Source organism: Camelimonas abortus (assembly GCF_042432745.1).
Taxonomy (GTDB): domain Bacteria; phylum Pseudomonadota; class Alphaproteobacteria; order Rhizobiales; family Beijerinckiaceae; genus Camelimonas; species Camelimonas abortus.
This window is the reverse complement of record NZ_JBHLWR010000006.1, coordinates 2,621,792-2,734,357: the sequence shown is the minus strand read 5'-3', so window position 1 is coordinate 2,734,357 and position 112,566 is coordinate 2,621,792. Positions and strand designations below refer to the sequence as shown.

Here is a 112,566-nt window from a genome sequence, read left to right as displayed (position 1 = left end):
CGTCAGGGCGTGGCAACGGGCGCGGGCGCCTTGCGCCATGCGCCGCGCGCCGCCCCGCCATGCGGACGCAAAAAGGCCGGGAGCGCTGGGCGCTCCCGGCCGTGACTCTCCGCCCTGCGGCGACCGTTACGCGGGATCGGGCAGCTTCTTCCAGATCCGCTTCTTGGTGAACCAGGTCAGGGCCGCGAGCACGATCAGGAAAATCACCGACTTGAAGCCGAGAGCCTTGCGGGCCTCCATCTTCGGCTCCGCCGTCCACATCAGGAAGGCGGTGACGTCGCGGGCGTACTGCTCGACGGTCTCGGGCGCCTGCGGCTTGCCGTCAGGCCCCTTGTAGTCCACCTGGCCGTCGCTCATCGGCTTGGGCATGGCGATGACGTGGCCCGGGAAGTACTTGTTGTAGTGGCCGCCTTCCGGAACCTGGAAGCCCTTCGGCGCGTCCTCGTAGCCGGTCAGCAGGGCGTAGATGTAGTCCGGCCCCTGCTCGGCGTACTGGGTGAAGATGTCGATGATGAACTGGGGGAAGCCGCGCTCGTAGGTGCGGGCCTTGGCCATCAGCGACAGGTCCGGCGGCGCCTTGCCGCCGTTGGCGGCGGCGGCGGCGTTGTCGTTCGGGAACGGGCTCGGCCAGTAGTCGGCCGGGCGGCCGGGCCGCTCGAACATCTCGCCGGCGTCGTTGGGGCCGTCCTGGATCTTGTACTCGGCGGCCAGCGCCTTGACCTGGCCCTCCGTGAACATCGGACCCGACGGGTCGGCGAGGTTGCGGAACGCCACGTACTTCAGCGAGTGACAGGCGGCGCAGACCTCGCGGAACACCTTGAAGCCGCGCTGCAGCTGCTGCGGGTCATACTTGCCGAACGGACCCGAGAAGGACCAGCGCTGCTCCGGCGGCTTCGGCGCGTCCTCGGCGGCGAAGGCGGGAGCGGACATGGCGCCCATGACCACCGCGAACATGCCGGCGGTCAGGAGTTTCGTGAACTTCATGTGACGGTTCCCCTTCACGTCTCAGGCCTTCGCGGCGTTCTTCGCCTTGCGGGCGAGCACGTCCTCGGCGATCGAGCCGGGCAGCTGGCGCGGCGTCTCAAACAGCCCGAGCAGCGGCAGGATGATGAGGAAGTAGGCGAAGTAGAACACCGTCAGGATGCGCGCGGCGATGGTGTAGACGCCTTCCGCCGGCTTGGCGCCCAGCCAGCCCAGGCCGACGGCGGTGGCGACGAACAGCCAGAAGAAGATGCGGAACACCGGACGGTAACGGCCCGAACGCACCTTCGAGGTGTCCAGCCACGGCAGGGCGGCCAGGATCAGCACCGCGGCGAACATGCACAGCACGCCGCCGAGCTTGGACGGAATGGCGCGCAGGATGGCGTAGAAGGGCAGGAAGTACCACTCCGGCACGATGTGGGCCGGCGTCACCGACGCGTTGGCCTCGACATAGTTGTCGGCGTGACCGAGGTAGTTCGGGATGTAGAACAGGAACCAGGCGAAGAAGATCATGAAGAACACCACGCCCACGGCGTCCTTGACGGTCGCGTAGGGGGTGAACGGAACGGTGTCCTTGCGGATGTTCTTCACGTCCACGCCGGCCGGGTTGTTCTGGCCCACGTGATGCAGCGCCCAGATGTGCAGGCCGACGACGCCGGCGAGCATGAAGGGCAGCAGGTAGTGCAGGGCGAAGAAGCGGTTCAGCGTGGGGTTGTCGACGGAGTAGCCGCCCCAGAGCAGGGTGACGATCCAGGTGCCGACGCCCGGGATGATGTCGTCGAAGGCCGAGAACAGGTTGGTGATGACGGTGGCGCCCCAGAACGACATCTGGCCCCACGGCAGCACGTAACCCATGAAGGCGGTGGCCATCATCAGCAGGAAGATGATGACGCCGAGGATCCACAGCACCTCGCGCGGCGCCTTGTAGGAGCCGTAGTACATGCCGCGGAAGATGTGGATGTACACCGCGATGAAGAACATCGAGGCGCCGTTGGCGTGCATGTAGCGCAGCAGCCAGCCGAAGTTGACGTCGCGCATGATCGCCTCGACCGAGGCGAAGGCGAGCTTGGCGTTGGCGGTGTAGTGCATCGCCAGCACGACGCCGGTGAGGATCTGCGCCACCAGCATCATCGTGAGGATGGCGCCGAACGTCCAGAAATAGTTCAGGTTGCGCGGAACCGGGTAGGCGACCGCCGAAGAGTGAGCAAGGCTAACGATCGGCAGCCTCGCTTCGAGCCACTTCATGAAGCCGCTCTTAGGGACGTAAACAGAATGGCCTTCCATGATGGTCGCCTGTCTCCAAGAAATGCTCGCTGCGTCTTAGCCGATCGTGATCTTCGATTCGGAGACGAAGGTGTAGGGCGGAATGGGCAGGTTGGTCGGGGCAGGCCCCTGGCGGATGCGGCCCGAGGTGTCGAACACCGAACCATGGCACGGGCAGAACCAGCCCTCATACTGACCCTGATGGCCAAGCGGCACGCAGCCCAGGTGGGTGCAGTTGCCGTAGACGACCAGCCACTGGGCGTGGCCTTCCTTGACGCGCGCGGAGTCGGGCTGCGGATCCTTCAGCTCCGACAGGTTGACGTTGTTGGCCGCCTCGATCTCCGCCCTGGTGCGGTGGCGGACGAAGATCAGCTTGCCGCGCCAGAACAGCTTCACGATCTGCCCTTCGGCGATCGGGGTCAGATCCACCTCCACAGGGGCGCCGGCGGCGACGGTCGCCGCGTCAGGCTGCATCTGCGTGATGAACGGCCACGCTACGGCAGCGGCGCCGACAGCTCCGACTGCCCCGGTAGCGATGAGGAGAAAGTCGCGCCGGGTCGGCTCGGCGGAATTAACTGTCTCAGCCACAATCGGCTCCTACATAAATGGACGGCGCCTGCGACATCGCCTGCCCCTGCTTCTCCACGCCTTCGCCCTGGATCGGGCGGGAGCGGACCGACGGGCTGACGCCGCTCGAAACATCCATGCCAGGCCACGCAGACGACGGAAGTCGCCTTTGCGAGGCTGTTTGGCATGCTTCAAAAGTGGTGTCCATACCAGCGCTGCCCGCGCGCAGGCGTCCGCCGCCGGCGCCGCGTCCCGCTGTCTGGCCAACCGTTCAGTCCCTGCTGACGGCAAACGGAGCGCCCGCAAGGACTTCCTGGATCACGCCCTGTTTCCGCCACAGTTGGCGTCGCAGTCAACATGATTCCGCCTGCGGCATTCCGCGCCACCCCCCTTGCCGGCGCGGTCTCCGCAGCCGCCGGGGGCGGCGCGGCGCCCTGCGGCCGCGCCACTGGGGAAAAATGACGCGGGCGTGACGGATGTACGTTCCTTGGGCGCATGGCTAAAGATTCCGTCATGCGCCTGGCACTCTTCCAGCCGGACATCCCCCAGAACACCGGCGCCATCCTGCGCCTCGGGGCCTGCCTCGGCGTCGCTTGCGACATCATCGAGCCGGCCGGTTTCCCGGTCACGGACCGGCATTTCAGGCGCTCCGGCATGGATTATCTCGATCACGTCGAGATCACCCGCCATCCCTCATGGCGCGCCTTCATGGAGGCGCACGCCGCGCGCGGCGGCCGCCTCGTGCTGGCCACCACCCGGGGCGCCACGCCGCTTCCCGAGTTCACCTTCCAGGCTGGCGACACCATCCTGCTCGGCCGCGAAAGCGCCGGCGCGCCCGGTTACGTGCACGCCGCGGCCGACGCCAGGGTATATGCGCCGCTGGCGCCGGGCATGCGCTCGCTTAACGTGGCGATGACGGCGGCGATCTTCGTCGCCGAAGCCCTGCGCCAGACCAACGCCTGGCCGCGCCCCGCTCCGGGGCCGCAAGCCTTGCCCGGCGCGCCCTCCGGCGCGCATCAGATGGAGTAACGACGGTGACCCATCCAGCCAGCACCACCACTCCCGCAAACCGGCAGGCCGGCGCGGCGACCGTTCCGCCGCCCGACGTTCTGGAGCAGCACAAGGCCGTCGCGTCAGCGTGGTTCGCAAAGCTGCAGAAGATGATTTTCGCGGCGCTGGAAGCCATCGAAGACGAGGCTGGGGGTCCGTTCGCGCCGGACATGCCCGCCGCGACGCGCGAGAAGCCCGGGCGCTTCGAAGCCACCCCATGGGAGCGCGTCGACCACACCGGCGCGCCTGGCGGCGGCGGAGTCATGGGCCTGCTGCGCGGGCGCGTGTTCGAGAAGGCCGGCGTGCATTTTTCCACCGTATACGGCGAGTTCGCGCCGGAGTTCCGCGGCCAGATCCCCGGCGCCGAGGAGAACCCCGGCTTCTGGGCCTCGGGCCTGTCGCTGATCGTGCACCCCTGGCATCCGCAGGTTCCGACGGTGCACATGAACACCCGTTTCGTGTGCACCGCGGGCAAGGTGTGGTTCGGCGGCGGCGCCGACCTCACGCCGATGCTGGCGGCGCGCCGCACCCAGGAAGATCCCGATTCGGTGGCCTTCCACGCCGCCATGAAAGCCGCCTGCGCCGGCCACCCCCATGCGGACTACCAGCGGTTCAGGGCGTGGTGCGACGAGTATTTCTACCTCGCCCACCGCAGGGAGCCGCGCGGAATTGGCGGCATCTTCTACGACTATCTCTGGAACGATGACTTCGAGGCCGACATGGCGTTCACCCGCAGCGTCGGCGAAACCTTCATCGACATCTATCCGCAGATCGTGCGGGCCAATCTCGGCAGGCCGTGGAGCGACGAAGAGCGCGTGGCGCAGCAGATCCAGCGCGGCCGCTACGTCGAGTTCAACCTGCTCTACGACCGCGGCACGGTGTTCGGCCTCAGGACCGGCGGCAACGTCGCCTCGATCCTCTCCTCCATGCCGCCCACGGTGCGCTGGCCGTAACCGGCGCGCCGGCCGCGCAGGGCGGGGCCCGCGGACGCGGGCCCTTTTCGCATCCGGGGTCCCGGCCCGGCGTCGCGCGGCGGACGGAGCGGACGCCGTTCTCCGGAAACGGGCCGCCGCAAGGCCGCGCCCCTCCGTCCCGCTCGCAGTCGTCGCGCCCGCCTTCAGCCGCAGACCGTCTCCCACGGGCCGAGGCGCTCCAGCCCCTCCAGCGACAGCCGCGCCAGGGCGGCGCGGGCGGGCAGCAGCACGCGCACGGCCCCCTCCCCCACCTCCACCGGCAGCTCCGGCGCCAGCTCGCACAGGGGCGCCAGGGCGAAGGCGCGCTCGCCGAGGCGCGGATGCGGCAGCGTCAGCCGCTCCGTCGCCAGCTGGCCGCCGCCATGGTCCAGCAGGTCGATGTCGATGGGACGCGGCCCCCAGCGGCGGACGCCGGGGGCGTTGCGGTCGCGGCCGAGCCGGCGCTCGACGGCGAGACAAAGCTCCAGCAGCTGCGGGGCGGCGAGCGTCGTCTCCACGGCGAGGCAGGCGTTGAGGAAAGGCGGCTGGTCCGGATCCCCCCAGGGCGGGGTGCGCCACAGGGACGAGCGGGCGGTCACGGCGACGCCGGGAGCGGCGTCGAGCAGCGCCGCCGCTCCGGCGAAGCGCCGCGCCACGTCGCCGACATTGCCGCCAAGGCCTAAAAAGGCCCGCGCCGGACGGCCGGCGCCCGCCGCCCCGGCGCTCAAGCGCCGCCTCCGGCTGTCGCCGCCTGGCGGGCCTCGGCCTCGGCCAGGGCGGTCTCGGGGTCCATCACCGCCCGCACCATGCGCATGGCGTCGAGATGGGCGGCCACGTCATGGACGCGGATGATGTCGGCGCCGCAGGCCAGGGCCAGCACATGACCGGCGATGGTGCCGGCGAGCCGGTCCTGCACGTCGCGGCCGGTGATGAGGCCGATGGTGGACTTGCGCGACACGCCCACCAGCACCGGCAGCCCGTAGCATGCCTTCAGCTCCGGCAGGCGGCGGATGGCCTCCAGGTGCTGGGCCCGGGTGGCGCCGAAGCCGAAGCCGATGTCCAGCACGATCTTGCCCTCGGGAACGCCGGCGGCCATGGCGATCTTCAGCGAGGCGTCGAAGAAGCGCTGGAGCAGCTCGATGACGTCGGCCTCCGGCTCCAGCTTCTCGGCGTTGTGCATGATGATCACCGGCGCGCCGTGCTCGGCGGCGACGCGGGCGATGTCGGGCTCGCGCTGCAGGCCCCAGATGTCGTTGACGATGTCCGCCCCCGCCTCCAGCGCCGCGGCGGCGACGCGCGCCTTCCAGGTGTCGATGGAGATGGCCGGGTTGTAGCCGCGCGCCGCCAGGGCCGCGCGCGCGGCGCGGATGGCGGGCGCGACGCGGGCGATCTCCTCCTGCGCCGGCGTGGGCGTGTGGCCGGGACGGGTCGATTCGCCGCCGACGTCGATGATGTGCGCCCCCTCGGCGACGATGGCGCAGGCCCGGGCGGCGGCCGCTTCCGGCGTGGCGTACAGGCCGCCGTCGGAGAAGGAATCGGGCGTGACGTTGAGCACGCCCATGAGCAGCGGTCCCGGCGGCAGGCCGGCGACGGGACATGGACGCAGGGTCTGGCCGGGTTCGCGGACGCCCCGGCCCGGCGTGGGCGTTCTGGTGCTCATGGCGGGGGGATGCTCCCAAACGCCTGGCTTGTCCAGCGGCTTTTGCGACGCCGGCGCCGCCCTCGCCGGCCGGCGCGCGTCTCAGGCGGACAGGCGCGCCGGCTCCCGTCCGGCCGGCCGCGCCGCCGCCGCCCTGCGGGGGGCGACGTCGCCCAGCGGCAGGTCGCGGGCGCGCGGCGCCAGCACCACCTCCACCGGGCCGGCGACGCCCTTCACCTGGAATGCCTGCCGGCGCAGCGCCGCGCAGGAAGGCGCGAGCCCGGCGCTTTCCGCCGCGGCGAGGGAGAAGGCCAGCTGCACGTCCTCCTGCTTGGCGATGCTCTCGATGCGGCTGGCGACATTGACCGTGGGGCCGATGACGGTGATGGCGGCGCTGCCGCCCCAGCCGATGCGCCCCACCACCAGCGGCCCCACATGCAGGGCGAGGGCGACGCGCACGGGCTCGTCCAGCTCGCCGGCGAGATCCTGGTTGAGCTGGTCGAGGGCGAGATCGATCTCGCGCGCCGCCAGCAGGGCGTCGCGGGCGCCGTCCGGCCCGTCGAACAGGGCCAGCAGGCCGTCGCCGATATATTTCTCGATGCGGCCGCCCGCCTGTTCGATCGCCGCCCCCAGCACCGCGAACACCCGGTTCAGCACGAACACCGTGTCATAGGGCAGCCGCGCCTCGCTCATGCGGGTGAAGCCGCGGATGTCGGCGAACAGCACGGCGAACTCCCGCTCCACGCCCGCGGCGTCGTGCTGGCCGGCGAACGGCTGTTTCACGCCGCGCTGCGGCGCCAGCAGGCGCATCACCGTGACCGGGCCCATGATCCGCGCCTGGCAGGCGAGACGCACGTCGGCGCCGGCGCCGATGGCGCGCAGCGTCGCCATTTCAGTCTCGTCCGGCGGCGACAGCGACTGCATGCCGTGGATGACCCGCACCCGGCATGTGGAGCAGCGGGCGCGCCCGCCGCAGGCCGAATGGTGCGGCACGCCGTGGGCGCGGCTGGTCTCGAGGATGGTGTCGCCGCGCCGGGCCTGCACCGCCGGGCCGCCGGCGTAGTCGACGACGCAGACCCCGGAGCTGAGGCGCGCCGCCAGCAGGCGCCCGGCGGCGACGGCGGCCGCGACCGCCGCCAGGGCGTAAAAGCCGCGCCACGAAAGCTCGCGCCAGACGTCGAGCCGCGCCTCGGCCGCGGCGTCGGGCCAGTTGCTGGCGCGGCGCAGGGCCTCGCGCGCGCCGGGGGCGGCGAGCGCCTCCGCCATCTCCCGCCCCTGCACGGCGAAACCGGCCAGCGCCAGGGCCGGAACCAGCACCGCCAGCGACAGCAGCGCCGGCGCCCAGCGCAGGTAGCGCGGCTCCTGGCGCAGCCACATGTGCAGGCCGAGACAGGCGTGCGCCCACACCAGCAGCAGCAGCGCCGACTGGTAGCCGGCCGAGCCAGGCCACATCCGGGCCAGCTCATAGGCGTAGGTGTCGTTGACCCCGAAGAACGTCGACGCCGCCCGCGTGTTGACGATGTGCGGGAACAGCAGGAACGGAATGGCGAAACCCGAGAGCAGCTGCGCCCACTCCCATGGCCGCAGCCGCAACGACCGCCGCCCGGCGACGCGCGCCAGCGCCAGCGCCACGTGCGCCGCCAGGGCGAGGCCCAGGATGACGCCGCCGGGCGCCGAGCGGGTGACCTGGGTGCGCCACAGGCGGAAGGTCTCCATCGCCTCCAGGCTGACAAGGCCGAGCGCGGCGTTGATAAAATGGGCTGCGGCGAAGGCGAACAGCGCCAGCCCCGAAACCAGCCGCAGTTTCTGCGCCGGCGCTCCCAGCAACAGGTTGCGCATGCGTCGCCTCCGGGCTTCCGGTCACGCCCCCGCGCGGCCGCGTGGAGGCGCGCGCCCGCGCCGCCGGTCCCCGCGCGCCGACGCGCCGCCCATTAACGCCGCGCGGCGAAGGCGCGTCAACGCCCCGTGAGCCACCGCCGCAGGCCGCCGGCGGGGCCGGCCGGAACCGGGAAGCGCGCCGCCGCCCAGGCCGGGCCCGGCGCGTCGGGATCGCTGAAATGCAGCTGGCCGCCCAGCACGCGGGCGATGCGGCCGGCGACGCTTGCGGTGATGGAGCGGTGCGCCTCCACGCTCCATGACGGGGGCGCCGGACGGCGCCAGCGCACCGACAGCGTGACCTCGCCGGCGGCGACGTCCAGGGCCACCTCGAGCGGCTGGCCGCCCGGGGGATGCTCGCGCAGCGCCAGGAACAGCAGGTCCGCCATGATCAGGCAGACGCGCAGGAAGTCCGCCACCTCCAGCGCCATCGGCGCCACGGTGATGGAGCCGGCCAGATCCGCCCGGTTTTCGGCGCGCGCAAGCTCCTGGCAGATGCCGGTCATCACCGCGCTGAGATCGGCGCCGGGGCTGGCGATGCTGCTGTTCAGCAGCTCCTCCACCCGCGCCGCCATGGCCAGACGCTCGCGCGCCACGCGGGCGACGCGCTCCGCGTCGTGCTCCGCCGCCGGGCTGGCGAGGGCGGCGATGGCGCGGGCGTTGCGGGCGAGCCAGCGGCTGAGCGGCCCCGACAGCAGCAGGGCCGGCGTGGTCCCGCCCCCGCCGGCGCGGCGCCAGCCGCAGGCGATCAGGTAAACGACCAGCCCGGAGAGGGCGAAGCCGCCCAGAAAGATGTAGCCGTTCAGGGACTGGCCGAGGGTGAAGTCGAGCGGCGGCTCGCTGGTCAGCGCCACGGCGGCGGCGATGGCCGCCGCCAGCACCGCCGCCCCGGCGGCGCGCCCGGCGAGGGCGGTGGCCACGGCGATGGCCGGGAAATAGGCCACCAGCGGCAGGCCGACGATGGCGAACCGCAGGGGAATGACGAACAGCAGCGGTCCGCAGGCGCAGGCCAGCCCCAGCAACGCCCTCCACCGCGGATCACCCGGCGCGCCTCGTGTTTCCGTCATGTGCCGAACCTGTGCTGGGGCAGTCCGCCGTCACCTGTCGCGCCCGTCCGTGTCGCCGCCCCCGTCGGGGAGCGTGCGAAACGGCGCGGCGCCGTCGCCGACACGGGCCAGGATGCGGCGGGCCAGATCGCGGGCCGCCTCATGGCCGATGGCCACGTAAACGGGCTCGCAGCTGGCGTAACTGGGATCAAGGCGCAGATGCAGGCCCCGCGCGTCGTCGCCGCAGATTTCGCCCTGCGCGATGTCCAGCTCCACGCGAAAGGCCGGCGCGGCCGCCGGCGGCGCGGGCGCCCGCAGCCGGCCGGTCACGGCCTGCATCAGCGCGTCACGGTCGAATTCGGGCGGCGGCCGGCGCGCCCTGGCGCTGTCCGCCGGCGGCAGGGTGGCGCAGAACGGGCCGCAGTCGTCGCCGGAAGCCGCGCCGGCCGGCGCGGCGAGCCATGCCCGCAGGTCGGGGGTGAGATCGGGAATGGCGTCAGCGTCCTGCGGGGCAAGGAATGCGGAAACCAGCGACCCCGAGGCGCCGTCGCGCCCGGATGGGGCGGCCGGGGCGGCGAATGCAGCCGCGTCGTCGCATTCGCCCCTGGCCGGGAGATGACGCCCGCCGCCGCCAAAGGCGCGCGCTACGCGGGACAGGTTGACGCGCATCAACAGCTCCATGCCGCGCCCGGGGGGAGGAAGTCGCGCGGCCCCTACCCCTTACGGCAAATCGTGCCCCGCGTCGCGTGCAAAATCGGCGGTTTTCCGCCCGGCTCCCATGCATTTGAAGCATTGGCCGGCAACCTGGATGCGGTCAGGCTGCAACCTGGAGCAGTCACTGGTCGTCGTTCCCGGGCCAGGTGGCGCCGCGGACGATGTCGAAGGTCAGCAGCGGCCCGCTGTGCACGGCGGCGGCGAGCTTGCAGCCGGTTTCGCGCACCATGTTGGGGATGTCGATGGCGGACATGGGATCGGTGCACAGCACGCGCAGGGACGCGCCGGGCTGCAGCGCGGCCAGCGCCCTGCGGGCGTGCAACGCCGGCAGCGGGCACTTCAGCCCGCGCAGATCCAGCTCCTGCACCGTCGATGCGTTCATCCCCGCCTCCATCGGTCACGACGGACGCGACGCGCCCGCCGCACGGGCGGCGGCGGACGGAGCCGGCCGGACGGCGAAAGGCCGGCGAATCCACGCGTCTGTCCGGTGCTGTCAATATGCGCACGCGCGGGGCCTCGTCAAAGCGTCGCCGGCCGGTCATAACCCCGGACGCCGCCGGCGGCGGGAGCGGGCGGCCGGCGCCGGAGCCTCCTGCGCCGGCGAATTTTTGCTATGGAGAAACCGTGCCCGGTCCGCGGCGCGGCCGCGCCGGCGCAGCAGCGCAGGGAAACGCAATCAGGGAAGGTTTTCATGACACAGCCGATCAGCCCGGAAGCCGCCGGACGCCTCGCCGCCCTGCGCGCCGAGATCGACCGCATCGACGCCGCCATGCACGCCCTGCTGATCGAGCGCAGCGAGATCATCGACGAGCTGATCGCGGTGAAGCGCACGGGCGAATCCGGCTCGGCGTTCCGGCCCGGCCGCGAGGCGGCGATGATGCGCGCCATCGCCAGCCGCCACCGGGGCTCGCTGCCGCTGGACACCGCCGAGGGGATCTGGCGCGTCATCATCGCCACCTTCACCTGGCTGCAGGCGCCGTTCAGCGTGCATGCGGACATCAGCTCGGGCGACGGCCCCATGCGGGACAGCGCCCGTTTCCATTTCGGCTTCACGGTTCCCTACGTGCCGCACGGCAGCGCCGCCGACGTGATCGCGGCCGTGGGCCGTTCGGCCGGCGACCTCGGCATTTTCCGCGCCGACAGCGGCCGCGCCTCAATTCCGTGGTGGGAGGCGCTCACCGCGGCGGACGCGCCCAAGATCATCGCCCGCCTGCCGTTCATCGAGCGTCATGACCATCCGGCCAGCACGCCGGTGTTCGTGGTGTCGCGGCCGCTGGCGGACGCCGCCGTGCGCGAAACCGTGCTCTATGCGGCGCGGGTGGAGCGATGGCGCGACGACACGGCCGCGGCCATCGCCGCGGCCGGGGCGGAGCTGGTGGCCAGCGCGGCCACCTCCCGCGGCCTTTCGGCGCTGGTCGCCGCGCCGGGCGAACTGGCGGCGCAGCAGCTGCGCGAGGCGCTGCCGCCGCTCTCCGGCGCGGACGGCCTGGTCGAGGTGGGCAGCCACGCCAACCGCTTCCGCATCGGCCCGGCGCAGGGCTGACGGCCGGCGCTGAGCGCAGCGGCAATAATTGCAGGTTTCCTCGCCGCAAAACTGGCGTAGAGCAGACGCGGCGCGCGGCGCCCGGTCCGCGACCGCGGACCACGCCGCGAAGGGCCCCCGACCTTCGGCCAGCGCGAGGCTTTCGCAACGGCGCGCGCCACATTATGGGGGACCGGCGACGCAATAGAGGATAAAAGCGACCGGCCAGGCAGCCGCGCGCGGCGGCTCCCGCGCGCGTCACATGGAGTTCAGACCAATGGCCAATGCACAGGCCCGCCCCACCCCGCGCCCCGGCGTGCTCGCCATCGCCCCGTATGTTCCGGGACGCAGCGAAGCCCCCGGCGCCGCGAAGGTTTACAAGCTCTCGTCCAATGAGACGCCGCTGGGCCCGAGCCCCAGGGCCGTGGAAGCCTTTCGCGACGCCGCCGCGCATCTGGAGGCCTATCCCGACGGCGCCGCCGCCAGGCTGCGCGAGGCCATCGGCGCCCGCTATGGTCTGGACCCGGCGCGCATCGTCTGCGGCGCCGGCTCCGACGAGCTGCTCAACCTGATCGCCCACGCCTATATCGGCCCTGGCGACGAGGGCCTGTTCTGCGAGCACGGCTTCCTCGTCTACAGGATCGCCATCACCGCCGCCGGCGGCACGCCCGTGGTCGCGCCGGAGAAGAACTTCACCACAGACGTGGACGCGCTGCTCGCCGCCGTCACCGACCGCACGCGGGTGGTGTTCGTCGCCAACCCCAACAACCCCACCGGCACCTACATCTCCCACGCCGAGATGGCGCGGCTGCGCGCCGGCCTGCCGCCGCACGTGCTGCTGGTGATCGACGCCGCCTACAGCGAGTACGTGCGTGCCAACGACTACACCTCGGGCCTGGAGCTGGCCGCGACGGCGCCCAATGTGGTGATGACCCGCACGTTCTCCAAGATTCACGGTCTGGCGGCGCTGCGCATCGGCTGGGCCTTCGGCCCGGCGGAGGTGATCGACGCGCTCAACCGCGTGCGCGGCCCGTTCAATGTCAGCGCGCCGGCCATCGCCGCCGGCGTCGCCGCCATGCAGGATCCGGCCCATGAGCAGAAGGCGGCGGAGCACAACCAGAGGTGGCTGGCGTGGGTGACGGAGAACATCCGCGCCCTTGGCCTTGAGGTGACGCCGAGCGTCGGCAATTTCGTGCTGATCCATTTCCCGGACGAGGACGGGCGGCGGGCGCCGGACGCCGACGCCTTCCTGCTCAGCCGCGGGCTGGTGCTGCGGGCGGTGGCGTCCTACGGCCTGCCCAACGCGCTGCGCATGACCATCGGCACGGAAGAAGCCAACCGCCTCGTGGTGGAGGCCCTGCGGGAATTTCTGGGCAAGGCATGAGCGACAGCAACGCAGCGCGGGCGACGCCCGCTTCCGGCCCGGTGGTGGACCGTCTCGCCATCATCGGCGTCGGCCTCATCGGCTCGTCGGTCGCGCGGGCGGCGCGCCAGTGGGGACTCGCCCGCTCCATCGCCATCGCCGACGCCAGCGCGGAGGCGCTGGCCGCGGCGGAGCGCCTTGGCCTAGGCGATTTTTACGCCAGCGACCCGGCGGAGGCGGCGAAGGGCGCCGATCTGGTCATCCTGTGCGTGCCGGTGGGGGCCATGGCCGCCGCCGGGGCGGCCGTGGCGCCGGCGCTGAAGCCGGGAGCCATCCTCTCCGACGTGGGCTCGGTGAAGGGCAGCGTGGCGGCGCAGCTGGCGCCGGTGACGCCGCCGGGCGTGCATCTGGTCCCCGCCCATCCGGTGGCCGGCACGGAAAATTCCGGCCCTGAGGCCGGCTTCGCCACGCTGTTCCGCAACCGCTGGTGCATCGTCACGCCGCCGGAGGGCGCCGATCCCGCGGCGGTGGAGACGGTGTCGCGCTTCTGGTCCGGCATGGGCGCCAATGTGGAGACCATGAGCCCGGAGCGCCATGACCTGGTGCTGGCCGTCACCAGCCACCTGCCGCACCTCATCGCCTACAACATCGTCGGCACCGCCGCCGACCTGGAGCAGGTGACCCGGTCGGAGGTGATCAAGTTCTCGGCCGGCGGCTTCCGCGACTTCACCCGCATCGCCGCCTCCGACCCGACGATGTGGCGCGACATCTTCCTGCACAACCGCGACGCGGTGCTGGAGATGATCGGCCGCTTCAACGAGGACCTGGCGGCCCTGGCCCGCGCCATCCGCTGGGGCGACGGCGACACGCTGTTCGACCTGTTCACCCGCACCCGGGCCATCCGCCGCGGCATCATCGACAGCGGCCAGGAAACGTCCGAGCCGGACTTCGGCCGCCGCCACGACGTCAGCGGCGCCGGCTGACCCGCGGCCACGGCCGAGACGACGCGGCAGGGCGCGCCTTTTGCTGGCCGCCCCTGACGCCGGAGGCTGGCCCCCGGCGCCCGCGCAGCCGCCCGCGCGGCCTCAGTTGAGCGGCGGCAGCCGCATGAGCGCGAACGGGCCGATCATCAGGCGGCCGTCGGCGAGCGTCACCGGCGGCAGGGGCGTCAGCCGCGGCTGCTGCGGCTCCCCGGCTGCTGCGCCGGCGGGCGCCTTGCCGGCGCGCGGCGCCAGGCCGCCGGCCAGCGCCCCGCCGAGGCCAGCGGCCAGCCCGCCGCCGGCGCCTGCGAGCACGCGCTGCAGCAGCGGCCCCACGCCGGCCGCCTGCACGGTGAGCCGGCCGGCGGGGCGACGCTCGCCGTCCAGTCCCAGCTGGCCGCGCGCCTCCACCACCTGGTCGCCGCGGGCCAGTTTCAGCAGCTTCACGCCGATCGCGCCGCCAGCGTCGCGCCAGCGGTCAAGCGCCTGCGGACCGAGGCCGCTGCGGAGCAGCCGCGCATGGCTGACCGTGCCCTGGAACTCCACCGTCAACGGCCGGCTGTCGCCGAAAAAACCGTTCAGCGCCGGCAGCGATGCGTCCGCCAGCTGGGCGGCGACGTCCCACATGTCGTCGGACGCGCTGGCGGAAGGATCCGGCCGCAGGTGCGCCTCCCACGCCCGCGCCTCGCCGACGCGGGTTTCGGCGCCGTCCGGGCCGAGCAGGTCCACCACCGGCTTCAGCACGCTTGCCGACGCGCGCGAGAATGAATCCGCCGTGCGGCGCACGCTCATGGAGAAGCCGCGCCAGTCGACGCGCGCGGCGAGACCGGAGTCGCCGTCGCGCACCACCAGCGGACCGGTGAAGTTGAAGCCGACCAGATTGGGATCGTAGATGCGCGCCACGGCGAGGAAGCCGCCCATCTCGCCGCTCACCCTGGCGCCGTCGACCACGCCTGCGAAGGCCGGCCGCTCGCAGCGCACCTCAAATCGCGTGGGAAAGCCGGAGATGACGCGGTTGGGGCAGCTCCATTCGCGCCCCTCCCGCGCCTCATGCGCCAGCCAGCCGTCCACGGCCGCCTCGACCCGGTCGCGGGCGATGAACCAGAAGGCCGACAGGCCCGCGCCCAGAACCAGCAGGACCACATAGGGGAAATAGAGCCAGAAACGGGAGCGCCGCCGCGCGGGGGCCGGGGGGGATGCTTCAGTCTTGCTCACCTTCGTTCTCCTTCCGCCGCGCCGGCCGGCCGCCCGGCCCTGTCCGTTCGCGGCGCGCCCGCCCGGCGCGCGCTGACCTTGCGCAACCTTGCCGGACAATTCAACCACGGGCCGGCGCCGGCGGACAGCGCGCCGCGCCGGCCGCCCCGCTCCCGGCGCAGGGCGCCGTCGCGTCGCCGCCTGTTGAAAACCGTCGCGGCGGACGGTTAAAGAGGCCGCGTCTGCAGAGCCCGCGCCGCCGCCGCGGCGGCGCGGAGGGCGCCACGGGACGCGCCCGCGCGGGGCGGCCGGAGCAGGACATGAAGGAACAGGATTCAGGCGATCTGTGGGTTTTCGGCTACGGCTCGCTGATGTGGCGCCCCGGCTTCGACTATCTCGAGCGGCGGGCCGGGCTGGTGCGCGGCTATCACCGCTCGCTGTGCGTCTATTCCTTCCACCATCGCGGCACGCCGCAGCGCCCGGGGCTGGTGATGGGCCTGGACCGCGGCGGCTCGTGCCGCGGCGCCGCCTTCCGCGTGCCGGCGGAGCGCCGCGCCGAGACCATCGCCTATCTGCGCGAGCGCGAGCAGGTGACCTCCGTGTATCTGGAGCGCTTCGCCCCGGTGGCGCTGGACAACGGCCATGTGACCCCGGCGCTGGTCTATGTGGTGAACCGCGACCACGAACAGTACGCCGGCCGGCTCGACATCGACGAGGTGGTGGCCATCGTCCGCCGCGGCCACGGCGTTTCCGGCCACAACCCGGATTATGTGCGCAACACCCTGGCGCACCTGCACGCCATGGGCGTGCGCGACGCCTGGCTGGAGGAGGTGGTGCGCCGCCTCGACGGCCAGGAGGACCCGGAGCAGGAGGCCCACAACGAGGCCCACAACGCCCCCGCGTCCGCGGAACGGGTGGCCTGAGACGGGCGCGGCCCGCCCGCTCCCGTCCGCATGTCACGCGCGCCGCCTGCGCCGCCCCGAACCGCCTCCGGCCGGTCGCCGAAGCGTCGCCGCGCTCCTCGCCCGCCGGACGGCCGGCCAGCCCCGCCGGGGCGCGCCGGCGTCAGCCGGAGGCGCGTCCCCCGCAGGCGGGGCGACGGCTCAGGCGACGAGGTCGCACAGCGCGCCCTGGCGCGCCGCCTGGCTGCGCGCCAGCAGATGCACGTGGATCTCCGTGGCGCCGCGGGCGCGCATCGCGCGCAGCCAGCGCCAGTTTTCGTCGTCCGCGCCCGGAAGGCCGCTGTCGCGCCCGCCGATCAGCGCCGGCTCGCCGCGGTGGTCGCGGCGCACGGCCAGCAGCAGCGCCCCTTCGTAATCACAGGCGACGGCGGCGCTGTCGATGTCATGAATCGTCACCACATAACGGCGGCCCGAGCGGCCGCGCCATGCGCGGAAATTCTCCGCCAGCCCCTCGCCCTCCAGCGCCAGCATGGTCTCCCGCGGCGCGGCGCGACGCGCCGCCGCCTCCGCCGCCCGTCCAGAGGACGGGCGGGACGCAGGAAAAAACGGTATCACCGAAGCCATGACGCCCTGCCTGCACAACATGGTTAACGGAACAAATAGAGAACCAGTCGCGGAAAAGGTCAATCACCATCCAGGCGGGCGCGCCCGATGCGCCATTCTCCCGTGATTTCAGAGGCTTGCATGGAGCCGCGGGCGCAGTCGCCGCGGCGGCGCGCGCCACCGGGAGGCGCCGGGCGCGCGAATCAGCGGCCGCGGCGGCCTTCCTCCAGCAGCCGGCGGCTGGCCGGCTCGATGGCGGCCTCCAGCGCCGGAATGATGTCGTTGCGGCCAAGGTCCGCCGGCAGCGGCGGCAGGATTTCAATCACCGCCACTCCCGGATTGAAGGCGAGGCTGCGCCGGGGCCAGAACAGGCCTGTGTTCAGCGCTACCGGCAGGCAGGGCGCGCCAAGCTGGCGATACATCTGGATGACGCCGGGCTTGTAGTCCGGCGGCGCGCCGGGGGCGGTGCGGGTGCCCTCGGGGAAGATGACGATCTGGGCGCCTTCGGCGACCGCCTGCTTCGCCTCCGCCATCATGGCGCGCAGCGCCGCCGCGCCGGCCGAGCGGTCGACGCTGATGTGGCCCATCTGTTTCAGGTACCAGCCGAACAGCGGGATGCGGGTCAGCGATTTCTTCAGGATGAACACCGGCCGGTCGAAGGCCAGCACGAGGGCGAGCGTCTCCAGCGCCGACTGGTGCTTGGACGCCACCAGCAGCGGCCCGGGCGGGATGGCCGCCAGGTTGCGGAACTCCACCTTCACCCCGGCGATCGCCCGCAGCAGCCAGAGCGTGCAGCGCACCCACGCCCGTATCACTGGCATGAACGCCTCGCGCCCCAGCAGCGACACCGGGATGGCGCAGATGCTCCAGATGGCGGTGTTCACATAGAAGATCGCCAGAAACAGGATGGCGCGCAGCCTGCGCATGGACGGCCCAACTCCCTGCACGCGGCCCCGGACGCGGGACCCTTCGCCGGCCGGCTTTCCATGCCGGCGCGGCGCCGTCAAGCCGGAGCGGCGCGCGCCGGCCGCCGGAAGGCGCGCCGCGGGGCGCAGGAAGGAGGTTTCCGGGCGGTCAGCGGGTGATGACGTCCCGGAACAGCGGCTTGCGGCCGCCGGCCATCAGGCGGATGGGGGCGTATTCGGGATCCCGCTCCAGGCGCGTGCGCACGAGCGCCACCAGATACTTGCCGTATTCCGCCAGCAGCAGGCGGGCGGAGGCGACGCTGCGCCACCAGGCGTCCGGATCGACCGAGCCTGTGACGACGGCGTAAGGCTTGAGCTCGTAATCGTGAAGGATGCTGCGCAGCTCCACGAGGGCGCGCGGCATGTGATAGTTGCTGGTGACGACGATGATGCTGCGGAACTCGTGGGCGCGGGCCCAGCGGCGGGTCTCGATGGCGTTGCCGATGGTGTTGCGGGCGCGGTAGTCGAGATCGACGCAGCACTGCAGCAGCCCGGCGGCGTCCGGATTGTGGGCGGCGAGCTGGGCGCGGGTGGTCTTTTCATAGACTCCGGAGACAAGCAGGCGCCTGGCGTGGCCGTCGGCCAGCAGGGCGAGGGCGCCGTCGACGCGCTGGGAGCCGCCGGTGAGCACCACGATGCCGTCCGCCTGGCCCGGCGCCGGCTCCCCGGAGCGGGGCACCATCGACAGGAACAGGAAGAAGCCGGCGATGAACCCCACCGAGCCCAAGGCGAAGGCTGCGGCGGCGAGACGGACGCCGACGCCGGTCATCCGGCGGATCATGACGACGGCGCGGGACAGGCGCAGGCGCGATCCGCCGCGCGGCCACTCTCCCCAGGCCCCGTTCGCTGTCCATCTCATGCTCATCATGGCGTAGCCTATTGTCGGGCAGAATGTGGCGCCGCCATGGCAATAAGGTTAATACATTGTTAATAATGGCATTTTTAAATCAAATGATTGACATATCGCAGTTGTTTCACTCAAGTTCACGCAAATGCCGGGACACGGTGACGCGCGACATCACCGCCGTGACCAGGGCGACCACGCCGGCGATTGCGAGCACCGCTGCGTAACCCTGCCAGCCAATTTCAAAGGCGCCGAACAGCGCCTCCAGCTGGTCGCCGCCGGGGCCGGAGCGCCACATGCCGGAGAGCGCGCCGAAGGCAGCCGCCAGCGCCAGCGCCGCCGCGCCGCCGATCAGCCCGCCCTTCAGGCCCAGCCACAGGAAATGCGACTGGAACTGGCGGGCGATGTAGCGGTCGCTGGCGCCGACGAAGTGCAGCACCTCGACGATTTCGCGGTTGCCGTCCATGGCGCCGCGGGTGGCGAAAGCCACGGCGAGCGCCGCCGCCGTGAGCACCAGCAGCACGATCACCGCCCCGGCCGCGACCATGGCCCCCGCCATGGCGGCGAGGCGCGACATCCAGGCGTGGTGGTCGTCCAGCGTCGCGGTCGGCACCTGCTGCTCCAGCTCCTTGCGCAGGCTGGCGACGTCGGGGCCGCCGCCCGGCGCGAGGCGCAGCACGATGAGCCGCGGCACCGGCAGTTCGGCGAAGGAAAGCGCGCCGCCCAGCCAGGGCTCGAGCATGCGCTCGGCCTCGCGACGGGAAATCACCCGCACGCCGGCCACGCCCGGCGCGGCGCGGGCGATGGCGGCGGCGCGGTCGACGTCCGCCTCGATGTTGCGCTGGGCCACCGGGCGCACCTGGATGGTCATTTCGCGGACGACGTCCGAGCGCCATTCGGCGGAGGCGCGCGCCACCAGCACCGCGGCGCAGGCGGTGAGCGCGGCGAGGAAGGTGAGGATGGCGATGACGCTGACCAGCGCCCGGCTGGCGCCGGAGTCCGCCGGCACCAGCGCCTGGCCGCGGCTCAGCTCCTGGCCCGCGCCGCCGGCGGCGTCGGCGGCCGGCCGCGCCGCTGTCGGCGACGGGCGGCGCAGCGACATGAAACGCTTCTCGCTCATTGTCCGTCCATCCCGCCGCAGGGCCTGACGGGGAGCGGCGCGCCCGGCGGGCGGCGGCGCCCGTGAGCCGGCCGGAACGCAAAAAGCCGGAGCGCGACAGTCTCAGTCATAGATATGCAGGCGTCCTTCGCCCAGGACAAGGCGGCGCGCGTCCACCTGGTCCATCAGCTGCAGGTCATGGGTGGCGATCAGCACCGAGGTGCCGAGCCGGTTGAGTTCGATGAACAGGCGCAGCAGCCGGCGGGCGAGGCCCGGATCGACGTTGCCGGTGGGCTCGTCCGCCAACAGCATCTCCGGCCGCACGATCAGCGCCCTGGCGATGGCGGCGCGCTGCTTTTCGCCGCCGGAGAGCACCGGCGGCAGCATGTGCATGCGCTCGCCAAGGCCCACCCAGCGCAGCAGCTCGATGACCTCGGCGCGGTAGCTCGCCTCCTCCTTCCCCTGCACCCGCAGCGGCAGGGCGACGTTCTCATAGGTGGTCAGATGGTCGAGCAGGCGGAAATCCTGGAACACCACGCCCATGCGCCGGCGCAGCCGCGCCAGCGCCTCGCCGCCGACGGCGGAGACGTCCTCGCCGAAAATGCTGATGAAGCCGCGCGTGGGCTTCAGCGCCATGAGGATCAGGCGCATCAGCGTCGTCTTGCCGGCGCCCGATGGCCCGGTGAGAAACTGGAACGAGCCGGGCTCGATGGAGAAGGTGAGGTCGCGCAGCACCTCCGGCCCCATGCCGTAGCGCAGGCCGACGTTCTCGAAATGCACGACCGCCGGCGGACGCCCCGGCGCGGCGGCGCCGGACGCCGCCTGTGGCTGGCCTTCCTGCCTGGGATCGGGACGGTCCATGGCGCTTCCGGATGGTGACATGTCAGGAGACTGGCGAAACGCCGCCGGAGGGGGTGAGTCTGGCCAGGGCGCCTGCGGCGCGCAAGTGCGCCCGCAGGCGCGGACGGCGCAGCCGTCCGCCCAGTGGCGCAACGAATGTGGTTATATTGCGGAAACGCAGCCGCGCGGACCCGCCGCTCCCATATTCCACAAGCGCCGGCGTCCCGCCCTTCCCCTGCGGCCCCCGGCCGGGATTTGCGGCCGCGCCGCGTCCGCACAAAGATAGTCCCCGTCAGAACGACGAATCACCCGGCGCCGCCGCGCGCCGGCGACAGGCGCGCAGCCGGGGGCCGGGACGCAGCGCATCCGGCGGCGCGCGGGCGAAGACGGCCGGCGCCCGGCCGGCCCAGCGAAAGGACGTCAATGGTTATACCGGCCGAAACGCGCATCAGGGTTCTGTTCAGCGCCGAAGACATCGCCGCCCGCAACCGGGAGATCGCCGCCGCCGTCGCGGCGCTGCAGCCGGTGAACCTGCTTGTGGCGCCGGTTCTGAAGGGGTCGTTCATGTTCGCGGCGGACCTGCTGCGCGCCATGCACGCCGAGGGGCTGGCGCCGCAGGTGGAGTTCCTGCAGCTGTCCAGCTACGGCGCCGGCACGGCCTCGTCCGGCCAGGTGACCATGGTGCGGGACCTGGAGAGCAGCGTCGCCGGCCGCGACGTTCTGCTGGTGGACGACATCCTGGAGTCCGGCCGCACCCTCGCCTACGCCAAGGACCTGCTGGTGGCCCGCGGCGCGCGCACGGTGCGCTGCTGCGTGCTGCTGGAGAAGCCGGCGCCGCGGGCGGTGAGCGTCACGCCGGATTTCGTCGGCTTCAGCTGCCCGGACGTGTTCGTGGTGGGCTACGGCATGGACGTGGCGCACAGCTGCCGCGAGCTGCCCTATGTGGGCGTGATCGAAAGCTGACGCGCCGGGCGCGGCCGCGCGGTTTTTTCACGCGCCCGCGCCCGCGTCCCCGCCCGCGCCGGCGGCGTTCAGCCGTTGAGCTTCCAGATCGACACGGTGAGCGCCGTGGCGAAGGCCACCCAGGCGAGCAGCGGAACCAGGCACAGCGCCGCCACCCGGTCCAGCCGGCGAAACACCGACAGCGTCAGCACGATGAAGAACAGCTGGATGACGATGTTGATCATCCCCGCCAGCGGGCTGTGCATGGCGAAGAACATCCACGACCAGGCGGCGTTCAGCGCCAGCTGGATGTAAAACAGCGTCACGCCGGCGCCCTTGCCCACCGTTCCGGCCGGCAGGCGCAGCACGCGCCAGACGGCGAAGGCCATCAGCGCGTAAAGCACGGTCCACACCGGGCCGAAGATGGCGTCAGGCGGGGTGAAACGCGGCTTGCGCAGCTGCGCGTACCACGGCTCCAGATTGGGGAAGGTGGCGACCTGGCCCAGCGCCAGCGCCAGCAGGACCGGCCCCACGGCGATGAGATAAAGCTTCCAGGGGGCGAGGGGCGGCCGGGCGGAGCCGGCGTCGTCGGCGCTCTGGTTCATCAGTCGTTGCCCTTGAAAGGTCGCGCCTCACACGGCGCGCCTGAAACCGCCGCTGGCGGCGCGGGGCCCGGGCGCGCGGCGGCCGCGCCCGGCCCATGCCTCACGAAAAACGCCCCGGAAAGCTCCGGGGCGCCCATGATGCGGAACGGCGGCGTCAGCGCACGCGCTCGAGCACGCTCACATAGTTGGCGACGGCGGCGCCGCCCATGTTGAAGATGCCGGCGGTGGTGGCGCCGGGGATCTGGAAGCCGCCGGCCTCGCCCATCAGCTGCATGGCGCACAGGGCGTGCATGGAGACGCCGGTGGCGCCGACGGGATGGCCCTTGGCCTTGAGGCCGCCCGACGGGTTCACCGGCAGCCGGCCGTCCTTGTACACCCAGCCCTCCCTGATGGCGCGGGCGCCTTCGCCGGCCGGGGTCAGGCCCATCGCCTCATATTCAATCAGCTCGGCGATGGTGAAGCAGTCGTGGGTCTCCACCAGCGACAGCTCGTCGATCTTCATGTTGGCCTGGGCGAGGGCGCGGCGCCACGCCTCGGTGCAGCCCTCGAACTTCAGGATGTCGCGCTTTGACATGGGCAGGAAGTCCTGCACATGGGCCATGCCGCGGAAGCCGATCGCGCGCTTCATGGTCTTCGCCGTCTCCAGGTCGGCGATCACCACCGCGGCGGCGCCGTCGGAAACCAGCGAGCAGTCCGTGCGCTTGAGCGGGCCGGCGACATAGGGGTTCTTGTCGCTCTCGTTGCGGCAGAACTCGAAGCCGAAGTCCTTGCGCATCTGGGCGTAAGGGTTGTCGACGCCGTTCCTGTGGTTCTTGGCGGCGATCAGGGCGAGCGCGTCATACTGCTCGCCGTAGCGGTCGAAATAGGCCTGGGCGATCTTGCCGAACACGCCGGCGAAGCCGGCCTGGGTCTCGCCGTCCTCCTTCAGGTAGGAGGCGCGCAGCAGGTTGCGGCCCACCTGCGGGCCCGGGGTGGTGGACATCTGCTCCACGCCCACCACCAGCGCGATGCGGGCCGCGCCGGCGCGCACCGCCTTCACCGCCTGGTGCACGGCGGCCGAGCCGGTGCCGCAGGCGTTCTCCACGCGCACCGCCGGCCTGAAGCGCAGCGCGTCGTCCGCCTGCAGCACCAGCGCCGCGGTGAAATCCTGTTCGGAGAAGCCGGCGTTGAAGTGGCCGAGATAGATCTCGTCGATGTCCTGCGGGGCGACGCCGGCGTGCTCTATGGCCTCGCGGGCCACGCGGACCACCAGGCTCTCAACGGTCTCTGTGTCGAATTTGCCGAACGGCGTGTGCGCCCAGCCCACGATTGCAGCAGTCATCGTCTGTTCCCTGTCAGTTCGCGCCCCGTGCGGTTCCCGGAAAGCGCGCGAAGCCCGGCCACGGGCCGCCACCGCGCCGGCCGCAGACCCTGGCGGAGCCGCGCCGTCGCCCCTGATCGCCTGCGCCGCCGGCGCTCCCGCCGGCGACGTGTATCTGCACATCAGGAAATACGGGCGCACCATAATCGGTTCCGCCAGCAATGAAAACGCCCCTGGCGCGCCCCGCCGGCGCCGGCGGATCAGCCCCAGCTGGCGAGCAGCGCGGCCACGCCGGCCACCACCAGCGCCGCGCCCAGCATTTCCCGCGGCGCCGGGGTTTCGTGGAACACCCGGCGCGACACCACCTGGGCGAAAGGCGCCTCCAGCAGCGCCAGGGTGCGCACATTGGCCGCGCTGGTGAGCGAAAAGCCGGTGAACCACAGCTGCGAGGCCAGGGCCCCCATGAATCCGGCCCCGAACGACGCCCGCCACAGGCGCAGGCTGCCCGCGAAGGCCGGCCGGTCGAACAGGGCGAGCCACAGGCCGAGAATCACCGACTGCATGGCGAGGCTGGCCGCCAGCGCCGTGGAGGCGCGCACCAGAAAGCCGCCGTCGGCGAGCGCGAGGATGGCGCCGCGGAAACACACCGACGACAGGGCGAACAGCGCCGCCGAACCGATGCCGGCGGCGGGCGCGCGCCAAGCGTCGCCGGGGGCCGGCTGCGGCGGCCGCGCCCCGGGCGTCACCGACATCAGCCACACGCCGGCGCTGGCCGTGATCACGCCCGCCCAGGCGGCGGGGCCGAGATGTTCGCCCAGCGCCGCCACGCTGAACAGCGCCACCAGCACCGGCTCGGTCTTCGTGTAGGCGATGCCTGTCGCGAAATTGCGCCGGCTGATGGCCCACAGCATCAGCGCCGTGCCGAAGATCTGCGTCACCGCGCCGGCGAGGGCGTACAGCGCGAACGCCCAGGTGGGAGCCGCCGGCCGCTCGCCGCCGGCGAGGCAGATGACGGCCAGGAAGATGCAGGCGAAGGGAAAACCGTAAATGAAGCGCACCTGGGTGGCGCCGGCGGCGCCGATTTCCCCCACCAGCGCGCCCTGCATGGCGTTGCGCGCGGTCTGCGCCACGGTCGCGGCAAGGGTCGCCCCGATCCAGATGCCTGTGCTGATGGCCATCGCGCCCTCCCCTCGCCGCATTCTGCGGCTACCGCCGCCCCAACCGTCGCCGGGCCGCGCGGGCGGCCGCCGGCGTGTCCGGCGACGGGACGTCCGCGGCCTGCGGGCAGCCGCGCGCCGCCGGAAAAAACATGAACGCCTTCGTACGGGAGCAGGACGTTAACGGCGAATTGTGCAATCATCCGTGATCATGACCGATCGCGGCGCCGCGCGCCGTCCCTGCGGTCGCGCCCGCGCCCGGACGGGCCGCCAGAAACGAACGTGCGTCAGCCGATGACCCAGGACCCCAACCGCCCGCGCGCCCTGCGCTTCCTCCGGATCATGCCGCGCCCGCGCCTCGTGGCGGCGCTCCTTGCGCTTCTCGCCCTCGCCGCCGGCCCGGCGCTGGCCGCGCCCGCCCTGGTGATGGATATCGACAGCGGACGGGTGCTTTACGCGAAAGAAGCCCGCGAACCCTGGTATCCGGCCTCCGTCACCAAGGTGATGACGGCTTACCTTGTGATGCACGCCCTGCGCAACGGCCAGCTGAAGCCGGACACGCCGCTGGTGGTCAGCGCCCGCGCCGCCGCGGCGCCGCCGTCGAAAATGGGTTTCCGGCCCGGCGTCGAGGTCACGGTCGACAACGCCCTGAAGATGATGATGGTGAAGTCGGCCAACGACATGGCGATCGTGCTGGCCGAGGGCGTGGGCGGCACGGTCGAGAATTTCGTGCGCATGATGAACGACGCGGCGCACGAGCTGGGCATGGTCCAGACCAGCTTCGCCAATCCCAACGGCCTGCCGGATCCGGACAACCGCAGCACCGCGCGCGATCTCGCCCTGCTCGCCCGCACGGCGCTGCTGCAGTTTCCGGAATACGCCCATTACTTTGGCATTGAGGCGGTGCAGCTGGGCAAGCGCATTTACAAGAACACCAACGGCCTGGTGGGGCGCTATCCTTACGTCACCGGCATGAAAACCGGCTTCATCTGCTCGTCCGGCTTCAATGTGGTGGCCACGGCGACGCGCGGCAACCGCCGCCTGCTGGCCGTGGTGCTGGGGGCGCCCTCGGGGGCGGCGCGCACGCTGATGGCGGCGGCGCTGCTCGACCGCGGCTTCGCCGATTCCGGCTGGGGCGGCCCCGGCAACCTTGACACGCTGCCGCTGCCCACCCGGCTTGACCCGCCCGACCTGCGCGAGAAGGTCTGCGGCGCCGGCCGCGGCGCCCGCGGCGAGGAGGAGGCGGAGAACGGCGCCGGCGCGCCCTCGCCCGTTTTCGCCCTGTTTGGCGGCGGCAACAGCGACTGGGAGACGCCGGTCGCCGGCAGCACCCTGCCGCCGCGCGCGCCGCTTCACCCCATTCCGGTGTTCGTGGGCCGCACGCCGGACGCCGGCGCGACCGCAGTGGCCCGCCGCCGCGCCCCCGGCGGAACCGCCGCCGCCTACGCCGCCGAAGATGACGGCCCGGCCAGCGTGAAGGCGGTGAAGAACGTGCGCGGCCCCTCCGCCGCGGCCCGCAAGGCCGCAACGGCTGGCGCGCCCGCCAGATCCGCCGGCGCGCCGCAGAAGGCGAAAGGCGCCAGGGCGCCCGCAGGCAGGGATGCGGCGGCGGCCCACGGCGCGCCCGCAGGCGCCGCAAAGGGCGCGGCGAAAACCGGCGGCAGGCCGGAAGGAAAAGATGCAGGGAAAAAGGACGCCGGCGCGAAAGGCAGGACTGGCGCGAAGGCCGGCGATGCTGCCAGGAAGGACGCGCGCGCCGGCCAGGGCGCCGCGACCGGAACCCGCTGACCGCGCCGGCGGAACCGGCGCGGGCGCGCGCCCCCCGGCGGCGCAGACGGAGCCACAGCCATGACCAGCCGCCAGCCCCAGGGCGAAGCCGGCGCGGGCGCGCCGCCCGCGCCGCTGCCGCTCATCGTCATCACCGGCTTTCTCGGCGCCGGCAAGACCACCCTGCTCAACCGGCTGCTGCGAGATCCGGCGCTCGCCGACACGGTGGCGATCATCAACGAGTTCGGCGACGTGGCGCTGGACCACCTGTTCGTCGAAACCGCCAGCGAGGAGCTGGTGACGCTGTCGTCCGGCTGCCTGTGCTGCACGGTGCGCGGCGACCTGGTGGCGACGCTGGAGGACCTGCTGCGCCGGCGCGACAACGGCCGCATCGCCCCGTTCCGCCGGGTGATCATCGAGACCACCGGCCTCGCCGACCCGGCGCCGGTGCTGCAGTCAGTGCTGCGCCATCCCTACCTGCAGATGCGCTACAGCCTCGCCGGCGTGGTGACGGTGGTCGACGCGGCGAACGGCGCGGCTACCCTCGCCGCCCACCCGGAGGCGGTGAAGCAGGCGGCGGTGGCCGACCGGCTGCTGCTGACCAAGACCGACATCGCCGCGGCCGGCGCGACGGCGCGGCTGAAGCAGGAGCTGCGGCGCCTCAATCCCGCCGCCCGGCTCACCGACGTGCAGGCGCAGGGCGTGGACGCCAGCCTGATCGCAGGGCTCGGCCCGTTCGACGCAGAGGGCCGGCCCGCCGGCGTGCGCGCCTGGCTGGACGCCGGCGACGGCGGCCGGCGCGGCCATGAGCCGCGCGCCCGGAATTTTCACGCCGATGATCCCGACGCCGATGATCCGCACGCCCATGACGGCCCCTGCCATCCGGGCTGCGGCCATCTCCGCCATGGCGACGGCCGGCACGGCGCAGGCATCCGCACGGTGACGCTGGTGGAGGAGCGGCCGGCGCCGCCGGACGCCTTCGCCATGTTCCTGGACCTGCTGCGTTCGGCCCATGGCGAGAAGCTGTTGCGGGTGAAAGGGCTGGTCGCCACCGCCGACAGGCCGGACCAGCCGGTGGTGATCCACGGCGTGCAGCACGTGTTTCACCCGCCTGTGCGGCTGCCGGCGTGGCCGGACGCCGACCGCCGCACGCGGATCGTTTTCATCGTCCGCGACATGGAGGCGGATTTTCTGGAGCGCATGTGGGGCGCCTTCACCGGCCGCGTGGCGGTGGACGCGCCGGACCGCGCCGCGCTCACTGACAATCCGCTGGCGCCGCCGGGACTGCGCCTGCGGCCCTGAGCCGGCCGTTCAGGCCCTCGCCCCCGCCCCGCGCCGGCCCGACGGCAGGAACCAGGCCAGCAGGCCGGCGAGCGGCAGGAAGGCGCAGATGCGGTACACCGTGGCGATGCCGGCCGCGTCGGCCAGCTGGCCGAGCAGCGCCGCGCCAAGGCCGCCCATGCCGAAGGCGAAGCCGAAGAACAGGCCCGAGATCATGCCGACGCGCCCGGGCAGCAGCTCCTGGGCGTAGACCACGATGGCCGGAAAGGCCGAGGCCATGATGAAGCCGATGATCATGGTGAGCGCCGGCGTCCAGGCGAGGCTGGCCCAGGGGAGCGCCAGGGTGAAGGGGGCGGCGCCGAGGATGGAGAACCAGATCACCGGCTTGCGGCCGAAACGGTCGCCCAGCGGCCCGCCGGCGATGGTGCCCGCCGCCACCGCCGCCAGATACAGGAACAGGAAAAACTGCGCCTGCTGCACCGGGACGCCGAAACGGTCCATGAGGAAAAAGGCGTAATAGGTGCTGATCGAGGTTGTGTAGAAAAACTTCGAGAAGATCAGCACGCCGAGCACCAGCAGCGCCAGGACCAGCTGGCGGCGGCCCGGCGGGCTGGCGCGCGAGGGAGCGGCGGCGCCGGCGCGCGCCCGCGCCACCTGCGCGCCGTACCAGCGCCCGACCAGGGCGAGCACCACGATGGCCGCCAGCGCCGCCAGCGAAAACCAGGCGACTCCGCCCTGGCCGCGCGGAACCACGACGAGCGCCGCCATCAGCGGGCCGAGCGCCGTGCCGGCGTTGCCGCCCACCTGAAACAGCGACTGGGCGAGGCCGTGGCGCCCGCCGGAGGCCATGCGCGCCACGCGCGACGCCTCCGGGTGGAACACCGCCGAGCCAAGCCCCACCAGCATGGCCGCCGCCAGAATCACCGGATAGCTCCACGCCGTAGACAGCAGCAGCAGCCCCACCAGGCTGGCGCCCATGCCCGCCGCCAGGGAGAACGGCAGCGGACGTCGGTCGGCGTACAGCCCCACGAGCGGCTGGATCAGGGAGGACACCGCGTAGAAGCAGAAGGTGATGAGGCCGATCTGCGCGAAGTCGAGCCGGAAGTCGCGCTTCAGCACCGGATAAATGGCCGGAACAACGGCCTGGATCAGGTCGTTGAGCAGATGCGACAGGCTGATGGCGCCCAGCACGTGGAGCGCGACGCGCTCCGTGCCGGCGCCTGATCCGTGCCGCGCCTGCGGGGCTGTCGCCACGCTCATGCCGGTTTTCTCCTGCAGTCAGGTCCGGCTGCGGTCGGGGGGGGCGGCCGGAGACAGCGGACAATGAACGAAACGCGCGGCTGATGGCAACGTCCTGCGCATCACAGCGGCGGCGATCATGACCGCCATGCATTGAATGCATGGGAATACGGCTGGATCGCCGGACAGCGCCCTTCCGTCAGGGGATACATTTTGTTCACCATGAGACGACATGCTGGCGGACCGGAGCACGCGGCCGCGCCAGCGCGGCAGGCCGTACGATCCCGCCAGCCGGAAGGTTCAGGATGACCACACAACGCCCATACGCGCGCCGTCGCGTCCGGCTCCGCCTGCAGGCGGCGGCCGTGCTGCTGGCCGCGGCCGCCGCGCCGGGCGCGGCCACGGCGCAGCAGGCGCCGCGCGCCGGCTCGTTCGAGGCCGCCTACGCCCTGTCGCTGGCCGGCGTGAACATCGGCGCCGCCCGCCTCCGGGCGACGGTGGACGGCGCCGGCGCCTATGAGATCGACCTGCACGCCAGGCTCACCGGCCTCGCCGGCGTGCTGGTGAGCGGCAAGGGCGGCGCGCGCGCAACCGGGCGCATCGCCGGCGAGCGCATCCTGCCGGAATCGCTGGCGGTGATCGCCGCCGCCGCAAACGACACGCGCACGCTGCGCATGGCCTTTTCGGGCGGCGCGGTCAGCGCCGTCGAGATCAACCCGCCGCTGGAGAACTGGGACGTTCCGGACCGCGTCGCGGTCACCGCCGCCCATCGCGCCGGCGTCACCGACCCGCTGAGCGCCCTGCTCATGCCCGCTCCGGGCCGGCGCCCCGGCGAGGTCTGCAACCGCACCATTCCGGTGTTCGACGGCGCGACCCGCTTCGACGTGGTGCTGCGCTACAAGGGGCAGGCCATGGTCACCCAGGCGGGCTACAGCGGGCCCGCGATCACCTGCTCGGCGCGTTACGCGCCCGTCTCCGGCCACCGGCCGGACCGGCGCATGACCAAATTCATGGAGCAGAACACCGACATGGGCGTGACGCTGGCGCCGGTGGCGGACACGGGGCTGTACGCGCCGCTGCGCATCTACATCCGCACCACCATGGGGATGTCAGTGATGCAGGCCACCAGGGTCACCATCAACGGCGTCTCGGTCGCTTCGGGCCGCGACCGCCCGTCCCGATAGCGGGACGCCGGCGCCGCGCGCTCCAGGAACCGTCCCGGGCAGCCGCGCCGTCGCGGCGGCGGAAGCGCCGCGGCGTTCGCGCCGGTCGTCAACGGTTATCGCCAGACATGCGGAACGTCATGAAGCGCCTTGAAAACCACGGAGCAGGCGGGATATTCCGAAACGTGAGCTGCGCCGTTCACGGGGAATTTACCGGAGGCAGGCGAAAGGTTTCGCGGGGAAGCGTCGCCAGCCGCTGGCCGGAAATGGCCGGCGCTGTCACGATAAGCGACGGCGGACGCGAACGTACAGGCGCTCCCATCCCCACATCCTTCCGCGAGCCGGTTCCTGGCGTCCTTCTGGCCGTCCGGGCTGGCGCCGCGGGCCCTGCGCGGCGCCCCCTCACATTCGGGCGGGTCTGTTGACATGAGACTGGCGGCGAGGACACGCGACATCGTTACTTCCCCCGTGGGCCAGTTTCTGGTGGCCGCGGCGCTCGCCATTATCCCCACCCTCCCCCAGCTTTATCTCGCCACGTCGCTGATCGGCGCGCCGATGATGACCTATCTGCCGGCGGTGGCGCTGGCGCGGCACCTGGCCGGGCGCTGGTCCGGCGTGTTCGTGGCCATCGTCGGCTCGCTGGTGTGCGCGTCGCTGATTTTCACGCCGCCGTGGACCTTCACCCTCGGCCAGACGTTCCAGGGCTATTTCCTGCTCGGGCTGTTCGTGGCCGGCGCGGCGATCATCCTGCTGCTGTATGAGGACCGCGACGAGGACGCGCCGCCGGAGCGGCGCGCTCTCGCAGCGGCGGGCGCCGGCGGCGCATGGGGCCAGCAGGACCGCCAGCAGCTGGCGGCGCGCACCATCGCGCTGGCGGCGCTCAATTCATGGATCACGAAGAACATCGCCGTCACGGCGCGGCCGCTGCGCCTTTACCGGCGCGGGGCGGCGCCGGCGCATGTCCTGGCGCCCACCGGCGTGGAGGAGCGCCACATGGCGGTCCGCAGCATCCACTCCGCCATTGGCCGCCTGCCCTATGACGAGGCGCGGCCGGCGGACCTGCTGGAGCGCGTCAGCCAGCTGACGCTCGACGACGCCTCCGGCGGCCGCATCCGCCTCAACATGATCACCTCCTACGCCTTCCGGCCGGCGCACGAGCACATGGTGCACGCGCTGATCATGGTGGCGGAGATCCTGTGGGATCTGGCGCTGTCGGTCCCGGACGGCGGCGCCGTGCGCATGACCGTGCAGAACCACGGCGACGACATCGTGATCCACATCGAGATCATCGAGGGCATGCTGGTGCGCGACGCGCGCACGCACTACATCAGCGCCACCGCCACCACCATCGTGCACAAGATGGCGCGCGACATGGGCGCCCGCTACGAGCGCATCAGCGAAACCGAACGCATCCTGCAGCTGCCGATGGCGCGCTGAGCGCCGCCGCGCCAGGCGGCGGCGCGGCCAGATGCGCCGCCGGCCGCGTCCGGCGCCTGTCAGGCGCGGACCAGGCGACGCGCGCCCTCCGTCTCCACCCAGCGCAGCTGGCCGCGTTCGGCCAGGTAGTTCACATGGGCCAGGGCCTCGCTGAAGGCGAAGCTCATCTGGTGCGGATCCAGCTCGCGCGGGAACATCACCGGCACCAGCTCGGCCACCGTGCAGGGCCGGCGGGCGCAGGCCTCCAGCAGGATGTCGCAGCGGTGCTCGTGGTGGGCGTCGAGGGCGCGCAGCCGCAGGTGCAGGCCGCGGAACGGCAGGTTGTGGCCGGGCAGCACCAGCGCGTCCGCGTCGATGGCCGCCTCCAGCTCGCGCAGCGAGCGCCGGTAGAGGCCCAGCGGATCGCCCTCGGGCTCCATGGCCCACACGCTGACGTTGGGCGTGATCTTCGCCAGCACCTGATCGGCGCCGAGGAACAGGTTTTCCTCACGGCAGTAGAGCATCGCCTGCTCGGCGGCGTGGCCGCCGCCGGTGAAGATCTCGAACCGGCGTCCGCCGATGCGCAGCGTCTCGCCGGCAGCCAGCCGCCGGAAGGTGGGCGGCAGCGGCGTCACCATGCGCAGGTAGCCGTGGCCCTGGCTGACCACCACGTCGGTTGCGGCGTCGTCGAGCCCGTGGTCGAGGTAGAACTGGCGGAACGGCCCCTTGCCCGTCTGGTCCGGATTGAGGGCGATGTAGCGCCCCTCCAGATATTCCGACTGGGTCATCAGCAGCCGCAGGCCGAAGCGCTCGCACAGCCAGCCGGCGAGGCCGATGTGATCGGGGTGATGGTGCGACACGATCAGCCGCGTGAGCGGCCGGCCGGCCAGCGGCCCCTCCAGCAGCCGCAGCCACTGGGCGCGGGTGGCGTCGTTGGCGACGCCGCAGTCGAACGCCGCCCAGCCGCCGTCGTCCTCGATCAGGTAAACGTTGACGTGGTTGAGGGCGAAGGGCAGCGCGAAACGGGCCCAGAGCAGGCCGGGGGCGACCGCGACCGCCTCGCCCGGAGCGGGCGGCTCGCGGAAGGGAAAGGTCAGGAGCGGTTCGTGCTGCTGCAGGTCCATGTGGGTCCGTTTCTGTCGTTACGCCGGCCCCTGTCGCCGCCGGGGCGGCCGCAGGGACGCAGCCGGACCTCGCGGCCCCTTTCTCCACGCGGAGCGGGACCGCGGCGCGCCAGGAAGCCGTGGGGCAGGAACGCCGGCCGGCGCACGGGCCGGGGCGTGGCGGGGATGGCCGGGAAAGCCTAAAGGGGCGGCCGGGCGGCGGCTAGCGCGTCAACGTCATGATGGGACGCGCCTGCCCGGCGCCTGCTGCATGGCCCACGCCGCCGTCCCGCGCTGCGTTCAGGGCCCGCGCCCGGCCGGGCGCGGCTCAGTCGTCGGCGGATGGGCGGCCGCGGCCGGCCTTGATGCGGCTGCGGCGGGTCTTGGCGTCCAGCCGGCGGATCCGGGAGGCGCGGGTCGGCCGGGTGGGCCGGCGCGGCGGCGGCGGCGGTTCGGCGGCGGCGCGCGCCAGGGCGGCGAGGCGCTCGCGCGCGTCGGCGCGGTTGCGCTCGCGGGTGCGGAAGCGGCTGGCCTTGATGACGATGACGCCGTCGTTGCTGGCGAGATGGCTGGCCAGGGCGAGCAGCCGGGCGGCGACGCGCGGCGGCAGCGACGGCGAGCGGCGCGCGTCGAAGCGCAGCTCCACCGCGGTGGCGACCTTGTTGACGTTCTGGCCGCCGGGGCCCCCGGCGAGGATGAAGCGTTCGGCCAGCTCCTCCTCCGGAATGGCCAGCGCGTCGGTGACAGTGATCATGATCGTGCGCCCGTCTGCGGCCCCCGTCCGCTTAACATCCCCTTAAACCGCCACAATTAGCATCTCAATACGGAAGAGCCGCGCCTGTCCCGCCCCCGGGCGGACGTGCGGACGCGACGCTTCCCCCGGCCAGGAAACCGGCCGTTCGCGGGCGGCGCCGCGCGGGCGCGAACCTGTTTTCTGCCGGGACAAGACAACATATGGCGCGTTCCAACGGCCACGACAGGGTGGAGCCGCATTTCGGCCCCACCCGCGAAGATGAAGTCTCCGCCGGCGCGCCGGCGGCTCCGGCCCCGGTCGACCCGGAGCGCGACCGCCCGCCGCGGCGCGACCGGCCTGGCGGGGCGCGACGGACGGAGCCGGCGTTCGGCCCGCCCGCGGCGGAGCGCCATGACGGGCCAGCCGGCGGCTTCGCGCCGGAGCCGCCGCCGGCCCGTGCGGCCAGACAGGGAGCGCTGAGACGCGTGGCGAACAGAAAGGCGAAATCCGGCGGCCGCGGCCCGGCCCGCAATGCCTCCAAGCCGCAGAAGGCCCGGCGCCGGCGCTCGTTCATCGGCCACCTGTTCCGGCTGGGTCTGACGCTGTGCTTCGCCGGCGCGCTCGCCGTGCTGGGCGTGGTGGCCTACCATTTCTCGCTGCTGCCGCCGCTTGACCAGCTGACGGTGCCCAAGCGCGCGCCCAATGTCGCCATTCTGGCCGCCGACGGCTCGCTGATCGCCAACAAGGGCGACATGGGCGGCCGCGAGGTCCGGATATCGGAGCTGCCGCCTTACGTGCCGAAGGCGTTCGTGGCCATCGAGGACCGCCGGTTCTACGAGCATCACGGCGTCGATCCGCTGGGCGTGGCGCGCGCGATGCTGCGCAACGTCTCGCGCGGCGGCATCTCCCAGGGCGGCTCCACGCTCACCCAGCAGCTGGCCAAGAACCTGTTCCTCACCCAAGACCGCACCCTCTCGCGCAAGATCCAGGAGGTCATCCTCTCGCTCTGGCTGGAGCAGCGGTACACCAAGGACCAGATCCTCGAGATGTACATGAACCGCGTCTATTTCGGCGCGGGCGCCTATGGCGTGGAGGCCGCCGCCCACCGCTATTTCGGCAAGCCGGCGAAAGACCTCACCCTGGCGGAGGCGGCGATGCTGGCGGGCCTCGTGCAGGCCCCGGCGCGCCTCGCCCCGACGCGCAATCCGGAAGGGGCGCAGAGCCGCGCCCGGCTGGTGCTGGCCGCCATGGCCGACGAAGGATTCATCACCGAACGCCAGGCCAAGAACGCCCTCATGACGCCGGCCGTCGCGGTGAAGCCGGGCGCCGGCCGCTCGGCCAGCTACGCCGCCGACTATGTGATGGAGGTGCTGGACGACTTCGTCGGCAAGATCGACAGGGACGTGGTGGTGCACACCACCATCGACATGCCGCTGCAGACGGCGGCGGAGGCGGCGCTCAACGAGGAGCTCGGCCGCCAGGGCGGCAGGCTGGGCGCCACCCAGGGCGCGGTGGTCACCCTGGCCGCGGACGGCGCCGTGAAGGCGCTGGTCGGCGGCCGCAACTACGCCGACAGCCAGTTCAACCGCGCCACCCGCGCCCGCCGCCAGCCCGGCTCGGTGTTCAAGCCGTTCGTTTACCTTGCGGCGCTTGAAGCCGGCCTCACTCCGGACACGGTGCGCGACGACAGCCCCGTCTCCGTCGGCGACTGGTCGCCCGCCAATTTCTCGCGCCGGTACAGCGGGCCGGTGACGCTGATGACCGCCATGGCCCACTCCCTCAACACCATTCCGGTGAAGCTGGCGCTGGAGCTGGGGCCGAAGCAGGTGGTGCGGGCGGCGCAGCGCCTTGGCGTCACCTCGCCGCTGGCCGCCAACGCCTCGATCGCGCTCGGCACTTCGGAGGTGACGCCGCTGGAGCTCACCGCCGCCTACGCCGCCTTCGCCAACGGCGGCATCGGCGTGGTCCCCTACGTCATCGAGTCGGTCTCCACCCCGGACGGCAAGAACATCTACAAACGCATGCCCAACAGCCTCGGGCCGGTGATCAATCCGCGCGTCGAGGGCATGATCAACGCCATGCTGCGCGCGGTGACGACCTCCGGAACCGCCAGCAAGGCGAAGCTGCCGGGCTGGGACGTCGGCGGCAAGACGGGCACGTCGCAGGATTTCCGCGACGCCTGGTTCGTGGGCTTCACCAACCAGCTGGTCACCACCGTCTGGATCGGCAATGACGACAACAGCCCGATGAAGCGCGTCACCGGCGGCTCGCTGCCGCTGGACGTGTGGAACCGGGTGATGCCGGTGGCCTCGCGCAACCTCAAGCCGGGGCCGTTGCCGGGCGTTCCGTGGATTCCGGCGCCGCCGCCAGCCGGCCTGGTCGCCGCCAGCCAGCCGGACGCCGGGCAGGCGCCGCCGCCGGCCGTCGCCGCGCCGCCGCGGCGCGAGCCCAACTTCTTCGAGCGGCTGTTCGGCGGCTGAGCCCGCAGCCGGCGACGCGTGGCAGGACCGCGCGCGTGCCCTGGACATGCCCGGGACATCCTTGGGAGCGTGCGGGCGCAACCCTGGCGGCCGTCGCCAGTCGCCGTGGGGCGCGGCGCCCCCGCGGAATCAGGCGGAACCGGAAAAAGTCACGGAAGCGGCGCGGCGGGAGCGGGCGGCGTCCTGCGGGCGGCGGGCGCGGCGCCGTAGCGGTGCAGGCCGGCGCCGTGCTCCTTCAGCCAGCTCTCCGCGGCGTCGGTGTGCGGACACAGGCGATAGACCAGGGCCCAGAAACGGTCCGAATGGTTCATCTCCCGCAGGTGGCACACCTCATGGGCCGCCAGATAGTCCAGCACATAGGGGGGGGCCATGACCAGCCGCCAGGAGAAATTGAGCCGGCCGGCGGCGGTGCAGGAGCCCCAGCGGGTGCGCTGGTCGCGCAGGGTGACGCCGCGCGGCCGCACCGCCAGCCGGCTGGCGTAATACGCCACCGCCGCCTCCAGGTCGGCGGCGGCCAGGCGTTTCAGCAGCTCCTGGACACGGCGGGGGAAATGCCGCGGGTCGCCCCCGGCGATGATCATCGGCCCGCCGTCCCGCCCGGCGGCGATCACCGGCGTCGCGCGCGCGTCCTCCCGCCACACCAGCCGGTGGGGCGTCCCCCGCAGCGGCGCCACGGCGCCGGGAACGAAGGGAATGCGCTCCGGCACGCGCCGCACCCGGGCGGCGATCCACTCGCCATGGGTTTCGAGAAAACGCAGCGCCGCCTGCAGGTCGCCGCGCTGCGGCATGGTGAGCGTGGCCTCGCCGGTGACCTGCGACACCCGCAGGGTCAGGCGGCGGGCGTCGCGCCGCCGGCGCAGCGTCACCTGGCAGGTTTCCCCGCCGGCGCGCACCGACACGACCTGTTCTCCCGGAGAGCTTCGCTTGAAGAGCTGCATCGGCGCGACTGCCCGTGACGGAGGATGAGCTGATGGAAGCAATCCAGCCTATCACGCACATGTGATAATATCCACACGCTTGTGCTTGCGTCCGGATACAACTTCTGCGAGGCGTGACGTCCGGGCGGCGTGGACCCCGGCCGCCGGATGGCGTTCCGTGCGTCGACAGACCATAGTGGCGATGCGCCCGCCCGCGCAATGCGCCCGCGGCATGAGCCCGGAGCGCGCCCATGCGCGGCGCGGGACGCAGGAGACGGACCGCCGCCGATGCAATCCTCCGCCGACGCACTTCCGCATTCCCGCGACGCCGGTCTTGTCCGGCTCGACACGCTCGTCCGCCTGCGCTGGCTGGCGGTCACCGGCCAGAGCATCGCGGTGGTGGGCGTGCATTTCGGCCTGGGATTTTCGCTGCCCTTCGGCCTTTGCTTCCTGCTGATCGCCGCCTCGGCGTGGCTGAACATCGCCCTGCGGCTGCGCTATCCCATGAGCCACTGGCCGGGGCTGTGGCCGGCCACGGCGCTGCTGGCCTATGACCTCACGCAGCTGGCGGGGCTGCTTTATCTCACGGGCGGGCTGCAGAACCCGTTCGCCATCCTGTTCCTCGCCCCTGTGCTGATTTCGGCGACCACCCTGCCCCCGGGCGCCACCATGGCGCTGGGGGCGCTGTCGGTGTTTTACGCCACCTGCCTGATGTTCTGGCGCTATCCGCTGCCGTGGCGGCCGGGCGAGACGCTGGAGCTGCCGTTCGTCTACATCATCGGCATCTGGACCTCGATCACCCTCGGCATCGCCTTCACCGCCATTTACGCCTGGCGGGTGGCGGACGAGGCGCGCACCCTGGCGCGGGCCCTCGCCGCCACCGAGCTGGTGCTGGCCCGCGAGCAGCACCTCAGCCAGCTGGACGGCCTCGCCGCGGCGGCGGCGCACGAGCTGGGCACGCCGCTGGCCACCATCACCCTCGTCACCAAGGAAATGGCGCGCGAGGCGCCGCCAGGCAGCCCGCTGGCGGAAGACATCGCCCTGCTGCGCGAACAGGTGGAGCGCTGCCGCAACATTCTCGGCAAGCTCACCTCGCTCGGCTCGGACAGCGACGCCAATCCGCTGCAGCAGCTGACGTTGAGTCACCTGGTGGAGGAGGCGGCCGGGCCGCAGCGCCCCTTCGGCGTGCCGATCACCGTGGTGCGCGAGGGCGAGGGGCCGCAGCCGGTGTGCCGCCGCAATCCCGGCGTGATCTACGGCCTCGGCAACATCATCGACAACGCCGTGGACTTCGCCCGCAACGGCGTGACCATCGAAGAGCGCTGGAACGACCAGTTCGTCGAGATCGTGGTGCGGGACGACGGCCCGGGCTTTGCGCCCGAGGTGCTGCTGCGCATCGGCGAACCTTACGTCACCACGCGCGGCGCCGGGCAGAGCCATGCCGACGAGCCGGCCAGCGGGCTCGGGCTCGGGCTGTTCATCGCCCGCAGCCTGATCGAGCGCACCGGGGCGGAGATCGCCACCGCCAACGCGCCGCCGCCGGAGAGCGGGGCGGTGGTGCGCATCCGCTGGCCGCGCCACGCCTTCGAGCGCGGCGTTTCCGGAGCGTCCGCCTGACGCAGCGAAAGTACACAATCGTGACAAAATGTGCTCTAAGTCGGCGGCGAGAGGTCGCCATTCAGCCTGACAAGCCCTGACTGGCGTCATGGTTGACCATGCGGCGACATGAGGCGCCTCTGGCCGGCGACGCCCGCCGCGGATCCGCGGCCTGCGGATCGCGCGGACGCTGGCGCGCCCAGCACGCAGGTGAAAGCATGACCCAGGAACAAGCCAACGATCCCGCCACCGCGCCCCAGGGCGACCGGACGCTCCTGATCGTCGACGATGACCGGCCGTTCCTCAACCGCCTCGCCCGCGCCATGGAAAACCGCGGCTATCAGGTGCGCACCGCGGAGACCGCCGCCGACGGCATCGCCGCCATCGAGGCCGATCCGCCGGCCTACGCCGTGATCGACATGCGGCTGGGCGACGGCAACGGCCTGGACGTCATCACCAAGCTCAAGGAGCGCCGCGCCGACGCCCGCGGCGTCATTCTCACCGGCTACGGCAACATCGCCACCGCCGTGACCGCGGTGAAGCTCGGCGCCTTCGACTATCTGGCCAAGCCAGCCGACGCCGACGAGGTGCACGCCGCCCTCATGGCGCAGCAGGGCGGCCGCGCCCAGCCGCCAGAGAACCCGATGTCGGCCGACCGCGTGCGCTGGGAGCACATCCAGCGCGTCTACGAGCTGTGCGGCCGCAACGTCTCGGAGACGGCCCGGCGCCTCAACATGCACCGCCGCACCCTGCAGCGCATCCTCGCCAAGCGCGCCCCGCGCTGAGCGGGAGCACCCGGAGGGACCCGGGAAAACGGCGCGGGTAGAGCGGCGCAGGCGGAAGCCGGCGGGCGCGGGTCGCCGCCGGTTCCCGGCCGCTCTGGCGGCGCGTCAGTCCCCCGCGTCAGTCGCAGAAGCCGGCCGCGCCTTCCGGATCAGCCAGCCGGTGCAGCCGCCCGGCGGCGACGCGGGCGAAACGCAGCGTCAGCGCCCGCCGGCGCGCCGGCGCCAGCGGATGCGCCTGCGGCGCGCGCAGCAGCTCCGCCCCCCAAGCGTCGGCGACGAGCAGGCCGGCGTCCTGCGGCAGGATCTCCACCGGGAACTCCGGCGCCACCGCGAACAGGAAGGCGTCGCACCAGTTGCGGTAGTCCCGCCATTTGGCGTCGGCGCGAAAGTCGGCGACCGACGACTTGATCTCCACGATGGTCAGCCGCCCGTCCGGCGCCAGCGCCGCGACGTCGGCGCGGCGGAAATCCGGCAGCGTCAGCTCGCAGACGCTCACCGCGCCGAGGCTGGCGAAATGGCGCCTCACGCCGCGCTGGATGGCCAGCGCCGCCGGCGACTGGCGCCCGTCCGGCGGCAGCGTGAGGCGCGCGTCCGGCCCCATCGTCATGGTCATGGCCGCATCCGGCCGGTCACTGTTTCCGTCCATCGCTCCACGCGCGTCAGCGCCTGTCCTCCAGAATCATCGCCGCGCCCTTCTCGGCGATCATCATGGTGGGCGAATTTGTATTTCCCGAGGTGATTGAGGGCATGGCCGACGCGTCAATGACGCGCAGCCCCTCCACGCCGCGCACCCGCAGCCGCGCGTCCAGCACCGCGCCGGGGTCGCCGTCCGGCCCCATGCGCGCCGTGCCCACCGGATGGAAGATGGTGGTTCCGATGTCGCCGGCGGCCACGGCCAGCTCGTCGTCTGAGGTCAGGTGCGCCCCGGGCCTGTGCTCCTGCGGGCGGAAACGGGCCATGGCCGGCGCCTGCATGATGCGGCGGGTGAGGCGCAGCGAATCGACGGCGACGCGGACGTCGTCCGGGTGGCTCAGGTAATTGGGGTCGATCACCGGCGCGTCGGCGGCGGAGGGAGTGCGCGCGTGCGTCGAACCGACGCTCTTCGGCCGCAGGTTGGCGACGCTGGCGGTGATGGCCGGGAACGGATGCAGCGGCTCGCCGAAGGCGTCGAGCGACAGCGGCTGCACGTGATACTGGATGTTGGGCGTGGCGTGCTCCGGCGAGGAGCGCGTGAAGACGCCGAGCTGCGAGGGCGCCATGGTCAGCGGGCCCGAGCGCAGCAGCGCGTATTCAAACGCCATGCCGGCGCGGCGCAGCAGGCTGCGGTAGTCCTCGTTGAGGGTGCGCACGCCGTGCACGCGGTACACGGGGCGCAGCTGCAGGTGATCCTGCAGGTTCTCGCCCACGCCCGGCAGGTCCGCCACCACCGGCAGGCCGAGCTGCGCCAGCCGCGCTCCCTGGCCGACGCCCGAGAGCTCCAGCAGCTGCGGCGAGCCGATGGCCCCGGCGGCGAGAATCACCTCGCCGCGCGCCCGCGACACGTGGCGCGCGCCGCCGCGTGACCAGACCACGCCCACGGCGCGCCGCCCTTCGAACAGGATTTTTTCGGCCATCACCCCGGTTTCCAGCCGCAGGTTGGGCCGGCGCAGCGCCGGCTTCAGGAAGCCGCGCGCCGCGCTCCAGCGCCGGCCGCGCTTCTGGTTCACCTGGAAATAGCCGGAGCCCTCATTGTCGCCGCGGTTGAAATCGTCCACGCGCGGAACGCCGACCTGCTCCGCCGCCTGCTGGAACGCGTCCAGCGCCGCCCAGCGCACCCGCGGATACTCCACCCGCCACTCGCCGCCGGCGCGGTGAAAGGCGTCGGCGGGACGCACGTGGTCCTCCATGCGCAGGAAGCAGGGCAGCACGTCGTCCCAGCCCCAGCCGGGCAGGCCGCGCGCGCGCCAGCCGTCATAGTCCGCCGCCTGGCCGCGCATGTAGATCATGGCGTTGATGGCCGAGCAGCCGCCGATGACCTTGCCGCGCGGATAGTTCAGCGCCCGCCCGTTGAGCCCCGGCTGCGGCGTGGTGCGGAACATCCAGTCCGAGCGCGGATTGCCGATGGCGAACAGATAGCCCACGGGAATGTGGAGCCAGATCCAGTTGTCGCGGCCGCCGGCCTCCAGCACCAGCACGCGGTTGCGTGGATCCGCCGACAGGCGGTTGGCGAGCACGCACCCCGCCGATCCCGCGCCGACGATCACATAGTCGAAAACCGCGCCGCTCTCCGCCGCCGCGCCCGCGCCCTGCATCGCCATCGCTTTCCCCCCGCTCGCCCGGTTCCCGCCGCCTTTGGCTCACCATTATTCGCGCCGTCGCGGCGCGCAAGGCGCGGCCTGGCTCTTGCCGTCGCGCCGCCGCGATGCATTCTGCTGCGAAGCGCCGCGCGGGCAAGGCGGACGTCGCGGCTCCGGCCGAGGCCGGACAATCGAGCGGACGCGCCAGGGAGACACCACAGGATGGAACGGAATCCGGTTCGGCTTGTGTGGCGTAACAGCCGGCTGCCGCACGTGGCGGCGCTGCTGGTGCTTCTGCTGATGGCTCCGGTCAACTGGCTGCTGCTGGAGCTGCCGCGCATCCTGGTGGACGACGCGGTGCTCGGCGCGGCCTTCAAAACCAGCCCGACGGCGCCGTTCATGGCGATGAAGCTGGCGCTGCCGCGCCCGCTCTCCGGGGGCGAGCTCGTGCTCTTCCAGGGGGTGACTCTGGAGCGGCCGGGCTTTTTCGTCGCCGGCTGCGCGCTGGTGATCGCGCTTCTGGCCCTGCGCAGCCTGCTGATTTCGCTGGTCGCCTTCCTGCGCAGCGCCATCGCCCGGCGCATGGCGGCGCTGCTGCGCATGCGGCTGTTCACGCGCGTGGCGGCGGCGCGCGGCGGCGGCCAGGACGAGGCGGCGGAGGCGGCGCGGCTGGCCGGCTCCAGCCTCACCGCCATCGCCTGGTTCTTCGGCGACGCCATCATCGTCCCGGCCATGGCGCTGAGCCAGCTGGCCATCGTTCTGGCGTTCGGCGCGTCGGTCGGCCTGCATTCCGGCGCCATGCTGCTGGGGCTCACCCTGGCCAATGTGGCGGTGATCCTGTGGCTGGCGCACGCCGAGGACGCCCTGAACCATGAGACCGGCTCGCGCCAGCGGGCGGTGACCGAGGCGATGCGCGCCGCCGCCCAGCGCGCCGACGCCATCCGCGCCCACGGCGCCATCGCCGTGGAGGAGGGCTATTTCCGCTCGCTGCTGGCGCGCATTGACGCCGTATGGAGGCCCCTCACCCGCAGGGTGTCGCTGGCGGCGGCGGCGCGCGGCTTCCTGCGCGAGTTCGGACCGCTGCTGATGATCGCCTGGGGCTGCTGGTGGGTGATGGCCGGCCAGCTCACCATCGGCGGCATGGTGGCGCTGGCCTTCGCCTCGGTGCTGCTGCAGCGGCCGGTGAACGCGCTGGTCAGCTGGCGGCGCGAGCGCGACCAGGCCCGCGCCATCATCGCCGAGGTGGCGCGCGCCCACAGCCCGCTGCTCGTCCGCAGCGCCAGCGCCGGCGCGCCCGCCGCCGCCCCTGCCCTGCAGGGGCCGCTGGCGGTCCGCAACCTCGCCGCCTTCGATCCGGCGAGCGGCCTGCGGGTGTCCGGCGTCAGCTTCGAGACGCGCCTGCCGGCCCACGTGGCGCTGGTGGGCGAGGCGGGCTCGGGCGTGGAGACCTTCGCCGCGCTGCTGGGCGGCATGGTCAGCCCCTCCTCCGGCGAGATCACCGTCAACGGCGCGCCGCTGCAGGCCTTCGACGGCCCCGGCCGGGCGCGCCGCATCGCCTACGCAGGCGGCGCGCCGATCATTCTCGCCGCCAGCGTGCGCGACAACCTGCTCTATGGCTGCGCCGAATGGGATCCGGAGCGCGGCGGCCTGGTCAACGGGCCCGACGACGCCACGCTGCAGCGCGTCATCGCCGTGGCCGGCCTGCAGGACGCGGTGCACGCACTTGGCCTCGCCGCGCCGGTGGAGAACGGCGCCGATCCGGACATCGCCCGGCGCCTCATCGAGGCGCGGCGCGCCCTGCGCGCGGCGCTGGCCCGCAGCGACGCCGCCAGCCTCGTCGATCCCTTCGATCCGGAGGCCTACAACGTTCACGCCACCGTCGCCGAGAACCTGATGTTCGGCCTGCCGGTGGGCGACACCTTCAGCGAGGCCCATCTCGCCAGCCATCCGTTCATGCGCGCGGTGCTGGCGGCGGAAGACCTGGCGCGGCCGCTGGAGGAGATGGGCCTCGCCATCGCCCGCAGCCTGCTGGAGATGTTCGAGGGCGTGCCGGACGGGCACCCGCTGTTCCGCCAGTTCTCCTTCTTCCACCGCGGCGAGCGCGGCGCCTATGAGGAGCTGCTCGACCGGCACGCCGACGCGCGCCGTCCGCGCGGCGCCACGGCGGCGCGCGACCACGACATGCTGGTCAACCTCGCTTTCCGCTATGTGGAGACGCGCCACCGCCTCGGCCTGCTGGACGACAGCCTGAAGGAGCGCATCGTGCGCGCGCGCGTGGTGTTCCGCGAGCTGCTGCCCCGCGCGCTCGAATCGGCGGTGGCGTTCTATGATCCGGACCACCTGTGCCCGGCCGCCAGCCTCGCCGACAACCTGCTGTTCGGCCGCGTGGCCCATGACGTGGCCGGCGCCGAGGAGAAGGTGCAGGAAATGGTCACCGCCATCCTCACGGAAAAGGGGCTGGACGACCTGGTGTTCGCCTCGGGCCTCGCCGCGCGGATCAGCCCCGGCGACATGCGCGCCATGGCCGGACGCGAGCGGCTGCTCGACCTCGCCCGCTGCCTTGCGCGCCGTCCGGAAATGCTGGTGGCGACCGGCGTCACGGAAAGCCTCTCCGCCGCCCAGGCGGAAGCGCTGCTCGTCAGGCTGCGCGCCGAAATGGCCGGCCGCAGCCTGTTCGTCACCATGCGCAGCGCCGGGCTGGCCGCAGACATGGAGACCGTGGTTTTCGCCCGCGGCGCCGCGAACCGGGCGCCGGCGGCCATGACGGCGGCGTGAGGCGGCGCTCCGTGGCCGGCCGCGCGATGTGCGGCAGCGCACATGCGCGCGTGTCCTCCACGCCTAGGAAGACGCGTTCAACCTCCGGAGGACACCCATGAAGGGCCAGGGGCTCGCCGTGACATTCTGGGGCGTGCGCGGGTCGCATCCGGTATGCGGTCCGCAGTTCGGGCGTTTCGGCGGCAACACGCCCTGCGTCGAGATCACCGCCTGCGGCGAGCGTTTCATCATCGACGCCGGCACCGGCCTGATCGCCCTCGGCCGTACCCTGCCCTGCGACAGCCCTCCGGCGGAACTGCACCTGCTGCTCAGCCACCTGCATCACGACCACGTCTCGGGGCTGCCGTTTTTCCGGCCGGCGCTGCGCCCGCACAACGTCATCCACCTGTGGTGCGGCAATCTCGGCGGCGACACCGCCGAGGCGGCCCTCGGCGCGCTCTACCGGCCGCCGCTGTTTCCCGTGACGCTGGACATGCTGCCCGCGCAGTTCGTGCACCACGGCTTTTGCGCCGGCGAGACCATCACGCCCCGCGGCGTCGCGGTGCGCACCTGCCCGCTCAACCACCCCTCCGGCGCCACCGGCTACCGCTTTGACTGCGACGGCCGCTCCGTCTGTTACGTCAGCGACATCGAGCACGCGCCGGACGGGCCCTGCCCGCTGCTGAAAGCCTTCGTCGCCGGGGCGGATCTCGTGATCTATGATTCGATGTTCCTCGAGGAGGAATACTGCCGCTGCGTCGGCTGGGGCCACTCCACCTGGCGCGAGGGCCTGCGGCTGTGCCGCGAGGGCGGCGCCCGGGCCATGGCGATGTTCCACCTGCATCCGGAGCGCGACGACGCCGCGCTGGACTCCATTGAAGCCGAACTGAAAGCCGAATGTCCGGCCTCGTTCGTGGCCCGCGAGGGCATGCGCCTGACCTTCGGCTGAGCCAGCGGCGGCGCGTGAACGCAGCGCTGTCTCCGCCCCCGGACTTTATCCGCAGCGCCGCCGCCTGTATGGAGCGCGTGCGCGTCCTGCGAACGGATCCCCGGCCTGCGGCCGCCCGTCCCCGGCCGCGGCGCGCGCCTGACGAGACGCATCCGGGAGAATTCGGCGTGCTTCCCATTCTGGCCGTCGCCATCATCGCCGCGCTGGCCTCCGCGGCGCTGGTCATCGCGCTGAAGCCGCTGCTGCAACGTTACGCCCTGGCGCGTCCCAACGCCCGCTCCAGCCACCGCATCCCCACGCCGCAGGGCGGCGGAATCGCGGTCATCGCCGGCTGCGTGGCCGGGCTGGCGCTGGCCGGGGCGCTGGCGTGGCTGCCGCAGTCCTGGTGGCTGACGGCCGGCCAGCTGGCGCTGGCCATGACGCTGATCGGCGCGCTTGGCGCCGTCGACGACATCCGGCCGCTGCCGGTGGCGCCGCGCCTCGCCGCCCAGGCGCTTGCCGTGGCCCTGGCGCTGGCGGCGGCGGGGACGGAGGCGCGCCTTGCGCCGCAGCTGCCCCTGCTGGCCGAGCGGGCGCTGGAGCTGCTGGCCGGCCTGTGGTTCGTCAATCTCACCAATTTCATGGACGGGCTGGACTGGCTCACCGTCTCCGGCGTCGCGCCCATGCTCGCCGCCATGGCCGCGTTCGGCGCGGCCGGCGTCGCCGGCGGCGCGGCCGCGCCGCTGCTGGGGGTCGGCGCCGCGGCGCTGCTTGGCGGTCTTCTCGGCTTCGCGCCGTTCAACCGGCCGCCGGCGCGGCTGTTTCTCGGCGACGTCGGCTCGCTGGCCATCGGCCTCGGCGCCGCCTTCCTGCTGTTTCTGGTCGCCTCCGGCGGGGCGCTGGCCAGCGCGCTGCTGCTGCCGATGTACTACTGCGCCGACGCCACCATCACCCTCTGCCGGCGGCTGCTGCGCGGGGAGAAGGTGTGGCAGGCGCACCGCATGCATTTCTACCAGCAGGCGGCCGACCGGGGCGTTCCGGCCATCCGCGTCGCCGGCCTGATCGGCGCCGCCAACGTCGCGCTCGCCGGCCTCGCGGCGCTGGCGCTGGCGGCGGACGGCCTGCTGGCGCAGCTGGCGCTGCTGGCCTGCGGCGCGGTGGTCACCGGGACGCTGCTGGCGCGCCTCGCCGGGCGGCTGTGAGCGCCCCGCGACCGGACGCGGCGCCGGCGTCCGCCGCCCGTTCGCCCGCGAAAGGGGCGGGCTGCCCGCACGGGGCCCGTCCGGCGCGCGGCCTGCCGGCGAAACGGGCTCCCGCGCCGGCGCGGCCCGCATTATCGTGCCGCAGATCCGGCGTCCGTGGGGATCCGGGAATGCGCCAGGGCCAGAACAGTTTCTCCAGCCTTCAGGAAGCCGACATGTCGCAGCCGCGTTTCTTCCGCCTGTCCGGCGTCACCCGCCGTTTCGCCGCCGCCCTCGCGCTCGGCGCCGTCGCGGCCTGTTTCGCCGCGCCGTTCTCCGGCCTGCCCGCCGCGGCCGGCGAACGGGTCGTCCACATCTACAACTGGTCGGACTACATCGACCCGGCGATGCTGAAGAAATTCACCGAGGAGACCGGCATCGCGGTGGTCTACGACACCTACGACAGCAACGAGATCGTCGAAAGCAAGCTGATGGCCGGCAAGTCCGGCTATGACGTGGTGGCGCCCACCGGCCCGGCCCTGCAGCGGCTGATCCGCGCCGGAGTGCTGCGCGAGCTCGACCGGGAGAAACTGCCCAACCTGAAGCATGTGTGGCCGGAGGTGGCCGGGCGGCTGGCGGTTTACGACCCCGGCAACCGCTACGCCGTCAACTACATGTGGGGCACCACCGGCATCGGCGTGAACACGCAGAAGGTGAAGCAGGCGCTGGGACCGGACGCGCAGCTGGACAGCCTCGCGCTGCTGCTCGACCCGCAGAAGGCCCGCAAGCTCGCCGCCTGCGGCGTCATGGTGCTCGACTCGGCGGAGGACGTGCTGCCTGCGACGCTGCGCTATCTTGGCCGCAACCCCGACTCGAAAGACCCGGCCGACCTGCAGGCGGCGGCGGAGGCCCTCGGCAAGGTGCGCGGCGACATCCGCAAGCTGCACTCCTCCGAATATATCGCCGCCCTCGCCAATGGCGACGTGTGCATGGTCTTCGGCTTTTCCGGCGACATCCTGCAGGCGCGCCAGCGGGCGAAGGAGGCCGGGACCGGCGTTGACATCGCCTACATCCTGCCGCGTGAAGGCGCGCAGATGTGGTTCGACAATTTCGTCATTCCGGCGGACGCGCCGCACCCGGAGGAGGCGCACGCCTTCATCAACTTCATGCTGCGTCCCGACGTCGCGGCGGCCAACAGCAACTTCATCGCCTACGCCAGCGGCGTCGGCGACGCGCGGCCGATGGTGAAGCCCGAGCTGCTCAACGATCCCGGCGTCTATCCGGACAGCGCCACCATGGCGCGGCTGTTCACCACCATTTCGCCGGACGAGCGCGCCCAGCGGGCCATCACCCGGCTCTGGACGCGCTTCCGCAGCGGCCGCTGACGGCGCCGCCGCCGGCGCGCCGGAAACGCGCGCCGGAAACGATTGACGCAAACCGGCCACGATCTTTCAATACCGCGCTGCGGCAGGAGCGGCGGCGCAGGCGCTTTCGCCCGCCGGCAGGCCGCGGCGCGCACTGGACGGCAGGGCTGCCGCCCTCCATATGCTGCGCCGGACCGTCGAAAACAGCGGACGCCGGGGCCTTCCCCGTCTCCGGCCGGCAGGCGCCGGCGGAGCCCGGAAACGGCCGCGCCGTTCAGTGATTGACAGCGTCGGGCGCCTTCACTTAACGGGAACGCTCGCAATTTCCGAAAGAGAGTCTGCCGTGGCAAAGCCGGAACTCGGGACAAAGCGGGTCTGTCCGACCACAGGCCGCAAGTTCTACGACCTTAACAGGGACCCCATCATCTCGCCCTACACCGGCGAGGCGTTTCCGCGCTCGATGTTCGAGCCGCAGACCAAGGGGGCGCGTCCGACCGCCGATGAGGCCGAGGACGACGTCGCTGATCCGGCTACCATCTCGCTGGAAGAGGCCGAGGCCGACGTGGCGGCCCTGGACGTGGACGTGGATGTGGACGTCGACGTGGACGGCGACAGCGACGCCTTCCTCGAGGAAGAGGAAGACGGCGACGACGTCGCCGGACTTATCGACAGCGACATCGACGACGAAGAGGAAATCTGAGCATAACCGCGCCGCGGCGCTTGTGCTCCGGAGGCGATGCGTATTATACGCCTCCCGTATCCGGCGACTGCCCCAACAGCCGCCGGCGACATGTGGGGTCATAGCTCAGTTGGGAGAGCGCTTGAATGGCATTCAAGAGGTCGGCGGTTCGATTCCGCCTGGCTCCACCAGTCTTCCCCTCCAGTGAGGGATGACGGAACCGGCCGCTGGCCGGTTTTTTTGTGTCCGCACGGCCGGGAAACGCCCGCCAGGCCCATGCCCTCTCCCCTCCCCGACGCCGCGCCCCTCATGTCCCGGGCTCGCCCGGCGCGCGCCGGCAAGCGGCCGGCCCCGTAGCAGCGGGCGGCCGCGCCCGCCCGTCCGCACGCCCCCCGCAGGCGCGGGAAGACTGGCCGGCGCGCGTTTGCGCGGCCCGAGGCGGTTCTGGCCGCCCCGGTCAGGCCGGGCGCGTGACGGCGCCGGGGGAGCCGGCGGGGGAATGGCGCACGGCCCCAGGGCAGGCAAAAGAAACAGGACGGGAGAGACTGCGGGACGGCGGGAAAGGCGGCGCACGCAGACGGCCGTCCGGCGGCAGGGCCGCGGAGGCGCCCACGCCGCGCCCGCCGCAAACAGCCCGCAGCGGCCGCGGCCGTTCGCCGGCCCCGTCGGGAGCCGCTCGCGCCGGGCGGCGCCCGCTTTCGCCGCAACGGACGGGCCGGAACGTGACGGAACGGCGACGCCTGCCGGGCTGCGCCGCCCCGGCCCGGACGCCCGGGGCTGATCCGGGCGTCGGCCAGCCTCCACAGGTCCCGCGGCGGCGGCGGCGGACGGCGGCGGCGCGCTTCGCGGCGGCCGCGCCGGCCGCCTGAATCCCGGCCGCGGCGCCGCCTGTCATCCCCAGTCATCAACAGGCGTGGGCCGCGGGGTGGGAAAAGTGTCGCAACCACCCACAAGCCCCCTTGTGTCGCAGGCCCGGTATGGGTATATCCCCGTTCGTCCACGGCGGTCGCCCCAAACGGTCGCCAGGCGATGTGGGGTCATAGCTCAGTTGGGAGAGCGCTTGAATGGCATTCAAGAGGTCGGCGGTTCGATTCCGCCTGGCTCCACCAGTCTTCCCCCTCGGGTGAGGGATGACGGAACCGGCCGCTGGCCGGTTTTTTTGTGTCCGCACGGCCGGGAAGCGCCCGCCAGGCCCGCGCCCTCTCCTCTCCCCTCCCCGTCGCCGCCCCGCCCATGCGCGGCCCGCAATGGCGGCGGCCGGGCCTGCGCCGCGCGCTCTGGCGCAGGCGGGCGAATGCGGCCAGGCTGGGCGCATGACTGCCGCGATTCCACCCACCCTCACCCGCCTCGCCCACGCCTGCGCCGAACGGCTGTTCGCGCGCAGGGAGACGGTGGGCGTCTCCGAATCATCCTCCGGCGGCCTCGTGTCGGCGGCGCTGCTCGCCGTGCCGGGCGCCTCGGCCTTTTTCTACGGCGCCAGCATCACCTACGCCCGCCAGGCGGCGCGCGCCTTCATGGCCGTGGAGCGCCTCCCGCCCGGCATGCGCAGCGCCACCGAACCCTACGCCCGGTTCATGGCCGCCCGCGTCAGCGAACGGCTCGGCGCCGTCTGGGGCATCGCCGAAACCGGCGCCGCCGGCCCGGCCACCAACCGCTTCGGCGACCCCACCGGCCACACCTGCGTGGCCGTGGCCGGACCTGTGAGCCTGTCGCGGACGCTCAACACCGGCGTCAGCGAGCGCGAGCCCAACATGGCGCTGTTCGCCGAAGCGACCCTGCAGCTGTTTCTGGAGGCGCTGGAGCAGGCCTGAGGGCGCGCGCCGGCCGGAACGCGGGCGACGCTGGCCGCCCGAGGGCGCGACGGGGCGCGATTGCGCCTGGAGAGGAGCGCGCAGGGGGCGCGCGTCGCAGGCCGGCGGCCGCTTTTCCTGAAAAAGAAAAGGCCCCGCCGGAGCGGAGCCCTGCGTTTCCGGCCGTCGCCCTGCCGTCGTTGCGGGCGGGTCAGCCGCCCGCCCGCGGCGGCGGCCGGCGCAGCGGGCCGATGGCCAGCGGCCGGGCGGCGCGGAAGGCGCCGCGGCGGATGGCCATGAAGGTGATGATCGCCGCCGCCAGCGTCGCCAGCCACCACGACTGGGCGTTGGCGTCGCCGAAGGAGGCGATGGCGAAGGCCGCGCCGAAACAGGCGACGATGCCGGCGGCCAGCGACGGGTTCTCCTGGCGGCGGGCGGTCATGATGGCGAAATACAGCGCCGCCGCCGCCGACAGCGCCCCCACCACGCCCAGCTCGTACCAGATCTCGAACGGCAGCGTGCGCGGCGCGTCCGGCGACAGGAAGCCCGCCAGACGCGAGCGGATGCTGGTGTCGAGGCCATGGCCCGTGAGCATGCGCAGCGGCTCGCGGCCGGTCTCCTCCGCCCAGGCGCGCAGCGCCACCGCGCCCGGATACATCGGCCCGTGGAAGAATTTCAGGAACGGCCGCGGGACAAGCGGAAACAGCGGCGCGAAGGCCAGCAGCGCCGGCATGACGATGGCGGCGAGACGCACGCCGCGGTCGCCGGTCAGCCGCACCAGGGCATAGAGCCCGGCGCCCACGGCCACCGCCAGCAGCGCGGCGTTCTCCGGCATCACGCAGGTCGCCACCGCCACCACCGCCAGCAGCACGCAGGCGCCCAGCACGCGGCCGCGGCAGGCCAGCCACGCCACCGCCGGCCACACCATCACCGCCAGCACCACGAGGCCGCGGTCCAGCGGATCGGCGTCCATCAGCTCGGCGTTGACGTCCTGGGCGCGGAAGGCTCCGAGGGCGATGGCGCCCAGCGCGCCGATGGCCACGCCCACCGGAATGAGATGCAGGTTGGCGGTGCGCACCCGCTCCGGCATGGCGGCGACGCCGGCGAGACCGATGAAGGTCATCCAGCCGATCTGCAGCACTTTCTCGGCGGCGGTGGCGGGAAACTGCGTCCAGGCGATGGAGAGCACCGCCCAGCCCACCAGCACCAGCGCCGCCACGCCGCCGGCCGAGCCGAACACGTTGCGCAGGAACGTCGCCGGCGAACGCGGCGCGCGGTCAATCAGGCTGGCCAGCGCCAGCAGCGCCACCGCCACCGGCGTCAGGATCACCGAGGCGCGCCGGGACACCACCGCGCCGATGGGCAGCAGGAACACCAGCACGAAGAAGCCGACGCGGCGCAGCAGCCGGGCTGTGTCAACCGTGGGATCGAAGCCCCCGCCGGCCGGGCTCCTGCCCGGCTCCTGCCCGGACCGCGCGCCCTGGCCCGCCGCAACGCCCGCGCCCTTCAGCACGGGACGGGTCGCCGGTCTGGAACTGCCTTGTGGCTGCATGTCGCTTCCGTCCGTCATCGCACCGCCGGCCGCAGGCGTTCGGCCTCCGCCCGCATGGCGGCCAGCGTTCTTTCGCATAGCGCCACCGGCGCGGCCGCGCCACCGGAGGCGTTGCATTCGTAACAGACACTTCCAGGCTGTTGCAAAAAAGCGCGGGCGCCGGCGGCGCCGGAGCGCGCCCGCGCAAGGAAAACGCCCCGCTCCGGCCGGGCGGGGCGCCAGTCACGCAGGGTCCGTCGCGCGCCGCCGCAGGATCAGGACCTGCCTTCCCGCAGGTAGTTGATGATTCCCGAGAAGTCGGTTCCGCCGAAGCCGGCGGCGGCGAAACGCTCGTAAATGGCGGCGGCGGCGGCGCCCAGCGGCGTCGTGGCGCCGGCGCTGGCGGCGGCCTCCTGGGCCAGCTTCAGGTCCTTCAGCATCAGCTCCACGGCGAAGCCCGGCCGGTAGCCGTTGTTGGCCGGCGAGGTCGGCACCGGTCCCGGCACCGGGCAGTAGGAGGTGATGGACCAGCACTGGCCGGAGGAGGTGGAGGCCACGTCGAACAGCGCCTGGTGCGACAGGCCCAGCTTCTCGCCCATGGCGAAGGCCTCGCACACGCCGATCATCGAAATGCCGAGGATCATGTTGTTGCAGATCTTCGCCGCCTGGCCGGCACCGGCGTCGCCGCAGCGCACGATCTTCTTGCCCATGGCCTCCAGCAGCGGCCGGCCGGCCTCAAACGCCTCCTGCGCGCCGCCGACCATGAAGGTGAGCGTGCCGGCCGCGGCGCCGCCCACGCCGCCGGAAACCGGCGCGTCCAGGGAGATCATGCCGGCGGCGGCGGCCATCTCGTGGGCCTTGCGGGCGCTGTCCACGTCGATGGTGGAGGAGTCGATGAACAGCGCGCCCTTCTTCGCCAGCGGCAGCGTCTCGCCCCACACCGCCAGCACCAGGCGGCCGTTGGGCAGCATGGTGATGACAACGTCGGCGCCGGGCACGATGTCCGCGGCGTTCCCGGACACCTCCACGCCCTGGGCGGCGGCGGCCTCGCGGGCGGCGGCCGAGAGGTCGGCGCCGCGCACCGTGTGGCCAGCCTTGACCAGGTTGGCGGCCATCGGGCCGCCCATGTTGCCGAGACCGATGAAAGCGATGGTGCTCATGTTTTTCTCCCCGAACCTCGCGGCCCCGCCGGCCGTCGCGCGGGCGCCGGCGGCCCCGTCCTTGCTGAGCTGTCCGTTCCGCGGGCGGCGGGCGGCCCCGCCGTCCCCGCGGCGCCCCGTGCGCGGTCAGCGCCCGATCAGGGCCCGCGCCACGATGAGGCGCATGATCTCGTTGGTGCCCTCGAGAATCTGGTGCACGCGCAGGTCGCGCACGATCTTCTCGACGCCGTACTCGTGCAGGTAGCCGTAGCCCCCGTGCAGCTGCAGCGCCTCATTGGCCACCTGGAAGCCCACGTCGGTGACGAAGCGCTTGGCCATGGCGCACAGCTTCGTGGCGTCGGGCTCCTTGCGGTCCAGCGCCGCGGCGGCGCGCCACAGGAAGGTGCGGGCCGCCTCCAGCTCGATGGCCATGTCGGCGACGCGGAACTGCAGCGCCTGGAACTCGTCCAGCCGTTTGCCGAAGGCCTTGCGCTCGCTCATGTAGGCCAGCGTCTTCTCCAGCGCCGCCTGGGCGCCGCCGAGCGAGCAGGCGGCGATGTTGAGACGTCCGCCGTCAAGGCCGGCCATGGCGATGCGGAAGCCCTCGCCCTCCTCGCCGAGGCGGTTGGCCACCGGCACGCGGGCGTTGTCGAAGATCACCTGGCGGGTGGGCTGGGCGTTCCAGCCCATCTTGCGCTCGTTGGCGCCGAAGCTGAGGCCGGGCGTGTCCTTCGGAACCACCAGGGTGGAGACGCCCTTCGCGCCTTCGCCGCCGGTGCGGACCATCACCACAAGCAGGTCCGTGGAGCCGGCGCCCGAAATGAACTGCTTGACGCCGTTGAGCACGTAATGGTCGCCGTCGCGCACGGCGCGGGCGGCGAGCGCCGCCGCGTCCGAGCCGGCGCCCGGCTCGGTGAGGCAGTAGCTGGCCATCCACTCCATGGTGGTCAGCTTCGGCAGCCACTGCTGGCGCTGGCTTTCCGTGCCCCAGGTGTCGATCATCCACGAGGCCATGTTGTGGATGGAGATGAACGCCGCCACCGCCGGGCAGCCGGTGGCCATGGCCTCGAAAATCAGCGCGCTGTCCAGGCGGGTGAGGCCCGAGCCGCCCACGTCCTCGCGGATATAGACGCCGCCCATGCCGAGCGCCGCCGCCGCGCGCATCGCGTCGACCGGAAAATGCTTCTTCTCGTCCCACTCCAGCGCGTATGGCGCGATCTGCTCGCTGGCGAAGGCGCGGGCCATGTCGCGGATGGCGAGGTGATCCTCCGAAAGGGCGAAAAACGGCGTGGTCTGGCTCATGGCTGCATCTCCAGGCGCCCGCGCGGGCGCCGCGCGCTCCCTCCCTGAAGCGCGCCTGCGTCAGTCACTGGTTCGCCCCGGCGGAGGCCGCCGGGGCGAGATCGTGGATCACCGCAACGTCACTTCATCGTCGGGATGACGAACTCGGCGCCTTCCTTCACGCCGGACGGCCAGCGCGAGGTCACCGTCTTGGTCTTGGTGTAGAAGCGGATGGCGTCCGGGCCATGCTGGTTGAGGTCGCCGAAGCCGGAGCGCTTCCAGCCGCCGAAGGTGTAATAGGCCAGCGGCACCGGGATCGGCACGTTGACGCCCACCATGCCGACGTTGACGCGGGCGGCGAAGTCGCGGGCCGCGTCGCCGTCGCGGGTGAAGATGGCGACGCCGTTGCCGTACTCGTGCTCGGACGGCAGGCGCAGGGCCTCGTCATAGTCCTTCGCGCGCACCACCGAGAGCACCGGGCCGAAGATCTCCTCCCGGTAGATCTTCATGCTGGTGGTGACATGGTCGAACAGGCAGCCGCCCATGTAGAAGCCGTTCTCATAGCCCTGCAGCCTGAAGTCGCGGCCGTCGACCAGCAGCTTCGCGCCCTCGTCGACGCCCGACTGCACGTAGGCCTTGACGCGCTCCAGCGCCTCGCGGGTGACCAGCGGGCCGTAGTCGGCGGCCGGATCGGTGGAGGGGCCGACGCGCAGCGCACGCACGCGCGGAATGAGCTTCTCGACCAGACGCTCGGCGGTCGCCTCGCCCACCGGCACCGCCACCGAGATGGCCATGCAGCGCTCGCCGGCCGAGCCGTAGCCGGCGCCGATCAGGGCGTCCACGGTCTGGTCCAGGTCCGCGTCCGGCATGATGACGGCGTGGTTCTTGGCGCCGCCGAAGCACTGGGCGCGTTTGCCGGTGGCGGCGGCGCGCGCGTAGATGTACTCGGCGATGGCCGACGAGCCGACGAAGCCGACGGCCCTGATGTCGGGATCGTCGAGGATGGCGTCCACCGCCTCCCTGTCGCCGTTCACCACATTGAGCACGCCCTCCGGCAGGCCGGCCTCGATCATCAGCTCGGCGAGGCGCATGGGCACGCCCGGGTCGCGCTCGGACGGCTTGAGGATGAAGGCGTTGCCGCAGGCGATGGCCGGGGCGAACTTCCACATCGGGATCATGGCCGGGAAGTTGAACGGCGTGATGCCGGCGACCACGCCCAGCGGCTGGCGCATGGAGTAGATGTCGATGCCGGGGCCGGCGCCCTCGGTGTACTCGCCCTTCATCAGGTGGGGCGCGCCGATGGCGAACTCCACCACCTCAAGGCCGCGCTGGATGTCGCCCCTGGCGTCCGGAATGGTCTTGCCGTGCTCGCGGGCCAGCAGCTCGGCGAGGCTGTCGTATTCGGCCTGCACCAGCTCCAGGAATTTCATCAGCACGCGGGCGCGGCGCTGCGGATTGGTGGCGGCCCAGGCGGGCTGCGCCGCGCGGGCGTTCTCGACCGCGGCGCGCACTTCCGCCTTCGTCGCGAGGGCGACCTTCGCCTTCACTTCGCCGGTCATCGGCTCATAAACGTCGGCGAAGCGGCCCGAAGCGCCAGCGACATGCTTGCCGCCGATAAAATGGCCATAGGTGTGCATGGCGACCCTCTCAAGTTTCCGCCCCTTCCGGGCGGCCGGTGATCCCGCGTCGGCGGACCGGCGGCGCTCCCGAGCCCGCCGCCGCCTGTGGCTGCCCCCGCCGGGCGCGTCCTGGCCTGCGGCGGGGGATTCGCGCGTCTGCGGCGGGGCCGGCGACGTCGTCGCGCGCGCCGCGCCGCGAAAACTGCGCTGTCTGACTATCATCGACAATTGCGCACGGCTATACGCTTTTGTGAATCATCGCGGTGCACAAACGCCCATACCACGCCGGCGCCTGCGGCCTGCGGCGGGCGTCTGTGGCCCGGCTCCGGCCCGGCCGGAGCCGGGCATGCAACGGTAACGGGCGCGCGCATGAAATTTGACTGGGACGACCTGCGATATTTTCTCGCCGTGGCCCGCGCCGGCCGCCTCACCGTGGCGGCGCGCCGCCTGGGCGCCGACCACGCCACCGTGTCGCGGCGCGTCACCGCGCTGGAGAGCGCGCTGAAAGCCAAGCTGTTCGAGCGCCGGCCGCACGGATACCAGCTCACCGCCCAGGGCGAGCGGCTGCTGGCCAAGGCGGAGGCCATCGAGACCCAGGCGCTCGCGGCGCAGAGCGAGATCGGCGGCGCCGACCTCACGCTGTCGGGCGCGGTGCGCCTCGGCGCGCCGGACGGGCTCGGCTCCACCTTCCTGGCGCCGCGCATTGTCGCCCTGGCCGCGCGTTACCCGGAGCTGGAGATCCAGCTGGTGGCGATGTCGCGCATACCCTCGCTGTCCAAGCGCGAGGCGGACATCGCCATCTCGCTCAATCCGCCGCGGGAGGGACGCATCGTGGCGCGCAGGCTGGGCGACTACGACCTCGCCCTCTACGCCGCCCCGGAATACCTCGCCGCCGCCCCGCCGGTGCGCACGGTGGCCGACCTCTTCCGCCACCGCATCGTCGGCTACATCGACGACCTGATCTATGCGCCGGAGCTGGACTATCTCGACGAGGTGGCCAAGGGGCTGCGGCCGCGAATCCAGAGCTCCAGCATCATGGCGCAGCTGGCGGCGACCGAAGCGGGCGCGGGCGTGTGCGTGCTGCCGCGCTTCATGACCGGCGGACGGCGGCTGCAGCGGGTGCTGCCCGGCGAGGTGAAGCTGACGCGCTCGTTCTGGCTGGTGGTCCACGCCGACCTGCGCGAGGTGGCGCGCATCCGCGCGGTGATGGATTTTCTGGTGCGGGAGATCCGCGCCGCCCGCGACGTGCTGCAGCCGCCGGAGCCCTGAGCCGGCGGGCGCCGCCGGGAGACATGACGCGCGGACATTGTGAGCGGACGTTGTGAGTGGACATTGTGAGTGGACCTGGCGCCGGCGCGGGGGCGACGGCCCGCCGGGCGCCGTTGCGTCCGCAATGCATTTTCACCCTTGCGGGCCGGGCGGCGGCGCGACATTTTTCCGCCGGCGCGCCGGCCGCCGCGCCGGTCTTCGCCACCCTCCGTTTCCGCACCCAGATCCGGATCCATGTCAGCGACCGACCATACGCCCGCCGCTTCCCGCATTTCCGGCGCGCAGACGCCGCAGCTGTCGCCGCTCGCCCGCCTCATCTTCAGCTCGCGCTGGCTGCAGCTGCCGCTCTACGCCGGCCTGATCGTGGCCCAGTGCGTTTACGTGCTCCTGTTCCTCAAGGAGCTCTACCACCTGGCGATGCACGCCCTCGACTTCAGCGAACAGCAGATCATGCTGATGGTGCTGGGGCTGATCGACGTGGTGATGATCTCCAACCTGCTGATCATGGTGATCATCGGCGGCTACGAGACCTTCGTGTCGCGGCTGCGGCTGGAGACCCATCCCGACCAGCCGGAATGGCTGAGCCACGTCAACGCCAGCGTGCTGAAGATAAAGCTGGCCATGGCCATCGTCGGCATCTCCTCGATCCACCTGCTGCGCACCTTTATCGAAGCCGGCAATATCGGCGTGGTGGAGACGGCCAATTACAGCACCACCGGCGTGATCCTGCAGACGGTGATTCACGTGGTGTTCATCCTCTCGGCCATCGGCATCGCCGTGGTGGAGCGGCTGAGCCATCAGCCCGCCCACAAGGGCGGACGCGGGCACTGACCCGCCCCGGCCGCGCCCCGCGCCAGCCCCGCCTGCGCGGGGCTTCGTTTTTTGGGGCCCGCTCCGGCGAATGTGAACCGGAAGCGGAGCCGGCGCGACACATGTCCTGCCTGCGGCCATTGCCGGCCGCCGGCGCTCCGGGGCAAAATCCGGCGTCTCACGCCGCCCGGGGGAGACGGAGCCATGGTATTGGGGGGGCCGACATGACGTTCGCGCAACGCCTGCGCAACAGCTGGGCCATGCTGGGGGCCTGCATGGAGATACTCAGGAGCGACGCGCGCCTGCTGCTGTTCCCGCTGATGGGTTTCGCCGCGGTGATCCTGGTGGCGCTGGTGTTTCTGGGGCCGCTGTTCTGGACGCTGGCGTCCGGAGGCGCCGCCAGCGACGACGGCGACAGCTCGCTGCTGTTTTACGTCACGCTGTTCGTGTTCTATGTGGCGGAATATTTCGTGGCCAGCTTCTTCGCGGTGGCGCTGGTGGCCACGGTGATGCGCCGCTTCGCCGGCGAGGCGGCGGACGTGGCGTGGGGCCTCGCCTTCGCCGCGGGCAAGTGGCGGCAGATCCTCGGCTACGCCGTCATAGCCGCCACGGTCGGCGTGCTGCTGCGCTTCATCTCCGAGAAGGCCGGAACGCTGGGCTCGCTCGCCGCCAGCCTCGCCGGCGTCGCGTGGAGTCTTGTCTCCCTCCTGATCATTCCGGTGCTGGTGTCGCGCGACGTGAGCCCCATCGACGCCGTGAAGGAGAGCGCCGAGCTGTTCCGCCGCACCTGGGGCGAAAGCGTGGTCGGCGCCGCCAGCATCGGCGTGGCCTTCTTCGTGCTCCACGCCTGCGTGCTCGTCGCCGGCCTGTTCTTCGCCATCGCCCTTTTCGTCAACGGGCGGGCGGCGGCCGGCGCGGCCGTGCTGGCGCTGATGGCGGCCTGCTGGGGGCTGCTGGCCGCGATGCAGGGCGCGCTGTCGGGAATCTATTCGGCGGCGCTGTACCGCTACGCCACCACCGGCGAGGGCGTCGGCGCCCTGGACCGCAACCTCCTGGCCCACGCCTTCGCGCCGAAGGGCTCCGCCTGACCGCGGCCCCGGACGCACGGCCCGGAAGCGGAGGCACGGAATGCAGGACGGCGCCCCACGGGGCGCCGCCTGTTTTTCAGGCCCGCGACGGAAACGGCTCAGCCGCTCCCGCCCCAGGCGGGATCGGCGAGAATGTCCGGGCCGTCGGCGCCCAGCTCGGGCGAAGGGCGCCGCGCCGCCACCGGCTCGCCGTCGATGACGATGGGCGAGCGCACCGCGGGCACCGCCCCGCCCGCGGCGCGCGGGTGCGGCAGCTCGATCTTCATGCCGCGGTGGATCACCTGCGGATCGGCGAACACCTCGTTGAGGCGGTTGATCGGCCCCACGGGCACGCCCGCCGCCGTCAGCCTCGCCAGAATGTCGTCGCGGGCGAAGGCGGCGGTGCGCTGCGCCAGGATGGCCGCCAGCTCCTCGCGGTGGCGGATGCGGTCGGCGTTGCTGCGGAAACGCGGATCGGCCGGCAGCTCCGGCAGGCCCAGCGCCTCGCAGATTCGCGCGAACTGCAGGTCTGTGCCGGAAGCGATGATGAAATGCCCGTCCGCCGCCGGGAACACCTGATAGGGCGCCACATTGGTGTGGGCGTTGCCCACGCGCGGCGGGTTCTGGCCGGACACCAGATAGTTCATCGCCTGGTTGGCCAGCACCGCCACCTGGGTGTCGAGCAGCGCCATGTCGATGTGGCAGCCGGCGCCGGTCTCGCGCCTGCCGTGCAGCGCGGCGAGGATGGCGACGGCGGCGTACATGCCGGTGAAAATGTCGGCGAAGGCCACGCCCGCCTTCACCGGCTCGCCGTCCGGCTCGCCGGTCAGCGACATCACCCCGCCGAGGCCCTGGATCATGAAGTCATAACCGGGGCGCGGCGCGTAGGGGCCGTCCTGGCCGAATCCGGTGATCGAGCACCAGATGAGCTGCGGATGCGCCGCGCGCAGCGTGGCGTGGTCGAGGCCGTATTTGACCAGGCCGCCGACCTTGAAGTTCTCGATGACCACGTCGGCGTGGGCGGCGAGGCGGCGCACCAGGGCCCGGCCCGCCTCCGTCTCGAAATCCACGGCGATGGAGCGCTTGCCGCGGTTGGCGGCGTGATAATAGGCGGCGGAAAGGTCGCCCCCGTCCGCGGCGGGCACGAAGGGCGGCCCCCACTGGCGGGTGTCGTCGCCGGCGCCGGCGCGCTCCACCTTGACCACGTCGGCGCCGAGGTCGGCCAGCAGCTGGCCCGCCCACGGGCCGGCCAGCACGCGCGCCAGCTCCAGCACGCGCACGCCCTTCAGGGGTTGTGGAGCCATCTGCTCCTCCATGGTTCCGGCCGGCGCGCGCGCCCGCGCCCCGCGCGGGCCGCGCCGGCCCTGTCGACCCGGAAAAACGCCGGCGGCGGCGCGCCGGCCGCACGAAGCGCGCTCAGTAAAAGGCCTGGATGCCGGTCTGGGCGCGGCCGAGGATGAGGGCGTGCACGTCATGGGCGCCCTCATAGGTGTTCACCGTCTCCAGGTTCTGCGCATGGCGCATCACGTGGAACTCCTGGTGGATGCCGTTGCCGCCGTGCATGTCGCGGGCCATGCGGGCGATCTCCAGCGCCTTGCCGCAGTTGTTGCGCTTGACGATGGAAATCATCTCGGGAGCGACGCGGCCCTCGTCGAACAGCCTGCCCACGCGCCAGGAGGCGAGCAGGCCGAGCGCGATCTCCGTCTGCATGTCGGCCAGCTTCTTCTGCACCAGCTGGGTGGCGGCGAGCGGCCGGCCGAACTGGCGGCGCTCCAGCGTGTAGTCGCGGGCGCGGCGCCAGCAGTCCTCCGCGGCGCCCATGGCGCCCCAGGAGATGCCGTAGCGGGCGCGGTTGAGGCAGCCGAACGGCCCCTTGAGACCGGAGACATGCGGCAGCAGCGCGTCCTCCCCCACCTCGACGTTGTCCATGACGATCTCGCCGGTGATGGAGGCGCGCAGCGACAGCTTGCCCTCGATCTTCGGCGCCGACAGCCCCTTCATCCCCTTTTCGAGGATAAAGCCGCGGATCTGGTTGTCGTGCGCCGCCGACTTCGCCCACACCACGAAGACGTCGGCGATGGGAGCGTTGGTGATCCACATCTTGGAGCCGCTGAGGCGGTAGCCGCCGGCGGTCTTCTCGGCGCGGGTCTTCATGCTGGCGGGATCGGAGCCGGCGTCCGGCTCGGTGAGGCCGAAGCAGCCCACCCACTCGCCGCTGGCCAGTTTCGGCAGGTATTTGCGGCGCTGCTCCTCGGAGCCATAGGCCCAAACCGGATACATCACCAGCGACGACTGCACGCTCATCATCGAGCGGTAACCCGAATCAACGCGCTCCACCTCGCGGGCGGCGAGGCCATAGGCGACGTAGGAAGCGCCGGCGCAACCGTACTCCGGGGGCAGGGTGACGCCCAGCAGGCCGAGCGCGCCCATCTCGGTGAAAATGCTGCGGTCGGCGCGCTCGTTGGCGTAGGCGTCGATGACGCGCGGCAGCAGTTTCTCCTGCGCATAGGCGCGGGCCGTGTCGCGGATCATCCGCTCGTCGTCGGTGAGCAGGTCGTCGAGGAGGAACGGATCCTCCCAGCTGAAAGCGCCGCGGTCTCCCGGAACGGAGCCGGCGGCATAACCATGCGAGGCCATTCACTTAACTCCCATGCCAGCGCCGCCCGTCCCGGGCCCGGCCGCGGAACAGGCGGGCCGGATCTACTCCTTCACGCAGGAAGGCGCCAGCGCCGCGCGCCCCGGTCACGGGATCGCGAACGCGCCGCGCGCAGGCGCGGGAACGGACAGGCGCAGGCAGGGTAACGCATTTTCCGGCGTTGACAGCCCCCGGGGGCCGGCGGACGCGGGCCGCAACCCGTCGCCGTGGCCGGCCGCCGCCGCGCCGGCCCTTGTCCGGGAAAAGCGGGGGGCCCGCCGCCGGCCGGACGACGAACTTCCGTTACCCAAGTCGCCGGAGAAACTGTTGCGCGCGCAACGTAATCCGGCCGCGCCGCCGGCGGCGGCGGACAAAAGGCCGCGCCCTACGAAGGGATAAGACGCGCGGCGATTGTCATCAGCCATCGCCCTGTGGCATCGCAGGCCTGTCACGGACGCCCCCCTCGCGGGACGGCGGATCCGCCAACGCCCTGCAGCGCCTGACGGATTTCCCGGCGCGCCGCGTCGCGCGCTTCCGTGGCGGCGTGTTCGCATTTTCCAGCAAATGCGGCTAACGGGAGATATCCATGTCTGCAGCCAGCAGCCAGGCGACCCTGGGCGACTACGCCAGGTTCCTTGAAACATTCAACGCCGAAGACCTCTGGAACGAGGTGATCGCCAACGCCGACGTCGTCAACGCCTGCGTCGCGTGCTGCGACCGCTGGGCCGGGGACGGGCGCGTGGCGCTCATCCATGACAGGGGCGGCGTCACCACCCGGGTGACCTTCGCCGAACTGCAGAAGCGCGCCGCCCGTTTCGCCCACCTGCTGCAGCGTCTCGGCATTGGCAAGGGCGACCGCATCGCCGCCATGATGCCGCGCTCGCCGGACATGCTGGCCGTGCTGCTGGGCGCCTGGCGCGCCGGCGCCGTCTATGTGCCGCTGTTCACCGCATTCGGCCCCAAGGCCGTCGAGAGCCGCGTCCACGGTTCGGAGGCGAAGCTGGTGGTGACCGACGCAGCCAACCGCCCCAAGCTCGACGGCGCCGAGCGCATGCCGCAGATCGTCACCATCGGCGGCGGGGAGAAGGCGGTCGCCGCCGGCGATCTCGACTTCGAAACCGAGATGGCGAAAGGCTCCGACGCGTTCGCGCCCGTTCCGCTGGAGCGCGACGACCTCATCATGATGCTGTTCACCTCCGGCACCACCGGCTCGCCCAAGGGCGTGCGCGTGCCGATGTTCTCGCTGGCCGGCTTCCTCGCCTACATGCGCTTCTCGGTCGACCTGCGCCCCGAGGACCGCTACTGGAACATCGCCGACCCGGGCTGGGCCTATGGCCTCTATTACGCCGCCACCACCCCGCTGCTGATGGGCGTCACGACGCTGTTCAGCGAGGATCCGTTCACGGTGGAGAATTTCTACCGGGTGGTGAAGCAGTACGGCGTCACCAATCTCGCCGGCGCCCCCACCGCCTACCGCCTGCTGATGGCGGCCGGCGACGAAGCGGCCGCCCAGGTGAAGGGCCAGCTGCGCGCCGTCTCCTCGGCCGGCGAGCCGCTCAACGCCGAGGTGATCCGCTGGTTCGACCGCGCCCTCAACGCGCCGATCCGCGACCACTACGGCCAGACCGAAACCGGCATGGTGCTGTGCAACCACCACGCCCTGGCGCATCCGGTGCATGAGGGCGCCGCCGGCTACGCGCTGCCCGGCTACCGCGTCGTGGTGATCGACGAGAACGACAACGAGCTCGGCCCGGGCCAGCAGGGCGAGCTGGCCATCGACCGCCGCAACTCGCCGCTGATGGTGTTCCGCGGCTACTGGGGCCGCGAGCCGCTGCCGGACAGCCAGCGCTACTACCGCACCGGCGACACCGCCGAGATCAATGACGACGGCTCCATCAGCTTCTTCGGCAGGGCCGACGACGTCATCACCTCCTCCGGCTACCGCATCGGCCCGTTCGACGTGGAGAGCGCGCTGATCGAGCATCCGGCGGTGGCGGACGTGGCGGTGATCGGCAAGCCCGATCCGGAGCGCACCGAGATCGTCAAGGCGTTCATCATTCTCAAGCCCGGTTACGAAGGCACGGACGCGCTGCGCGAGGAGCTGACCCAGCACGTGCGCAGGCGCCTCTCCGCCCACGCCTATCCGCGTGAGATCGATTTCGTGTCCGAACTGCCGAAGACGCCGAGCGGCAAGGTGCAGCGCTTCATCCTCCGCGCCCGGGAGGTGGCGAAGATGAAGGACGCGGCCGCCCGGGCCTGAAGCCCCGCCGCCGCCCGGCCGGGCCCGGCATGAAGCATGAAGAAGGCGCGCCTCCGTGCGGGGCGCGCCTTCAGCATTCCGGAGCGGGCGTCCCTGGCGGAAACGCCCCGGGGGAGGAACGGCCGCCCCGAAACGGCGCCGGATCAGGCCGCGAGCGCCTCGTCGGCCGGACCAAAGAACTCGTAGTGGATGCGCGCCGCCGGCACGCCGGCCGCCGCCAGGGCGGCGACGACGTCGCGCAGCATCGGGCGCGGGCCGCACACGTAATAGTCAGCTTCGGCAAGGGGCGTGGCGCGGCGCAGCCAGTCGGCGGCGATCACGCCGGCCTCGTCATAGTCGACGCCGCGGACCGCCGCCGGGCTGGGCGCTTCGTGAAAGAACGTCGCCCGGCCGTTGGGCAGCTTCTCCATCAGCTCCCGCACGTGCCGGCCCATGGCCTGCACCGAGCCGTCGAAGGCGCCGTGCGCGAACAGCACCCGCTGCTGCGGGCTGGCGGCGGCGATGTGCTCCAGCATGGCCACCATGGGGGTGAGGCCGACGCCGCCGGAGAGCAGCGCCACCGGCCGCTCCGGCGGGCTGCGGAACCAGAACTCGCCCGCCGGCGCGCCCACCTTCAGCCGGTCGCCGGTCTTCACCCGGTCATGCAGCCAGCGCGAGGCGAGGCCGTGCGGCTCGCGCTTCACGGTGATGCGGTAGGTGCGGCCGTCGGGGGCGCTGGAGACGCTGTAGTTGCGCTTCACCGGCGGCTGGCCGGGAATGTCCAGCCACAGCGTCAGGTACTGGCCGGGCCGGTGGCGCGCCGCCGGCCCGTCGTCCGCCGGCGTCAGGATGAAGGAGCGGACGATGCTGCTCTCGGGCCGGACCTCGGTGACCACGAACTCGCGCCAGCCGTTCCAGCCGCCTTCGGCTGCGGCGATCTCCCCATAAATGGCGCGCTCGCGCTCAATGAGCACGTCGGCGAGAAACCAGTACGCCTCGCCCCAGGCCTGCATGATCTCCGGCGTGGCCGCCTCCCCCAGCACGGTCCTGATGGCGCCCAGCAGGGCCTCGGCCACGTGCGGATAATGCTCGGGCAGGATCTGCATGCCCACATGCTTCTGGGCGATGCGCTCCACCGCCCCGGCGAGGGCGGGGAGATTGTCGATGTTCCGGGCGTAGGCCAGCACGGCGGCGGCCAGCGCCTTCGGCTGCGAGGCCTCCCCGCCGTGATGCGACTGGTTGAACAGGTCGCGGATGGCCGGATTGCGGAACATGTTCGCGTACATTTCCCGGGTGATGGCCAGGCCATGCACGGCGAGAGCCGGCGCGGTGGCCTTCACGACGGCGATGGCGGCGTCGCTCAACTGGCGCGGCATGTGAACCCCCTCGGTCGCCTGCGTCTCCGGCCCCTGCGGCCGGCGGGCGGCGCAAAATTATGCGTCGCAAATACATCTATTACCGGACTGGAAAATCATGCAAGAAAAATACATCTTTCAGATTGTCGCAGGGTCGCCGGACCGGGTTGACGGGCCCGGCCGCCCGCGCGAGGCAGGGGCGGCGCCGCCGCGGCGCGCGGGCCCGGACGGACGGAAAGGACGAGAGGCGAAGCGGTGCGACTGACGCGCTACACGGACTATGCGATGCGCGTGCTGCTCTATCTGGGCGCGCGGCCGGAGCGGCTGTGCTCCATCGCGGAAATCGCCGCGGCGTACCGCATCTCACAGAACCATCTGATGAAGGTGGTGAACGACCTCGCCCGCGCCGGCTATGTGGCGAGCGTGCGCGGACGCGGCGGCGGCCTCCGCCTCGCGCGCGATCCGGCGCAGATCAATGTGGGCGAGGTGGTGCGCCACACCGAAGACGGCTTCGACCTGGTGGACTGCGGCAGCTGCGTGATCGCCCCGGCCTGCGGCCTTACGGCGGCGCTGCGCGAGGCGCTGTGCGCCTTCATGGCGACGCTGGACCGCTACACCCTGGCCGACCTGCTGGCCAGGCGCGCCGACATGGCGCGGCTGCTGCAGGCGCCGCCCCCGCCGGCCATGCGCTCCCCGTCCCGCCCGGCGCTGGCGCCGCAGCCGCCCTCCCGGCGGGAGGCCGCAAAAGCGGCTGCGGAGGAAGCCGCTGACGATGCGGCGCCGCCCCCGGCGCAGCCAGGGACGCGGACGCCCCCCCTCTCCGGCCGCTGACGGCTGGCGCGGAAAGCGCGGGGCAGGACATGGCGCGCGCGCCGCCTTCCCTGACGGAGCCCCGCGACGAAAACGCCCCGGCGCAGGGCCGGGGCGCGGCGTGAAGCGCTGCGGCGCCGGAGCGCGTCAGCCGTCCGTTCTGTCGAGGCCGTAGAGCGAGTGCAGCGTGCGCACCGCCAGCTCGGTGTAGGCCTCGTCGATCAGCACCGAGAACTTGATCTCGGAGGTGGTGATGGCGCGGATGTTGATGCCCTTGTCGGCCAGCGCCCGGAAGGCCTTCGCCGCCACGCCGGCGTGCGAGCGCATGCCGACGCCGATGGCGGAGACCTTCACCACGTCGGTGGCGCCTTCGATCTCGGTGAAGCCGAGCTGCCCGCGGCGGTCCTCGAGGATCTTGCGGGCGCGCTCATATTCCGCCCCCGGCACCGTAAAGGTGATGTCGGTGGAGGCGTTGTCGCCGGACACGACCTGGATGATCATGTCGACGTTGATGTTCGCCTCGGCCAGCGGCACGAAAATGTCCGCCGCCACTCCCGGCTTGTCCGGCACGCGACGCAGGGTGATCTGCGCCTCGTCACGGGAATAGGCGATGCCGGTGACGACCTGCTGTTCCACGATCTCCTCCTCGTCGCAGATGAGCGTGCCAATGCCGGGGCTGGCCGGGTCATCAAAGGACGAACGCACGTAAGTGCGCACGCCATGGACCATCGCCATTTCGACCGAACGCACCTGCAGAACCTTGGCGCCCAGCGACGCCATCTCCAGCATCTCCTCGAAGGAGACGCGGTCAAGCCGCCGGGCCTTGCTGACGATGCGCGGATCGGTGGTGTAAACGCCGTCCACGTCCGTATAGATGTCGCAGCGGTCGGCGCCGATCGCCGCCGCCACCGCCACGGCGCTGGTGTCGGAGCCGCCGCGGCCGAGCGTTGTCACCCGGCCGCTGGGCTGGTGCACCCCCTGGAAGCCGGCGATCACGGCCACCTCGCCGCGCGCGAAGCCGGCGTTCAGCCCGGCCGGGTCAACGGAGACGATGCGGGCCGCGCCATGGGCGTCGTCGGTGCAGACGGGAATCTGCCAGCCCTGCCAGGAGCGCGCCTTCAGCCCCATGCCCTGCAGGGTGATGGCCAGGAGCCCGGCGGTGACCAGCTCGCCGGAGGCGACGACCGCGTCATATTCCTTCGGGTCATAGAGCGGCGCGGCCTCGCGGCACCATCCCACCAGCTCGTTGGTCTTGCCCGCCATCGCCGAAACCACCACGGCGACGTCGTTGCCCGCCTCCACTTCGCGTTTGACATGGAGAGCGACGTTGCGGATGCGCTCGATATTCGCGACGGACGTGCCGCCGAACTTCATTACCAGGCGGGCCATGGCTCTCACACACTCATGGGGAGGGGCGACGTCTGCCGGCGACCGCCGGGAGACACGCGCGTATAGGAAGCGTCGCCGGCACTGTCAATGCAGCCGCCCGCCGCCTGCGCCCCGCCGCGCGAAGGCTCGACAAGCGCCGCCCGCTGGTGTAAAGGCCCGGCTTCAACTGAAAACAGCGCGGCCGAAACGCTGCGGTCCCCAGGACCGACCGGCCAGGAGCATGTCCATGAACATCATCGAGCAGCTCGACAGGGAGCAGATCGCCCGCCTGAGCGCCGAGCGCGCCATCCCGGAGTTCCAGCCGGGCGACACCCTTCAGGTCAACGTCAAGGTTCGCGAAGGCGACCGCACCCGCGTGCAGGCCTATGAGGGCGTGTGCATCGCCCGTTCCGGCGGCGGCATCAACGAGAGCTTCACCGTCCGCAAGATTTCTTACGGCGAGGGCGTCGAGCGCGTGTTCCCGCTGTATTCGCCGATCATCGATTCGATCAAGGTCGTGCGCCGCGGCAAGGTGCGTCGCGCCAAGCTGTATTACCTGCGCGACCGTCGCGGCAAGGCCGCCCGCATTGTCGAGCGCGCCGAGCGCAAGCCGGCCGAGTGATCTTCCGGACCCGGCGCCGGCCCCGCGCGGGCCGGCCGCATGCCCCCGTCGCGGCCGTCCGCGGCGGGTTTTTTGCGTCTGCGTCCCGGCCCGGACGCGCGAACGCCCGCCGCGGCCTCAGTCCTCGATGTCGTCGGGCCGGCGACGGAAATAGGGGGCGCGCACCGAGATGCAGTAGCCGGCGAGCACGTCCACGCCGGAAATCAGCGTCATGGCCAGAAACGGCGCCTCGCCGCAGCGGCGCACGAACAGGAACTCCGCCGCCGCGACCAGAAACACCACCAGCGACAGGGCGTGATTGACGAAAGACGACGGCCGCGCCCGCGCCGCGGCGATCTCCACGCACAGCAGCACGAAGGCCGCGACCATGAAGGCGTCGCCGGCGGTGATGGGCCAGACCTGGCCCGACGGCAGCGTCGTCATCCCCACCACCGTGCCGGACGTCGCCTGGCCGAACACCACCAGCACGTTCCAGGCGATGAGCGTCAGGGCCAGCAGCGGAAATGCGCGCAGGACAAACATGTGGCGGGCTCCCTCCCCGGATCCTGGCGCCGGCGCGACGCGCCGGGCCAGCTTCCGGACGGCAGGTTGCGGCGCGGCCGCGCCCCAGTCAATCGCCGCGACGTCGGGCTGGCGTCGCGGCGCGCCGCGACGGCGGAAGGGACGCGCGACCCGCCGCGCATGGCCGCCGCGCCCGTGACGCAGCCCCCGCGGCAAGGACGTCATTGTGACGCCAGACTGGATTTGCTACAAAGAGCGCCATGACGGACGCAATGATCATGGACGTGGACGCGGCGGCCTGCCCCCGGCGGGACGCGGCTGTCGTGCGGCTTACCGAGCCCGGCAGCATCCTGCTGCATGATCACGCCCGCCTGCCTGGCCGTTTCTTCGGCCGGATGACCGCGTCCATCCAGGCGGAGCTTACCGGCTGAGGCCGGCTGCGCCCTGCGCCGCCCGCCTCGCGTTGCGGGATGACCGCCGGCCGGACGCGCCTGACTGCACCTCCGCCCCCCGCAACGCAAAGCCCGTTGACCGACGAAAGGCCCCGGCGCGCCCTGCGCCCGCGGGGCCACGCTTTCACGGCGCGCCTGCGCGCCGGCCAATCACACTGGAACGAGGCCTGCCATGGCTCCCCGCACACTGTATGACAAGATCTGGGACGACCACGTCGTCGACACCCGCGAAGACGGCGCCTGCGTGCTGTACATCGACCGTCACCTGGTTCACGAGGTGACCTCGCCGCAGGCGTTCGAGGGCCTGCGCGTCGCCGGCCGCAAGGTGCGCTGCCCGCAGAAGACCCTGGCCGTGGTCGACCACAACGTGCCGACCACCGACCGCTCGAAGGGCATCGACGATCCGGAGAGCGCCACCCAGATCGAGACCCTGGCGCAGAACGCCCGGGAGTTCGGCATCGAGTACTACTCCGAGCGCGACGTGCGCCAGGGCGTGGTGCACATCATCGGCCCCGAGCAGGGCTTCACCCTGCCCGGCTCCACCATCGTCTGCGGCGACAGCCACACCTCCACCCACGGCGCCTTCGGCGCGCTGGCGCACGGCATCGGCACGTCCGAGGTGGAGCACGTTCTGGCCACCCAGACGCTGATCCAGAAAAAGGCCAGGAACATGCTCGTCCAGGTGGACGGCAAGCTGCCCGAGGGCGTGACCGCCAAGGACATCATCCTGGCGATCATCGGCGAGATCGGCACCGCCGGCGGCACCGGCCACGTGATCGAATACGCCGGCGAGGCCATCCGCTCGCTGTCCATGGAAGGCCGCATGACGGTCTGCAACATGAGCATTGAAGGCGGCGCCCGCGCCGGCCTGGTGGCCCCGGACGAGAAAACCTACGAATACCTGCGCGACCGCCCGAAGGCGCCCAAGGGCGAGGCCTTTGACCAGGCCCGCCGCTTCTGGGACACGCTGCGCACCGACGAGGGCGCGCACTTCGACGCCGTGGTGCGCCTCGACGCCGGCAACCTGCCGCCGATCGTCTCTTGGGGCACCAGCCCGGAGGACGTGGTGTCGGTGACCGGCGTGGTGCCGGATCCGGACAGGATCGAGGATGAGGCCAAGCGCCTGTCCAAGCAGCGCGCCCTGGAGTACATGGGGCTGAAGCCGGGCACGAAGATCACCGACATCGCCATCGACCGGGTGTTCATCGGCTCGTGCACCAACGGCCGCATTGAGGACCTGCGCGCCGTGGCCCGCATGGTCGAGGGCAAGAAGGTGCACCCCAACGTCCGCGCCATGGTGGTGCCGGGCTCGGGCCTGGTGAAGCAGCAGGCCGAGCAGGAAGGCATCGACAGGATCCTGATCGCCGCCGGCTTCGACTGGCGCGAGCCGGGCTGCTCCATGTGCCTCGCCATGAACGCCGACCGCCTGGCGCCGCACGAGCGCTGCGCCTCCACCTCGAACCGCAACTTCGAGGGACGCCAGGGCTTCAAGGGCCGCACCCATCTGGTGTCGCCGGCGATGGCCGCCGCGGCGGCGGTGGCCGGCCATTTCGTCGACATCCGCAACTGGGGCTGAGGCCTTGAGCGCTTCCGGAGCCGGCATGCCTGACCGCAGGGGCGAGGGAAGCGCGGGCGCGGACTGGGCCAGCCTGTCCGCGCCTTCCATCGCCGACTTCGAGCGCATGGCCGACGCGGCCTTCGCCGCCCTGCCGGAGGCGTTCCGGCGGATGTGCGAGGGCGTGGTCATCCGCGTCCTGGACTTCCCGGACGAGGAGACGCTCGCGGCGATGGACTGCGAGACGCCGTTCGACCTGCTGGGCCTGTTCCACGGCCGTGGGCTGGCCCAGTCGGGAATGGTTCCGGAAACCGGACAGTTTCCCAATTTCGTCTATCTCTACCGCCGCCCCATCCTTGATTACTGGGCCGAGCACGAGGAGACGCTGGGAGACATCGTGACGCACGTTCTCGTTCACGAGATCGGCCACCATTTTGGCCTGTCGGACGAGGACATGGAGGCAATCGAGGCCGCAGCCGACGCCTGAGGCGGACCGCGGCGGAGGAAGCTCCGCCCGTCCCGCGGCGCGGCCGTTCCTGGCGCAGCCAGGGAGGACACGACATGCAGAAGTTCACTACGCTGACGGGCGTCGCCGCCCCGCTGGAAATCATCAATGTCGACACCGACATGATCATTCCCAAGCAGTATCTGAAGACGATCAAGCGCACCGGCCTCGGCAAGGGCCTGTTCTCGGAGATGCGCTACAATGAGGACGGTTCGGAGAACCCGGACTTCATCCTCAACAGGCCGGGCTACCGCGAGGCCACCATCCTGGTCGCCGGCGACAACTTCGGCTGCGGCTCCTCACGCGAGCACGCCCCGTGGGCGCTGGTCGACTTCGGCATCCGCTGCGTGATCTCCACCTCGTTCGCCGACATCTTCTACAACAACTGCTTCAACAACGGCCTGCTGCCGGCCATCGTCTCGCGCGAGGACCTGGTCAGGCTGTTTGACGACGCGAAGCGCGGCCCCAACGCCACCATGACCGTGGACCTGGAGGCCCAGGAGATCCGCGGACCCGACGGCGGCGTGGTGAAGTTCCAGATCGACCCGCAGCGCAAGCACAAGCTGCTGAACGGCCTCGACGACATCGGCGAGACCGTGGCCACGCGCGGCCCGGCCATCGAGGCCTATGAGAAGCGCATCGCCGCCGAGCGTCCCTGGCTCTGAGCGGCGGACGGGCCGGACGCCGGCCCGTCGCAGGCTCCCGGATGCGCGGACGCCCCCGCCCTGCGGGGGCGTTCTGCTGTCCGCCCCGGCGCGGCGGCGCTCACGCCGGGGCGCGCATGTCCTCCTCAAGGAAGGCGCGCACGTCGTCGCGGGAGACGTTCTTCGCGATGAAACTGCGGCCGATGCCGCGGGCAAGGATGAAGGTGAGCGCGCCGCGCGTCACCTTCTTGTCCTGGGCCATGGCCTCCAGCATCCCGTCCACGGAGCCGGCGCCGCCGGGAATCCGGGACACATGCGCCGGCAGGCCCGCCTCCGTGAGATGACGTTCGACGCGCCGGGCGTCTTCCGGCGGGCACAGGCCGAGCTTCGCCGAAAAGCGGAAGGCCTGGGCCATGCCGATGGCCACGCCCTCGCCATGCACCAGCCGGCGGGGATCATAACCGGTGAGCCGCTCCAGGGCGTGCCCGAAGGTATGGCCGAGATTGAGCAGGGCGCGGTCGCCGGTTTCGGTTTCGTCGCGCGCCACCACCGCCGCCTTGGCGGCGCAGCTCACCGCCACTGCGTGCTCGCGCGCGCCGGTTCCCTCACGGACGCCGCGCCAGTTGGCCTCGCACCAGGCGAAGAACTCCGGCTGGTCGATGAGACCGTATTTCACCACCTCGGCGTAGCCGGCGCGGAACTCGCGCTCCGGCAGGCTGTCCAGCACGCCGGTGTCGGCCAGCACCAGCGACGGCTGGTAAAAGGCGCCGACCAGGTTCTTGCCGTGCGGCGAGTTGATGCCGGTCTTGCCGCCGACCGAGGAGTCCACCTGGGCGAGCAGCGAGGTGGGAACCTGGATGAAGCGCACGCCGCGGCGCAGGATGGCTGCGGCGAAGCCGGCGAGATCGCCGATGACGCCGCCGCCGAGGGCCACCACCAGGTCGCCGCGCTCGATCTTCGCCGCCAGCATGGCCTCCACCACGCGCTGCAGCCCGGCCCAGCTCTTCGTGCCCTCGCCAGGCTCCAGCACCACTTCGGTCACGCGCATCCCGGCGGCGCGCAGGCTGTCGCGCGCCCGCGCGCCGGCCGCGGCGGCGACGTTGCGGTCGGTGACCACCGCCACGGCGCCCCCCGGCGCCAGCCGCGCCGCCGCCGCGCCGAGCCCGTCGATAACGCCCCGGCCGATGCGGATGTCGTAAGAACGTTCTCCCAGCGCGACGCGGATCACCCGTTCCTGACCCGCGCCGGCCGCCTCGCCCTGCTGCATTGTTCCCTGTCCTGCGCTGTCTGGCGGGGCCGCCGCGCCGCTGCGGCGCGCTCTCCGCCCGTGACCGCGCGCCTTCCGCTCCGGGAAGGCGCGCCCTCCTGCTGCGCCCGCCGGCCGCTGGCCGTCACGCGGGCGGATGATCCGGCAGATAGTCGAGCACCGCCCGGATGACCGCGTCCACCACCACCTCATGGGGGCTTTCGTGCGATTCCACGGTGATGTCCGCGGTGGCGTAGACCGGATAACGCTCCTCCATGAGACGGCGCATGACCGCCTCCGGATCGGGCGCCTGCAGCAGCGGGCGCCCGCCGCGCTTGCGCACGCGTTTCATCAGCACGTCGAGGTCGGCCTTCAGCCACACGGATACGCCGCGGGCGCGCACCAGCGCCCGCGTGCCCGGATCCATGAAGGCGCCGCCGCCGGTGGCCAGCACCTGGCCGCCCTCGGCCAGCAGGCGGGCGATGACGCGCCGCTCGCCGTCGCGGAAGAAGGCCTCGCCATGGGTGGCGAAAATTTCGGGAATCGTCTTGCCGGCGGCCTTCTCGATCTCGGCGTCGGAATCGACGAAAGGCAGCTCAAGACGGGCGGCCAGCCGGCGCCCCACCGTGCTCTTGCCGGAGCCCATCAGCCCCACCAGCACCAGGGAGCGCCCCCGCAGCCCGCGGCGAATCCGCGCGGCGACGGCTGACGGGGTCAGCCGGTCGTCTGGGTGTTGTTGCAACGTCATGGCATGTCGATACCATGCCTTCCCGCAGCTGTCTCGCCATGACTGGCGCGGAGCCGGCCGGAGGCCGCCGCGCCGGCGCTCCGGGGAAAACCGGCGCCGTTGACGCTTCAGGAACCGCGCCCGCGCATCATGCCGAGGTCCGGCGGGCCGCAGCGGGGGCCGCGCCACCGAAGAACCGGAGAGCAGATGCCGACGCTGTTCCGCCTCGTTTGCGCCGTCGCCGCGCTGGGAGCGGTGATCCTCGCCGTGATGACGGCGCTGGCCACCCTGGTGACGCCCGTTCCGCGCGAGATCGTCGCGCCCGTGCGGCTGCCGGCGCACGGGAGCGCGGACGCCCCCGTGACCGCCCGCGCCACGGCGAATGACCTGCAGCACGACGCGCGGAGGCATGATGCGCGCTGACGCCAGCACCGACCTGTTTCTCGACATGCTCGCCTCCGAGCGTGGGGCCTCGCCCAACACGCTCGACGCCTATGCGCGCGATCTCGCCGATTACGCCGCGTTCCTCGCCGGCGAAGGCCTCTCGCCGCTCGGGGCGGACGCCGCGGCGGTGCGCCGCTGGCTCGCCGGCCTGCACGAACGGGGGCTGGCGCCCTCCTCCGCCGCGCGGCGGCTCTCGGCCGTGCGCCAGCTGCACAAGTTTCTCTACGCCGAGGGCGAACGCGACGACGACCCCACCGTCGCCATCGAGGGGCCGAAGCTGGGACGGCCGCTGCCGAAAATCCTCACCATCGCCGAGGTGGACCGGCTGCTGGCGGCGGCGCGCGAGGGGCTGGACGACGAAAGCCGCCCCCGCCTCGCCCGCCTGCGGGCGGCGCGCATGAGCTGCCTGCTGGAGCTGCTTTACGCCACCGGCATGCGCGTCTCCGAGCTGGTGTCGCTGCCGGCCTCCGCCGCGCGCACGAAGGAACGTTTTCTGGTGATCACCGGCAAGGGCCGCAAGGAGCGGCTGACGCCGCTCACCGAGGCGGCGCGCGCGGCCATGAAGCGCTGGCTGGAGGCGCTGGAGACGCTGGGCGCGCCGGAGCCGGGGCCCCGGGCCGCGGCGCCGGCCGGCGACGCGCCGCCCGCCCCGCGCCGGCGCGGCCGCCCGAAGAAAGCCGCGCCGGAGCCGGCGGCCTCGCCATGGCTGTTTCCCTCCGACAGCGCCAGCGGCCATCTCACCCGCCAGGCCTTCGCCCGCGACCTCAAGGAGGTGGCCGCCGCCGCCGGCATCAGCCCTTCGCGGGTGAGCCCGCACGTGCTGCGCCACGCCTTCGCCAGCCACCTGCTGCACAATGGCGCGGACCTGAGGGTGGTGCAGGAGCTGCTCGGCCATGCCGACATCGCCACCACCCAGATCTACACCCACGTCCTGGACGAGCGGCTGAAATCGGTGGTGCGCGACCTGCACCCGCTGGCGCGCGCGCCGGTGGACGACTGAAGGCCGGCGCAGCCCCCCTCGCCCGCGGCGGCGTCAGCCATGACGGGCGCGCTGGCCGCCGGTTGCGGATTTGACACAAAATGACCAGATGTGAACACCAGTATGCCGCCCGGCCGCCGGCGCCCGCCGGCCCGCCGGAATGTCCCCTTGACCCGAAGCAACCCGGTTTCCTGCGCGGCGGAGGCCCTCCGCCCCGCCGCGCCGACGCCCCAGGAATGACCGCCACATGCGCGTGCGCCCCGTTCTGTTCGCCCTGCTCATCGCCGGCCTCGCCGGCGGCGCGTGGCATTTTTTCCGCTCCGGCGACGCGAAACAGGCGGCGGCCGGCCCGCGCCGCCCGCCGGTGGCGGTGATCACCGAGGAGGCGACGAAAGGCGCGTTTCCCGTGCGCCGGCGCACCATCGGCGTGGTCGAAACGCCGGCGTCGGTGGTGGTGCGCTCGCGCATCGCCAGCCAGATCGTCACGCAGCACGTCCGGGACGGCCAGATGGTGAAGGAGGGCGACCTGCTCTTCACCCTGGACGACCGCGAGGCCCGCGCCGCCGTGGCCCGGGACGAGGCCGCCGTGGCCCGCGACGAGGCGCTGCTGGCGCGCGCCAACGCCGACCAGGAGCGCGCCCGCCAGCTCGCCGCCCGCAGCGCCGCGTCGCAGTCACAGGTGGACCTCGCCGTCGCCAACGCCCGCAGCGCCGCCGCGGCGCTGGCCGGCTCGAAGGCCGCCCTCGACGCCAGCCGCCTGCAGCTCGACTACACCCGCATCCGCGCGCCCATGTCCGGCCGCCTCGGCTCGGTGCGCGTGGCGCCGGGCAATCTCGTCGGCGCCGGCGACCTCTCCGGCCAGGGGCTGGTCACCATCACCCAGATCCAGCCGGTGCGCGTCACCTTCACCCTGCCGGAGCGCGACCTGCCCGCCCTGCGCGAGGCGTTCCGCAGGGCGCCGCCGGTGGTGCGCGTCACCGCGCCCAATTCGGACCTGGCGCTGGGCGAGAGCCGGATCGACTTCATCGACAACGCCGTCGACACCAGCTCGGGCACCATTCTCGCCCGCGCCACCTTCGCCAACGAGGACCTGCGGCTGTGGCCGGGCATGTTCGTGGACGTGACGCTGGATCTGGACCAGCGGCCCGACACGGTCTCGGTGCCCACCATCGCCGTGCAGCAGGGCCAGGACTCGCCGTTCGTCTATGTGGTGGGCAAGGACGACGTGGTCTCCGCGCGGCCGGTGACGGTGTTCGCCGCCCTCGACGGCAGGACCGGCCTCGTCTCCGGCGTCTCGGCCGGCGAGCAGGTGGTGGTGGAGGGCCAGCAGCACATCGGCCCCGGCGTGAAGGTGGCGCCGACGCTGCGCCCTGCGACGTCCGCCGGCGACGGTCTGGCCAGGAACCCCGGCCCGCCGTCGAAAACGCGCGGGCCGGACCCGACCTGACCCCCCGCGCGGCGCGCGCCGCGCCCGCGCAGGCCCGTTCATGCGACAGGCAGCAACGCCGGAGCAAGCGACGTGAACATTTCGGAATTCTGCATTCGCCGCCCTGTCGCCACCATCCTGATGTGCGCGGCGCTGCTTGTGGGCGGCCTGTTCGCGTACCGCAACCTGCCGGTCGCGGCCTTGCCGCGCACGGATTTTCCGGTGATCTCGGTGACGGCGCAGCTGCCCGGCGCCTCGCCGGAGACGATGGCCAATTCGGTGGCGACGCCGCTGATCAAGCAGTTCGCCACCATCTCCGGCATCGACCAGATCACCACCACCAATTCGCTCGGCTCCACCACCATCAACATCCAGTTCGACCTCAACCGCGACATTGACGCGGCGGCGGCGGACGTGCAGGCGGCGCTGACCACGGCCCAGCGGCGGCTGCCGCCGGAAATGACCACCCTGCCGAGCTTCCGCAAGATCAACCCGGCCGACGCCCCGGTGCTGCTGCTGGCGCTGACCAGCGACGTGCTGCCGCTGTCCGAGCTCGACGCCTTCGCCCAGCAGGTGATCTCGCCGGCGGTGTCCACCATCAGCGGCGTGGCGCAGCTGCTGGTGTTCGGCTCGCAGAAATACGCGGTGCGCATCCAGGTGGATCCGAACGCCCTGGCGGCCCGCGGCATCGGCCTCGACCAGCTGCAGCAGGCGGTGGCGGCGGCCAACTCCTCCACGCCGGTGGGCTCCATCGACAACGACCAGCAGAGCATCACCATCCAGACCAACACGCAGATGGCGCGGGCGGCGCAGTTCCGCGACATCATCGTGGCGTGGTCCAACGACCGGCCGGTGCGCCTGCGCGACGTGGCCCGGGTGATCGACTCGGTGGAGAACGACAAGACCGCCAGCACCTATGACGGCGTGCGCTCCATCGTCATGGGCGTGTACCGCCAGCCGGACGCCAACACCGTGGAGGTGGTGGACCGGGTGAAGGCCATGCTGCCGGCCTTCCAGGCGCAGCTGCCGCCCTCCATCCAGCTGCACGAGCTGATCGACCGCTCGGTGTCGATCCGCGAGGCGGTGGCGGACGTGCAGTTCACGCTCTACCTGATCATCGCCCTGGTGGTGCTGGTGATCCTGCTGTTCCTGCGCCGCTTCACCGCCACGCTGATCCCCTCGCTGGCGGTGCCGATCTCGCTGATCGGCGCCTATGGGGCGATGTACCTGTGCGGCTTCTCCATCAACAACATCTCGCTGCTGGCGCTGACGCTGGCGGTGGGTCTCGTGGTCGACGACGCCATCGTCATGGTGGAGAACGTCTACCGCCACATGGAGGAATACGGGAAATCCGCCTGGCAGGCGGCCATCGACGGCTCGCGCGAGATCGGCTTCACCATCATTTCGATGACGCTGTCGCTGATCGCGGTGTTCATCCCGGTGCTGCTGATGGGCGGCGTGGTGGGGCGGGTGTTCCACGAGTTCGCCATCGTCGTCTCCTGCGCGCTGCTGGTCTCGGCCTTCGTGTCGCTGACGCTGACGCCGATGATGTGCGCCCGCATGCTCAAGGCCCCGCCCTCGCACGAGGAGGCGCGCCGTGGCCTGTTCGGCGTGTTCGAGCGCGCCTTCGACGCCATGCTGGCCGCCTATGACCGCACGCTGCAGGCCTCGCTGCGGGCGAAATTCGCCACCTTCCTGGTGTTCGTCGCGACGGTGGCGGCCACCGGATGGATGTTCGTGACCATCCCCAAGGGCTTCTTCCCCATCGAGGACATCAGCCAGCTCAGCTTCAGCACGGAGGCGCGCCAGGACATTTCGCTGCAGGACATGACGCGGCTGCAGAAACAGGTTGAGGACGTGTTCCGCCGCTCGCCTCACGTGGCGCACGTGGCGTCGGTGATCGGCGCCTCCGGCGGCACGCTCAACCAGGGCCGCGGCTTCGTGGAGCTGAAGCCCAAGAAGGAGCGGCCCGGCCTCGACGTGGTGCTGGCCGACCTGCGGCGCGAGCTGGGCAGGATCCCGGGCATCACCACCTTCGTCACGCCCACGCAGAACCTGCGCTTCGGCGCCACGCGCAGCCGCAGCCAGTACCAGTTCGTGATGCAGGGGCTGAACCAGGACGAGCTCTACCACTACGCCACGAAAATGGCCGACGCGCTGCGGCGCGACCCGCTGTTCCTCGACGTCGCCTCCGACCTGCAGGTCAACGCCCTGCAGGCGACGCTCACCGTGGACCGCGACAAGGCGCTGGCGCTGGGGGTCGACGCCGACCGGCTGCGCTCCACGCTCTACGGCGGCTTCGGGGAACGGCAGATCTCCACCATCTATTCAACCGGCGACAGCTATTCCGTGCTGATCGAATTCGATCCGCGCATGCAGTGGAGCGACGACCTGCTGGACACGGTGCGGGTGCGCTCCTCCACCGGCAAGCTGGTGCCGGTGGGAGCATTCGCCCGCATCGACCGCACGGTGGGCGTGCTCTCGGTCAACCAGCTCGGCCAGCTTCCGGCGGTGACGCTGTCGTTCAACCTGCCGCCGGGCGTGTCGCTGGGCGACGCCACGAAGCGCATCGAGGCCATCCGCGACGGCATGCAGCTGCCGCCCACCATCTCCACCACCTGGTCCGGCGACGCCAGCATCTTCCAGCAGGCGCTGGCCAACCAGGGCCTGCTGCTGCTGGCGGCGGTGCTGACCATCTACATCGTGCTCGGCATTCTTTACGAGAGCTTCATCCACCCGTTCACCATCCTCACCGGCCTGCCCTCGGCGGCGGTGGGCGCGCTGCTCTCGCTGGAGCTGATGGGGATGGACCTCAGCGTCATCGCCATGATCGGCATCCTGATGCTGATCGGCATCGTCAAGAAGAACGCCATCATGATGATCGACGTGGCGCTGCAGCTGCAGCGCGGCGGCGAAAATTCCGAAACGGCCATCTACCGGGCGGCGCTGATGCGCTTCCGGCCGATCATGATGACCACCATGGCGGCGCTGATCGGCACGCTGCCCATCGCCGTGGGGCACGGCCCCAGCGCCGAGCTGCGCCAGCCGCTGGGCGTGGCCGTGGTGGGCGGCCTGCTGCTGTCGCAGCTGCTGACGCTTTACATCACCCCCGTGCTCTACATTTACATGGAGCGGGTCAGCGACGCGTCGAAGGCCGTCTGGGCGGGCCTGGCGCGGCGCGTCATGCCGGCCGCGGGCGGCGACGCCGGCGGCAAGGCCGGGTGAGCCCGCCGGCGGCGGGCCGGCGCCCTAGCGGACGTCCGCCGTCGCCGGCCCCCGCACCCCGTGTTCCGTTCCTCCGGAGCGACGCCCGCGGCTCCGGAGCGCCGACCGTCGGCAGCCTTCAGGGAGACCCGATGACCGAGGCGCCCGTTCCCTCCGCCGCCCCCGCCCGCGCCGCCTCCGCCGGCGCGACGCCGCCGGCGCGACGCCGGGACGGCCCCCTGCGCCGTCTTCTCGCCGCGGCGGGCCTTGGCCTGTGGCTGGCGGCCGGCGCGCTCCCGTCCTGGCCGGCGGCCGCGCAGGAGAAGGCGCCCCAGGAAAAAGCCGCTCAAGAGAAAAATACCCAGGAGAGGAACGGCCAGGAGAAAAGCGCCCGGAACGGCGCAGCCGCCCCTGCCCAGGCGCGCGGGCAGGATCCGGCGGCCCCGGCGACAGGCGCCGGCGCGGGAGAGCCGGACGCGGAAATCAGCGCCCGCGAGGCCGCCCGCCTCGCCGCCGAGGCCCGCGCCGCCGCCGTGGCCAGCGCCAGTGAATCGTCCCAGCGCGCCCGGGCCCAGCTCGCCGCCATCGAGGGCGCGCTCGCCCGGCGCAACCACACCCGCGCCCAGCTGGACGAGCTGCGCGAGCGCCTCGCCGCGGTGACCGCCGACCTGCAGCAGACCCTTGCGCCGCTCACCCAGCGCGCCGCCGCCGCCAAGGCCCTGCTCGACCAGCTCGGGCCGAAGCCCGACGAAAAGAAGGACGGCCCCGAGACCCCTGAGGCCGCGGCCGAACGCGAAAGCCGCCTGCGCGCCCACTCCGAACTGGCCGAAACCGTGAAGGTGGGCAACGCCCTGCTGCTGCACGCCAGCCAGCTCTCGGAGGCGGTGAACAGCGAGCGGCGCAGCACCATCACCCATGCGCTGTTCGACCGCGCGTGGAGCATTCTCAGCCCGCAGCTGTGGATGTGGGTGGCCGGCGCGCTGCCGGACAACCTGCGGGCGCTGGGCGCGCTGGGCGGCGCGTGGCTGGAGACGGCGCGCGCCCGCTACGCCGACGGGCGGCTGCTGCCTTTCGGCCTGTCACTGGCGGCGTTCGGCGTGGTGTGGCTGGCGCGGCGCCTGGCGCTGCGGCGCCTGCGCGCCCGCAGCGCCCGCCAGACGAAGCCCGGCCCGCTGCGTCGCGCCGCCGTGGGGCTGCTCTCGGCGGCCGGCGACGTGGCGGCCGTCGCCCTGTGCTGCTGGCTGCTCTATCTGGGCGTGGAGGGCAGCAATCTGGCGCCGGGCCCGCTTGAGGAGCTGCTGCAGGCGGCCATGGCGGCGGTGGTGATTCTCGCCCTGGCGTGGCGGCTGCTGGCCGCCCTGCTGGCGCCGGCGGCGCCGCAGTGGCGGGTGATCGACGCGCCCGACCATGTGGCGACGGCTGCGGCGCGTTACCTGTTCATCGCCGCCGCCCTGGTGCTGGCCGGGCGCCTCGCCGACACGCTGCTGGGGGTGATCGGCGCCGATCACGCCACCGTCGCCGCCACCCGCGGCGTGGGCGCGGCGGCGGTTGCGCTGACGCTCGTCGCCATGCTGCGGCGCATCCGCGACGCCGCCGCCTGCGATGAGCACGGTCTTGGCCCCTATGTGCCACCGGACAGCGCCGTGCCGGGCATGTGGCGCCTCGCCGGCTGGGCCGTGGCCTCGCTGACGCTGCTGGCGGCGGCCGCCGGTTACGTCGCCCTCGCCACCTTCATCACCGAACAGTCCATGTGGACGCTGCTGCTGTTCGGCGTGACGAAGCTGCTGCTGCCGGTGATCGATCACGGCGTCGGCGGGCTGTTCGCCGACAACAGCCGGCTTTCGGTGGCGATGCAGACGGCGGTGGGCGTGCGCAAGCGCTCGCTCAACCAGATCGCCGTGGCGCTGGCGGGGGCGCTGCGCCTGGCGGTGATCGTCACGGCGGCGCTGCTGGCGCTGGCGCCGCTCGGCGTCGACTCCGGCGATTTCGCCGTGTCGCTGCGCAATCTCACCTTCGGCCTGTCGGTGGCGGGGCTGAACATCTCGCCGGGGAACATTCTCACCGGGGCGGCGCTGCTGGGGGCGGGCGTCCTGCTCACGCGCGCCTTCCAGGGCTGGCTGCGCGCCCGCTTCCTGCCGACCACCAGCCTCGACGCCGGCCTGCGCAACTCCATCACCACCGCGGCGGGCTATCTGGGCTTCTTCATCGCCATCGCGGCGACGCTGGCGCATTTCGGCCTCAGCCTCGACCGCATCGCCATCGTCGCCGGCGCGCTGTCGGTGGGCATCGGCTTTGGCCTGCAGTCCATCGTCAACAATTTCGTCTCGGGCCTGATCCTGCTGTGGGACCGCTCGATCAGCGTCGGCGACTGGATCGTGGTGGGCTCCGAGCAGGGCCATGTGAAGCGCATCAGCATCCGCGCCACCGAGATCCAGACCTTCGAGCGCGCCTCAATCATCGTGCCCAACTCCACCCTCGTGTCGGGCACGGTGAAGAACTGGCTGCGCAACAACCGCACCGGCCGCATCTCCATCACGGTGCAGGTGGGCTACCAGCAGGATCCGGAGGCGGTGAGCCGCCTGCTGCTCGACTGCGCCAGGGCCCATCCGGACGTGCTGCGCGAGCCGGCGCCTTCCGTGCTGTTCACCGGTTTCACCGCCACCACCCAGGATTTCGAGCTGCGCTGCTTCTGCGACGTGGAGTCGATGTCGCGCATCCGCAGCGAGCTGAACTACCGCCTGTTCCGGGCGCTGACCGACGCGGGCGTCTACGCCCCGCCCAGGCCGGCGCCGGCCGAAGTGCGGGTGCTGCCGCCGGACGACCTGCGCGACCTCATCCGCGCGCGGCTCGCCGGAAACGGCGACGGCCGCGGGGACGGGCGCGCCGGCGCGGGGCCGGACGATGCGCCGCAGCCGCCCGTAACGGCGCGTTGACGTCCGCCGGCGCAGGCTGCCTTACGCCAGATGGGGAGCCCTGTTCCGTGACCGTTAACCGTTGTCTCGCCTGCGCCGCCGCGGCGCTCGCCCTCGCCGGCTGCGCCGCGCAACCGCAGCCGCCAGCCGCGCCGGCCCGCCCGGCGTTTTACGTCGATCTCGGCGAGGGCGGCGCGCGGCTGGACGTGGCCGACGCCCTCGCCACCATCAATCTCTACCGCGCCCGCCACGGCCTTGCGCCGCTGCGGGCCGACCCGCAGCTGCAGGCCCTGGCTGACGCCGCGGCCGCGGCCATGGCGGCGCGCGACGCCCCGGCCTCCGCCGGCGCCCTGCGCCGGACCCTGGCGGCCCGCGGCGTGGCCGCGCCCATGGTCAGCATGTCCGCCGGCTACCGCACCATGGCGGAGGCCTTCTCCGGCTGGCGGGATTCGCCGGTGCATGACGCGGCCATGCGCAATCCGGCCGCCACGCGCGCCGGCGTCGCCGCCGCCAGCGCCCGCCCCGGCTCGAAGCACCGCGTCTACTGGACGCTCATCACCGCCGGCGACGGCGGCGGGGCGCGGTGAGGGAAAGCCCCGGGCGCGCGTGAAGGCCGCCCGCGAAGGGCCGCGCCCGCGCTCAGGCGGGCGGCTCCACGCCGCGCGGCCGGCCCGGCTCGTCCGGCGCGCGGGCGGCGATGGCGAGCGCGTGAACGCCGCCCGGCCCCAGCAGGTCCGCGAGCGCGGCGTTGACCATGCGGTGACGCTCCAGCCGGCTCTTGCCGGCGAAGGCCGCCGACACGACATGGAGCGAGAAATGGGTCTCGCCCTCCGGCCGCGCCCCGGCGTGGCCGGCGTGACGGTGGGAATCGTCGGTGATCTCCAGCTCCGTCGGGGCTAACGCCGCGACGAGACGCTCGCGGATCAGGTCAGCGCGCTTCACGGTTTCTCCATCCTTTCCGCATGTCGCGGGGGGCGGGCGACGGCCCGGCCAGGCCCCGGCGGGAATGACCACAGGGATTATCATACGTGCGCCGCGGACGCTTTTCTGCTAGCCTGCGGTTGCCCGCCGGAAGCTCCGGCGCCGCCCGGCGCGCTTCGCCCGGCGCTTCATCTGCGGTCCGCCCGAGACCGCTTTCCGGCGACTGGATCTCCGCCGGAGACCGGGCCGGCGGCCCGGTCCCGGCTCCCCGTGGCGAGGACAGGACGCGCTCCGCCCCTTGCCTCACCCCCGGCGCAATTCGCCGCGCCAGTCCCCGGCGCCCCCAGCGGGGCGCAGGCCAGGCAGCGGCGCGACGCATGACGGGCCTGGCGGCGGAAGGCCGCCGGCGGCGACGAAGGTTTCGCGTCCGGCGCGCCGCGCCGGGCAAGGTTCACTTACGCAAGACGCACAGCTGATGGACCTGACTTCTCCCCTGTTCGACCGCATTCGCGCCAGCCGCAAGAAGACGGAGGAGCCCCGCGCGCGCGTGCCGCCGTGCGACCATCCGGGCTGCACCCTGCCGGGCGAGCACCGGGCGCCGAAAGGCCGGCTGATGGAGGGGCAGTACTGGCGCTTCTGCCTTGAGCACGTGCGCGAGTACAACCGCTCCTACAATTACTTCAGCGGCATGAACGAACAGGACGTCACCCGCCACCTCCAGCAGGACCAGGTGGGGCACCGGCCCACCTGGCGCATGGGCGTGGACGGCGTGGCGGGCGTGCGCGCGCGCGTCAGCGTGGACGGGCGCGTCGACGACCCGTTCAACCTGTTCCGCGCCGCGGCGGGGCCGCGCCACGGCGCCGCCGGCCGGCCGCGCCACGGCATCGCGGTGCGCAAGGCGCTGGAAGCCATGGACCTGCGCGAGGACGCCGACCGGGAGACCATCCGCGCCCGCTACAAGCAGCTGGTGCGCCGCTTCCACCCGGACGCCAACGGCGGCGACCGCAGCTTTGAGGGCCGGTTCCAGGAAATCATCCAGGCCTACGGCGTGCTGCGCCAGCACGGCATGTGCTGAACCGCCCGGCGCGGCCCCCTGCGCGGCCGGCGGCGGGCGCGCAGCCATCATGACCGGGAAACATTGCCCCGGGACGAAACGGGTTCTAGAACAGTTGAGTCGCTTTCCGCCATGGCGGCGCGCGCCGCGGGGCGGGCCGTCCGGATATCCGGAGCGCGCCTGCGCCGGGGCGGCCGGGCCACGCCAGCCGTGCGAACCTTACCGGCGCAGGGGCCGTGCGTCTCATCGCGCTGGCGGAGCGTGACGCCTGACCGCCGCCGGCCCGAAGCGGTCAGACGGCGCCAGTTCACGCTCCCGGGGCCGCATCCGGTTGCAGATCGAGGAAGTACATGCAAGCCCAAAGCGCATCATCCGGCCTGCCGGATGTGAAAGTCTCCGTCCGCAAACTGTTCGGCATCGACACGGACCTGGAAGTTCCGGCCTATTCGGCCCCCAGCGAGCACGTGCCGGAGCTCGACCCGGACTACCTGTTCGACCGTGAGACCACGCTCGCCATCCTCGCCGGCTTCGCCTGGAACCGCCGGGTGATGGTCACCGGCTATCACGGCACCGGCAAGTCCACCCATATCGAGCAGACGGCGGCGCGCCTCAACTGGCCCTGCGTGCGCGTGAACCTGGACAGCCACGTCTCGCGCGTCGACCTGGTGGGCAAGGACGCCATCGTCCTCAAGGACGGCAAGCAGGTCACCGAGTTCCGCGACGGCATCCTGCCCTGGGCCCTGCAGAACAACGTCGCCCTGGTGTTCGACGAATATGACGCCGGCCGCGCCGACGTGATGTTCGTGATCCAGCGCGTGCTGGAGGTCTCGGGCAAGCTGACGCTGCTCGACCAGAACCGCGTCATCCATCCGCATCCGGCCTTCCGCCTGTTCGCCACCGCCAACACCATCGGCCTTGGCGACACCTCGGGCCTGTATCACGGCACCCAGCAGATCAACCAGGGCCAGATGGACCGCTGGTCGATCGTGGTGACGCTGAACTACCTGCCGCACGACCGCGAGGTGGCGATCGTGCTGGCCAAGGCGCCGCACTATCGCGACAGCCAGGAAGGCCGCGACACCGTGGACCGGATGGTGCGCCTCGCCGCCCTCACCCGCAACGCCTTCATGAACGGCGACCTCTCCACGGTGATGAGCCCGCGCACGGTGATCACCTGGGCGGAGAACGCCCATATCTTCGGCGACGTGGGCATGGCCTTCCGCCTCACCTTCCTCAACAAGTGCGACGAGCTGGAGCGTCCGCTGGTGGCCGAGTTCTACCAGCGCTGCTTCGGCCGGGAGCTGCCGGAAAGCGCCGCCAACCTGGCGCTGGCCTGACGGCCCGCAGGCGGGCTCCGGCCGCGCGCCGCAGCCCGCGCCCTGGCTGCGCGGCCATTTCCGGATGCGGACGCGCCAGCTTCCAGGCATACTGGGCGCAATCCGGGGCGGCCCGCCCGGCGGCGACGCCGCGGGCCGCTCCAGCGGTCTAACCGGCCGGCCCCGCGGCCGCCAGCCCGGCTGCGGGCTGGCGTCGCGGTCCGGCCCAGTCAGGACGGGCGATCGTGACGATCCCGAACACCCGGGGGGGAAGCCCGAAGCCCACCCCAACCGAACCCCTGAAGCGCGCGGTCGCCGACTGCATGCGCGCCATCGCCGGCGACAGCGCGCTGGAGGTTGCTTTCGGCTCCGACCGGCCGGGCCTCTCCGGCGAGCGCGCCCGGCTGCCCGAGCCGCCGCGGAAAATGTCCGCCGCCGACGTCGCCGTGCTGCGCGGCCACGCCGACTCCATGGCCCTGCGCCTCGCCCTGCACGACGACGCCGTGCACCGCAAATACGCCCCGGCCGGCGCCGACGCCCGCGCCATCTATGACGCGGTGGAGCAGGCGCGCGTGGACGCCATCGGCAGCCGCCGCATGGCCGGCGCCGCAGGCAACATCGCCGCCATGCTCGAGGACCGCTACGGCCGCGCCAATCTGGCCAGCGTCTCCGACCGCGCCGAGGCGCCCCTGCCCGACGTGCTGGCGATGATCGCCCGCGAGCGCCTCACCGGCCTCAGGCCGCCGCCCTCCATCGCCCGCGCCGTGGAGCTGTGGCGCGACAGCGTGGAAAGCCGCGCGGCCCGCAGCCTTGACGCCCTCGTCGACGCCATCGACGACCAGAAGGCCTTCGCCCGTTCGGTGCGCGAGCTGCTCTCCAGCCTCGACATGGCCGACGAGCTCGACGACGACGGGAGCGAGGACGACGACGACCAGCAGCAGCAGGACGAGCCGCAGTCCGGCGGCGAGGAGGAGCAGGGCGACGCCGGCCAGCAGGACGCCGGCGAGCGCGGCGAGACTGAAACCACGGACGAATTCTCCGACGAGCTGCAGGAAGGAGCCATGGAGGCGGACGACGCGCCGCCCGGCGAAGTCACGGACGACTCGGACCTCTCCGATTCCGAGACCCCCGGCGACGCCCCGCGCCCGCCCCAGACCCGCCCCGGCGACGGGCGCGCCGCGGAATACCGCGCCTTCACCACCCGGTTCGACGAGGTGGTGACCGCCGAGGAGCTGTGCGATCCGGAAGAGCTGGCGCGCCTGCGCGGCTATCTCGACAAGCAGCTCGCCAACCTGCAGGGCGTGGTGGCCCGCCTCGCCAACCGCCTGCAGCGCAAGCTGCAGGCCCAGCAGAACCGCGCCTGGGAGTTTGACCTGGAGGAGGGCATGCTCGACCCGGCGCGGCTGACGCGGGTGATCGTCGATCCCTTCCAGGCGCTGTCGTTCAAGCAGGAAAAGGACACCAACTTCCGCGACACGGTGGTGACGCTGCTGATCGACAATTCCGGCTCCATGCGCGGCCGGCCGATCACCGTGGCCGCCACCTGCGCCGACGTGCTGGCCCGCACCCTGGAGCGCTGCGGCGTCAAGGTGGAGATTCTCGGCTTCACCACCCGGGCGTGGAAGGGCGGCCAGTCGCGCGAGCTGTGGCTGCAGTCCGGCAAGCCGCAGAATCCGGGCCGCCTCAACGACATCCGCCACATCATCTACAAGGCGGCGGACGCCCCGTGGCGGCGCGCCCGCAAGAACCTCGGCCTGATGATGCGCGAGGGGCTGCTGAAGGAGAACATCGACGGCGAGGCGCTGGACTGGGCCCACAAGCGGCTGCTGGCGCGCCCCGAACAGCGCAGGATCCTGATGGTGATCTCCGACGGCGCGCCGGTGGACGACTCCACCCAGTCGGTCAATCCCGGCAACTATCTGGAGCGGCACCTGCGCCAGGTCATCGCCGCCATTGAGGAGCGCTCGCCGGTGCAGCTCATCGCCATCGGCATCGGCCATGACGTGACGCGCTATTACCGCCGCGCCGTCACCATCGTCGACGCGGAGGAGCTGGGCGGCGCCATGACCGACAAGCTGGCCGAACTGTTTGACGAGAACGAGCCCCCGCGCCAGCGCCGCGGCCGGCGCCGGTGACGCGCCGCAGGCGCCGGCGCAGGCCGCGTTCGCAACGCCCGGGCCTGGCTCCGGGCTTCCTGTTGAGACGCGGGGCGGGCCCCGCCCAATAAACGGCGGGATGCCGGCGGGGCGCGCTCCAGGCGCCGGCGCGGGCATGGCGGCGGAACGCAAGGGCGCGCCCCCTTACGGCGGCCCCCGGAAAAGGCGCCCGCGCGGAATGGCGCGGCCAGCGCTAGCGGGGCGCAAGGGAGAGACAGGGAACGCAAACAGAAAAGGCGGCCCGCAGGCCGCCGTTTTCCATCACTGTCCGGAACCGGACGCACGCCTCAGCTGGCGGCGGCGGTCCGCTTCTCGATCTCGCGCTTCAGGGCGAGCGCGCCCGGCGACAGCTCCGACGCCGAAGCCTTGGCGAGGAACGCGTCCAGACCGCCACGGTGCTCGACCGAACGCAGCGCCGCGGCGCTGACGCGCAGGCGAACCGAGCGCTCGAGAATCTCGGACTGGAGGGTGACGTTGCACAGGTTCGGAAGGAACCGGCGCTTGGTCTTGCGATTGGAGTGGCTCACGAGATGGCCGGTCAGAACGGCCTTCCCAGTCAGCTCGCAACGGCGGGCCATGATCGTTGTCCTGCTCAACGGCGAAGCGACGCGGGCCCGCATGGCGGGCAGCTAGCTTGACCGACAATTCCATGAAGTGCCGGAGCTATAGAGGCGCGCACCGCGCCCGTCAACCCGCGCCGCCCGATTTGCCCCCGCCTGGACCGACAAAACCCCGGCGCCGCGGCCTTTCGTCCCCTCTCTCCCCAGCCTGGCGCGGCCGCCGCCCGCCCTTCACGCGGCGGAAACCCAATTACGCCACAAGGAAAGGATAACGCCAGGCAGGCGCCGGCGGCGGGGCGCGGCCGGAGGGGGGGCAGGCTCAGACAGGGCCGGACGCCTGCCGTGAAGGCGCGGCGGGCGCCGAACGATACGGCATAACGCCCAACAATCAGACACAATGCCCGGAAAGGCGCCGTTGTGACGCGCGGCGATTCCGGCGAACCTGCGCGGCTCACGCGCGACGACGACGCATCCCTGGAGTTCCTGCAGTGGCGACAAATCTTTCGAGCGATCTCAGATCCGGCGCGCTGGTGTACCACAGCCATCCCCGCCCCGGGAAACTGGCGATCAAGGCGACCAAGCCGCTGGGCAACCAGCGCGACCTCGCGCTCGCCTATTCGCCGGGCGTCGCCGCCGCCTGCGAGGCCATTCACGCCGATCCCGCCGAAGCCGCCCGCTACACCATCCGCCAGAATCTCGTCGCCGTCATCTCCAACGGCACCGCCGTGCTGGGGCTCGGCGACATCGGCCCGCTGGCCGCCAAGCCGGTGATGGAGGGCAAGGCCGTCCTGTTCAAGAAGTTCGCCGGCATCGACGTGTTCGACATCGAGGTGGCGGAGAAGGATCCGGAGCGCCTCGTCAACGTCATCGCCGCGCTGGAGCCGACCTTCGGCGGGATCAACCTTGAGGACATCAAGGCGCCGGAGTGCTTCGAGATCGAGGAGCGGCTGCGCGAGCGCATGTCCATCCCGGTGTTCCACGACGACCAGCACGGCACCGCCATCATCGTCGGCGCGGCCGTCACCAACGGTCTCGCCCTCGCCGGCAAGAAGATCGACGAGATCAAGATCGTCGCCTCCGGCGCCGGCGCCGCCGCCCTCGCCTGCCTCAACCTGCTGGTGTCGCTGGGCGCGCGGCGGGAGAACATCTGGGTCACCGACATCGAGGGCGTGGTCCATGAGGGCCGCCCGACGCTGATGGACCGGTGGAAGGCGAAATTCGCGCAGAAGACCGACGCCCGCACCCTCGACGACGTGATCGGCGGCGCCGACGTGTTCCTCGGCGTCTCCGCCGGCGGCGTGCTCCGGCCGCACATGCTGCAGAAGATGGCGCCGCGGCCGCTGATCCTCGCCCTCGCCAATCCCGATCCGGAAATCATGCCGGACGAGGCGCAGAAGGCCCGCCCGGACGCCATGATCTGCACCGGCCGCTCGGACTTCCCCAACCAGGTCAACAACGTCCTGTGCTTCCCCTTCATCTTCCGCGGCGCGCTGGACGTGGCCGCCACCACCATCAATGAGGAGATGAAGCTGGCCGCCGTGCACGCCATCGCGGCGCTGGCGCGCGAGGCGCCCTCGGACATCGTCGCCAGCTCCTTCGGCGGCGACGTGCAGCCGTTCGGCCCCCGCTCGCTCATCCCCAATCCGTTCGATCCGCGCCTCATCCTGCGCATCGCGCCGGCGGTGGCGAAGGCGGCCATGGACACCGGCGTGGCAACGCGGCCTCTGCCGGACCTGGAGGCCTATGCGGAGAGCCTGACGCGCTTCGTGTTCCGCTCCGGCTTCGTGATGAAACCGCTGATCAGCCGCGCCAGGGCCAACCCCAAGCGCGTGATCTACGCCGAGGGCGAGGACGAGCGCGTGCTGCGCGCGGTGCAGGCGCTCTCCGAGGAAGGCTTCGCCCGGCCGATCCTGGTGGGCCGCCCGGCCGTGGTGGAGGCGCGCATCCGCCGGTTCGGCCTCACCATCCGCCAGGGGGTGGATTTCGAGCTGACCAATCCCGAGGACGACCCGCGCTATCGCGATTATGTCGCCACCTACATCGAGGTGGCCGGCCGCAAGGGCATCACCCCGGACGCCGCCCGCACCCTGGTGCGCACCAACAATACGGTGATCGCGGCGCTGGCCGTGCGCCGCGGCGACGCCGACGCCATGATCTGCGGCCTGGAGGGGCGTTTCCAGTCGCGCCTGCGCCACATCGCCGACATCATCGGCCTGAAGCCGGGGGTGCAGGACATGGCCGCCGTCTCGCTGGTGATCACCAGCAAGGGGCCGTTCTTCATCGCCGACACCCATGTGCGCAACGATCCGGACGCCGAGGAGCTGGCGGAGATGGCCATCGCCTGCGCCAGCCACGTGCGCCGCTTCGGCATGGAGCCGCAGATCGCCATGGTGTCGCACTCGGACTTCGGCTCGTCCGACTCGCCTTCGGCGCGCAAGATGCGCGCCGCGCTGGAGCTGGTGCGCGAGCGCGCGCCGGACCTGGTGATTGACGGCGAAATGGCGGCCGACACCGCCCTCTCCCGCGACGTGCGCGACCGGGTCTATCCCAACTCCACCCTGACGGACTCGGCCAATGTGCTGATCATGCCCAACCTCGACGCCGCCAACATCGCCTTCCAGATGACCAAGGCGGTGGCGGACGCCCTGCCGGTGGGGCCCATTCTCATCGGCCCGGCGCGGCCGGCGCACATTCTCACCCCCTCGGTGACGGCGCGCGGCATCGTCAACCTCACCGCCATCGCCGTGGTGGAGGCGCAGGACCTGGAGCGCGACCGGCTGGCGGGCGGCCGCTGAACCGCAGCGGGCGCGACGTGCGCGACAGCCCTTGTCCGGCCCGCGCCGGCGCCGGACAATGCGGGGCGGGCCGGGCCGCCGCGCGCCGGCGGACCACCGGCCGCAAACCGGCCATGGGGGAGGAAACAGGGTGACGGGCGTTGCGGGCCAGGGCGCCGGCGGGCGCACATGCGGATCATGCACGCTGTGCTGCAAGGTGATGGGCATCGCCGCGCTGGCCAAGCCGCGCGGCCGCTGGTGCCCGCGCTGCCGCCCGGGCAAGGGCTGCGCCAGCTACGCGACGCGGCCGCAGGAGTGCCGCAGCTTCGCCTGCCTGTGGCTGGGCGGCGGCTTTCTGGGCGACGAATGGCGGCCGGACCGCTGCAAGATGGTGCTCTACACCGAGCACGGCGGCGCGCGCCTGGTGGTGCAGACCGACCCCGGCGCCGGGCCGGTGTGGCGGCGCGAACCGTGGCTCGGCCAGATCCGCGCCTGGGCGGCGGCGGCCGCGGCGAGCCGGCGGCAGGTGATGGTGATGACCGGCGACGTCGCAACCCTCGTGCTGCCGGACCGGGACGTGCATCTGGGCCGGCTGCGGGAAGGCGACCAGGTGATCGTGCACGAGCGCCTGCAGGGCGGCGCCCCCGCCTGGGAGGTGGAGGTGCGCCCGGCCGCGGGCTGAGCCGGCTCAGTCGAGCGGGCGCGCCTCGTCCGGCAGCATGATCGGGATGCCGTCGCGGATGGGATAGGCCAGCCGCGCCTGACGGCTGACCAGCTCCTGACGCTCCGCGTCATACTCCAGCGTCGCCTTGGTGAGCGGGCAAACCAGCAGTTCAAGCAGGCGCGGATCAAGCCGGGCGGCGCCTTCCTGGGCCGTCGCCTCCGTCTCCTGCGCCGGCCGGGGGGCCGTGTTGTCCTCTGCCGTCATCGCATTCGCTCCATCGCCAGATGGCGTCAATAATGGCCGGCGTCCGCGACGCGCCCGCGGGCCTTTTACTGCAACGCCGGATCGGAGCCGCCGCTCCCGCCGCCGCGCGCCAGCTCGATCTCGGTGATCGCCACCAGCATTTCGGCGCGGGTTTTCAGGTCCGGGGCCTCGAGCAGCGCCTGTTTCTCCCGCAGGCCATAAGGGCTCATCATCGACAGGGCGTTGACCAGCGCCTCGTTGGAGGCCGAGCGCACGCCGCGCCAGTCGACGCGCAGCCCCTTCGCCGTCACGAAGGCCTCCAGCGCCCGGATCACCGCCGCGCGGTCCACCTCTTCTTCACCGGCGCGGGCGGTGAAATCAATCAGGAACGGCGAATAGTCCACCCGCGCCTGGCGGTAGGGGGTGGTCACCGGCAGCTCCTCCACCAGGCGGAAACGGGCGACGCCGGTGAGCGTGATGAGATAGCGCCCGTCGCCGGTCTCCGCGAAGCGGGTGACGCGCCCCAGGCAGCCGACGGAATACAGCTTCGGAACCTGCGCGGGATCCCCCGCGCCGTTGACCGGCTGGATCACGCCGATGACGCGCCGGCCGGCCAGCGCGTCGTCCACCATCGCCAGGTAACGCGGCTCAAAGATGTTGAGGGGCATCTCGCCGCGCGGCAGCAGCAGGGCCTCCGCCAGCGGGAACAGCGGAATGGTCAGCGGGCAGTCCTGCGGACCGCGGTATACGGCGTTCATCACCACTGTCCTGCGCCCCTTTCTCCGCCTGCGGCCGGACCGGGCGTCAGACGAACATCAGCGCCGACAGGCGCTTGCGCCCCTCCACCGTGGCGGGGTCCTTGAATCCCCACGCCTCGAAGAACTGCACCAGCTGCTTGCGGGCCGCGTCGTCGTTCCAGTTGCGGTCCTTGCGATAGATGGCCAGCAGCTGTTCGACCGCGCCCTTGCGGTCGCCGCGGGCGTTGAGCGCCAGCGCCAGGTCGAACCGCGTCTGGTGATCGTCCGGACTGGCGGCGAGGCGCGCCTCCAGCTCGGCCACGCCGCCGAGGTCGCCGGCCTGCTCGGCCAGCTCCAGGGTGGAGCGGGCGGAGGCGATGACCGGGTCGTTCGCCCTGTTTGCGGGCGTCATCTCCAGGAAGCGGCGGGCGCCCTCCAGATCGTCCAGCTTCACATGCAGTTTCACCAGGCCGGCGATGGCGTGAACATTGTCCTGCTCCTGCTCCAGCACGGCGGCGTAGAGCCCGGCGGCGCCCTGGAGGTCGCCGGCGGCCTCGCGCGCCGCCGCCTCCTCAAGCAGCGCCTCGACGGCCGTGGGGCCGAGCGGACCGGCCAGACGCTCGATGAAGGCGCGCACCTGGCTCTCCGGCAGGGCGCCCATGAAGCCGTCCACTGGCTGGCCGCGTTTGAACGCCACCACCGCCGGAATGGACTGGATGCCCATCTGGCCGGCGACTTCCGGGTGCTCGTCGATGTTCATCTTGACGAGCGTGACCTTGCCGCCGGCGGCGGCGACCACTTTCTCGAGCACCGGAGCCAGCTGCCGGCACGGACCGCACCAGGGCGCCCAGAAATCCACAAGCACCGGCGCGGTCATGGACGCGCGGATCACGTCGTTGGCGAAGCTCGCCGTCGTTACATCCTTGATGGCGGATGCTGCCGTCGTCGTATCGGTCATGGTCAGCGACTTCCTGGAGCTCCGGGCGCGGAGGGCGACGCCCTTGCGGCAAATTCTGCGTCGCCGTCAAAATGGGCTCTCGCGCGGCAGAAAACAATCGTGGCCGACGCGACCGTCCGGCGCCGGCGGCGGCGGGCGCGCCGCCGTGACCGGATGCGCCCCGCGGTTTTCCACACGCAGGCGGCCAGCCGCGCACTTTTTTGCCTGGGGCCGTTCTCCCCTCTTGCATCCGGCGGCCATCCAGGGCACATAGCGGCCATCGGCGGCGGGCAAGCCGCCGACGGACGCGGGTGTAGCTCAGGGGTAGAGCACAACCTTGCCAAGGTTGGGGTCGAGGGTTCGAATCCCTTCGCCCGCTCCAGAAATGGCCAGCGGCCCACGGGCCGGAACAAGCCGCCGCAAGGCGGCTTTTCTGTTTCTGGCGTACTCCCGCGGGCGATGCGCCCCGCCCGGTCAGCCCGCTCCAATACAGCTCCGCCGCGGCCGCTCCCCCGAACTGATGGCCGGGCATGACGTCAGCGGGGGTGGAAAGCAGGGCTGGCGCGGGCGGCGGGCCCAGCGGCGCCGCAAACCTCGCAGGGCGGAGCGCGCGGCGGCGGTGCCCTGTCCCCCTAGCCGCCGCGTCATCCACAGACAGTCACGTCCGGCGCGCCGTCATGCAAACGACTGTTGCGCGCCGCCCCGTTTTGGGGCAAATAGCGGCCACCGGCGGCGGGCAAGCCGCCGGCGGACGCGGGTGTAGCTCAGGGGTAGAGCACAACCTTGCCAAGGTTGGGGTCGAGGGTTCGAATCCCTTCGCCCGCTCCAGAAATGGCCAGCGGCCCACGGGGCCGGAAGAAGCCGCCGCAAGGCGGCTTTTCTGTTTCTGGCGTACTCCGCGGCCGATGCGCCGGGCCGCGGGGGCCTGTCCGCCCCGTTTGCGGCCGCCGGCCCGTCCTGCAGCCTCGCCGGAGCATGGATGCCCGGGTCAGGCCCGGGCATGACGCAGGCGGGGGCGCAGAACGGGGGGCCTGTTTCCGGGACACCGCCCTTCTCCCGGGACGCCCCTTACAGACCCAGAAACGCAAACGGCTCCGCGTCAACGAAATGGTCGTTGGCGACGCCGGAATAGGTGTTGCGCTGGTTGGGGCCGAGGTCGAGCTTGCGCACCTTGCCCGTCTCCTTCGAGAAGTCGATGCGGCGCAGGTCAACCCAGAACACGTTCGGCGTCAGCGCCGAGTCGAAGAAATAGAGCCGGTTCTTCTGGTCCGCGACCGTGCGCCAGCGCGTGGAGGCGATGTTGGGCTGGCCCGGCGTGCTCAGGCCATAGGGCACCGAGACGTTGCGGATGACGCTGAACACGCTGGCGATGGCCTTCTGGTGATCCTCAAACCGCGGAATGGCGTTCACATAGAAGGACGCGCGCACGAAACGGTCCGCGGCGCGGTTGGCGCCCGGCAGCATCACCAGGCCGCCGATGTCCTTCCAGTATTCATTCAGCGCCAGCTGCCGTTCGAAGCTCGGCGAGTTGGTCATCACCTGGAAGGCCCGGCTGTGGTGAATGACCTGTTTGCCGTCGATGTACTCGATGATGGCGCTGTCGCCGCTGGCGTCGGAGATGGAGAGGTGCAGCGTCGCCAGCCGGTCCTGGCCCGGCACCCGGTCCGTGACCAGCATGAACGGCTCCTGACGCAGATGCTTCACCGCCTCGTCCACCGTGGCGAACTGGTCGAGCACATATTGCGCCCAGGCGGAAATGGCGAGGCCGGGCTGGCGCCCGTCATATTCCGGATACTGCGACTCGGCCAGCCACAGCACGTTGGCCACCAGCCCGGCCTCGTTCATGCCGTCGGTGGTGGAGATGTCGAAGCCGGTGGCGATGACGCTGCCGTAACGGGACGTCCATTTCACCGAATTGGGACCGGCCGCGCCGTGCCGCTCCATGCCGCGCGGGAAAATCCAGAGATTGGTGCCGATCTCCTGGCTCCAGTCCATGGAGCGCGCGGTGATGTTGAGATTGTCCGCCCCGTGATAGACCAGCCGGGTGCAGGCGTGGGCCACGGGGGCGAGGGCCAGCGCCCCGGCGAGGGCGGCCGCGGTGAAAGCGCCGGCGCGGCGCCCCCTGGCCGGCGAAATCGTGTTCAGTGTGCTCATCTGCGCGCTCCCGTTGCGGGGCGGGCCCCTGCTGCATCCGCGCGGTCCCGCCTCTGGCCCGCCAAGCTTAGCCTGGCCGGGCGCGCAGAAAAGGGCTTTCGCCGGCGCGCGGACGGTGACGCGAAGCCTGGCCGCACGGCCCGCGAAGTTGCGGCGCGGGGCGCGCCTGGCGCCGCCAAACTGGCGGAAACGCGGAAGAGACCTTAAATCGGTGACGGGGCCGCCCGGTTCCGGCGGCAGGGAGAGCACGATGAGCGCGCAGGTTCAGGCCGCGACGACCGCGGCGCAGGCGTCGGGCGCCCGTACGGCGCGCATTCCGGTGGCGGGCATGAGCTGCGCCTCCTGCGTGCGGCGGGTGGAGCAGGCGCTGCTGGCCGCGCCTGGCGTGAAGCGTGCGGCGGTGAACCTCGCCGCCGAGACCGCCGAGGTGGAGCTGGACGCAGGCATCGACCTCGCCGCCGCCATCGGCGCCATCCGCGACGCCGGCTACGACGTGCCCGCGCAGACGGTGACGATCGACATCGAGGGCATGGGCTGCGCCTCCTGCGTCGGGCGGGTGGAGCGGGCGCTGCAGGCGGTTCCCGGGGTCGTCTCCGCCGCCGTCAATCTCGCCGCCGGCCGCGCCGCCGTCGCCTTCATCCCCGGCCTCACCGGCCGGCCGGCGCTGGAGGCGGCCATCCGCGCCGCCGGCTACAGGCCATTGCCGCCGGCGCGGCAGGGAGACGGCGTCGCCGCCATGCAAGGGCTGTCCGAGGCCCGCGAAGCCGCCCGCGCGAGAGAGACGGCGGGGCTGAAACGCGACCTCATCATCGCCGCGGCGCTCACCCTGCCGGTGTCCGTCATCGAAATGGGCGGACATTTCATCCCCGCGTGGAGTCACTGGCTGGCGGCCGCCGCCGGCCACCGCAACCTGCAGTTATCCAGTCTCGTCCTCACCACGCTGACGCTGTTCGGGCCGGGGCTGCGCTTCTTCGTCAGGGGCGTGCCGGCGCTCCTGCGCGGCGCGCCTGACATGAACGCCCTGGTGGCCGTGGGCGCGGGCGCGGCCTGGGCCTATTCCGCCGTGGCCACGCTGGCGCCGCAGCTGTTTCCGGAAGGCGCCGCCCATGTCTATTTCGAGGCGGCGGCGGTGATCGTCACCCTGGTGCTGCTGGGCCGGTTTCTGGAGGCGCGGGCGCGCGGCCGGGCGGGCGACGCCATCCGCCGCCTTGTGGGCCTGCAGCCGCGCGCCGCGCGGGTCATGCGCGACGGCGAATGGCGCGACGTTCCCCTGGAAACCGTCGGCCCCGGCGACGAGATCCAGGTGCGGCCGGGCGAGCGCATTCCCCTCGACGGCCTGGTGATCTCCGGCCGCTCGCAGGTGGATGAGTCGATGATCTCCGGCGAGCCGGTTCCGGTGGCCAAGGAGCCGGGAGCGGAGGTAACCGGCGGCTCGCTCAACCAGGCGGGGGCCTTCGTTTTCCGCGTCACCCGCACCGGCGACGACACCGTGCTGGCCCAGATCATCCGCATGGTGGAGACCGCCCAGGGGGCGAAGCTGCCGATCGAGGGCGTGGTGGACCGCATCACCATGTGGTTCGTGCCGGCGGTGATGGCCGCGGCGGCCCTCACTTTCGCCGTCTGGCTGTTTTTCGGCCCGCAGCCTGCCCTGGCGCTGGCGGTGGTCAACGCGGTGTCGGTGCTGATCATCGCCTGCCCCTGCGCCATGGGCCTGGCCACGCCCATGTCGATCATGGTCGCCGCCGGCCGGGCGGCGGAGCTGGGGGTGCTGTTCCGCAACGGCGAGGCGCTGCAGACCTTGGCCGGCGTGCGGGTGATCGCCTTCGACAAGACCGGCACGCTCACCGCCGGCAGGCCGGCGCTCACCGATCTGGAAACCACGAACGGCTTCGGGCGCGCGGAGGCGCTGCGCCTCGCCGCCGCGGTGGAGGCGCAGTCCGAGCACCATCTGGCGGCGGCGATCACCGAGGCGGCGCGGCGGGAGGGAATCGCCCCGCCCGCCGCCGGAGATTTCGCCGCCCTGCCCGGCCGCGGCGTCAGCGCCACGGTGGAGGGGCGGCGGACGCTGGCCGGTTCGGCGGCCTTCCTCGGCGAAAACGGCGTCGACGTCGGCCCGCTGGCCGCGACGGCGGCGCGGCTGGCGTCGGAGGCCAGGTCCACCGTCTATCTCGCCGTGGACGGGCGCCTCGCCGCCGTCATCGCCGTGGCCGATCCGGTGCGGCCGACGACGCAGCAGGCGCTGGAGACGCTCAGGGCCATGGGCGTGCGCACGGCGATGATCTCCGGCGACAGCCGCCGCACCGCCGAAGCGGTGGCGGCGAAGCTGGGCATCAGCGACGTGGCCGCCGAAACCCTGCCCGACGGCAAGGTGGCGGCGCTGGAGCGCCTGCGCGCCGCATACGGCCCGGCGGCCTTCGTCGGCGACGGCGTCAACGACGCGCCGGCGCTGGCGGCGGCGGACGTGGGGATCGCCGTCGGCGCGGGCGCGGACATCGCCATCGAAAGCGCCGACGTTGCGCTGATGACCAGCGATCCCGCCGGCGTCGCGGCGGCCCTGGCGCTGTCGCGCGCCGCCATGGCCAATATCCGCCAGAACCTGTTCTGGGCCTTTGCCTACAACGCCGCGCTGATCCCGGTTGCGGCGGGGGCGCTCTATCCGGCCTTCGGCGTGATGCTGTCGCCGATGCTGGGGGCCGGGGCCATGGCGCTCTCCAGCCTGTTCGTGGTCGGCAACGCCCTGCGCCTGCGCCGCTTCACGCCCCCGGCGCGGGCCGCCTGAGCCTCACGCCGGTTTCAGCGCCTTGCGGAAGGTCAGGTTGTAACGCGCCGCCCCGGTGGCCGGATGTTCGCCCTGCTTCAGGCGCAGCACGCCATGATAGAACAGCCGCGAGGGGCCGCCCCACACCACCACGTCGCCGTGGCGCAGCTCGTGTTTCGCCACCGGAGAGGCGCGTTCCGGCCCGCCGAACTGGAACACGCACGGCAGCCCCAGCGACACCGATACGATGGGCTGGGCGAGGTCATGCTCGTCCCTGTCCTGGTGCAGCGACATGCGGGCGCCGGGCTCGTAGCGGTTGATGAGACAGGCGTCCGGGGCGAAGTCCGGATAGCCGGCTTCCGCGGCGCAGTCCCGCGCCAGGGCGCGGAACGTCTCCGGCATGGCCGGCCACGGCCGGCCGCTGAGCGGATCGGCCCGCTCGTAGCGGTAGCCGCGCCGGTCGGTGACCCAGCCGGCCGCGCCGCAGCTGGTCATGGCCACGGACATTTCAAAGCCTCCGGGCGTGCGCATGCGCCGGAACGGCGCCGCCTCCGCCACGGCGGCGATCTCCCGCAACAGCGCGTCCGCCACGGCGGCGGCGCGCCCGCGCATCAGCACGGCGCCGGGACCGATGGGCGCGGGCGCGGAGGGTTGCGGCGCGGCCGCGGCGGCGAAATCGAACAGGTCCATGAACGCATGTCTCCACAGCCTGGGCGGGCGGCCGCGCCCTGGCGTCGCGCCCTCCCCGCCGGCGGCGGTCAGGGAACGCGCGGCCGGCCCCGCCGGTTTCCGCACGGCGGGCGCGAACAGACGCGCATTCGCCCGGGCGGCGGCGAACGCCCCGCCGCGGGCCGGCGCCGCCGCGCCCACAGGGGGCCTGAGCCGGCGCCCGGCGATTCATGCGCGACGGGGTTTACGCGCGACCCGGTTCGGGCGAGACGCAGGCGCAGACCACACGCGTCCCCATGATGAGGCAAGGAGCGGAATGACGGAACCGGCCAGACGGCGCGCGCGCATCCGCCGGCTGGCGTGGGCCGGCGCCGGCCTTTTCTTCGTGGCGCTGGGAGCGGTGGGCGCGGCGCTGCCGCTGCTGCCGACGACGCCGTTCCTGCTCCTCGCCGCAGCGTGCTTCGCCCGCTCGTCGCCGCGGCTGGAGGCGTGGCTGCTGGCGCACCGCGTGTTTGGACCGCCCGTCGCCGGCTGGCGCGCCCACCGGGCGATCCCGCCGGCGGCCAAGGCCATGGCCTGCGCCGGCGTCATCGTGAGCTACGTGTCGTTCTGGCTGGGAGCGCGGCCCGGCTGGCCGGCCGCCGCGGCCATGGCGGCGCTGCTGCTGGCGGCGATGGCCTATGTGCTGTCGCGCCCGAACGGCCCGCCGCGCGCCCGGCGCGACAACAGCAGGGGCGCGGACCGTGACGGTCCGCGCCCGGCGGCGGGGCTGCGGCCCCGCGAAGGCTCCGGCGACCGGAATCAGGACGCGAAATAGGACTGGGTGCCGTGCGCCTCGATGGCCTCGGCGAGGCGCTTCAGCGCATGCACGTAGGCGGCGCTGCGCACGCTGATGTTCTTTTCCTTCGCCAGGTTCCAGATGGCGCGGCCTTCGGTCTCCATGTTGGCGCGCAGGCGCTGGTGGATCTCCGACACGGTCCAGTAGAAGCCCTGGCGGTTCTGCACCCACTCGTAATAGGAGACGGTGACGCCGCCGGCGTTGGCGAGAATGTCGGGCAGCACCACGACGTTCTTCCTGAACAGGATCTCGTCCGCTTCCGGCGTGACGGGGCCGTTGGCCAGCTCGACGATGACGCGGGCCTTCACCTCGCCGGCGTTGGCGGCGTTGATCAGGTCCTCCATGGCCGCCGGCACGAGCACGTCGCAGTCGACGCCGACGATGGCCTCCGGCGGCAGCGCCTCGACGCCGTCCCGGCCGGCGAGGGCTGCCAGCGATCCCCCGGCCTTGGCGGCGAGGACGGCGTCCACGTCGAGGCCCTCGCGGCGGTACAGCGTGACGCGCGAATCGGAGACGGCCACCACCCTGTAGCCGACGTCGGCCACCAGGCGGGCCATGTGGGTTCCGGCATTGCCGAAGCCCTGGATGGCGACGGTGGAGCCCGGGGCGACGCCGAGATCGCGCTCCAGGTGGCGCAGCAGGTAGAAGCCGCCGCGGGCGGTGGCGTCCTCACGGCCGAGCGAGCCTCCGAGGGCGATGGGCTTGCCGGTGATCACCGCCGGCGAGCTCTTGCCAACGATGTTGGCGTATTCATCGGCCATCCAGCCCATGATCATGGCGTTGGTGTAGACGTCCGGGGCGGGAATGTCGCGATCGGGGCCGATGACATTGGCGAAGGCCTGGATGTAGGCGCGCGAGAGGCGCTCCAGCTCGGCCTTGGACAGGGCGTGCGGATCGACCTGCACGGCGCCCTTGCCGCCGCCGTAGGGCAGGTTCATCACCGCGCACTTGAAGGTCATCCAGAAGGCGAGGGTCTCCACCTCGTCCATGGTCGCTTCAGGATGGAAGCGGATGCCGCCCTTGGTGGGGCCGCGGGTGTCGTCATAGCGGCAGCGCCACGCCATGAACGACTTGCGCGAGCCGTCGTCCATGCGGACCATCAGGCGCATCTTGGTGGTTTCGCGCGGATATTTCAGCTTCTCCAGAACGTCCGCATCCAGATCAAGATACCGCGCCGCGTCGTCGAGACGGGTCAGGGCCTGTTCGAGTTGGGACTTCGCCATTGATCGTATTCCTGAAAGCTGTCTGGCGCTGATCGCGACCGCGGCGCATCCTGGCCCAAGGGCAGACGTCAGCCTCCGGAGCTGCCCAAGTGCAGCGTCACGCTGGCGCCCGAATCCGTCCGGGTGGTGCTGTCGTTTCGCGCGACCCCGCGTCAGCCTCACACGCGACTGGAGGGGTGGGATGGACGGGCGCGCCCGCCTCACACGGGCGCGTCATCAGACGCGCTGTTCCTTAGCGACGGCGCGCACACTTTTCCAGCAGTTTCCGCCCATTTTATTGTCAGATGCACCGGCCCTGGCCAATTTGCCGCGTCTGCAGTCAGGCTCACGCTCACGCCTGACGCTTGCGCCAGCGTTTCACCGTCAGGTCGCGCTTCAGTCTGGACAGGCGCTGAAGCCAGAAGACGCCGTCGGTCTGGTCGATCTCGTGCTGCGCGCAGGCGGCGCGAAAGCCGTCGAACCAGGCCTGACGGCCGGCGCCGTCCAGGTCCTGCCAGCGAACCAGCGCCCGCGCCGGCCGCGTCACCTCGCAGCGCGCTCCGGGCATGGAGATGCTGCCCTCGTCGTGGCGGGCGGTCTCCGCCGAGGTTTCGACGATCCGGGCGTTGACGAAGAACTGCGGGGCCGGATCCTCCGGCAGCTCCAGCACGAACAGGCGCAGGTCGAGGCCGAAATGGCCGGCGGCGGCGCCGACGCCCCCGGCGGCGCGCATGGATTCCAGCACGTCCTCCGCGGCGCGGCGCAGCTGCGCGTCGAATGCGCGCACCTCCCGCGACGGCGTCGCGAGGCGCGGATCTGGCCACAGCAGCGGAGGAAGGACGGTCATTGGCTGCTCTCCCGGCCGGGACGCGTCGTCGGCCGGCGCCGCCGCCCGGAAAGCGGCGCCGCGGACATGCTCTAGCCGCCCGCGCGGCGCAGGTCAGCCCCCGCCCTTCCCCGGCGCCGGAAAGACGGCGGCGCGGACAGGTCTGTCTTGAGTTTTTTCTTCAGGACCATTAAGGGACGCTCGTCCGCCGGATGCGGGCAACATCTGCTGGTTGGGGAGGACGCCATGTCATACGACGGCCTCTTCCAATTGGGGATGGGCGCAGTTCTGCTGAAAGCCTCCCAAACGGAAGATACGACTGCTGCACGCGCCCGCGCCGCACTGGCGCGCATGAACGCGCGGACAAGAGGCTTGCCGGGCGCCGCAGGCGCCCTGACGGCGCCAGCCGGCGCCGGCCGTCGCGACATGCCGGACCGGACCGGATCCCTCCAGACGTGAAATGAAACCGCAGCCGCGGCGCCGCGCGCCGTCCAGGCCGCGCTGCTGGCGACACCGCCGCTCCGGCCGGACGGCCGGCGCGGCCCGAAATGTTTTCAGGCCCATGGCCGCCCCGCCGCCAGGCCCGCGGCGGACCGCATGACAGGACAGCAGACGTGACGATCCAGACGCCGTACTACCTGATCGACAAGGCCGCCCTGCTCCGCAACATGGAGACCGTCCGGCGCGTGCGGGAGGAGTCCGGCGCGAAGCTGCTGCTGGCGCTCAAGTGCTTCGCCACCTGGTCGGTGTTCGACCTGATGAGCCAGTACCTCGACGGCACCACCTCCTCGTCGCTGTATGAGGTGCGCCTTGGCCGCGAGAAGTTCGGCGGCGAGACCCACGCCTATTCGGTCGCCTACGCCGGCCACGAGATCGACGAGGTGATCGCCTGCGCCGACAAGATCATTTTCAACTCGCTGGGCCAGTTTGAGCGCTTCGCGGACCGCGCCGCCGGCATCCAGCGCGGGCTGCGGCTGAACCCGGGAGTGTCCTCCTCTGATTTCGACCTCGCCGATCCGGCGCGGCCGTTCAGCCGCCTCGGCGAGTGGGACGCCGGAAAGGTGCGTCCCTATATGGACCGCATCGACGGCTTCATGATCCACAACAACTGCGAGAACGGGAGCTTCGCGCGCTTCGACGAGCTGCTCGGCGAGGTCGAGGCGCGCTTCGGCGAGCTGTTCCGCCAGGCGAAATGGGTCAGCCTCGGCGGCGGCGTCCACTTCACCGGCGAGGGCTATGACCTTGAGGGCTTCTGCCGCCGGCTGAAGAAATTCTCGGAGGACTGGGGCGTCCAGGTGTATCTGGAGCCGGGCGAGGCGGCGATCACCAACGCCGCGACGCTGGAGGTGACGGTGCTGGACGTGCTGGAGAACGGCAAGCGCCTCGCCATCGTCGACTCCTCGGTCGAGGCGCATATGCTGGACCTGCTGACCTATCGCCAGCACGCGACCGTGGCGCCGGACGCGGGCCCCTACACGTTCATGGTGTGCGGCAAGTCGTGCCTTGCCGGCGACATTTTCGGCGAGTTCCGCTTTGAGAAGGAGCTGCAGGTCGGCGACCGCATCTCGTTCCTCAACGCCGCCGGCTACACCATGGTCAAGAAAAACTGGTTCAACGGCGTGAAAATGCCGTCGATCGCCATTCGCGAGCTGGACGGATCCATCCGTCTGGTCCGCGAATTTGGTTATGAGGATTTCGCCGCAGCGCTTTCCTGAAGCCTGCACCGCCGCTCAACATCTGGTTCGGGGTTTTCGCGTGAAATGAAGAAAAACGTCCTTGTCATCGGCGCCGGCGGCGTCGCCCAGGTCACTGCCCACAAATGCGCGCAGAACAACGATGTTCTCGGCGACATCCACATCGCCTCGCGCACGGTCAGCAAGTGCCGCGACATCATCGCGTCGATTCACGAGAAGAAGAGCATGAAGCAGCCGGGCGTCCTTGAGGCGCACGCGCTGGACGCTCTCGACGTTGAAGCCACCAAGGCGCTGATCACGCGCACGGGCGCCCGGATCGTCATCAACCTGGGCTCGGCCTTCGTCAACATGTCGGTGCTGCAGGCCTGCATCGAGACCGGCGCCGCCTACATCGACACGGCCATCCACGAGGACCCGCTGAAGGTCTGCGAGGATCCGCCGTGGTACGGCAACTATGAGTGGAAGCGCCGCGACCTCTGCCGGGAGAAGGGGATCACCGCCATCCTCGGCGCCGGCTTCGACCCCGGCGTGGTCAACGCCTACGCCGCGCTGCTCGCCCGGCGCTGGCTGGACGAGACCGACTCCATCGACATCATCGACGTCAACGCCGGCAACCACGGCAAGTATTTCGCCACGAACTTCGACCCGGAGATCAACTTCCGCGAGTTCACCGGCCGCGTCTGGTCCTGGCAGAACGGCCAGTGGACGATGAACCAGATGTTCGAGATCCGCAGGGAGTGGGACCTGCCGGTGGTGGGCCAGCGCACCACCTACATGACCGGCCACGACGAGATCCACTCGCTGTCGAAGAATCTCGACGTGCCGAACATCCGGTTCTGGATGGGCTTCAGCGACCACTACATCAACGTCTTCACGGTGCTGAAGAATCTCGGCCTGCTGTCGGAGCAGCCGGTGCGCACCGCCGAGGGGCTGGAAGTGGTGCCGCTGAAGGTGGTGAAGGCGGTGCTGCCCGATCCCTCGTCGCTGGCGAAGGACTACACCGGCAAGACCTGCATCGGCGTGCTGGCCAGGGGACGCAAGGACGGCAGGGACGCCGAGGCCTTCATCTACCAGATCTCGGATCACGCCGAGGCCTACCGGGAGGTCGGCAGCCAGGCGATCTCCTACACCGCCGGCGTGCCGGCCGCGGCCGCGGCCATGCTGGTCGCCACGGGCGACTGGGACGTGAAGACCATGGTCAACGTCGAGGAGCTCCCGGCCGAGCCGTTCATCAACCTGCTGAACCGCATCGGCCTGCCGAGCCGCGTCCGGGACGCAGACGGCGACCGCGACCTCAGCTTCTGAGCGCCAGCCGCAACGGAACATCATGCCATTGGGGCTGGCGCGCGCGCCGGCCCCTTTTTTCTTTCACGCCGCGCGCAACGATTTTGGGAGAGAAACGTCATGACCGACGCCGCGGGCGCCGCGCCCTTCGACCGGCTCATCGCCGCCTGCGCCGACGACTGGCGCGCCTATGTGGAGCATCCCTTCGTGCGGGCCATGGGCGACGGCACGCTGCCGGAGGAAGCCTTCCGCCACTACCTGAAGCAGGACTACCTGTTTCTCGTCCACTTCGCCCGCGCCTGGGGCCTCGCCGTCTACAAGTCGCGCGACATATTGGAGCTCCGCCAGGGGCTGGAGATCCTCAAGGCCATCGTCGACGTGGAGATGGGCCTGCACGTGAGCTGGTGCGCCGAGTGGGGGATCAGCGAAACGGAGCTGGCGCAGCTGCAGGAATCGCGCGCCACCATGGCCTACACCCGCTACGTGCTCGACGCCGGCGCCAGCGGCGACCTCACCGACCTGCACGTGGCCCTCGCCCCCTGCGTGATCGGCTATGGCGAGATCGCCGCCTGGCTGCTGCGCCAGCCGTTCCTGAAGCGCGAGGGCAATCCCTACATGCGCTGGATCGGGATGTACGCGGGCGATGACTTCATGAGCGCCGCGGCGGCGGAGCGTGAATGGCTCAACGCCCGCCTCGCGGGCGTGACGCCAGAGCGCTTCGCGCAGCTGGCCCGCATCTTCCGCGACGCCACGCGCCTTGAGGCGGACTTCTGGCGCATGGGCCTGACGCTGGCCGACTGAGGCGGGCGGATCGCGGCGCCCCCCGCGGGCCGCCGCGATCATGCCAAAAACCTGACGTTTCCTGGCGCCGCGAGCGGGGCCAGGCGGGGCGGGAGCGCATTGCGCTCCGCGATCCAAATCACCCATAATGCGCAGGTGGAGCGAACTCAGCCTTGCACGGGCGATGTCGGGCGCCCCGGTCTTCCCTGAAAGGTTCCTGTATAGCTGATGCCAGACGCCCAGACGCTCCTGACCGCCATGCTGCTCCTGCCGTTCGCCGCATCGCTCGTGGCGGCGGTGACGCCGTCAGGGCGGCGGAACCTGGAGGCGTGGCTGGCGGGGCTGACGGCGCTGGCGGTTTTCGCCATCGGCCTGTGGATCCGTCCGGAGATTTTCGACGGCGCGATCCTGCGCGCCCATTACGCGTGGCTGCCGGACTACGGCCTCAATTTCAGCATCCGCGTCGACGGCTTCGCCTGGGCCTTCGCCATGATCGTGTCCGGCATCGGCGCGCTCGTGGCGCTTTATGCGCGGTATTACATGTCGCCGGACGATTCGGCGTCGCGCTTCTTCTCGTTCCTGCTCGGATTCATGGGCGCCATGATGGGCGTGGTGATTTCGGGCAACCTGATCCAGCTGGTGTTCTTCTGGGAGCTCACCAGCATCTTCTCCTTCCTGCTCATCGCCTACTGGCACCACAAGGAGGCGGCGCGCGACGGCGCGCGCATGGCGCTGACGGTGACCGCCGCCGGCGGCCTGTGCCTGTTCGCCGGCGTGCTGATCATCGGTCACATCGTCGGCAGCTATGAGCTGGACGTGGTGCTGGCCTCCGGCCCGGCCATCGTCGAACACGCGCTTTACGTGCCGGCGCTGCTGCTGCTCGTCCTCGGGGCGCTGACCAAGAGCGCGCAGTTTCCGTTCCATTTCTGGCTGCCGCGCGCCATGACGGCGCCGACGCCGGTCTCGGCCTATCTGCACTCGGCCACGATGGTGAAGGCGGGCGTGTTCCTGCTGGCGCGGCTGTGGCCGGTGCTGGCCGCCTCCGACTGGTGGTTCTGGACCCTGGCGCCGGTGGGCGCGGCCACGCTGCTGGTGGGCGCCTTCCTCGCCATGTTCCAGCAGGACCTCAAGGGCCTGCTCGCCTACTCCACCATCAGCCATCTCGGGCTGATCGTGCTGCTGCTGGGGCTGGGCAGCCCGCTGGCGGCGGTGGCGGCCATCTTCCACATGATCAACCACGCCACCTTCAAGGCGTCGCTGTTCATGGCGGCGGGCATCATCGACCATGAGGCCGGCACCCGCGACATCCGCCTGCTCGGCGGGCTTTACCGGGCCATGCCGATCACGGCCACCCTGGCCATCGTCGCCGCCGCGGCCATGGCCGGCGTGCCGCTGCTCAACGGCTTCCTTTCGAAGGAGATGTTCTTCGCCGAGACGGTGGAGACCCACGTCGACTCCGCGTTCGACCACGCCCTGCCCTATCTGGCCACGCTCGCCGGCATGTTCTCGGTGGCCTATTCGCTGCGCCTGATCGACCAGGTGTTCTTCGGCCCGCCGGCCACCAGCCTGCCGCGCGCTCCCCATGATCCGGCGCTGTGGATGCTGGCCCCGGCGGCGCTGCTGGCGCTGATGTGCGTGCTGGTGGGCGTGTTCCCCACCTGGGTCATCGGCCCGTTCCTCGGCGCGGCGGCGCACGGCGTGCTGGGGGCGCAGACCCCGCATTACAGCCTCGCCGTGTGGCACGGGCTCAACCCGGCGCTGCTGATGAGCATCGTGGCGCTTGGGGCCGGCACGCTCACCTATCTCGGCCTCAAGGACTATCTCTCCGGCGAGGTGGAGGGGCCGCCGCTGCTGCGCCGCCTTTCGGGCCGGCGCCTGTTCGAGCGCGCCATCGCCATGCTGTCGTGGCGCTGGGCGCGCGTGCTGGAGGAACTGCTCGGCTCCAACCGGCTGCAGACGCAGCTGCGCCTGCTGGTGCTGGCGGCGGTGCTGGCCGGCTTCTGGCCGGCGTTCCGCGACAGCGGCTTTTCGGCCGCCGCGGCGGCGGCGAACGTGTGGGCGTGGCTGGCCAATACCTGGCTGTCGCCGGCGTGGCTGGCCTCCTCCGCGCCCATGGTCGGCATGTTTGATCCGGCGCTGCTGCTGGTGTGGGCGGTGGGCGTGGCCTGCGCCGTCGGCGCGGCCTGGCAGGCCAAGTATCACCGCCTGGTGGCGCTGATCCTCATGGGCGGCGCCGGCCTCGCCACCAGCATCACCTTCGTGTGGTACTCGGCCCCGGACCTGGCGCTGACGCAGCTGCTGGTGGAGATCGTGACCGTGGTGCTGATCCTGCTCGGCCTGCGCTGGATGCCGCGCCGCGACGAGCTGATCCCCGGCGACATGAAGCCTTCGGCCCGGTTCCGGCGGGTGCGCGACCTGTTCATCGCCATCGCCGCCGGCGCCGGCGCGGCGGCGCTCGCCTTCGCCATGCTCACCTCGCCCCAGGGCCCCACCATCGGCGACGAATTCGTCAACCGCGCCTACCGTGAGGGCGGCGGCCGGAACGTGGTGAACGTCATCCTCGTCGATTTCCGCGGTTTCGACACCATGGGCGAGATCACGGTGCTCGGCGCGGTGGCCATCACCGTGTTCGCCCTGCTGCGCCGGTTCCGCCCGGCCCGCGACAGCTTCGCGGTGCCGGACCAGAAGCGCTTCCAGATCGAGTATGACCGCACGCGCTACGCGCCGGTGAAGTCGCCCATCGACAGCCACGTCATGCTGGCGCCCGGCGTGATCATCCGCCTGCTGTTTCCGGTGATCTGCGCCATGGCCGGCTTCCTGCTGCTGCGCGGCCACGACCTCCCGGGCGGCGGCTTCATCGCCGGCCTGACCTTCGCCATCGCCTTCCTGCTGCTCTACATCGCCGGCGGGGCCCGCTGGGTGGAGGACCGCATCGTCGTGCTGCCGGTGCGCTGGATCGGCGCGGGGGTGCTGCTGGCGACGCTCACCGGCATGGCGGCGGTGTTCTTCGGCTATCCGTTCCTCACCACCGCGTTCCGCTACGTTTACCTGCCGGTGTTCGGCAAGACGCCGCTGGCCAGCGCGCTTGTCTTCGACATCGGCGTGTTCGCCCTGGTGTTCGGCGCCACCGTGCTGATGCTGATCGCCATCGCCCACCAGTCGATCCGCGTGTACCGCACCATGGAGAAAGCGGCGCGCGCAAAGGGAGAAAAGTGATGGAGCCGGTGATCGCCCTCGCCATTGGCGTGCTCATCGGCTCCGGCATCTGGCTGGTGCTGCGTCCGCGCACCTTCCAGGTGCTGGTGGGGCTGTCGCTGATCTCTTACGCCGTGAACCTGTTCATCTTCGCCATGGGGCGGCTGAAGGTGGCGGCGCCTGCCTTCTCTGACGGAACCATGTCGCCGCGCGACCTCGCCGACCCCGTGCCCCAGGCGCTGGTGCTCACCGCCATCGTCATCAGCTTCGCCATGACGGCGCTGCTGCTGGTGGTGACCATGGCCTCGCGCGGCCTCACGGGCACCGACCATGTGGACGGCCGGGAGGACGGCCCGTGAGCTTCAGCGACAACCTTATCATCGCGCCCGTCGTCCTGCCGGTGATCGTGGCCGGGCTGATGCTGGTGATCGACGGCCGCAGCGGCCGCATCACCGCCGGGCTCAGCGTGGGCGCCGCATTCGCCCTGCTGGCGGCGGCCGTGGCGCTGATGGCGCGCGCCGCCGGCGGCGGCGTGCAGGTGTACCAGATCGGCAACTGGCCCTCGCGCTTTGGCATCGTGCTGGCGCTGGACCGGCTCTCGGCCATGATGCTGGTGCTGACGGCGGTGCTCGCCTGCGCGGCGCTGGTGTTTTCGCTGGCGCGCTGGCACAAGGCGGGCAGCTTCTTCCACCCGCTGTTCATGATCCTGCTGGCCGGGCTGAACGGCGCCTTCCTCACCGGCGACCTGTTCAACCTGTTCGTGTTCTTCGAGATCATGCTGGCGGCCTCCTACGGCCTTGCGCTGCATGGCTCGGGGCACGCGCGGGTGAAGGCGGGCCTGCATTATGTGGCGGTGAACCTCGTCGCCTCCTCGGCCTTTCTCATCGGCGTCAGCCTGATCTACGGCGCGGCGGGCTCGCTCAACATGGCGGACGTGGCGGCGCGCATTCCCCGGCTCGACGCGGACGAAACCCGGCTGTTCCAGACCGGCGTCGCCATTCTCGGCGTCGCCTTTCTGGTGAAGGCGGCCATCTGGCCGCTGGGCTTCTGGCTGCCGGCCACCTACGCCGCCGCCGGCCCGCCGGTGGCGGCCATGTTCGCCATCATGACCAAGGTGGGCGTGTACGCCATCCTGCGGCTGGCGCTGCTGTTCTCGCCGGACGGGTCCACCAGCGCCGTCGGCGCGGGAACGGTGCTGTTCCTTGGCGGCGTCATCACCATCATCTACGGCATGGTGGGCATGCTCGCCTCCCAGGCGATGGCGCGCCTTGCCGGCTTCAGCGTGCTGGTCTCCTCCGGCACGCTGATCGCGGTGACCGGCGCCGGCAACGTCAACGTGATGAGCGCGACGCTGTACTACCTGTTCAGCTCGACCATGGCGATCGCCGCGTTCTTCCTGCTGGTCGAGCTGGCCGAGCGCGGCCGCGCCCGCTCCGACGACGTGCTGGCGGTGACGCTGGAGGCCTATGGCATCGTTTATGACGAGGACAGCGACGACAGCGCCGAGGCGGGCGTGGCGGTGCCGGCGGTGCTGGCCCTGCTGGGCCTCGCCTTCATCGCCTGCGCCCTGCTGATGGCCGGCCTGCCGCCGCTCTCCGGCTTCATCGCCAAGTTCGCCATGCTCGACGCCCTGCTCGACCAGGCGCGCAACGCCGGCGACGCCGCCGGCCCGGCGTGGCCGGCGTGGACGCTGGTGGGCGTGCTCGCCGTCTCCGGCCTCGCGACGCTCATCGCCATGACCCGCGCCGGCGTGCGCACCTTCTGGCCCTCTTTCGAGCGCGAGGCGCCGCGGGTGAGCATGCTGGAGTTCGGCCCCGTGCTGGTGCTGCTGGCGCTGTGCGTGGGGCTCACCATCCAGGCCGGGCCGGCCATGCGCTTCGCCCAGGAGACCACCGAGCAGCTGGGCCGGCGCGAGGCCTATATCGACTCGGTGCTGGCGAAGCCGGTGGCGGTGCGCCAGGATCAGGCGGCGGGCGCCGCGCCCGGGACCGGGCCTGCGGCGCCGCGCGCCCGCGACACCGGAAAGGGAGGCGCCGCGCGATGAGTCTCCGCCGGTTCCTGACATGGCTGCTGCCGTGGCCCGCCGTTTCGGCGGCGACCCTGATCGTCTGGCTGCTGCTCAACCAGAGCGTGTCGCCGGGGCAGATCGTGCTTGGCGCGGCGCTGGCGCTCACGGCGCCGCGGGTGCTCGGCGCGCTGGACATGCCGCCGCTGCGTCTGCGCCGGCCCATGGCGGCGCTGCGCCTGCTCGCCAACGTTCTGCCGGACATCGCCGTCTCCAATTACCGCGTGGCGCGCGCCATCCTGTTCGGCGGCCCGGAGCGGGAAGGCGGCCACGTGCTGGTGCCGCTCACCATCCGTTCGCCCTATGCGCTCGCCGTCCTCGCCTGCATCCTCACGGCGACGCCCGGCACGGCGTGGGTGTCATACAATCCCCACACCGGCGTGCTGCTGATGCACGTGATCGACCGCAGGGAGGCCGACACGCTCGCCGACGCCATCACCCAACGCTACGAATGCTGGCTGCTCGAGGTGTTCGAATGAGCATGACGATCCTGACATGGTCGCTGATGGCGGCGCAGTTCATGCTGGGACTGGCGATGGCGCTGGCCTGCGTCCGCATGTTCCGCGGCCCGCGCGCCCAGGACCGGGTGCTCGCCATGGACTCCCTCTACATGAACGGCATGATGCTGATGCTGGTGTTCGGCATCTCCTCCGGCAGCACGCTGTATTTCGAGGCGGCGCTGGTCATCGCGCTGCTCGGCTTCGTCTCGACCCTGGCCCTCGCCAAGTTTCTCATGCGCGGGGAGGCCATCGAATGATCGCCATTCACGCCCTGCCCGCCTGGGCGGCGCTGCTGGTGGCGCTGCTCACCCTCGCCGGGGCGGCGCTCACCCTCACCGGAACCGTCGGGCTGCTTCGCCTGCGCACCTTCTACGAGCGGGTGCACGCCCCCACCCTCGGCGCCACCCTGGGGCTGGGCTTCATCCTGCTCGGCTCCATGCTCTATTTCTCGGTGAGCGAAACCCGGCCGGTGGTGCACGAGATTCTCATCGGCGTGTTCGTCACCGTCACCACGCCGGTGACCATGCTCATGCTCACCCAGGCGGCGCTGTATCGCGACCGCGCGGAGGGCAAGGCGCCGAAATCCACCGACGCGCCGCCCCTGGTGAAGGACAAGGCCCCGCCCCTCGAGGAGATTTTGCCGGGCGGCCTGCCGGCTGATCCCGGACATACAAAATAACCGCAAACAGACGCCGGAAAATTTACCGGAAATTATTGAAGTCCTGGCGGACTGATTCAATAATTGGCGGACAGCGCGCAGGTCCGCCATGTCCGCAGCATTTCGCCAGACCTCCCCGACATCTGACGCGTCTCCCGTCCTGGCTCCGGCGGCGTCATGGAAACGAAGGCGGGGGCGGCGGGCCGCGCCGGTTCCGGCGGACAAGCGCGTCTTCGACATCGCCGTCGCCCTCTTCCTCATCATCCTGCTGGCGCCGCTGATGGCGCTGGTGGCGCTGTGGGTCCGGCTTGACAGCCCGGGGCCCGTGCTGTTCCGCCAGCGCCGCGCCGGGCTGCACGGCGCCGCCTTCACCCTGCTGAAATTC

General features: G+C 71.7%; 96 protein-coding genes, 4 tRNA genes and 1 pseudogene (1 of these 101 running past the window's edge). 57 read left to right on the top strand and 44 right to left on the bottom strand.

Annotation, left to right across the window (positions count from 1 at the left end; all coding sequences use genetic code 11):
* Positions 1 to 126: 126 nt before the first annotated feature.
* Genes ACFFJB_RS14140 through petA form a run of 3 tightly spaced genes read right to left on the bottom strand, consistent with a single transcriptional unit; the run spans position 127 to position 2,832 of the window.
* Entirely contained in the window at positions 127 to 984 is an 858-nt protein-coding gene (locus tag ACFFJB_RS14140; RefSeq protein ID WP_376832284.1) for a cytochrome c1, read from the bottom strand.
* Positions 985 to 1,005: 21 nt separating this feature from the next.
* A complete protein-coding gene (locus ACFFJB_RS14135; RefSeq protein ID WP_376832282.1) occupies positions 1,006 to 2,265 on the bottom strand; it encodes a cytochrome b in 1,260 nt (419 codons plus the stop codon).
* 36 nt (positions 2,266 to 2,301) lie between these two features.
* A complete protein-coding gene (gene petA, locus ACFFJB_RS14130; protein ID WP_376832280.1) occupies positions 2,302 to 2,832 on the bottom strand; it encodes a ubiquinol-cytochrome c reductase iron-sulfur subunit in 531 nt (176 codons plus the stop codon).
* Between the two features lie 492 nt (positions 2,833 to 3,324).
* Between petA and ACFFJB_RS14125 the strand changes: the two genes are divergently transcribed.
* On the top strand, positions 3,325 to 3,840 hold the full coding sequence (locus tag ACFFJB_RS14125) for a tRNA (cytidine(34)-2'-O)-methyltransferase (RefSeq protein ID WP_376832278.1): 516 nt from the start codon (positions 3,325 to 3,327) through the stop codon (positions 3,838 to 3,840).
* A gap of 80 nt (positions 3,841 to 3,920) precedes the next feature.
* The gene (gene hemF / locus ACFFJB_RS14120) at positions 3,921 to 4,814 is read left to right on the top strand and encodes an oxygen-dependent coproporphyrinogen oxidase (protein WP_376832720.1); all 894 of its coding nucleotides are present in this window, start codon (positions 3,921 to 3,923) and stop codon (positions 4,812 to 4,814) included.
* A gap of 164 nt (positions 4,815 to 4,978) precedes the next feature.
* Here the strand turns inward: hemF and folK are convergent, their stop codons facing one another.
* The 6 genes from folK to ACFFJB_RS14090 form a co-directional block, all read right to left on the bottom strand.
* Positions 4,979 to 5,542 (bottom strand): 2-amino-4-hydroxy-6-hydroxymethyldihydropteridine diphosphokinase, encoded by a 564-nt coding sequence (gene folK / locus ACFFJB_RS14115; protein ID WP_376832276.1) that lies wholly within the window; start codon positions 5,540 to 5,542, stop codon positions 4,979 to 4,981.
* On the bottom strand, positions 5,539 to 6,375 hold the full coding sequence (folP, locus tag ACFFJB_RS14110) for a dihydropteroate synthase (RefSeq protein WP_376832718.1): 837 nt from the start codon (positions 6,373 to 6,375) through the stop codon (positions 5,539 to 5,541). The genes folK and folP overlap by 4 nt, the downstream gene beginning before the upstream one ends.
* 180 nt (positions 6,376 to 6,555) lie before the next feature.
* Entirely contained in the window at positions 6,556 to 8,292 is a 1,737-nt protein-coding gene (locus tag ACFFJB_RS14105; RefSeq protein WP_376832274.1) for an adenylate/guanylate cyclase domain-containing protein, read from the bottom strand.
* Between the two features lie 116 nt (positions 8,293 to 8,408).
* Positions 8,409 to 9,395 carry a sensor histidine kinase family protein gene (locus ACFFJB_RS14100; RefSeq protein ID WP_376832272.1) on the bottom strand — a complete coding sequence of 329 codons (987 nt, stop codon included), beginning with the start codon at positions 9,393 to 9,395 and terminating at the stop codon, positions 8,409 to 8,411.
* Between the two features lie 30 nt (positions 9,396 to 9,425).
* Positions 9,426 to 10,043 carry a hypothetical protein gene (locus ACFFJB_RS14095; protein ID WP_376832270.1) on the bottom strand — a complete coding sequence of 206 codons (618 nt, stop codon included), beginning with the start codon at positions 10,041 to 10,043 and terminating at the stop codon, positions 9,426 to 9,428.
* 166 nt (positions 10,044 to 10,209) lie between these two features.
* Complete coding sequence (locus tag ACFFJB_RS14090) at positions 10,210 to 10,470, bottom strand: sulfurtransferase TusA family protein (protein WP_376832268.1); 261 nt, start codon at positions 10,468 to 10,470, stop codon at positions 10,210 to 10,212.
* 309 nt (positions 10,471 to 10,779) lie between these two features.
* On the opposite strand from ACFFJB_RS14090, the gene ACFFJB_RS14085 reads away from it, so the two are divergent.
* The 3 genes from ACFFJB_RS14085 to ACFFJB_RS14075 all read left to right on the top strand — a co-directional run bounded on the left by ACFFJB_RS14085 (position 10,780) and on the right by ACFFJB_RS14075 (position 13,956).
* Positions 10,780 to 11,631, top strand: a complete 852-nt coding sequence (locus ACFFJB_RS14085; protein ID WP_376832266.1) for a chorismate mutase — start codon at positions 10,780 to 10,782, stop codon at positions 11,629 to 11,631.
* A gap of 256 nt (positions 11,632 to 11,887) precedes the next feature.
* Complete coding sequence (gene hisC, locus ACFFJB_RS14080) at positions 11,888 to 12,994, top strand: histidinol-phosphate transaminase (RefSeq protein ID WP_376832264.1); 1,107 nt, start codon at positions 11,888 to 11,890, stop codon at positions 12,992 to 12,994.
* Positions 12,991 to 13,956, top strand: coding sequence for a prephenate/arogenate dehydrogenase family protein (locus ACFFJB_RS14075; RefSeq protein ID WP_376832262.1), 966 nt, complete (start codon positions 12,991 to 12,993; stop codon positions 13,954 to 13,956). Before hisC ends, ACFFJB_RS14075 begins: the two co-directional genes overlap by 4 nt.
* A 102-nt stretch (positions 13,957 to 14,058) precedes the next feature.
* On the opposite strand, the gene ACFFJB_RS14070 is transcribed toward ACFFJB_RS14075, so the two are convergent.
* Positions 14,059 to 15,168, bottom strand: a complete 1,110-nt coding sequence (locus ACFFJB_RS14070) for a DUF2125 domain-containing protein (protein WP_376832260.1) — start codon at positions 15,166 to 15,168, stop codon at positions 14,059 to 14,061.
* A 299-nt stretch (positions 15,169 to 15,467) separates the two neighbouring features.
* On the opposite strand from ACFFJB_RS14070, the gene ACFFJB_RS14065 reads away from it, so the two are divergent.
* Positions 15,468 to 16,070: a gamma-glutamylcyclotransferase gene (locus ACFFJB_RS14065; RefSeq protein ID WP_376832258.1), complete on the top strand. Its 603-nt coding sequence runs from the start codon at positions 15,468 to 15,470 to the stop codon at positions 16,068 to 16,070.
* 180 nt (positions 16,071 to 16,250) lie between these two features.
* On the opposite strand, the gene ACFFJB_RS14060 is transcribed toward ACFFJB_RS14065, so the two are convergent.
* From ACFFJB_RS14060 to ftsE, 5 genes are all read right to left on the bottom strand, one after another.
* Positions 16,251 to 16,580 (bottom strand): hypothetical protein, encoded by a 330-nt coding sequence (locus ACFFJB_RS14060; RefSeq protein ID WP_376832256.1) that lies wholly within the window; start codon positions 16,578 to 16,580, stop codon positions 16,251 to 16,253.
* Positions 16,581 to 16,855: 275 nt separating this feature from the next.
* On the bottom strand, positions 16,856 to 17,578 hold the full coding sequence (locus tag ACFFJB_RS14055; RefSeq protein WP_376832254.1) for a lysophospholipid acyltransferase family protein: 723 nt from the start codon (positions 17,576 to 17,578) through the stop codon (positions 16,856 to 16,858).
* A gap of 148 nt (positions 17,579 to 17,726) precedes the next feature.
* Entirely contained in the window at positions 17,727 to 18,386 is a 660-nt protein-coding gene (locus tag ACFFJB_RS14050) for a YdcF family protein (protein ID WP_376832252.1), read from the bottom strand.
* A gap of 205 nt (positions 18,387 to 18,591) precedes the next feature.
* Positions 18,592 to 19,581 carry a cell division protein FtsX gene (locus ACFFJB_RS14045; protein ID WP_376832250.1) on the bottom strand — a complete coding sequence of 330 codons (990 nt, stop codon included), beginning with the start codon at positions 19,579 to 19,581 and terminating at the stop codon, positions 18,592 to 18,594.
* Positions 19,582 to 19,683: 102 nt separating this feature from the next.
* On the bottom strand, positions 19,684 to 20,421 hold the full coding sequence (ftsE, locus tag ACFFJB_RS14040; RefSeq protein ID WP_376832248.1) for a cell division ATP-binding protein FtsE: 738 nt from the start codon (positions 20,419 to 20,421) through the stop codon (positions 19,684 to 19,686).
* A gap of 402 nt (positions 20,422 to 20,823) precedes the next feature.
* On the opposite strand from ftsE, the gene hpt reads away from it, so the two are divergent.
* Entirely contained in the window at positions 20,824 to 21,363 is a 540-nt protein-coding gene (gene hpt / locus ACFFJB_RS14035; protein ID WP_376832246.1) for a hypoxanthine phosphoribosyltransferase, read from the top strand.
* A 68-nt stretch (positions 21,364 to 21,431) separates the two neighbouring features.
* Here hpt and ACFFJB_RS14030 read toward each other — a convergent pair whose 3' ends face one another.
* The 3 genes from ACFFJB_RS14030 to ACFFJB_RS14020 form a co-directional block, all read right to left on the bottom strand.
* The gene (locus ACFFJB_RS14030) at positions 21,432 to 21,947 is read right to left on the bottom strand and encodes a TspO/MBR family protein (protein ID WP_376832243.1); all 516 of its coding nucleotides are present in this window, start codon (positions 21,945 to 21,947) and stop codon (positions 21,432 to 21,434) included.
* Positions 21,948 to 22,101: 154 nt separating this feature from the next.
* A complete protein-coding gene (locus ACFFJB_RS14025) occupies positions 22,102 to 23,268 on the bottom strand; it encodes an acetyl-CoA acetyltransferase (RefSeq protein ID WP_376832241.1) in 1,167 nt (388 codons plus the stop codon).
* 239 nt (positions 23,269 to 23,507) lie between these two features.
* Entirely contained in the window at positions 23,508 to 24,425 is a 918-nt protein-coding gene (locus tag ACFFJB_RS14020) for an EamA family transporter (RefSeq protein ID WP_376832239.1), read from the bottom strand.
* 261 nt (positions 24,426 to 24,686) lie between these two features.
* Between ACFFJB_RS14020 and ACFFJB_RS14015 the strand changes: the two genes are divergently transcribed.
* Complete coding sequence (locus ACFFJB_RS14015) at positions 24,687 to 26,192, top strand: D-alanyl-D-alanine carboxypeptidase family protein (protein ID WP_376832236.1); 1,506 nt, start codon at positions 24,687 to 24,689, stop codon at positions 26,190 to 26,192.
* Between the two features lie 60 nt (positions 26,193 to 26,252).
* The gene (locus tag ACFFJB_RS14010) at positions 26,253 to 27,473 is read left to right on the top strand and encodes a CobW family GTP-binding protein (protein ID WP_376832234.1); all 1,221 of its coding nucleotides are present in this window, start codon (positions 26,253 to 26,255) and stop codon (positions 27,471 to 27,473) included.
* Positions 27,474 to 27,482: 9 nt separating this feature from the next.
* On the opposite strand, the gene ACFFJB_RS14005 is transcribed toward ACFFJB_RS14010, so the two are convergent.
* Positions 27,483 to 28,712 carry an MFS transporter gene (locus ACFFJB_RS14005; RefSeq protein ID WP_376832232.1) on the bottom strand — a complete coding sequence of 410 codons (1,230 nt, stop codon included), beginning with the start codon at positions 28,710 to 28,712 and terminating at the stop codon, positions 27,483 to 27,485.
* A 284-nt stretch (positions 28,713 to 28,996) separates the two neighbouring features.
* Here ACFFJB_RS14005 and ACFFJB_RS14000 point away from each other — a divergent pair, with 284 nt between their 5' ends.
* Together ACFFJB_RS14000 and ACFFJB_RS13995 are read left to right on the top strand one after the other, a co-directional pair.
* The gene (locus ACFFJB_RS14000; RefSeq protein WP_376832230.1) at positions 28,997 to 29,875 is read left to right on the top strand and encodes a DUF3108 domain-containing protein; all 879 of its coding nucleotides are present in this window, start codon (positions 28,997 to 28,999) and stop codon (positions 29,873 to 29,875) included.
* A gap of 405 nt (positions 29,876 to 30,280) precedes the next feature.
* Positions 30,281 to 31,291, top strand: a complete 1,011-nt coding sequence (locus tag ACFFJB_RS13995) for a DUF4118 domain-containing protein (protein ID WP_376832228.1) — start codon at positions 30,281 to 30,283, stop codon at positions 31,289 to 31,291.
* A gap of 59 nt (positions 31,292 to 31,350) precedes the next feature.
* Here the strand turns inward: ACFFJB_RS13995 and ACFFJB_RS13990 are convergent, their stop codons facing one another.
* Complete coding sequence (locus ACFFJB_RS13990) at positions 31,351 to 32,394, bottom strand: MBL fold metallo-hydrolase (RefSeq protein ID WP_376832226.1); 1,044 nt, start codon at positions 32,392 to 32,394, stop codon at positions 31,351 to 31,353.
* A gap of 307 nt (positions 32,395 to 32,701) precedes the next feature.
* A complete protein-coding gene (gene arfB, locus ACFFJB_RS13985; RefSeq protein WP_376832224.1) occupies positions 32,702 to 33,127 on the bottom strand; it encodes an alternative ribosome rescue aminoacyl-tRNA hydrolase ArfB in 426 nt (141 codons plus the stop codon).
* A gap of 200 nt (positions 33,128 to 33,327) precedes the next feature.
* Between arfB and ACFFJB_RS13980 the strand changes: the two genes are divergently transcribed.
* The gene (locus ACFFJB_RS13980) at positions 33,328 to 35,586 is read left to right on the top strand and encodes a transglycosylase domain-containing protein (RefSeq protein ID WP_376832222.1); all 2,259 of its coding nucleotides are present in this window, start codon (positions 33,328 to 33,330) and stop codon (positions 35,584 to 35,586) included.
* 149 nt (positions 35,587 to 35,735) lie between these two features.
* Here ACFFJB_RS13980 and ACFFJB_RS13975 read toward each other — a convergent pair whose 3' ends face one another.
* A complete protein-coding gene (locus ACFFJB_RS13975) occupies positions 35,736 to 36,524 on the bottom strand; it encodes a M48 family metallopeptidase (protein WP_376832220.1) in 789 nt (262 codons plus the stop codon).
* 267 nt (positions 36,525 to 36,791) lie between these two features.
* Here ACFFJB_RS13975 and ACFFJB_RS13970 point away from each other — a divergent pair, with 267 nt between their 5' ends.
* On the top strand, positions 36,792 to 38,120 hold the full coding sequence (locus ACFFJB_RS13970) for an ActS/PrrB/RegB family redox-sensitive histidine kinase (protein WP_376832218.1): 1,329 nt from the start codon (positions 36,792 to 36,794) through the stop codon (positions 38,118 to 38,120).
* A 197-nt stretch (positions 38,121 to 38,317) separates the two neighbouring features.
* Entirely contained in the window at positions 38,318 to 38,884 is a 567-nt protein-coding gene (locus ACFFJB_RS13965) for an ActR/PrrA/RegA family redox response regulator transcription factor (protein WP_376832216.1), read from the top strand.
* 118 nt (positions 38,885 to 39,002) lie between these two features.
* Here ACFFJB_RS13965 and ACFFJB_RS13960 read toward each other — a convergent pair whose 3' ends face one another.
* Both ACFFJB_RS13960 and ACFFJB_RS13955 read right to left on the bottom strand, forming a co-directional pair.
* Positions 39,003 to 39,497: an MmcB family DNA repair protein gene (locus ACFFJB_RS13960; protein ID WP_376832215.1), complete on the bottom strand. Its 495-nt coding sequence runs from the start codon at positions 39,495 to 39,497 to the stop codon at positions 39,003 to 39,005.
* 46 nt (positions 39,498 to 39,543) lie between these two features.
* Positions 39,544 to 41,175, bottom strand: coding sequence for a GMC family oxidoreductase (locus tag ACFFJB_RS13955; protein WP_376832716.1), 1,632 nt, complete (start codon positions 41,173 to 41,175; stop codon positions 39,544 to 39,546).
* Positions 41,176 to 41,382: 207 nt separating this feature from the next.
* Here ACFFJB_RS13955 and ACFFJB_RS13950 point away from each other — a divergent pair, with 207 nt between their 5' ends.
* The 8 genes from ACFFJB_RS13950 to ACFFJB_RS13915 all read left to right on the top strand — a co-directional run bounded on the left by ACFFJB_RS13950 (position 41,383) and on the right by ACFFJB_RS13915 (position 49,877).
* Positions 41,383 to 43,935: an ATP-binding cassette domain-containing protein gene (locus tag ACFFJB_RS13950; RefSeq protein WP_376832213.1), complete on the top strand. Its 2,553-nt coding sequence runs from the start codon at positions 41,383 to 41,385 to the stop codon at positions 43,933 to 43,935.
* Between the two features lie 97 nt (positions 43,936 to 44,032).
* The gene (locus tag ACFFJB_RS13945; protein WP_376832211.1) at positions 44,033 to 44,863 is read left to right on the top strand and encodes an MBL fold metallo-hydrolase; all 831 of its coding nucleotides are present in this window, start codon (positions 44,033 to 44,035) and stop codon (positions 44,861 to 44,863) included.
* Between the two features lie 167 nt (positions 44,864 to 45,030).
* Positions 45,031 to 46,044 (top strand): MraY family glycosyltransferase, encoded by a 1,014-nt coding sequence (locus ACFFJB_RS13940; protein ID WP_376832209.1) that lies wholly within the window; start codon positions 45,031 to 45,033, stop codon positions 46,042 to 46,044.
* A gap of 215 nt (positions 46,045 to 46,259) precedes the next feature.
* Positions 46,260 to 47,408, top strand: coding sequence for a polyamine ABC transporter substrate-binding protein (locus ACFFJB_RS13935; RefSeq protein WP_376832207.1), 1,149 nt, complete (start codon positions 46,260 to 46,262; stop codon positions 47,406 to 47,408).
* 322 nt (positions 47,409 to 47,730) lie between these two features.
* Entirely contained in the window at positions 47,731 to 48,087 is a 357-nt protein-coding gene (locus tag ACFFJB_RS13930) for a TIGR02300 family protein (protein ID WP_376832205.1), read from the top strand.
* A 94-nt stretch (positions 48,088 to 48,181) separates the two neighbouring features.
* Positions 48,182 to 48,257: transfer RNA gene (locus ACFFJB_RS13925), tRNA-Ala, on the top strand.
* A gap of 842 nt (positions 48,258 to 49,099) precedes the next feature.
* Positions 49,100 to 49,175, top strand: a tRNA-Ala gene (locus tag ACFFJB_RS13920).
* Between the two features lie 204 nt (positions 49,176 to 49,379).
* The gene (locus ACFFJB_RS13915; RefSeq protein WP_376832203.1) at positions 49,380 to 49,877 is read left to right on the top strand and encodes a CinA family protein; all 498 of its coding nucleotides are present in this window, start codon (positions 49,380 to 49,382) and stop codon (positions 49,875 to 49,877) included.
* 190 nt (positions 49,878 to 50,067) lie between these two features.
* On the opposite strand, the gene ACFFJB_RS13910 is transcribed toward ACFFJB_RS13915, so the two are convergent.
* The 4 genes from ACFFJB_RS13910 to ACFFJB_RS13895 form a co-directional block, all read right to left on the bottom strand.
* Positions 50,068 to 51,369, bottom strand: coding sequence for a peptide ABC transporter permease (locus ACFFJB_RS13910; RefSeq protein ID WP_376832201.1), 1,302 nt, complete (start codon positions 51,367 to 51,369; stop codon positions 50,068 to 50,070).
* Positions 51,370 to 51,662: 293 nt separating this feature from the next.
* Entirely contained in the window at positions 51,663 to 52,547 is an 885-nt protein-coding gene (gene mmsB / locus ACFFJB_RS13905) for a 3-hydroxyisobutyrate dehydrogenase (RefSeq protein ID WP_376832199.1), read from the bottom strand.
* A gap of 126 nt (positions 52,548 to 52,673) precedes the next feature.
* Positions 52,674 to 53,828, bottom strand: coding sequence for an isobutyryl-CoA dehydrogenase (locus ACFFJB_RS13900; protein ID WP_376832197.1), 1,155 nt, complete (start codon positions 53,826 to 53,828; stop codon positions 52,674 to 52,676).
* 119 nt (positions 53,829 to 53,947) lie between these two features.
* Positions 53,948 to 55,444: a CoA-acylating methylmalonate-semialdehyde dehydrogenase gene (locus ACFFJB_RS13895; RefSeq protein ID WP_376832195.1), complete on the bottom strand. Its 1,497-nt coding sequence runs from the start codon at positions 55,442 to 55,444 to the stop codon at positions 53,948 to 53,950.
* Between the two features lie 351 nt (positions 55,445 to 55,795).
* Between ACFFJB_RS13895 and ACFFJB_RS13890 the strand changes: the two genes are divergently transcribed.
* The 3 genes from ACFFJB_RS13890 (at position 55,796) to ACFFJB_RS13880 (ending at position 58,593) form a co-directional block, all read left to right on the top strand.
* Complete coding sequence (locus ACFFJB_RS13890) at positions 55,796 to 56,695, top strand: LysR family transcriptional regulator (RefSeq protein ID WP_376832193.1); 900 nt, start codon at positions 55,796 to 55,798, stop codon at positions 56,693 to 56,695.
* A 234-nt stretch (positions 56,696 to 56,929) separates the two neighbouring features.
* Positions 56,930 to 57,526: a TIGR00645 family protein gene (locus ACFFJB_RS13885; protein ID WP_376832191.1), complete on the top strand. Its 597-nt coding sequence runs from the start codon at positions 56,930 to 56,932 to the stop codon at positions 57,524 to 57,526.
* A gap of 203 nt (positions 57,527 to 57,729) precedes the next feature.
* The gene (locus ACFFJB_RS13880) at positions 57,730 to 58,593 is read left to right on the top strand and encodes a DUF6159 family protein (protein ID WP_376832189.1); all 864 of its coding nucleotides are present in this window, start codon (positions 57,730 to 57,732) and stop codon (positions 58,591 to 58,593) included.
* Positions 58,594 to 58,691: 98 nt separating this feature from the next.
* Here ACFFJB_RS13880 and ACFFJB_RS13875 read toward each other — a convergent pair whose 3' ends face one another.
* Complete coding sequence (locus ACFFJB_RS13875; protein ID WP_376832187.1) at positions 58,692 to 59,876, bottom strand: CaiB/BaiF CoA transferase family protein; 1,185 nt, start codon at positions 59,874 to 59,876, stop codon at positions 58,692 to 58,694.
* 112 nt (positions 59,877 to 59,988) lie between these two features.
* Positions 59,989 to 61,209 (bottom strand): acyl-CoA dehydrogenase, encoded by a 1,221-nt coding sequence (locus ACFFJB_RS13870; RefSeq protein WP_376832185.1) that lies wholly within the window; start codon positions 61,207 to 61,209, stop codon positions 59,989 to 59,991.
* A 584-nt stretch (positions 61,210 to 61,793) separates the two neighbouring features.
* Here ACFFJB_RS13870 and ACFFJB_RS13865 point away from each other — a divergent pair.
* Positions 61,794 to 63,467 carry an AMP-binding protein gene (locus ACFFJB_RS13865; protein WP_376832183.1) on the top strand — a complete coding sequence of 558 codons (1,674 nt, stop codon included), beginning with the start codon at positions 61,794 to 61,796 and terminating at the stop codon, positions 63,465 to 63,467.
* A 143-nt stretch (positions 63,468 to 63,610) separates the two neighbouring features.
* Here ACFFJB_RS13865 and hmpA read toward each other — a convergent pair whose 3' ends face one another.
* Complete coding sequence (hmpA, locus tag ACFFJB_RS13860) at positions 63,611 to 64,822, bottom strand: NO-inducible flavohemoprotein (protein WP_376832181.1); 1,212 nt, start codon at positions 64,820 to 64,822, stop codon at positions 63,611 to 63,613.
* Between the two features lie 234 nt (positions 64,823 to 65,056).
* On the opposite strand from hmpA, the pseudogene ACFFJB_RS13855 reads away from it, so the two are divergent.
* A pseudogene (locus ACFFJB_RS13855) lies at positions 65,057 to 65,479 on the top strand (RrF2 family transcriptional regulator); the annotation flags it as partial.
* Positions 65,480 to 65,758: 279 nt separating this feature from the next.
* On the opposite strand, the gene ACFFJB_RS13850 reads toward ACFFJB_RS13855, so the two are convergent.
* Positions 65,759 to 67,000, bottom strand: coding sequence for an aspartate kinase (locus ACFFJB_RS13850; protein WP_376832179.1), 1,242 nt, complete (start codon positions 66,998 to 67,000; stop codon positions 65,759 to 65,761).
* Positions 67,001 to 67,226: 226 nt separating this feature from the next.
* On the opposite strand from ACFFJB_RS13850, the gene rplS reads away from it, so the two are divergent.
* On the top strand, positions 67,227 to 67,601 hold the full coding sequence (gene rplS, locus ACFFJB_RS13845; RefSeq protein WP_376832177.1) for a 50S ribosomal protein L19: 375 nt from the start codon (positions 67,227 to 67,229) through the stop codon (positions 67,599 to 67,601).
* A 117-nt stretch (positions 67,602 to 67,718) separates the two neighbouring features.
* Here the strand turns inward: rplS and ACFFJB_RS13840 are convergent, their stop codons facing one another.
* A complete protein-coding gene (locus ACFFJB_RS13840) occupies positions 67,719 to 68,123 on the bottom strand; it encodes a hypothetical protein (protein WP_376832175.1) in 405 nt (134 codons plus the stop codon).
* A 239-nt stretch (positions 68,124 to 68,362) separates the two neighbouring features.
* On the opposite strand from ACFFJB_RS13840, the gene ACFFJB_RS13835 reads away from it, so the two are divergent.
* The 4 genes from ACFFJB_RS13835 (at position 68,363) to leuD (ending at position 71,279) form a co-directional block, all read left to right on the top strand.
* Positions 68,363 to 68,533 carry a hypothetical protein gene (locus tag ACFFJB_RS13835; protein ID WP_376832173.1) on the top strand — a complete coding sequence of 57 codons (171 nt, stop codon included), beginning with the start codon at positions 68,363 to 68,365 and terminating at the stop codon, positions 68,531 to 68,533.
* Positions 68,534 to 68,726: 193 nt separating this feature from the next.
* On the top strand, positions 68,727 to 70,130 hold the full coding sequence (gene leuC, locus ACFFJB_RS13830; RefSeq protein ID WP_376832171.1) for a 3-isopropylmalate dehydratase large subunit: 1,404 nt from the start codon (positions 68,727 to 68,729) through the stop codon (positions 70,128 to 70,130).
* Between the two features lie 25 nt (positions 70,131 to 70,155).
* Positions 70,156 to 70,596, top strand: a complete 441-nt coding sequence (locus ACFFJB_RS13825) for a metallopeptidase family protein (protein ID WP_376832169.1) — start codon at positions 70,156 to 70,158, stop codon at positions 70,594 to 70,596.
* Between the two features lie 74 nt (positions 70,597 to 70,670).
* Positions 70,671 to 71,279, top strand: a complete 609-nt coding sequence (gene leuD / locus ACFFJB_RS13820; protein ID WP_376832167.1) for a 3-isopropylmalate dehydratase small subunit — start codon at positions 70,671 to 70,673, stop codon at positions 71,277 to 71,279.
* Positions 71,280 to 71,379: 100 nt separating this feature from the next.
* Here leuD and aroB read toward each other — a convergent pair whose 3' ends face one another.
* Entirely contained in the window at positions 71,380 to 72,525 is a 1,146-nt protein-coding gene (gene aroB / locus ACFFJB_RS13815) for a 3-dehydroquinate synthase (RefSeq protein WP_376832165.1), read from the bottom strand.
* Between the two features lie 124 nt (positions 72,526 to 72,649).
* Positions 72,650 to 73,252: a shikimate kinase gene (locus ACFFJB_RS13810; protein ID WP_376832163.1), complete on the bottom strand. Its 603-nt coding sequence runs from the start codon at positions 73,250 to 73,252 to the stop codon at positions 72,650 to 72,652.
* Between the two features lie 186 nt (positions 73,253 to 73,438).
* Between ACFFJB_RS13810 and ACFFJB_RS13805 the strand changes: the two genes are divergently transcribed.
* The 6 genes from ACFFJB_RS13805 to ACFFJB_RS13780 all read left to right on the top strand — a co-directional run bounded on the left by ACFFJB_RS13805 (position 73,439) and on the right by ACFFJB_RS13780 (position 82,783).
* The gene (locus ACFFJB_RS13805) at positions 73,439 to 73,654 is read left to right on the top strand and encodes a hypothetical protein (RefSeq protein ID WP_376832161.1); all 216 of its coding nucleotides are present in this window, start codon (positions 73,439 to 73,441) and stop codon (positions 73,652 to 73,654) included.
* Positions 73,644 to 74,675, top strand: a complete 1,032-nt coding sequence (locus tag ACFFJB_RS13800; protein ID WP_376832714.1) for a site-specific tyrosine recombinase XerD — start codon at positions 73,644 to 73,646, stop codon at positions 74,673 to 74,675. The genes ACFFJB_RS13805 and ACFFJB_RS13800 overlap by 11 nt, the downstream gene beginning before the upstream one ends.
* A gap of 226 nt (positions 74,676 to 74,901) precedes the next feature.
* Positions 74,902 to 76,101 (top strand): efflux RND transporter periplasmic adaptor subunit, encoded by a 1,200-nt coding sequence (locus ACFFJB_RS13795; protein ID WP_376832159.1) that lies wholly within the window; start codon positions 74,902 to 74,904, stop codon positions 76,099 to 76,101.
* Between the two features lie 72 nt (positions 76,102 to 76,173).
* Positions 76,174 to 79,305 (top strand): efflux RND transporter permease subunit, encoded by a 3,132-nt coding sequence (locus tag ACFFJB_RS13790; RefSeq protein WP_376832157.1) that lies wholly within the window; start codon positions 76,174 to 76,176, stop codon positions 79,303 to 79,305.
* A gap of 131 nt (positions 79,306 to 79,436) precedes the next feature.
* Positions 79,437 to 82,217, top strand: a complete 2,781-nt coding sequence (locus ACFFJB_RS13785) for a DUF3772 domain-containing protein (protein ID WP_376832155.1) — start codon at positions 79,437 to 79,439, stop codon at positions 82,215 to 82,217.
* 47 nt (positions 82,218 to 82,264) lie between these two features.
* On the top strand, positions 82,265 to 82,783 hold the full coding sequence (locus ACFFJB_RS13780; RefSeq protein ID WP_376832153.1) for a CAP domain-containing protein: 519 nt from the start codon (positions 82,265 to 82,267) through the stop codon (positions 82,781 to 82,783).
* A gap of 52 nt (positions 82,784 to 82,835) precedes the next feature.
* Here ACFFJB_RS13780 and ACFFJB_RS13775 read toward each other — a convergent pair whose 3' ends face one another.
* On the bottom strand, positions 82,836 to 83,138 hold the full coding sequence (locus tag ACFFJB_RS13775; RefSeq protein WP_376832151.1) for a BolA family protein: 303 nt from the start codon (positions 83,136 to 83,138) through the stop codon (positions 82,836 to 82,838).
* A 454-nt stretch (positions 83,139 to 83,592) separates the two neighbouring features.
* On the opposite strand from ACFFJB_RS13775, the gene ACFFJB_RS13770 reads away from it, so the two are divergent.
* From ACFFJB_RS13770 to cobT, 3 genes are all read left to right on the top strand, one after another.
* Positions 83,593 to 84,192, top strand: a complete 600-nt coding sequence (locus ACFFJB_RS13770; RefSeq protein WP_376832149.1) for a J domain-containing protein — start codon at positions 83,593 to 83,595, stop codon at positions 84,190 to 84,192.
* A gap of 329 nt (positions 84,193 to 84,521) precedes the next feature.
* The gene (cobS, locus tag ACFFJB_RS13765) at positions 84,522 to 85,508 is read left to right on the top strand and encodes a cobaltochelatase subunit CobS (protein ID WP_376832147.1); all 987 of its coding nucleotides are present in this window, start codon (positions 84,522 to 84,524) and stop codon (positions 85,506 to 85,508) included.
* Positions 85,509 to 85,732: 224 nt separating this feature from the next.
* Entirely contained in the window at positions 85,733 to 87,622 is a 1,890-nt protein-coding gene (cobT, locus tag ACFFJB_RS13760) for a cobaltochelatase subunit CobT (RefSeq protein WP_376832145.1), read from the top strand.
* Positions 87,623 to 87,930: 308 nt separating this feature from the next.
* Here the strand turns inward: cobT and rpmB are convergent, their stop codons facing one another.
* Complete coding sequence (gene rpmB, locus ACFFJB_RS13755) at positions 87,931 to 88,221, bottom strand: 50S ribosomal protein L28 (protein ID WP_376832143.1); 291 nt, start codon at positions 88,219 to 88,221, stop codon at positions 87,931 to 87,933.
* Between the two features lie 470 nt (positions 88,222 to 88,691).
* Here rpmB and ACFFJB_RS13750 point away from each other — a divergent pair, with 470 nt between their 5' ends.
* Positions 88,692 to 90,998 carry an NADP-dependent malic enzyme gene (locus tag ACFFJB_RS13750; protein WP_376832141.1) on the top strand — a complete coding sequence of 769 codons (2,307 nt, stop codon included), beginning with the start codon at positions 88,692 to 88,694 and terminating at the stop codon, positions 90,996 to 90,998.
* 130 nt (positions 90,999 to 91,128) lie between these two features.
* Positions 91,129 to 91,659 (top strand): hypothetical protein, encoded by a 531-nt coding sequence (locus ACFFJB_RS13745; RefSeq protein WP_376832139.1) that lies wholly within the window; start codon positions 91,129 to 91,131, stop codon positions 91,657 to 91,659.
* A gap of 6 nt (positions 91,660 to 91,665) precedes the next feature.
* Here ACFFJB_RS13745 and ACFFJB_RS13740 read toward each other — a convergent pair whose 3' ends face one another.
* From ACFFJB_RS13740 to trxA, 3 genes are all read right to left on the bottom strand, one after another.
* A complete protein-coding gene (locus ACFFJB_RS13740; RefSeq protein WP_376832137.1) occupies positions 91,666 to 91,905 on the bottom strand; it encodes a Trm112 family protein in 240 nt (79 codons plus the stop codon).
* Positions 91,906 to 91,970: 65 nt separating this feature from the next.
* Positions 91,971 to 92,648 (bottom strand): LON peptidase substrate-binding domain-containing protein, encoded by a 678-nt coding sequence (locus ACFFJB_RS13735; protein ID WP_376832135.1) that lies wholly within the window; start codon positions 92,646 to 92,648, stop codon positions 91,971 to 91,973.
* 40 nt (positions 92,649 to 92,688) lie between these two features.
* Positions 92,689 to 93,579 carry a thioredoxin gene (gene trxA, locus ACFFJB_RS13730; protein WP_376832133.1) on the bottom strand — a complete coding sequence of 297 codons (891 nt, stop codon included), beginning with the start codon at positions 93,577 to 93,579 and terminating at the stop codon, positions 92,689 to 92,691.
* A gap of 286 nt (positions 93,580 to 93,865) precedes the next feature.
* Here trxA and ACFFJB_RS13725 point away from each other — a divergent pair.
* Both ACFFJB_RS13725 and ACFFJB_RS13720 read left to right on the top strand, forming a co-directional pair.
* A tRNA-Gly gene (locus ACFFJB_RS13725) sits at positions 93,866 to 93,940 on the top strand.
* Between the two features lie 371 nt (positions 93,941 to 94,311).
* Positions 94,312 to 94,386, top strand: a tRNA-Gly gene (locus ACFFJB_RS13720).
* A gap of 240 nt (positions 94,387 to 94,626) precedes the next feature.
* Here the strand turns inward: ACFFJB_RS13720 and ACFFJB_RS13715 are convergent.
* Complete coding sequence (locus tag ACFFJB_RS13715; protein WP_376832131.1) at positions 94,627 to 95,712, bottom strand: linear amide C-N hydrolase; 1,086 nt, start codon at positions 95,710 to 95,712, stop codon at positions 94,627 to 94,629.
* Positions 95,713 to 95,962: 250 nt separating this feature from the next.
* On the opposite strand from ACFFJB_RS13715, the gene ACFFJB_RS13710 reads away from it, so the two are divergent.
* Positions 95,963 to 98,491 carry a heavy metal translocating P-type ATPase gene (locus ACFFJB_RS13710; protein ID WP_376832129.1) on the top strand — a complete coding sequence of 843 codons (2,529 nt, stop codon included), beginning with the start codon at positions 95,963 to 95,965 and terminating at the stop codon, positions 98,489 to 98,491.
* A 3-nt stretch (positions 98,492 to 98,494) separates the two neighbouring features.
* On the opposite strand, the gene alkB is transcribed toward ACFFJB_RS13710, so the two are convergent.
* The gene (alkB, locus tag ACFFJB_RS13705; RefSeq protein ID WP_376832127.1) at positions 98,495 to 99,160 is read right to left on the bottom strand and encodes a DNA oxidative demethylase AlkB; all 666 of its coding nucleotides are present in this window, start codon (positions 99,158 to 99,160) and stop codon (positions 98,495 to 98,497) included.
* Between the two features lie 295 nt (positions 99,161 to 99,455).
* On the opposite strand from alkB, the gene ACFFJB_RS13700 reads away from it, so the two are divergent.
* On the top strand, positions 99,456 to 99,956 hold the full coding sequence (locus tag ACFFJB_RS13700) for a YbaN family protein (RefSeq protein ID WP_376832124.1): 501 nt from the start codon (positions 99,456 to 99,458) through the stop codon (positions 99,954 to 99,956).
* On the opposite strand, the gene ACFFJB_RS13695 is transcribed toward ACFFJB_RS13700, so the two are convergent.
* Positions 99,941 to 101,200, bottom strand: coding sequence for a Glu/Leu/Phe/Val family dehydrogenase (locus ACFFJB_RS13695; protein WP_376832122.1), 1,260 nt, complete (start codon positions 101,198 to 101,200; stop codon positions 99,941 to 99,943). The two genes, ACFFJB_RS13700 and ACFFJB_RS13695, sit on opposite strands and share 16 nt — an antisense overlap.
* Before the next feature lie 331 nt (positions 101,201 to 101,531).
* Positions 101,532 to 102,026 carry a peptide deformylase gene (locus ACFFJB_RS13690; protein ID WP_376832121.1) on the bottom strand — a complete coding sequence of 165 codons (495 nt, stop codon included), beginning with the start codon at positions 102,024 to 102,026 and terminating at the stop codon, positions 101,532 to 101,534.
* Positions 102,027 to 102,619: 593 nt separating this feature from the next.
* Here ACFFJB_RS13690 and nspC point away from each other — a divergent pair.
* The 10 genes from nspC to ACFFJB_RS13640 form a co-directional block, all read left to right on the top strand.
* Positions 102,620 to 103,720: a carboxynorspermidine decarboxylase gene (nspC, locus tag ACFFJB_RS13685; RefSeq protein WP_376832118.1), complete on the top strand. Its 1,101-nt coding sequence runs from the start codon at positions 102,620 to 102,622 to the stop codon at positions 103,718 to 103,720.
* 45 nt (positions 103,721 to 103,765) lie between these two features.
* Entirely contained in the window at positions 103,766 to 105,004 is a 1,239-nt protein-coding gene (locus tag ACFFJB_RS13680) for a saccharopine dehydrogenase family protein (protein WP_376832117.1), read from the top strand.
* A gap of 99 nt (positions 105,005 to 105,103) precedes the next feature.
* Positions 105,104 to 105,784: a thiaminase II gene (tenA, locus tag ACFFJB_RS13675; protein WP_376832115.1), complete on the top strand. Its 681-nt coding sequence runs from the start codon at positions 105,104 to 105,106 to the stop codon at positions 105,782 to 105,784.
* A 207-nt stretch (positions 105,785 to 105,991) separates the two neighbouring features.
* Positions 105,992 to 108,979, top strand: a complete 2,988-nt coding sequence (locus ACFFJB_RS13670) for a monovalent cation/H+ antiporter subunit A (protein ID WP_376832113.1) — start codon at positions 105,992 to 105,994, stop codon at positions 108,977 to 108,979.
* The gene (locus tag ACFFJB_RS13665) at positions 108,979 to 109,317 is read left to right on the top strand and encodes a Na+/H+ antiporter subunit C (RefSeq protein WP_376832111.1); all 339 of its coding nucleotides are present in this window, start codon (positions 108,979 to 108,981) and stop codon (positions 109,315 to 109,317) included. Before ACFFJB_RS13670 ends, ACFFJB_RS13665 begins: the two co-directional genes overlap by 1 nt.
* The gene (locus ACFFJB_RS13660; protein ID WP_376832109.1) at positions 109,314 to 111,002 is read left to right on the top strand and encodes a monovalent cation/H+ antiporter subunit D; all 1,689 of its coding nucleotides are present in this window, start codon (positions 109,314 to 109,316) and stop codon (positions 111,000 to 111,002) included. Before ACFFJB_RS13665 ends, ACFFJB_RS13660 begins: the two co-directional genes overlap by 4 nt.
* Positions 110,999 to 111,502 (top strand): Na+/H+ antiporter subunit E, encoded by a 504-nt coding sequence (locus ACFFJB_RS13655; protein ID WP_376832106.1) that lies wholly within the window; start codon positions 110,999 to 111,001, stop codon positions 111,500 to 111,502. Before ACFFJB_RS13660 ends, ACFFJB_RS13655 begins: the two co-directional genes overlap by 4 nt.
* Positions 111,499 to 111,780 carry a K+/H+ antiporter subunit F gene (locus ACFFJB_RS13650; RefSeq protein WP_376832104.1) on the top strand — a complete coding sequence of 94 codons (282 nt, stop codon included), beginning with the start codon at positions 111,499 to 111,501 and terminating at the stop codon, positions 111,778 to 111,780. Before ACFFJB_RS13655 ends, ACFFJB_RS13650 begins: the two co-directional genes overlap by 4 nt.
* Entirely contained in the window at positions 111,777 to 112,202 is a 426-nt protein-coding gene (gene mnhG, locus ACFFJB_RS13645) for a monovalent cation/H(+) antiporter subunit G (protein ID WP_376832102.1), read from the top strand. Before ACFFJB_RS13650 ends, mnhG begins: the two co-directional genes overlap by 4 nt.
* Positions 112,203 to 112,290: 88 nt before the next feature.
* On the top strand, positions 112,291 to 112,566 hold the beginning of the coding sequence (locus ACFFJB_RS13640; RefSeq protein WP_376832100.1) for a sugar transferase. Its footprint extends 480 nt past the window's final position; the window shows 276 of its 756 coding nt (coding positions 1–276); the start codon lies at positions 112,291 to 112,293; its stop codon lies off the right edge, out of view.

Excerpts from the sequence above, each read along its gene's own strand:
- ACFFJB_RS13835 (WP_376832173.1), top strand. The coding sequence starts at position 68,363 with ATGACGGACGCAATGATCATGGACGTGGACGCGGCGGCCTGCCCCCGG.
- ACFFJB_RS14060 (WP_376832256.1), bottom strand. The coding sequence starts at position 16,580 with ATGCTGGCGCTGGAGGGCGAGGGGCTGGCGGAGAATTTCCGCGCATGG.
- ACFFJB_RS13955 (WP_376832716.1), bottom strand. The coding sequence starts at position 41,175 with ATGCAGGGCGCGGGCGCGGCGGCGGAGAGCGGCGCGGTTTTCGACTAT.
- ACFFJB_RS13810 (WP_376832163.1), bottom strand. The coding sequence starts at position 73,252 with ATGACGTTGCAACAACACCCAGACGACCGGCTGACCCCGTCAGCCGTC.
- ACFFJB_RS13700 (WP_376832124.1), top strand. The coding sequence starts at position 99,456 with ATGACGGAACCGGCCAGACGGCGCGCGCGCATCCGCCGGCTGGCGTGG.
- ACFFJB_RS13850 (WP_376832179.1), bottom strand. The coding sequence starts at position 67,000 with ATGGCCCGCCTGGTAATGAAGTTCGGCGGCACGTCCGTCGCGAATATC.
- ACFFJB_RS14095 (WP_376832270.1), bottom strand. The coding sequence starts at position 10,043 with ATGCGCGTCAACCTGTCCCGCGTAGCGCGCGCCTTTGGCGGCGGCGGG.
- ftsE (WP_376832248.1), bottom strand. The coding sequence starts at position 20,421 with ATGGACCGTCCCGATCCCAGGCAGGAAGGCCAGCCACAGGCGGCGTCC.
- ACFFJB_RS13915 (WP_376832203.1), top strand. The coding sequence starts at position 49,380 with ATGACTGCCGCGATTCCACCCACCCTCACCCGCCTCGCCCACGCCTGC.
- ACFFJB_RS14050 (WP_376832252.1), bottom strand. The coding sequence starts at position 18,386 with ATGACCGGCGTCGGCGTCCGTCTCGCCGCCGCAGCCTTCGCCTTGGGC.
- ACFFJB_RS13670 (WP_376832113.1), top strand. The coding sequence starts at position 105,992 with ATGCCAGACGCCCAGACGCTCCTGACCGCCATGCTGCTCCTGCCGTTC.
- ACFFJB_RS13875 (WP_376832187.1), bottom strand. The coding sequence starts at position 59,876 with ATGGCTCCACAACCCCTGAAGGGCGTGCGCGTGCTGGAGCTGGCGCGC.
- ACFFJB_RS14075 (WP_376832262.1), top strand. The coding sequence starts at position 12,991 with ATGAGCGACAGCAACGCAGCGCGGGCGACGCCCGCTTCCGGCCCGGTG.
- arfB (WP_376832224.1), bottom strand. The coding sequence starts at position 33,127 with ATGATCACTGTCACCGACGCGCTGGCCATTCCGGAGGAGGAGCTGGCC.
- leuD (WP_376832167.1), top strand. The coding sequence starts at position 70,671 with ATGCAGAAGTTCACTACGCTGACGGGCGTCGCCGCCCCGCTGGAAATC.
- alkB (WP_376832127.1), bottom strand. The coding sequence starts at position 99,160 with ATGGACCTGTTCGATTTCGCCGCCGCGGCCGCGCCGCAACCCTCCGCG.
- ACFFJB_RS14000 (WP_376832230.1), top strand. The coding sequence starts at position 28,997 with ATGACCACACAACGCCCATACGCGCGCCGTCGCGTCCGGCTCCGCCTG.
- ACFFJB_RS13655 (WP_376832106.1), top strand. The coding sequence starts at position 110,999 with ATGAGTCTCCGCCGGTTCCTGACATGGCTGCTGCCGTGGCCCGCCGTT.
- ACFFJB_RS14100 (WP_376832272.1), bottom strand. The coding sequence starts at position 9,395 with ATGACGGAAACACGAGGCGCGCCGGGTGATCCGCGGTGGAGGGCGTTG.
- tenA (WP_376832115.1), top strand. The coding sequence starts at position 105,104 with ATGACCGACGCCGCGGGCGCCGCGCCCTTCGACCGGCTCATCGCCGCC.
- ACFFJB_RS13650 (WP_376832104.1), top strand. The coding sequence starts at position 111,499 with ATGAGCATGACGATCCTGACATGGTCGCTGATGGCGGCGCAGTTCATG.
- ACFFJB_RS14105 (WP_376832274.1), bottom strand. The coding sequence starts at position 8,292 with ATGCGCAACCTGTTGCTGGGAGCGCCGGCGCAGAAACTGCGGCTGGTT.
- ACFFJB_RS14055 (WP_376832254.1), bottom strand. The coding sequence starts at position 17,578 with ATGCGCAGGCTGCGCGCCATCCTGTTTCTGGCGATCTTCTATGTGAAC.
- ACFFJB_RS13965 (WP_376832216.1), top strand. The coding sequence starts at position 38,318 with ATGACCCAGGAACAAGCCAACGATCCCGCCACCGCGCCCCAGGGCGAC.
- ACFFJB_RS13945 (WP_376832211.1), top strand. The coding sequence starts at position 44,033 with ATGAAGGGCCAGGGGCTCGCCGTGACATTCTGGGGCGTGCGCGGGTCG.
- trxA (WP_376832133.1), bottom strand. The coding sequence starts at position 93,579 with ATGACCGATACGACGACGGCAGCATCCGCCATCAAGGATGTAACGACG.
- ACFFJB_RS13665 (WP_376832111.1), top strand. The coding sequence starts at position 108,979 with ATGGAGCCGGTGATCGCCCTCGCCATTGGCGTGCTCATCGGCTCCGGC.
- ACFFJB_RS13890 (WP_376832193.1), top strand. The coding sequence starts at position 55,796 with ATGAAATTTGACTGGGACGACCTGCGATATTTTCTCGCCGTGGCCCGC.
- ACFFJB_RS14090 (WP_376832268.1), bottom strand. The coding sequence starts at position 10,470 with ATGAACGCATCGACGGTGCAGGAGCTGGATCTGCGCGGGCTGAAGTGC.
- ACFFJB_RS13970 (WP_376832218.1), top strand. The coding sequence starts at position 36,792 with ATGCAATCCTCCGCCGACGCACTTCCGCATTCCCGCGACGCCGGTCTT.
- ACFFJB_RS13800 (WP_376832714.1), top strand. The coding sequence starts at position 73,644 with ATGCGCGCTGACGCCAGCACCGACCTGTTTCTCGACATGCTCGCCTCC.
- ACFFJB_RS13740 (WP_376832137.1), bottom strand. The coding sequence starts at position 91,905 with ATGACGGCAGAGGACAACACGGCCCCCCGGCCGGCGCAGGAGACGGAG.
- ACFFJB_RS13805 (WP_376832161.1), top strand. The coding sequence starts at position 73,439 with ATGCCGACGCTGTTCCGCCTCGTTTGCGCCGTCGCCGCGCTGGGAGCG.
- rpmB (WP_376832143.1), bottom strand. The coding sequence starts at position 88,221 with ATGGCCCGCCGTTGCGAGCTGACTGGGAAGGCCGTTCTGACCGGCCAT.
- rplS (WP_376832177.1), top strand. The coding sequence starts at position 67,227 with ATGAACATCATCGAGCAGCTCGACAGGGAGCAGATCGCCCGCCTGAGC.
- ACFFJB_RS13680 (WP_376832117.1), top strand. The coding sequence starts at position 103,766 with ATGAAGAAAAACGTCCTTGTCATCGGCGCCGGCGGCGTCGCCCAGGTC.
- ACFFJB_RS13960 (WP_376832215.1), bottom strand. The coding sequence starts at position 39,497 with ATGACCATGACGATGGGGCCGGACGCGCGCCTCACGCTGCCGCCGGAC.
- mnhG (WP_376832102.1), top strand. The coding sequence starts at position 111,777 with ATGATCGCCATTCACGCCCTGCCCGCCTGGGCGGCGCTGCTGGTGGCG.
- ACFFJB_RS13870 (WP_376832185.1), bottom strand. The coding sequence starts at position 61,209 with ATGGCCTCGCATGGTTATGCCGCCGGCTCCGTTCCGGGAGACCGCGGC.
- ACFFJB_RS14030 (WP_376832243.1), bottom strand. The coding sequence starts at position 21,947 with ATGAACCAGAGCGCCGACGACGCCGGCTCCGCCCGGCCGCCCCTCGCC.
- ACFFJB_RS13690 (WP_376832121.1), bottom strand. The coding sequence starts at position 102,026 with ATGACCGTCCTTCCTCCGCTGCTGTGGCCAGATCCGCGCCTCGCGACG.
- aroB (WP_376832165.1), bottom strand. The coding sequence starts at position 72,525 with ATGCAGCAGGGCGAGGCGGCCGGCGCGGGTCAGGAACGGGTGATCCGC.
- leuC (WP_376832171.1), top strand. The coding sequence starts at position 68,727 with ATGGCTCCCCGCACACTGTATGACAAGATCTGGGACGACCACGTCGTC.
- ACFFJB_RS13795 (WP_376832159.1), top strand. The coding sequence starts at position 74,902 with ATGCGCGTGCGCCCCGTTCTGTTCGCCCTGCTCATCGCCGGCCTCGCC.
- ACFFJB_RS14125 (WP_376832278.1), top strand. The coding sequence starts at position 3,325 with ATGCGCCTGGCACTCTTCCAGCCGGACATCCCCCAGAACACCGGCGCC.
- ACFFJB_RS13770 (WP_376832149.1), top strand. The coding sequence starts at position 83,593 with ATGGACCTGACTTCTCCCCTGTTCGACCGCATTCGCGCCAGCCGCAAG.
- hisC (WP_376832264.1), top strand. The coding sequence starts at position 11,888 with ATGGCCAATGCACAGGCCCGCCCCACCCCGCGCCCCGGCGTGCTCGCC.
- ACFFJB_RS13895 (WP_376832195.1), bottom strand. The coding sequence starts at position 55,444 with ATGCACACCTATGGCCATTTTATCGGCGGCAAGCATGTCGCTGGCGCT.
- ACFFJB_RS14085 (WP_376832266.1), top strand. The coding sequence starts at position 10,780 with ATGACACAGCCGATCAGCCCGGAAGCCGCCGGACGCCTCGCCGCCCTG.
- ACFFJB_RS13900 (WP_376832197.1), bottom strand. The coding sequence starts at position 53,828 with ATGAGCCAGACCACGCCGTTTTTCGCCCTTTCGGAGGATCACCTCGCC.
- ACFFJB_RS13715 (WP_376832131.1), bottom strand. The coding sequence starts at position 95,712 with ATGAGCACACTGAACACGATTTCGCCGGCCAGGGGGCGCCGCGCCGGC.
- ACFFJB_RS14010 (WP_376832234.1), top strand. The coding sequence starts at position 26,253 with ATGACCAGCCGCCAGCCCCAGGGCGAAGCCGGCGCGGGCGCGCCGCCC.
- ACFFJB_RS14005 (WP_376832232.1), bottom strand. The coding sequence starts at position 28,712 with ATGAGCGTGGCGACAGCCCCGCAGGCGCGGCACGGATCAGGCGCCGGC.
- ACFFJB_RS13885 (WP_376832191.1), top strand. The coding sequence starts at position 56,930 with ATGTCAGCGACCGACCATACGCCCGCCGCTTCCCGCATTTCCGGCGCG.
- ACFFJB_RS13785 (WP_376832155.1), top strand. The coding sequence starts at position 79,437 with ATGACCGAGGCGCCCGTTCCCTCCGCCGCCCCCGCCCGCGCCGCCTCC.
- ACFFJB_RS13710 (WP_376832129.1), top strand. The coding sequence starts at position 95,963 with ATGAGCGCGCAGGTTCAGGCCGCGACGACCGCGGCGCAGGCGTCGGGC.
- ACFFJB_RS14135 (WP_376832282.1), bottom strand. The coding sequence starts at position 2,265 with ATGGAAGGCCATTCTGTTTACGTCCCTAAGAGCGGCTTCATGAAGTGG.
- ACFFJB_RS14045 (WP_376832250.1), bottom strand. The coding sequence starts at position 19,581 with ATGAGCGAGAAGCGTTTCATGTCGCTGCGCCGCCCGTCGCCGACAGCG.
- ACFFJB_RS13950 (WP_376832213.1), top strand. The coding sequence starts at position 41,383 with ATGGAACGGAATCCGGTTCGGCTTGTGTGGCGTAACAGCCGGCTGCCG.
- ACFFJB_RS13980 (WP_376832222.1), top strand. The coding sequence starts at position 33,328 with ATGGCGCGTTCCAACGGCCACGACAGGGTGGAGCCGCATTTCGGCCCC.
- ACFFJB_RS13865 (WP_376832183.1), top strand. The coding sequence starts at position 61,794 with ATGTCTGCAGCCAGCAGCCAGGCGACCCTGGGCGACTACGCCAGGTTC.
- ACFFJB_RS13990 (WP_376832226.1), bottom strand. The coding sequence starts at position 32,394 with ATGGACCTGCAGCAGCACGAACCGCTCCTGACCTTTCCCTTCCGCGAG.
- cobS (WP_376832147.1), top strand. The coding sequence starts at position 84,522 with ATGCAAGCCCAAAGCGCATCATCCGGCCTGCCGGATGTGAAAGTCTCC.
- ACFFJB_RS14020 (WP_376832239.1), bottom strand. The coding sequence starts at position 24,425 with ATGGCCATCAGCACAGGCATCTGGATCGGGGCGACCCTTGCCGCGACC.
- ACFFJB_RS14065 (WP_376832258.1), top strand. The coding sequence starts at position 15,468 with ATGAAGGAACAGGATTCAGGCGATCTGTGGGTTTTCGGCTACGGCTCG.
- ACFFJB_RS13695 (WP_376832122.1), bottom strand. The coding sequence starts at position 101,200 with ATGGCGAAGTCCCAACTCGAACAGGCCCTGACCCGTCTCGACGACGCG.
- ACFFJB_RS13840 (WP_376832175.1), bottom strand. The coding sequence starts at position 68,123 with ATGTTTGTCCTGCGCGCATTTCCGCTGCTGGCCCTGACGCTCATCGCC.
- ACFFJB_RS14140 (WP_376832284.1), bottom strand. The coding sequence starts at position 984 with ATGAAGTTCACGAAACTCCTGACCGCCGGCATGTTCGCGGTGGTCATG.
- folP (WP_376832718.1), bottom strand. The coding sequence starts at position 6,375 with ATGGGCGTGCTCAACGTCACGCCCGATTCCTTCTCCGACGGCGGCCTG.
- mmsB (WP_376832199.1), bottom strand. The coding sequence starts at position 52,547 with ATGAGCACCATCGCTTTCATCGGTCTCGGCAACATGGGCGGCCCGATG.
- ACFFJB_RS13880 (WP_376832189.1), top strand. The coding sequence starts at position 57,730 with ATGACGTTCGCGCAACGCCTGCGCAACAGCTGGGCCATGCTGGGGGCC.
- ACFFJB_RS14025 (WP_376832241.1), bottom strand. The coding sequence starts at position 23,268 with ATGACTGCTGCAATCGTGGGCTGGGCGCACACGCCGTTCGGCAAATTC.
- ACFFJB_RS13935 (WP_376832207.1), top strand. The coding sequence starts at position 46,260 with ATGTCGCAGCCGCGTTTCTTCCGCCTGTCCGGCGTCACCCGCCGTTTC.
- ACFFJB_RS13825 (WP_376832169.1), top strand. The coding sequence starts at position 70,156 with ATGCCTGACCGCAGGGGCGAGGGAAGCGCGGGCGCGGACTGGGCCAGC.
- hmpA (WP_376832181.1), bottom strand. The coding sequence starts at position 64,822 with ATGCCGCGCCAGTTGAGCGACGCCGCCATCGCCGTCGTGAAGGCCACC.
- hpt (WP_376832246.1), top strand. The coding sequence starts at position 20,824 with ATGGTTATACCGGCCGAAACGCGCATCAGGGTTCTGTTCAGCGCCGAA.
- ACFFJB_RS13975 (WP_376832220.1), bottom strand. The coding sequence starts at position 36,524 with ATGCAGCTCTTCAAGCGAAGCTCTCCGGGAGAACAGGTCGTGTCGGTG.
- ACFFJB_RS13995 (WP_376832228.1), top strand. The coding sequence starts at position 30,281 with ATGAGACTGGCGGCGAGGACACGCGACATCGTTACTTCCCCCGTGGGC.